The organism is Saccharothrix deserti (genome assembly GCF_009769385.1).
GTDB classification, from domain to species: domain Bacteria; phylum Actinomycetota; class Actinomycetes; order Mycobacteriales; family Pseudonocardiaceae; genus Actinosynnema; species Actinosynnema deserti.
Genome location: NZ_VKAB01000008.1, coordinates 57552 through 172894 on the forward strand (window position 1 = coordinate 57552; position 115343 = coordinate 172894).

At 70.0% G+C, this 115343-nt stretch carries 101 protein-coding genes and 2 pseudogenes (2 of these 103 cut by a window edge); 48 read left to right on the top strand and 55 right to left on the bottom strand.

The window, feature by feature from the left end; genetic code table 11:
* The 7 genes from FM051_RS53180 to FM051_RS17610 form a co-directional block, all read right to left on the bottom strand.
* Nucleotides 1–412: the beginning of a TNT domain-containing protein gene (locus FM051_RS53180; protein WP_158844323.1), read on the bottom strand. Its footprint begins 2282 nt before the window's first position; only the first 412 of its 2694 coding nucleotides appear in the window; the start codon lies at nt 410–412; its stop codon lies off the left edge, out of view.
* A gap of 14 nt (nt 413–426) precedes the next feature.
* Complete coding sequence (locus FM051_RS17585) at nt 427–735, bottom strand: WXG100 family type VII secretion target (RefSeq protein WP_158844325.1); 309 nt, start codon at nt 733–735, stop codon at nt 427–429.
* Nucleotides 732–1226, bottom strand: a complete 495-nt coding sequence (locus FM051_RS17590) for a YbaB/EbfC family nucleoid-associated protein (RefSeq protein ID WP_158844327.1) — start codon at nt 1224–1226, stop codon at nt 732–734. The genes FM051_RS17585 and FM051_RS17590 overlap by 4 nt, the downstream gene beginning before the upstream one ends.
* 111 nt (nt 1227–1337) lie before the next feature.
* Nucleotides 1338–1901, bottom strand: coding sequence for a GNAT family N-acetyltransferase (locus tag FM051_RS17595; RefSeq protein WP_238412463.1), 564 nt, complete (start codon nt 1899–1901; stop codon nt 1338–1340).
* A 4-nt stretch (nt 1902–1905) separates the two neighbouring features.
* Nucleotides 1906–2835, bottom strand: a complete 930-nt coding sequence (locus tag FM051_RS17600; RefSeq protein ID WP_158844331.1) for a hydroxymethylglutaryl-CoA lyase — start codon at nt 2833–2835, stop codon at nt 1906–1908.
* Nucleotides 2822–3352, bottom strand: coding sequence for a PH domain-containing protein (locus FM051_RS17605; RefSeq protein ID WP_158844333.1), 531 nt, complete (start codon nt 3350–3352; stop codon nt 2822–2824). The genes FM051_RS17600 and FM051_RS17605 overlap by 14 nt, the downstream gene beginning before the upstream one ends.
* A gap of 45 nt (nt 3353–3397) precedes the next feature.
* The gene (locus FM051_RS17610; RefSeq protein WP_158844335.1) at nt 3398–4186 is read right to left on the bottom strand and encodes a biotin--[acetyl-CoA-carboxylase] ligase; all 789 of its coding nucleotides are present in this window, start codon (nt 4184–4186) and stop codon (nt 3398–3400) included.
* Nucleotides 4187–4393: 207 nt separating this feature from the next.
* Here FM051_RS17610 and FM051_RS17615 point away from each other — a divergent pair, with 207 nt between their 5' ends.
* Both FM051_RS17615 and FM051_RS17620 read left to right on the top strand, forming a co-directional pair.
* On the top strand, nt 4394–6025 hold the full coding sequence (locus tag FM051_RS17615; protein ID WP_158844337.1) for an acyl-CoA carboxylase subunit beta: 1632 nt from the start codon (nt 4394–4396) through the stop codon (nt 6023–6025).
* Nucleotides 6022–6234, top strand: a complete 213-nt coding sequence (locus tag FM051_RS17620; RefSeq protein WP_158844339.1) for an acyl-CoA carboxylase subunit epsilon — start codon at nt 6022–6024, stop codon at nt 6232–6234. Before FM051_RS17615 ends, FM051_RS17620 begins: the two co-directional genes overlap by 4 nt.
* A gap of 75 nt (nt 6235–6309) precedes the next feature.
* Here the strand turns inward: FM051_RS17620 and FM051_RS17625 are convergent, their stop codons facing one another.
* Entirely contained in the window at nt 6310–6750 is a 441-nt protein-coding gene (locus FM051_RS17625; RefSeq protein ID WP_158844341.1) for a hypothetical protein, read from the bottom strand.
* Nucleotides 6751–6887: 137 nt separating this feature from the next.
* On the opposite strand from FM051_RS17625, the gene FM051_RS17630 reads away from it, so the two are divergent.
* Nucleotides 6888–7511, top strand: a complete 624-nt coding sequence (locus tag FM051_RS17630; protein WP_158844343.1) for a Maf family protein — start codon at nt 6888–6890, stop codon at nt 7509–7511.
* 173 nt (nt 7512–7684) lie between these two features.
* The gene (locus FM051_RS17635; RefSeq protein WP_158844345.1) at nt 7685–9010 is read left to right on the top strand and encodes a dicarboxylate/amino acid:cation symporter; all 1326 of its coding nucleotides are present in this window, start codon (nt 7685–7687) and stop codon (nt 9008–9010) included.
* Between the two features lie 149 nt (nt 9011–9159).
* Here the strand turns inward: FM051_RS17635 and FM051_RS17640 are convergent, their stop codons facing one another.
* Nucleotides 9160–9663, bottom strand: a complete 504-nt coding sequence (locus FM051_RS17640) for a hypothetical protein (RefSeq protein ID WP_158844347.1) — start codon at nt 9661–9663, stop codon at nt 9160–9162.
* A 283-nt stretch (nt 9664–9946) separates the two neighbouring features.
* Between FM051_RS17640 and FM051_RS17645 the strand changes: the two genes are divergently transcribed.
* The 9 genes from FM051_RS17645 (at nt 9947) to FM051_RS17685 (ending at nt 17752) form a co-directional block, all read left to right on the top strand.
* Nucleotides 9947–11710, top strand: a complete 1764-nt coding sequence (locus tag FM051_RS17645; RefSeq protein ID WP_158844349.1) for an acetyl/propionyl/methylcrotonyl-CoA carboxylase subunit alpha — start codon at nt 9947–9949, stop codon at nt 11708–11710.
* Nucleotides 11711–11720: 10 nt separating this feature from the next.
* A complete protein-coding gene (locus FM051_RS17650) occupies nt 11721–12107 on the top strand; it encodes a DUF1707 SHOCT-like domain-containing protein (protein WP_158844351.1) in 387 nt (128 codons plus the stop codon).
* Nucleotides 12104–12976, top strand: a complete 873-nt coding sequence (locus tag FM051_RS51815; RefSeq protein WP_158844353.1) for an HAD family hydrolase — start codon at nt 12104–12106, stop codon at nt 12974–12976. Before FM051_RS17650 ends, FM051_RS51815 begins: the two co-directional genes overlap by 4 nt.
* 71 nt (nt 12977–13047) lie before the next feature.
* Entirely contained in the window at nt 13048–13488 is a 441-nt protein-coding gene (locus FM051_RS17660; RefSeq protein ID WP_158844355.1) for a GNAT family N-acetyltransferase, read from the top strand.
* 6 nt (nt 13489–13494) lie between these two features.
* Nucleotides 13495–14079 carry a DUF3558 domain-containing protein gene (locus FM051_RS17665; protein ID WP_158844357.1) on the top strand — a complete coding sequence of 195 codons (585 nt, stop codon included), beginning with the start codon at nt 13495–13497 and terminating at the stop codon, nt 14077–14079.
* Between the two features lie 102 nt (nt 14080–14181).
* Nucleotides 14182–14559 (top strand): transcriptional regulator, encoded by a 378-nt coding sequence (locus FM051_RS17670; RefSeq protein ID WP_158844359.1) that lies wholly within the window; start codon nt 14182–14184, stop codon nt 14557–14559.
* Nucleotides 14560–14586: 27 nt separating this feature from the next.
* On the top strand, nt 14587–15870 hold the full coding sequence (locus FM051_RS17675; RefSeq protein WP_158844361.1) for a PPE domain-containing protein: 1284 nt from the start codon (nt 14587–14589) through the stop codon (nt 15868–15870).
* Nucleotides 15870–16667, top strand: a complete 798-nt coding sequence (locus FM051_RS17680; RefSeq protein WP_158844363.1) for an ESX secretion-associated protein EspG — start codon at nt 15870–15872, stop codon at nt 16665–16667. The genes FM051_RS17675 and FM051_RS17680 overlap by 1 nt, the downstream gene beginning before the upstream one ends.
* 167 nt (nt 16668–16834) lie before the next feature.
* Entirely contained in the window at nt 16835–17752 is a 918-nt protein-coding gene (locus tag FM051_RS17685) for a DUF559 domain-containing protein (protein WP_158844365.1), read from the top strand.
* A gap of 35 nt (nt 17753–17787) precedes the next feature.
* Here FM051_RS17685 and FM051_RS17690 read toward each other — a convergent pair whose 3' ends face one another.
* Nucleotides 17788–18237: a gamma-glutamylcyclotransferase family protein gene (locus tag FM051_RS17690; protein WP_033429064.1), complete on the bottom strand. Its 450-nt coding sequence runs from the start codon at nt 18235–18237 to the stop codon at nt 17788–17790.
* Between the two features lie 127 nt (nt 18238–18364).
* Here FM051_RS17690 and FM051_RS17695 point away from each other — a divergent pair, with 127 nt between their 5' ends.
* Nucleotides 18365–19768, top strand: coding sequence for an NAD(P)H-quinone dehydrogenase (locus FM051_RS17695; protein ID WP_158844367.1), 1404 nt, complete (start codon nt 18365–18367; stop codon nt 19766–19768).
* Nucleotides 19769–19851: 83 nt separating this feature from the next.
* Here FM051_RS17695 and FM051_RS17700 read toward each other — a convergent pair whose 3' ends face one another.
* Together FM051_RS17700 and FM051_RS17705 are read right to left on the bottom strand one after the other, a co-directional pair.
* A complete protein-coding gene (locus FM051_RS17700) occupies nt 19852–20997 on the bottom strand; it encodes an RNA polymerase sigma factor (RefSeq protein WP_158844369.1) in 1146 nt (381 codons plus the stop codon).
* A gap of 6 nt (nt 20998–21003) precedes the next feature.
* Entirely contained in the window at nt 21004–21411 is a 408-nt protein-coding gene (locus FM051_RS17705; protein WP_158844371.1) for a YciI family protein, read from the bottom strand.
* A gap of 224 nt (nt 21412–21635) precedes the next feature.
* Here FM051_RS17705 and FM051_RS17710 point away from each other — a divergent pair, with 224 nt between their 5' ends.
* Together FM051_RS17710 and FM051_RS17715 are read left to right on the top strand one after the other, a co-directional pair.
* The gene (locus tag FM051_RS17710) at nt 21636–22244 is read left to right on the top strand and encodes a class F sortase (protein WP_158844373.1); all 609 of its coding nucleotides are present in this window, start codon (nt 21636–21638) and stop codon (nt 22242–22244) included.
* Nucleotides 22241–22732 (top strand): hypothetical protein, encoded by a 492-nt coding sequence (locus FM051_RS17715; protein ID WP_158844375.1) that lies wholly within the window; start codon nt 22241–22243, stop codon nt 22730–22732. The genes FM051_RS17710 and FM051_RS17715 overlap by 4 nt, the downstream gene beginning before the upstream one ends.
* 68 nt (nt 22733–22800) lie before the next feature.
* Here FM051_RS17715 and glpK read toward each other — a convergent pair whose 3' ends face one another.
* Together glpK and FM051_RS17725 are read right to left on the bottom strand one after the other, a co-directional pair.
* Complete coding sequence (gene glpK, locus FM051_RS17720; protein ID WP_158844377.1) at nt 22801–24306, bottom strand: glycerol kinase GlpK; 1506 nt, start codon at nt 24304–24306, stop codon at nt 22801–22803.
* Nucleotides 24307–24320: 14 nt separating this feature from the next.
* Nucleotides 24321–25064, bottom strand: coding sequence for an MIP/aquaporin family protein (locus FM051_RS17725; RefSeq protein WP_158844379.1), 744 nt, complete (start codon nt 25062–25064; stop codon nt 24321–24323).
* Between the two features lie 179 nt (nt 25065–25243).
* Between FM051_RS17725 and FM051_RS17730 the strand changes: the two genes are divergently transcribed.
* On the top strand, nt 25244–26971 hold the full coding sequence (locus tag FM051_RS17730; protein WP_158844381.1) for a glycerol-3-phosphate dehydrogenase/oxidase: 1728 nt from the start codon (nt 25244–25246) through the stop codon (nt 26969–26971).
* A gap of 134 nt (nt 26972–27105) precedes the next feature.
* Here FM051_RS17730 and FM051_RS17735 read toward each other — a convergent pair whose 3' ends face one another.
* The 6 genes from FM051_RS17735 to FM051_RS17760 form a co-directional block, all read right to left on the bottom strand.
* Nucleotides 27106–28368 carry an amidohydrolase gene (locus tag FM051_RS17735; RefSeq protein WP_158844383.1) on the bottom strand — a complete coding sequence of 421 codons (1263 nt, stop codon included), beginning with the start codon at nt 28366–28368 and terminating at the stop codon, nt 27106–27108.
* A complete protein-coding gene (locus tag FM051_RS17740) occupies nt 28365–29531 on the bottom strand; it encodes a M20 family metallopeptidase (RefSeq protein ID WP_158844385.1) in 1167 nt (388 codons plus the stop codon). Before FM051_RS17740 ends, FM051_RS17735 begins: the two co-directional genes overlap by 4 nt.
* 176 nt (nt 29532–29707) lie before the next feature.
* Nucleotides 29708–30016 carry a hypothetical protein gene (locus FM051_RS17745; protein WP_158844387.1) on the bottom strand — a complete coding sequence of 103 codons (309 nt, stop codon included), beginning with the start codon at nt 30014–30016 and terminating at the stop codon, nt 29708–29710.
* A 94-nt stretch (nt 30017–30110) separates the two neighbouring features.
* A complete protein-coding gene (gene meaB / locus FM051_RS17750; RefSeq protein ID WP_158844389.1) occupies nt 30111–31109 on the bottom strand; it encodes a methylmalonyl Co-A mutase-associated GTPase MeaB in 999 nt (332 codons plus the stop codon).
* Complete coding sequence (gene scpA / locus FM051_RS17755; RefSeq protein ID WP_158844391.1) at nt 31102–33303, bottom strand: methylmalonyl-CoA mutase; 2202 nt, start codon at nt 33301–33303, stop codon at nt 31102–31104. The genes meaB and scpA overlap by 8 nt, the downstream gene beginning before the upstream one ends.
* A complete protein-coding gene (locus tag FM051_RS17760; RefSeq protein WP_158845295.1) occupies nt 33300–35087 on the bottom strand; it encodes a methylmalonyl-CoA mutase family protein in 1788 nt (595 codons plus the stop codon). Before FM051_RS17760 ends, scpA begins: the two co-directional genes overlap by 4 nt.
* 102 nt (nt 35088–35189) lie before the next feature.
* On the opposite strand from FM051_RS17760, the gene FM051_RS17765 reads away from it, so the two are divergent.
* Nucleotides 35190–36884 (top strand): serine/threonine-protein kinase, encoded by a 1695-nt coding sequence (locus FM051_RS17765; protein ID WP_274383617.1) that lies wholly within the window; start codon nt 35190–35192, stop codon nt 36882–36884.
* A gap of 13 nt (nt 36885–36897) precedes the next feature.
* On the opposite strand, the gene FM051_RS17770 is transcribed toward FM051_RS17765, so the two are convergent.
* Nucleotides 36898–38361: an AAA family ATPase gene (locus FM051_RS17770; RefSeq protein WP_158844395.1), complete on the bottom strand. Its 1464-nt coding sequence runs from the start codon at nt 38359–38361 to the stop codon at nt 36898–36900.
* Here FM051_RS17770 and FM051_RS17775 point away from each other — a divergent pair.
* Nucleotides 38336–39148, top strand: a complete 813-nt coding sequence (locus FM051_RS17775) for a purine-nucleoside phosphorylase (protein ID WP_158844397.1) — start codon at nt 38336–38338, stop codon at nt 39146–39148. The two genes, FM051_RS17770 and FM051_RS17775, sit on opposite strands and share 26 nt — an antisense overlap.
* Before the next feature lie 32 nt (nt 39149–39180).
* Nucleotides 39181–40806: a phospho-sugar mutase gene (locus tag FM051_RS17780; RefSeq protein WP_158844399.1), complete on the top strand. Its 1626-nt coding sequence runs from the start codon at nt 39181–39183 to the stop codon at nt 40804–40806.
* On the opposite strand, the gene FM051_RS17785 is transcribed toward FM051_RS17780, so the two are convergent.
* A complete protein-coding gene (locus FM051_RS17785; RefSeq protein WP_158844401.1) occupies nt 40793–41125 on the bottom strand; it encodes a hypothetical protein in 333 nt (110 codons plus the stop codon). The two genes, FM051_RS17780 and FM051_RS17785, sit on opposite strands and share 14 nt — an antisense overlap.
* A 222-nt stretch (nt 41126–41347) precedes the next feature.
* On the opposite strand from FM051_RS17785, the pseudogene FM051_RS17790 reads away from it, so the two are divergent.
* Nucleotides 41348–41551: pseudogene (locus FM051_RS17790) on the top strand (flavodoxin family protein); the annotation flags it as partial.
* Nucleotides 41552–41572: 21 nt separating this feature from the next.
* On the opposite strand, the gene FM051_RS17795 reads toward FM051_RS17790, so the two are convergent.
* A complete protein-coding gene (locus FM051_RS17795) occupies nt 41573–41800 on the bottom strand; it encodes a hypothetical protein (protein ID WP_158844403.1) in 228 nt (75 codons plus the stop codon).
* A gap of 238 nt (nt 41801–42038) precedes the next feature.
* Here FM051_RS17795 and FM051_RS17800 point away from each other — a divergent pair, with 238 nt between their 5' ends.
* The gene (locus FM051_RS17800; RefSeq protein WP_158844405.1) at nt 42039–42491 is read left to right on the top strand and encodes a flavodoxin family protein; all 453 of its coding nucleotides are present in this window, start codon (nt 42039–42041) and stop codon (nt 42489–42491) included.
* A gap of 12 nt (nt 42492–42503) precedes the next feature.
* Here the strand turns inward: FM051_RS17800 and FM051_RS17805 are convergent, their stop codons facing one another.
* Entirely contained in the window at nt 42504–43604 is a 1101-nt protein-coding gene (locus FM051_RS17805) for a helix-turn-helix domain-containing protein (protein ID WP_238412464.1), read from the bottom strand.
* A gap of 162 nt (nt 43605–43766) precedes the next feature.
* Between FM051_RS17805 and FM051_RS17810 the strand changes: the two genes are divergently transcribed.
* The 3 genes from FM051_RS17810 (at nt 43767) to amcA (ending at nt 45507) form a co-directional block, all read left to right on the top strand.
* On the top strand, nt 43767–44081 hold the full coding sequence (locus FM051_RS17810; protein WP_158844409.1) for a hypothetical protein: 315 nt from the start codon (nt 43767–43769) through the stop codon (nt 44079–44081).
* 192 nt (nt 44082–44273) lie between these two features.
* Nucleotides 44274–45362, top strand: a complete 1089-nt coding sequence (amcB, locus tag FM051_RS17815) for a cyclophane-forming radical SAM peptide maturase AmcB (RefSeq protein ID WP_274383640.1) — start codon at nt 44274–44276, stop codon at nt 45360–45362.
* A 43-nt stretch (nt 45363–45405) separates the two neighbouring features.
* Entirely contained in the window at nt 45406–45507 is a 102-nt protein-coding gene (amcA, locus tag FM051_RS53990) for a multiple cyclophane-containing RiPP AmcA (protein WP_376775353.1), read from the top strand.
* 2 nt (nt 45508–45509) lie between these two features.
* Here amcA and FM051_RS17820 read toward each other — a convergent pair whose 3' ends face one another.
* From FM051_RS17820 to FM051_RS17840, 5 genes are all read right to left on the bottom strand, one after another.
* Nucleotides 45510–46169 carry a pentapeptide repeat-containing protein gene (locus tag FM051_RS17820; RefSeq protein WP_158844413.1) on the bottom strand — a complete coding sequence of 220 codons (660 nt, stop codon included), beginning with the start codon at nt 46167–46169 and terminating at the stop codon, nt 45510–45512.
* Nucleotides 46170–46280: 111 nt separating this feature from the next.
* Nucleotides 46281–46823, bottom strand: coding sequence for an HK97 family phage prohead protease (locus FM051_RS17825; protein WP_158844415.1), 543 nt, complete (start codon nt 46821–46823; stop codon nt 46281–46283).
* Between the two features lie 237 nt (nt 46824–47060).
* On the bottom strand, nt 47061–47309 hold the full coding sequence (locus tag FM051_RS17830; protein ID WP_158844417.1) for a hypothetical protein: 249 nt from the start codon (nt 47307–47309) through the stop codon (nt 47061–47063).
* Nucleotides 47310–47322: 13 nt separating this feature from the next.
* The gene (locus FM051_RS17835) at nt 47323–48534 is read right to left on the bottom strand and encodes a phage major capsid protein (protein WP_158844419.1); all 1212 of its coding nucleotides are present in this window, start codon (nt 48532–48534) and stop codon (nt 47323–47325) included.
* A gap of 1187 nt (nt 48535–49721) precedes the next feature.
* Complete coding sequence (locus FM051_RS17840; RefSeq protein WP_158844421.1) at nt 49722–51317, bottom strand: recombinase family protein; 1596 nt, start codon at nt 51315–51317, stop codon at nt 49722–49724.
* Between the two features lie 22 nt (nt 51318–51339).
* Between FM051_RS17840 and FM051_RS17845 the strand changes: the two are divergent.
* Nucleotides 51340–51594 (top strand): annotated as a pseudogene (locus FM051_RS17845) (flavodoxin family protein); the annotation flags it as partial.
* Between the two features lie 64 nt (nt 51595–51658).
* Here the strand turns inward: FM051_RS17845 and FM051_RS17850 are convergent.
* The 5 genes from FM051_RS17850 to FM051_RS17870 all read right to left on the bottom strand — a co-directional run bounded on the left by FM051_RS17850 (nt 51659) and on the right by FM051_RS17870 (nt 55134).
* Nucleotides 51659–52648, bottom strand: a complete 990-nt coding sequence (locus FM051_RS17850; RefSeq protein ID WP_420803606.1) for an aldo/keto reductase — start codon at nt 52646–52648, stop codon at nt 51659–51661.
* Between the two features lie 22 nt (nt 52649–52670).
* Nucleotides 52671–53615 carry an aldo/keto reductase gene (locus FM051_RS17855; RefSeq protein WP_158845300.1) on the bottom strand — a complete coding sequence of 315 codons (945 nt, stop codon included), beginning with the start codon at nt 53613–53615 and terminating at the stop codon, nt 52671–52673.
* Nucleotides 53616–53659: 44 nt separating this feature from the next.
* Complete coding sequence (locus FM051_RS17860; RefSeq protein WP_158844423.1) at nt 53660–54043, bottom strand: MerR family transcriptional regulator; 384 nt, start codon at nt 54041–54043, stop codon at nt 53660–53662.
* A gap of 107 nt (nt 54044–54150) precedes the next feature.
* Nucleotides 54151–54534 (bottom strand): type II toxin-antitoxin system death-on-curing family toxin, encoded by a 384-nt coding sequence (locus tag FM051_RS17865; protein ID WP_158844425.1) that lies wholly within the window; start codon nt 54532–54534, stop codon nt 54151–54153.
* A 393-nt stretch (nt 54535–54927) separates the two neighbouring features.
* Nucleotides 54928–55134 carry a type II toxin-antitoxin system VapB family antitoxin gene (locus FM051_RS17870; RefSeq protein WP_158844426.1) on the bottom strand — a complete coding sequence of 69 codons (207 nt, stop codon included), beginning with the start codon at nt 55132–55134 and terminating at the stop codon, nt 54928–54930.
* Between the two features lie 75 nt (nt 55135–55209).
* On the opposite strand from FM051_RS17870, the gene FM051_RS17875 reads away from it, so the two are divergent.
* Entirely contained in the window at nt 55210–55803 is a 594-nt protein-coding gene (locus FM051_RS17875; protein ID WP_158844427.1) for a TetR/AcrR family transcriptional regulator, read from the top strand.
* Between the two features lie 67 nt (nt 55804–55870).
* Here FM051_RS17875 and FM051_RS17880 read toward each other — a convergent pair whose 3' ends face one another.
* Complete coding sequence (locus FM051_RS17880) at nt 55871–57142, bottom strand: glycoside hydrolase family 18 protein (protein ID WP_158844428.1); 1272 nt, start codon at nt 57140–57142, stop codon at nt 55871–55873.
* Nucleotides 57143–57351: 209 nt separating this feature from the next.
* Here FM051_RS17880 and FM051_RS17885 point away from each other — a divergent pair, with 209 nt between their 5' ends.
* A complete protein-coding gene (locus FM051_RS17885; protein ID WP_158844429.1) occupies nt 57352–58191 on the top strand; it encodes an SDR family oxidoreductase in 840 nt (279 codons plus the stop codon).
* Between the two features lie 175 nt (nt 58192–58366).
* On the opposite strand, the gene upp is transcribed toward FM051_RS17885, so the two are convergent.
* Complete coding sequence (upp, locus tag FM051_RS17890; protein ID WP_158844430.1) at nt 58367–58993, bottom strand: uracil phosphoribosyltransferase; 627 nt, start codon at nt 58991–58993, stop codon at nt 58367–58369.
* Nucleotides 58994–59022: 29 nt separating this feature from the next.
* On the opposite strand from upp, the gene FM051_RS17895 reads away from it, so the two are divergent.
* Together FM051_RS17895 and FM051_RS17900 are read left to right on the top strand one after the other, a co-directional pair.
* Nucleotides 59023–64455 carry an eIF2A-related protein gene (locus tag FM051_RS17895; protein WP_158844431.1) on the top strand — a complete coding sequence of 1811 codons (5433 nt, stop codon included), beginning with the start codon at nt 59023–59025 and terminating at the stop codon, nt 64453–64455.
* Between the two features lie 2 nt (nt 64456–64457).
* The gene (locus FM051_RS17900) at nt 64458–65438 is read left to right on the top strand and encodes a Gfo/Idh/MocA family protein (protein WP_158844432.1); all 981 of its coding nucleotides are present in this window, start codon (nt 64458–64460) and stop codon (nt 65436–65438) included.
* On the opposite strand, the gene FM051_RS17905 is transcribed toward FM051_RS17900, so the two are convergent.
* Complete coding sequence (locus tag FM051_RS17905) at nt 65426–65626, bottom strand: hypothetical protein (protein ID WP_158844433.1); 201 nt, start codon at nt 65624–65626, stop codon at nt 65426–65428. The genes FM051_RS17900 and FM051_RS17905 overlap by 13 nt on opposite strands.
* A gap of 95 nt (nt 65627–65721) precedes the next feature.
* On the opposite strand from FM051_RS17905, the gene FM051_RS17910 reads away from it, so the two are divergent.
* The 8 genes from FM051_RS17910 (at nt 65722) to FM051_RS17945 (ending at nt 73719) form a co-directional block, all read left to right on the top strand.
* Complete coding sequence (locus FM051_RS17910) at nt 65722–66558, top strand: helix-turn-helix domain-containing protein (protein ID WP_158845303.1); 837 nt, start codon at nt 65722–65724, stop codon at nt 66556–66558.
* Nucleotides 66559–66575: 17 nt separating this feature from the next.
* Nucleotides 66576–66743: a DUF397 domain-containing protein gene (locus FM051_RS17915; RefSeq protein ID WP_158844434.1), complete on the top strand. Its 168-nt coding sequence runs from the start codon at nt 66576–66578 to the stop codon at nt 66741–66743.
* A 46-nt stretch (nt 66744–66789) separates the two neighbouring features.
* Nucleotides 66790–67437: a DUF1707 SHOCT-like domain-containing protein gene (locus FM051_RS17920; RefSeq protein ID WP_238412467.1), complete on the top strand. Its 648-nt coding sequence runs from the start codon at nt 66790–66792 to the stop codon at nt 67435–67437.
* A gap of 134 nt (nt 67438–67571) precedes the next feature.
* The gene (locus FM051_RS50550) at nt 67572–67958 is read left to right on the top strand and encodes a hypothetical protein (protein ID WP_202918899.1); all 387 of its coding nucleotides are present in this window, start codon (nt 67572–67574) and stop codon (nt 67956–67958) included.
* The gene (locus FM051_RS17930) at nt 67958–70141 is read left to right on the top strand and encodes a bifunctional polysaccharide deacetylase/glycosyltransferase family 2 protein (RefSeq protein WP_158844435.1); all 2184 of its coding nucleotides are present in this window, start codon (nt 67958–67960) and stop codon (nt 70139–70141) included. Before FM051_RS50550 ends, FM051_RS17930 begins: the two co-directional genes overlap by 1 nt.
* Nucleotides 70142–70468: 327 nt before the next feature.
* Nucleotides 70469–71434, top strand: a complete 966-nt coding sequence (gene deoC, locus FM051_RS17935) for a deoxyribose-phosphate aldolase (RefSeq protein ID WP_158844436.1) — start codon at nt 70469–70471, stop codon at nt 71432–71434.
* A gap of 1 nt (nt 71435) precedes the next feature.
* Complete coding sequence (locus tag FM051_RS17940; protein WP_158844437.1) at nt 71436–72863, top strand: aldehyde dehydrogenase family protein; 1428 nt, start codon at nt 71436–71438, stop codon at nt 72861–72863.
* Nucleotides 72856–73719, top strand: coding sequence for an aldehyde dehydrogenase family protein (locus FM051_RS17945; protein WP_158844439.1), 864 nt, complete (start codon nt 72856–72858; stop codon nt 73717–73719). The genes FM051_RS17940 and FM051_RS17945 overlap by 8 nt, the downstream gene beginning before the upstream one ends.
* Here the strand turns inward: FM051_RS17945 and FM051_RS17950 are convergent.
* The 8 genes from FM051_RS17950 to FM051_RS17985 form a co-directional block, all read right to left on the bottom strand.
* Complete coding sequence (locus tag FM051_RS17950; protein WP_158844441.1) at nt 73716–74285, bottom strand: hypothetical protein; 570 nt, start codon at nt 74283–74285, stop codon at nt 73716–73718. The two genes, FM051_RS17945 and FM051_RS17950, sit on opposite strands and share 4 nt — an antisense overlap.
* On the bottom strand, nt 74282–75631 hold the full coding sequence (locus tag FM051_RS17955) for a hypothetical protein (protein WP_158844443.1): 1350 nt from the start codon (nt 75629–75631) through the stop codon (nt 74282–74284). Before FM051_RS17955 ends, FM051_RS17950 begins: the two co-directional genes overlap by 4 nt.
* The gene (locus FM051_RS17960) at nt 75628–76437 is read right to left on the bottom strand and encodes an ABC transporter ATP-binding protein (protein WP_158845309.1); all 810 of its coding nucleotides are present in this window, start codon (nt 76435–76437) and stop codon (nt 75628–75630) included. Before FM051_RS17960 ends, FM051_RS17955 begins: the two co-directional genes overlap by 4 nt.
* 14 nt (nt 76438–76451) lie before the next feature.
* On the bottom strand, nt 76452–77219 hold the full coding sequence (locus FM051_RS17965; protein WP_158844445.1) for a zf-HC2 domain-containing protein: 768 nt from the start codon (nt 77217–77219) through the stop codon (nt 76452–76454).
* On the bottom strand, nt 77216–77746 hold the full coding sequence (locus FM051_RS17970) for an RNA polymerase sigma factor (protein ID WP_158844447.1): 531 nt from the start codon (nt 77744–77746) through the stop codon (nt 77216–77218). Before FM051_RS17970 ends, FM051_RS17965 begins: the two co-directional genes overlap by 4 nt.
* 55 nt (nt 77747–77801) lie before the next feature.
* Nucleotides 77802–78380, bottom strand: a complete 579-nt coding sequence (locus FM051_RS17975; protein WP_158844449.1) for a Fic/DOC family protein — start codon at nt 78378–78380, stop codon at nt 77802–77804.
* Nucleotides 78377–78967, bottom strand: coding sequence for a type II toxin-antitoxin system antitoxin SocA domain-containing protein (locus FM051_RS17980; RefSeq protein WP_158844451.1), 591 nt, complete (start codon nt 78965–78967; stop codon nt 78377–78379). The genes FM051_RS17975 and FM051_RS17980 overlap by 4 nt, the downstream gene beginning before the upstream one ends.
* 67 nt (nt 78968–79034) lie before the next feature.
* Entirely contained in the window at nt 79035–79544 is a 510-nt protein-coding gene (locus FM051_RS17985; RefSeq protein ID WP_158844453.1) for an SMI1/KNR4 family protein, read from the bottom strand.
* Nucleotides 79545–79729: 185 nt separating this feature from the next.
* Here FM051_RS17985 and FM051_RS17990 point away from each other — a divergent pair, with 185 nt between their 5' ends.
* Genes FM051_RS17990 through FM051_RS18005 form a run of 4 tightly spaced genes read left to right on the top strand, consistent with a single transcriptional unit; the run spans nt 79730 to nt 82133 of the window.
* Nucleotides 79730–80053, top strand: a complete 324-nt coding sequence (locus tag FM051_RS17990; protein WP_158844455.1) for a hypothetical protein — start codon at nt 79730–79732, stop codon at nt 80051–80053.
* A 40-nt stretch (nt 80054–80093) separates the two neighbouring features.
* Nucleotides 80094–81221, top strand: coding sequence for a C40 family peptidase (locus FM051_RS17995; protein ID WP_238412468.1), 1128 nt, complete (start codon nt 80094–80096; stop codon nt 81219–81221).
* 4 nt (nt 81222–81225) lie between these two features.
* Nucleotides 81226–81600, top strand: a complete 375-nt coding sequence (locus FM051_RS18000) for a YbaB/EbfC family nucleoid-associated protein (RefSeq protein WP_158844459.1) — start codon at nt 81226–81228, stop codon at nt 81598–81600.
* Complete coding sequence (locus FM051_RS18005; protein ID WP_158844461.1) at nt 81597–82133, top strand: YbaB/EbfC family nucleoid-associated protein; 537 nt, start codon at nt 81597–81599, stop codon at nt 82131–82133. The genes FM051_RS18000 and FM051_RS18005 overlap by 4 nt, the downstream gene beginning before the upstream one ends.
* 142 nt (nt 82134–82275) lie before the next feature.
* Here the strand turns inward: FM051_RS18005 and FM051_RS18010 are convergent, their stop codons facing one another.
* Complete coding sequence (locus FM051_RS18010; RefSeq protein WP_158844463.1) at nt 82276–83391, bottom strand: RNA-guided endonuclease InsQ/TnpB family protein; 1116 nt, start codon at nt 83389–83391, stop codon at nt 82276–82278.
* Between the two features lie 25 nt (nt 83392–83416).
* Here FM051_RS18010 and tnpA point away from each other — a divergent pair, with 25 nt between their 5' ends.
* Both tnpA and FM051_RS18020 read left to right on the top strand, forming a co-directional pair.
* The gene (gene tnpA, locus FM051_RS18015) at nt 83417–83833 is read left to right on the top strand and encodes an IS200/IS605 family transposase (RefSeq protein WP_158844465.1); all 417 of its coding nucleotides are present in this window, start codon (nt 83417–83419) and stop codon (nt 83831–83833) included.
* Between the two features lie 149 nt (nt 83834–83982).
* Nucleotides 83983–85191 carry a primosomal protein gene (locus FM051_RS18020; protein WP_158844467.1) on the top strand — a complete coding sequence of 403 codons (1209 nt, stop codon included), beginning with the start codon at nt 83983–83985 and terminating at the stop codon, nt 85189–85191.
* A 94-nt stretch (nt 85192–85285) separates the two neighbouring features.
* Here the strand turns inward: FM051_RS18020 and FM051_RS18025 are convergent, their stop codons facing one another.
* Nucleotides 85286–86350, bottom strand: a complete 1065-nt coding sequence (locus FM051_RS18025) for an adenosine deaminase (protein WP_158844469.1) — start codon at nt 86348–86350, stop codon at nt 85286–85288.
* 397 nt (nt 86351–86747) lie between these two features.
* Here FM051_RS18025 and FM051_RS18030 point away from each other — a divergent pair, with 397 nt between their 5' ends.
* A complete protein-coding gene (locus FM051_RS18030) occupies nt 86748–87959 on the top strand; it encodes a coiled-coil domain-containing protein (protein ID WP_238412469.1) in 1212 nt (403 codons plus the stop codon).
* A 357-nt stretch (nt 87960–88316) separates the two neighbouring features.
* Here the strand turns inward: FM051_RS18030 and FM051_RS18035 are convergent, their stop codons facing one another.
* The 6 genes from FM051_RS18035 to FM051_RS18060 form a co-directional block, all read right to left on the bottom strand.
* The gene (locus FM051_RS18035) at nt 88317–89591 is read right to left on the bottom strand and encodes a thymidine phosphorylase (protein WP_158844475.1); all 1275 of its coding nucleotides are present in this window, start codon (nt 89589–89591) and stop codon (nt 88317–88319) included.
* Nucleotides 89588–89983: a cytidine deaminase gene (locus FM051_RS18040; protein WP_158844477.1), complete on the bottom strand. Its 396-nt coding sequence runs from the start codon at nt 89981–89983 to the stop codon at nt 89588–89590. Before FM051_RS18040 ends, FM051_RS18035 begins: the two co-directional genes overlap by 4 nt.
* Nucleotides 89976–91241, bottom strand: a complete 1266-nt coding sequence (locus tag FM051_RS18045) for an ABC transporter permease (protein WP_202918900.1) — start codon at nt 91239–91241, stop codon at nt 89976–89978. Before FM051_RS18045 ends, FM051_RS18040 begins: the two co-directional genes overlap by 8 nt.
* On the bottom strand, nt 91238–92308 hold the full coding sequence (locus tag FM051_RS18050; RefSeq protein ID WP_158844479.1) for an ABC transporter permease: 1071 nt from the start codon (nt 92306–92308) through the stop codon (nt 91238–91240). The genes FM051_RS18045 and FM051_RS18050 overlap by 4 nt, the downstream gene beginning before the upstream one ends.
* Complete coding sequence (locus tag FM051_RS18055) at nt 92308–93882, bottom strand: ABC transporter ATP-binding protein (RefSeq protein ID WP_158844481.1); 1575 nt, start codon at nt 93880–93882, stop codon at nt 92308–92310. Before FM051_RS18055 ends, FM051_RS18050 begins: the two co-directional genes overlap by 1 nt.
* A gap of 97 nt (nt 93883–93979) precedes the next feature.
* Nucleotides 93980–95110 (bottom strand): BMP family lipoprotein, encoded by a 1131-nt coding sequence (locus FM051_RS18060; RefSeq protein ID WP_158845315.1) that lies wholly within the window; start codon nt 95108–95110, stop codon nt 93980–93982.
* A gap of 368 nt (nt 95111–95478) precedes the next feature.
* Between FM051_RS18060 and FM051_RS18065 the strand changes: the two genes are divergently transcribed.
* Nucleotides 95479–95997, top strand: a complete 519-nt coding sequence (locus FM051_RS18065) for a YbaB/EbfC family nucleoid-associated protein (protein WP_158844483.1) — start codon at nt 95479–95481, stop codon at nt 95995–95997.
* Between the two features lie 17 nt (nt 95998–96014).
* Nucleotides 96015–97709, top strand: coding sequence for a WXG100 family type VII secretion target (locus FM051_RS18070; RefSeq protein ID WP_158844485.1), 1695 nt, complete (start codon nt 96015–96017; stop codon nt 97707–97709).
* Here the strand turns inward: FM051_RS18070 and FM051_RS18075 are convergent.
* Nucleotides 97706–98083, bottom strand: a complete 378-nt coding sequence (locus FM051_RS18075) for a hypothetical protein (protein WP_158844487.1) — start codon at nt 98081–98083, stop codon at nt 97706–97708. The two genes, FM051_RS18070 and FM051_RS18075, sit on opposite strands and share 4 nt — an antisense overlap.
* Nucleotides 98084–98086: 3 nt before the next feature.
* Complete coding sequence (locus FM051_RS18080) at nt 98087–100327, bottom strand: hypothetical protein (RefSeq protein ID WP_158844489.1); 2241 nt, start codon at nt 100325–100327, stop codon at nt 98087–98089.
* On the opposite strand from FM051_RS18080, the gene FM051_RS18085 reads away from it, so the two are divergent.
* Nucleotides 100269–115343, top strand: the 5' portion of a protein-coding gene (locus FM051_RS18085) for a hypothetical protein (protein ID WP_158844492.1). The gene runs 3324 nt beyond the window's last position; 15075 of the gene's 18399 nt are visible here — the first part of the coding sequence; it begins with the start codon at nt 100269–100271; its stop codon lies beyond the right edge, outside the window. The genes FM051_RS18080 and FM051_RS18085 overlap by 59 nt on opposite strands.

A 115343-nucleotide genomic window follows, 5' to 3' on the forward strand; every position in this document is an offset into this window, starting at 1 on the left:
CGAGCAACGCGGTCGGGTGCCCCGCACCAGCCGCCTGCTGCGCGGCGTCGTTGTTCTTGGCCAGGTTCACCAGCTCGCGGACCAGCTCGACCTTGGCCGCGCCGACCTGCTCGGCCGCGTGGTCCAACCGGTCGGCCGCCGCGTTGCAGCCGCGCACCACCGAGTTCAACGTGCCGTCCGGCGCGGTGAACTTGCTCCAGTGGCCGCGCGCCGACTCACCGGTCGCCCCGGACATGGCGGCCAACGCCTTGCTCGCCGAACCGTCGGACTCGCCCGCCAACGTGGACAGCTTCGTGCCCGCCTCCCGCCAAGCGGTCGCGGACGTGCGGAGGGCGTCCTCGTCGGCCTGCGGCCAGGACACCCCGGCTTTCGCGGCGACCTCGGCCAGTTCGGCCGGCAGCTCGATCCCCATCACGGCCCCCTGAGTCAGATCGCGCCGAGCGCGTTGCGGTTGCCCTCTTCGACTTCGCGGTACGTGCGGGCGGTCTCGGCGAAGCGCTGCCCGACTCCCCCGAACCCGGCGCTCAACCCGTTCAACCCGCCCAGCACGTCACCCGACGGCTGCACGTGGCTCGCCGCGAAGCTCTGCCCGATCGCGTCGCCGCCCCAGCAGTCGCCCAGCGAGTCCAGCAGGCCACCCAGGTCTCCCGCGATCTTCCCGGCGCGCTCGGCGAACGTGGTGAAGTCGTCGGCCCCTTCGGCGAGGCGGGCGAGGTCGGTGTTGAAGCCGTTCATCTCGTTCTCCTCGCGCTCGTCCTGCTCGGGCCGGCGGCGTCGGTCTGGAGCCAGTCGCGCTGCTCGAAGTCCTCGTCATCGTCAACGACCGGACGCCGTCGAGGTCGCTCCGGCGGCTGGACCTCTTCGGGCTGGATCTCCTCCGGGCGGAGGTCGGCGGTGCCCCGCAACAACGCCTCGGGGTCCGTGCCGGCGGGCAGCACCGGGCTCAACGTCCGGTAGGTGCCCTCGGCGGCCTTCGCCACCGCCTCCTGCGTGGTGCGCAGGATCAGCTGGGCGAGCTGGGTGGGCCGCAGCCGGTACGCGTTGTCGCTCAGCTCCAGGTCGGTGAGCGTGCCCTTGGCGTCGACCACGGCGGTCACGGAGCCGTCCGGGCTGGTGGCGGACCCGGACACCCTGGCCAGGTCGCGCTGCACGGACGCCAACTGGTCACGACTGCGCCGGTAGTCGGCGAGCAGTTCGTCCACCTGGGCGCGGTGATCGGTCGTCACGGCCACCTCCGGTCTTCGCCGTCGCCAGTCCGATTTGCCGCCTCCGGCGGCGGTGGCATGGTCGTCGGTCGCGCGTTGGACGTTACGACCGTTCCCCCGGTTCCCGGCGAATCACGGCACCAGACGGACGAGTGCCCGGTTCGTGCCGCGCCGTTCCACCACGTCGAAACCCGCGTCGGTGAACATGCTCAACGTGCCGTGGTAAAGATCGCCGGACCCCTTCTTCCCACCGCCGGTGTCCACGGGATACCCCTCTACGGACCGCGCGCCGTGTTCGCGGGCGAACCGCACGGCGTGCTCCAGCAACACCGCGCCCAAGCCCTGGCGGCGGGCGGTGCGGTGGATGAAGAAGCAGACCACCGACCACACGTCGGTCAGGTCGTCGTCCACCGGGGCGGCCACTTTGGTGCGCGCCAACCTCGAATAGCTCAGCCGTGGCGCGACCGCGACCCACCCGACCGGCCGCTCGTCGTCGTCGACCGCGATCAGGCCGACCGGCGCTTCGGAACGGACGCGGGCGCGCAGCAGCTCCTTGTTGCCCGCCGAACCGTTGTCGCGCATCTGGGCGTTCGTCTGGAGGAACCACGTGCACCAGCAGCCGGACTGCGCGCCGTTCGGCCCGAACAGCTCCTCCAGCAGCGGCCACGTCTCGGCCGTCAGCTCCACGACCCGCACGCCACTACCCCCGCAACGCCCGCACCACCCGCGACGGGCTCGGCCGGCCCAGCCGCTCCGCCATCCACGCACTCGTGTCGGCGAGCTTGTCCAGGTCGACGCCGTGTTCGACACCGAGCCCGTCGAGCATCCACACCAGGTCCTCGGTCGCCAGGTTGCCGGTCGCGGACTCCGCGTAGGGGCAGCCGCCGAGGCCGCCCGCCGACGAGTCGACCGTGGTCACGCCCGCCTGCAACGCGGCCAACGTGTTCGCCAACGCCTGCCCGTACGTGTCGTGGAAGTGCACCGCCAGCCGGTCCACCCCGTCGAAACCCGCCAGCAGCGCCGTCACCTGGCCCGGCGTGGCCACGCCGATCGTGTCGCCCAACGACAGCTGGTCGCAGCCCATGTCCAGCAGCCGCTTGCCGACGCCGACGACCTGATCACGCGGCACGGCGCCCTCCCACGGGTCGCCGAAGCACATCGACACGTACCCGCGGACCAGCAGGCCCTCGGCCTTGGCGCGGGACACGACCGGGTCGAACATGGCGAACTGCTCGTCCAGCGACCGGTTCAGGTTGCGCCGGGCGAAGGTCTCGGTGGCGCTGGCGAAGATCGCGACGTGCTCGACGCCGGCCAGCAGCGCCCGCTCCAGCCCGCGTTCGTTGGGCACCAGCACCGGGTAGCTCACGCCGGGCCGCCGGACCAGCCCGGCCAGCAGCTCCTCGGCGTCCGCCAACTGCGGCACCCACTTGGGGTGCACGAAACTCGTGGCCTCCAGCACCGTGCCGCCCGCGTCGGCCAGCCGGTCCAGGAACTCCAGCTTGGTGGCGACCGGCACCACCTCGGACTCGTTCTGCAGACCGTCCCGCGGGCCGACCTCCCAGATCGTCACGCGGTCCGGGAGCCCGTTCGCGCCGACCGTCTCCGGCAGGCCTGCTTCACGCGCGCCCATCGATGACCCTGCCCTCCGGCTGGTGGTCGTCCTCGGGGTTGTCGTTGATCTCCCGGTAGAGCATCGAGTGGACCTTCTCCACGCCCGGGATGTCGTCGAACTCCAGCGGCTCGTCCGAAGCCGACTCGATGATCAGCGTGCCGCAGCCGAGCAGCCGGTCCAGCAGGCTGTGCTCGAAGCGGACGCTGTTGATGCGGCCCAGCGGGATGTCCAGGCCGGTGCGCTTGAACACGCCGATCCGGTACATCACCCGGTCGCTGGTGACGATGAAGTGCGTGGTGCGCCAGCGGACCACCGGCGCCAGGGTCAGCCAGGTGACCAGCACCACGACGACGGCGGCGAGCGCGATCCAGGCGATCGACGACCACGTCTGCCCCGACACCAGCGCCGCGAGGTAGGCGCCACCGCCGACCGCGACGAGGAGCACGAGCACCGGGACGAGCAGCATCTTCCAGTGCGGGTGCTTGTGGATCACGACGTGCTCGCTGGGGCTGAGCAGGTCGTCCGGGTAGGCCACGGCGGTCCCTTCGGTGGCTGGGCAGGCCTCGGACTGGGGCAGGCCTCACCGTACCCGCAGGTGCACCACGTCTCCGGCGGAAATCGAGTGGTCGGTGCCCGCGTCGTCGCTCACCACGAGCGTGCAGTCGGACTCCAGGTAGCGGGCCGTGCCGAGCAGCACCTCGCCCTTGGCCAACTCCACCCGCACCGGGCGGCCGAGCGTGGCGCAGTGCTTGCGGTACTCCTCGCGCAACGACGGGTCGTCACCGCCCGCGCGCCGCCACTGGGCTTCGAGCGCGGCCAACTCGCTGAGCAGCGTGATCGCGACCTCCGTGCGGTCCAGCGGACCGGCGTGGTCTTCGAGGCTGGTCGGCATGAGGCCGCCCGCGCCGGGCTCGACGTCGTCGGGCAGCCTGGCCACGTTGAGCCCGATGCCGACGATCACGGCCTGCACCACGCCCGCGGTGACGTCGGCCAGCACGCCTGCCGCCTTGCGGTCACCGATGAGCAGGTCGTTCGGCCACTTCAGGGCCGCGTCGACGCCGACGCTCTTCGCCGTACGGACCAGCGCGACCCCCGCGAGCAGCGTCAACCACGGCAGCCGCCCCGGCGCCACACCGCTCGGTCGGAACAGGACGCTCAGGTAGAGGCCACCGGTCGGCGACACCCAGCCCCGGCCGCGTCGTCCCTGGCCGGCGGTCTGCTGCTCGGCGATGAGGACGGTCCGGTCGAGCGCGCCCCGGATCGCCGCGGCACGCAGGTCGGCGTTGGTGGAACCGGTGTGGGCGACGACGTCGAGAGCCGCGTAGGGGCCGATGAGCTTGTCGCGAAGTGCCGCAGCGTCGAGGGTCACGGTCCGAAGGTTAGAAGCGACCCGCCCCACGCGCTTTGTCGGAGCGGTGTGGATGGTGGGGCGGGTCGCCGTGATCAAGCCTGCAACCTCCACCGCACTAGAGGTCAACCACCCGCGAAGTCACGTTGGTCACCCGGTCGATGCCACGCAGTGAGCTGGGCTACTACCCCCGGCCGTGTTGTGACGACCTGGTTAAGCTGCCGCGCTATGAGCAGTGCGACCGCCCCCATCGGCGAGGAGCCGGACGTCCACACCACCGCCGGGAAGCTGGCCGACCTGTACCGGCGCAACGACGAGGCCGTGCACGCCGGCTCGGCGCGCATGGTGGAGAAGCAGCACGCCAAGGGCAAGAAAACGGCCCGCGAGCGCATCGAGCTGCTGCTCGACCCCGGCTCGTTCGTGGAGCTGGACGAGTTGGCACGGCACCGCTCGACCAACTTCGGCCAGGAGCGCAACAAGCCCTACGGCGACGGCGTGGTGACCGGCTACGGCACCGTCGACGGCCGCCCGGTGTGCGTGTTCAGCCAGGACGTCACCGTCTTCGGCGGCTCGCTCGGCGAGGTCTACGGCGAGAAGATCGTCAAGGTCATGGACATGGCGATCAAGACCGGCCGGCCGATCGTCGGCATCAACGAGGGCGGCGGCGCGCGCATCCAGGAGGGTGTCGTCTCGCTCGGCCTCTACGGCGAGATCTTCCGCCGCAACGTGGCCGCGTCCGGCGTCGTCCCGCAGATCTCGCTGATCATGGGCGCGAACGCGGGCGGGCACGTCTACTCGCCCGCGTTGACCGACTTCGTCGTCATGGTCGACCAGACCTCGCACATGTTCATCACCGGCCCGGACGTGATCAAGACCGTCACCGGCGAGGACGTCGGCTTCGAGGAACTGGGCGGCGGGCGCACGCACAACACCAAGTCCGGCAACGCGCACTACCTCGCGGGTGACGAGGAGGACGCCATCTCCTACGTCAAGGACCTGCTGTCCTACCTGCCCGCGAACAACATGTCCGAGCCGCCCGTCTTCGACGCGCCGGACGACGTGGTGCACGGCTCGGTCGAGGAGTCGATCACCGACGAGGACCGCGAACTGGACACGCTGATCCCGGACTCGGCGAACCAGCCGTACGACATGCACGAGGTCATCACCCGGGTGCTGGACGAGGGCGAGTTCCTGGAGGTCCACCCGCTGTTCGCGCCGAACATCCTGGTCGGGTTCGGCCGGGTCGACGGCCACTCGGTGGGCATCGTGGCCAACCAGCCCACCCAGTTCGCGGGCTGCCTGGACATCGACGCCTCGGAGAAGGCCGCGCGGTTCGTGCGGACCTGCGACGCGTTCAACGTCCCGGTGCTGACGTTCGTGGACGTGCCCGGCTTCCTGCCCGGCACCGACCAGGAGTGGAACGGCATCATCCGGCGCGGCGCGAAGCTGATCTACGCCTACGCCGAGGCGACCGTGCCGCTGGTCACCGTGATCACCCGGAAGGCGTACGGCGGCGCGTACGACGTGATGGGGTCCAAGCACCTGGGCGCGGACATCAACCTGGCGTGGCCGACGGCGCAGATCGCGGTGATGGGCGCTCAGGGCGCGGCGAACATCGTGCACCGCAAGACGTTGGCGAGCGCGTTGGCCGCCGGCGAGGACGTGGACGCGCTGCGGGCCCGTTTGCAGCAGGAGTACGAGGACACGCTCTGCAACCCGTACGTGGCGGCGGAACGTGGTTATGTTGACAGCGTGATCCCTCCATCCTTCACGCGCTCCTACGTCGCCCGCGCGTTGGCGATGCTGCGCGACAAACGCGAGGTGCTGCCGCCCAAGAAGCACGGGAACATCCCGCTGTGAGCGGGGCACCGCACCTCCGGGTGGTGCGCGGCAACCCGGACGACGTGGAGCTGGCCGCGGTGGCTGCGGTCGTGGCCGGTCTGGCCGCCAACGGTGAACCGCCTGGGGACGAGCCGCGCCGTTCGGCGTGGGCGGACAAGTCGCGCCTGGTCAGGCGCACGCTGCCGCGCGGCCCCGGCGCCTGGCGGGCTTCCGGCCTACCCGGCTGAGCCCCTTTCGGGTTCTTCTTCCGGCCACCGCCGGGCTTCCGGGCTCGGCGGTGGTTCGGCTGGTCAGCTCGGTCTTCAACAGTCCACTCGACGTGAGTTGACCTGCACGCCCGTGTCGCCCAGCACGAAGACCTCTCGGCAGCGGGTCCCGTCCGGCACGTGCAGGCGCACCCGCATCCACATGTTGCCGACGCCGACCCGCGCCTCCAGCACCTCGACGCCCTCGGCGGCCAACGCCGAAGGCACCGCCTCGAGGTGCCGTAACGCCCGAGCGGTGGTCGTCACCTCGTCCATCACGCGGTGTTCGACGCGGTCGCTGCCGTTCGCGAACGGCCAGAACGGCACGCCGTACCCGACCGGGTCGGTCGACACGACCCGAGCCGTCAGGACCAGGACCAGGACGGCCGGCACCACCAGGAGCCACCGGTACCGTCCTCGACCCCGTTCGATCCGGCGGACCACCAGAGCCAAACGCTGCACCCAACCGAGGTTGCCGAAGCTCTTCACAGCGCGCATCGGTAGTTCTACGCAGCGCTCGACCTGCGGCACCTCGAAGTCCCTTTCGCAGGCATTTCGGGTTCGGGACCGCGCATCTCCCCCTCACCGACCGCGTCCGTTCGGACGTGCCCCGGACGCGCCCTAGGCTGCACGCCGTGCGCTTCGTTCTCGCTTCCCAGTCACCTGCCCGCCTGGCCGTCCTCCGCGCCGCCGGGGTCGAGCCCGTCGTCCGCGTGTCCGGCGTCGACGAGGACGCGTTGGCCGCCTCCCTCACCGACCCCGCACCGGAAGAGCTGGTCACGGCGCTGGCGACGGCGAAGGCCGAGGCGATCGCGAACGACGAGATCGCGAACGACGAGGACGACGACGCCGTGATCGTCGGCTGCGACTCGATGCTGCTCACCGCGGACGGCGAGGTGCACGGCAAGCCGGGCACGGTCGAGGTCGCGCGCGAGCGCTGGAAGAAGATGGCGGGCACCACCGGCACCCTGCTGACCGGGCACGCGGTGCTGCGGATGCACGGCGGGAAGGTCGTGGCCAGGGCCGCCGGGCACGAGGCGACGCTGGTCCGGTTCGGCCGCCCGACCGACGAGGAGTTGGAGGCGTACCTGGCGACGGGCGAGCCGCTGCACGTCGCGGGCGCGTTCACGCTTGACGGGCAGGGCGGCTGGTTCGTGGACGGCATCGACGGCGATCCGTCGAGCGTGATCGGGATCAGCCTGCCGCTCACCCGCAAGCTGCTGCGTCAAGTCGACGTCGCGGTGTCCGACCTCTGGTAGCCGTTGTCACATTTCCCCTGATCCGGGAAGCTCCTCGAAGGAGTTTCGTGTTGGGGGAGCCGTGGGTGAATTGCTGACGCGCCGCCGTCACATCGACTACGGGCGCAGGACGAACACGGGTTGTCGCGGCTGACGCCGTCCCGTCCACCCCTGCGCATCCACCCGGAGCAGTCGTGTCGTTCGTCCGCAGTTACACAAAGCCCAAGGTCTTCGGCATCACCGTGCTCGCCGCGCTCGTGCTGGGAGCGCTCGCGGGCTACGTCGCGAAGACCACCGACCAGGCGTGGCTCACCACCACCCTCGGTTACATCGGTGACGTCTTCACCAGCTTGTTGCAGTTCACCGTCATCCCCCTGGTGTTCACCGCGATCGTCGTGGGCATCACCAGCCTCAGCAGGCTGGGCAACTCGCGTGCGGCGCGGCTGGGCGGCAAGACGCTGCTGTGGTTCGCCACCACGTCGCTGATCGCCGTGCTCATCGGCCTCGCGATCGGGTTGATCTTCAAGCCGGGCACCGGCGTGCAGGTCGAGCCGTCGCAGGCGGCCGTGGAACGGCTCGCCAGCCGTGACCAGGGCTCGTGGAGCACGCTGCTGGAGACGCTGATCCCGTCGAACCTGTTCAGCGCCTTCACCGAGGGTGAGGTGCTCCAGGTCGTGTTCATCTCGGTGCTGGTCGGCTTCGCCGCGTACGCGCTCGGCGAGAAGGCCACGCCGTTCGTCACGCTGACCCGGTCGGCGTTCGACCTGATCCAGAAGATCGTCGGCTGGATCGTGCTGCTCGCCCCGATCGGCGTGTTCGGCCTGATCGGCACCGCGTTCGCGACGTACGGCAACTCGTTCGTCCGGCCGCTGTTCTCGCTGATCGCGGCCGTGTACGGCGGGTCGCTGCTGGTGCTGTTCGTGGTGTACCCGCTGCTGCTGCGGTTCGTCGGCCGGGTGTCGCCGGTGACGTTCTTCAGCAAGGCGTGGACCGCGATCCAGTTCGCGTTCGTGTCGCGGTCGTCGGGTGCCACGCTGCCGTTGAGCCGGCAGACCGCCGCCAACCTCGGCGTGGACAACGACTACGCGTCGTTCGCCGTGCCGCTGGGCACGACCACGAAGATGGACGGCTGCGCCGCCGTGTACCCGGCCATCGCCACGGTGTTCATCGCGAACCTGTTCGGCGTGCAGCTGGGCGTGTGGCAGTACGTGGCGATCGTCGCGGTAGCGGTGTTCGGAGCCCTCGCCACCGCCGGCACCACCGGCTGGTTCACCATGCTGACGCTGACCCTCGGCGCGGTGAACATGCCGCCGGAGGTCATCGCCACCGGTGTCGCCGTCGTCTACGCGATCGACCCGATCCTGGACATGGTCCGCACCGCCACCAACGTGACCGGCCAGATCACCGTCCCGGTCCTGGTCGCCCGCAGCGAAGGCCTCCTGGACGACGAGATCCTGAACGCCCCCAGCGAGCCCCCGCTCCTGACGACCCCCCGCACCCCCACTCCCACCCCCGCCTAACCCACCCCCCGAACGTAGGACACACCCAACCCGAACGTAGGACTCTCGCGAGAGTCCTACGTTCGGGGCGCGAGAGTCCTACGTTCGGGGCGCGAGAGTCCTACGTTCGGGGGGTGAATTCAACGTTCAGAACGCGCCGGGCCGGGCGGTCAGGCGCCGCACTGGCGGAGGCTGGACGGGGCCGGTGCCACCTGTGGCCAGCCGGGCAGGGACTCCGGCGTGGGGAACACGGGCGTGCAGCCCAGCTCGCCACCGCCTCCTGCCAGCGAGAACACCTGGGCGAACCACCGCGAGCAGTCCACCCCCGCCGGGCACGCCCGCTGCACGGCCACCACGTCCGCGACCGTGTCGCTGTTCACGTCGAGCAGCGCCAAGTACGACCCGCTCGACACGTACGGCACCTGCGCCCGCGTCCAGGCCCCTGACCTGCGCACCAGCACCTCACCCAGCACCTCGCCGCCGACCTCGCCCCGCACCAGGCACACCGCCACCTCGGCGTCGACGCACTGCAGCGACTCGTCGGTGATGGCCGCGCCCGACGACGCGATGGTCATCTCGAAGATGTTCGGCCCCGAAGCACCGCTGGTCCGGATCCGGCCCGCGCCCTCACCGACCACCAATTCCACTGAATCGACACCGACCTCCCGCTTCACCACCGAACGGCACGCCGTCGTCCCGCACCTCAATTCGTCCTGAGGCGCGGCAGCACCGGCGTCGGGCAACACGGGAGGCCGAAGTGACCAGGCGATGACCAGGCCCGCGATCGTCGTCAGAACGGCCGCGCAAGCAGTCACGAGCGCGGCTATAGGCGGGCGTGTCACGATTGCCGATTGTTCCACCCAAGCGTGAGCTGTCTCTCGGTTACCGAGTACTGGCGGGTCACTAAACTCCCCGACCGTTGCCGCTCCAACCAGCGTTGCCAGGAGGTAGGACGTCGTGTCGCTGCGCAAGGTCCTCGTCGCCAACCGCGGTGAGATCGCCGTCCGGGTCATCCGCGCCTGCCGGGACGCCGGTCTGGCCAGCGTCGCCGTGTACGCCGACCCGGACCGGGACGCCCCGTTCGTCCGGCTGGCGGACGAGGCGTTCGCCCTGGGCGGCAGCACGCCCGGAGAGAGTTACCTGTCCGTCGACAAGCTGCTCGACGTCGCCAAGCGCGCCGGCGCGGACGCGGTGCACCCCGGTTACGGCTTCCTCTCCGAGAACGCCGACTTCGCGCAGGCCGTGATGGACGCGGACCTGACCTGGATCGGCCCGACCCCGCAGGCCATCCGCGACCTCGGCGACAAGGTGACCGCGCGGCACATCGCGATGCGCGCCGGCGCGCCGCTGGTCCCCGGCACCAAGGACCCGGTCGACGGACCGGACGAGGTGATCGCGTTCGCCGAGGAGCACGGCCTCCCGGTCGCGATCAAGGCGGCGTTCGGCGGCGGCGGGCGCGGCCTGAAGGTCGCCCGCACGATGGAGGAGATCCCCGAGCTGTTCGACAGCGCGGTGCGCGAGGCGGTCACCGCGTTCGGTCGCGGCGAGTGCTTCGTCGAGCGGTACCTGGACAAGCCGCGGCACGTCGAGGCGCAGGTCCTGGCCGACCAGCACGGCAACGTGGTCGTCGTCGGCACGCGCGACTGCTCGTTGCAGCGCCGCCACCAGAAGCTGGTCGAGGAGGCGCCCGCGCCGTTCCTCACCGACGAGCAGCGCGCGGCGATCCACACCTCCGCGCGCGCCATCTGCAAGGAAGCCGGCTACCACGGCGCGGGCACGGTCGAGTACCTGGTCGCGGTGGACGGCACGATCTCGTTCCTCGAGGTCAACACCCGTCTCCAGGTGGAGCACCCGGTCAGCGAGGAGACCGCGGGCGTCGACCTGGTGCGCGAGCAGTTCCGCATCGCGGCCGGCGAGAAGCTGCGGTTCACCGAGGACCCGACCCCGCGCGGTCACTCGATCGAGTTCCGCATCAACGGCGAGGACGCGGGCCGCAACTTCCTGCCCGCCCCCGGCACGGTCACCACGTTCACCGCGCCGTCCGGCCCCGGTGTCCGCGTCGACGCGGGCGTGGAGAGCGGCACGGTCATCGGCGGCCAGTTCGACTCGCTGCTGGCCAAGCTGATCGTCACCGGCGAGGACCGCACGCAGGCCCTGGAGCGGGCACGCCGCGCGCTGGACGAGATGGTCGTCGAGGGCATGGCCACCGTGCTGCCGTTCCACCGCGCGATCGTGCGCGACCCGGCGTTCGTCGGCGAGGACGGCTTCACCGTGCACACCCGGTGGATCGAGACCGAGTTCGACAACACCATCGAGCCGTTCACCGACGGCGCGGAGGCCGAGGAGGACGAGCCGCGCCAGACCCTGGTGGTCGAGGTCGGCGGACGGCGGCTGGAGGTCTCGCTGCCCGGTGACCTGGCCATCGGTGGCGGCGGCGCGGCCAAGTCGGGCGCGAAGGCCAAGCCGCGCAAGCGCGGCGGCGGCAAGAGCGGTGCGGCCGTGTCGGGTGACGCGGTGGCCGCGCCCATGCAGGGCACGATCGTGAAGGTGGCCGTCGAGGACGGCCAGCAGGTCGAGGCGGGCGAGCTTATCGTCGTGCTGGAGGCCATGAAGATGGAGAACCCGGTGATCGCGCACAAGTCGGGGGTGGTCACCGGTCTGGCCGCCGAGGCGGGCGCGACGGTCACCCAGGGCACGGTTCTCTGCGAGATCAAGGAATAGGCTCACCCGTGTGAGCGAGCGGGACATCCGGATCGGCGACGCGGAGCGCGAACAAGCGCTCGAACTGCTCGGCACGCACCTCGGCGAGGGGCGGTTGACCGTGGACGAGTTCGGCGAGCGCTCGGCCCGCGTCGCCACCGCGAAGACCCGCGGTGACCTGTACGCGTTGTTCAGCGACCTGCCCGCGCCGCGGCCGACGTTCAGCCTGGTCGAGCCGGTGGTGTCGCCGGACGTGTCCGTCCGGCGCACCTTCGAGCTCGACCCGCGCGTCAACAGCGCCATCGTGTCGGCGGTCGCGTTGGCGTGCGTGGTGTTGTTCTTCGTGGCGAAGACACCGCTGGTGTTCCTGCTGATCCCCGTCGCGATGCTGCTCGTCGGCCGGATGGGCAGGCGGTGAGCGCGCCGTCGCTGCTGCTGCTCGACCTGGACGGCGTGCTGCGGCGGTTCCCACCGGACGGGCCGATCGAGGACGCGTTCGGGCTGCCGCGCGGCACGTTGGCGCGGGTGTCGTTCTCGCTGGCCGGTCCCGCGATCGCCGGTCGGGCCACCGACGAGGAGTGGCGTGCGGCGGTGGCGGAGCAGTTGGTCGCCGAGGGGATTTCACCCGAACGTGTGGTCGGCGCGGTGGCCGCGTGGACCCGGACGGGTGAAGTGATCCCCGAGTCGGTGGAATTGGTGCGACGGGTGCGCAAGCGGTGCCGGGTGGCGTTGCTGTCGAACGCGACCGACCGGTTGCCGCGCGACCTGGCGGCGTTGGGGCTGGACCGCGAGGTGGACGCGGTCGTGTCGTCCGCCAGGCTCGGTGTGGCCAAGCCGTCGCCCGAGGCGTTCCGGCGCGCGCTGCGCGTGCTCCAACACTCCCCTTCCGGGACGTTGTTCTGCGACGACAACGCGGAGAACGCGAAGGCCGCGCGGACCGTCGGCATCGACTCCGTGCACACGCCGGACTTCCCCGCGTTGGAGCGGGCGCTGTCGTCGCGGGGTCTGCTGGACGACGGTGTCGGCACCGGTTCGACCGGGCCTTCCGGCTCGTTGTTGCTGGTGCTGCACGAGCGTGACGACGCCGAGGAAGCCGCGCGGGAGCTGACGGCGGCCGGTTGGTCGCCGTGCGCGGTGCACAAGGACCTCTTGGCCGGTGAGGACGACGCCGAGGACGCCGACTGGGTCGTCGAGTTGATCACCGGCCCGGACGACCAGCCCGCCTCCGCCCACCGAGGCCTGCTCGAAGCCCTGGCCGCTCGCTACGACGGGTTCGTCACGGACTAGTCTCCCCGCCACCGCGAGGTCGCGACTTCCGTGGCGACCGAGCCGTCCGAGCGGAGGGAGGACCATCCAAGATGGAGGCGGTCGAGATCAACGCGGGTGAGTTCTACCTGCGTCAACTCCGCGCCGACGACCGCATCGACGACCGCGTGGCGTTGGTGGCCGGCGGTCTGTTCCCCGATCTCGCCGCGGCCGGTGCGCACATCACCGATCGGGCGAATCAGTGGCGCACCGAAGAAGCCTGCTCCTGGGCCGTGTGCGACCAGCTCACCGGAACGGCCGTCGGCGAAGTCGCCCTGACCGGCACCGGCGAGCTCACCTGCTGGACCACCCCCGACCTGCGCGGCAAGGGCATCGCGACGCACGCGACGGCGACCGTGCTGCGGTTCGGGTTCGGTTTCCTCGACCTCCCGCTCATCACCGCCAGACCCCCGGACGGCCCCGCGAGACGGGTCGCTGAGAAGTGCGGCTTCACAGCCGAGGGTCCACTTGGCGTGTGGACCCGGCTACGGTAGGTGTCCATGAGGGCCGCCCACGTGATCACCGCCACGCTGTGCGCGTTGGTGTTGGCCGCCTGCACGCCCTTCCCGGAGAAGAAGGCCGACCGGGTGGACGAACCGCTGCCCGCCACGACGACCACCACGCTGTCGCTGCCGCCCCGGCCCCAGGCCATCCGGCTGGACGACCTGGACCCGTGCGCGGTGCTCTCCGCGGACCAGCGGATGTCGTTGAGCCTGGACAACCCGCCGAGCGCCTACGTGGACACCGCCTTCGGCAACGCGAAGGCGTGCACCATGCGCAGCAACATCAGCGGGAACGTGGTGCGGCTGGCCCTCGTCACAGTCGAGGGCGTCGGTGTGTGGCTCAGCGAGAACGCCCAGGTCGACGCCCAGCCGACCACGGTCGCCGGTTTCCCTGGTCTGACCGTGCGGACGCCGGGCATGGACAACGTGTGCAACGTGGAGGTGGACGTCGCGGACGGGCAGTTCCTGGACGTGATGTTCCGCGACGGCGGTAACGAGACGGCGGCTAAACAAGACACTCTGTGCCTAGGGGCGCAACGGGCGGCAGAAGCGGCGGTAGCCGGTTTGCTGCAACGGCGCTGATCCACGCGGGGGATGTACGGCTCCATCTACTCCCCGCTGTCAGACCCTGTGGTTAGAGTGACCGAAGCGCGACAGGAACGAGGAAGGCGGGGAGGAAAGTCCATGCCGTCGGAGGACCACGGTCAGGGCGCTGACACGGGCTCACCACCGCCCCTGTCGCACACCCTTAACGTCGACCCCAGTGCCATCCCCAGCCTCCGCAGCGCGTTCGCAGGCGCGCTCACGAAGCTGGACAAGCAGATCGAGCTGGCCATCACCGAGGTCAGGGTCCGCCCGTGGGCGGGCGATCCGGTGAGCCAGGACGCGGCGGAGAAGTTCAACGAGCGGTCGCTGGAATCGGGCGACTCGGCGCTGATCGCGTTGGAGAACTACCAGCGCCAGCTCAAGTCGGCGATGGACGCGCTCGCACTGGTCGAACAGCAGTACCAGTCCATCGAAGAAGACAACACCGGGTTGATGGAGCACCAGGGCGGCCGCTGAGCACCCGGCGCAGGCAAGGGGAATGTCATGCCCGATGGACACCGCTGGAGCGGGTACAGCCACGAAGAGCTGTACGAGCAGATCAACTCCGGGCCTGGCCCGAAGGCCTCGCACGCCTCGATGGAGCGGTGGCAGGGCGTCTCGGCCGCGTTGACCGAGATCAACGCCGAGCTGCACAGCGGCGTCCTGCGCTCCGGTGCCGTGTGGGAGGGCACCGCGGCGGAGAAGGCCCGCGTCGGCATCAACCCACTCGCCTCGTGGGCGGACGACGCCCGCGCGGGCGCCGAGGTGATGCGCATCTCGGCCGAATTACAGGCCGACTACATCTCCAAGGCCCGCGCCGACATGCCACCGCCGGTGAAGGTGACGGCGGAGGAGCCGAACGTGCTCGTCAGCGCGCTCACGAACCTGGTGGGCGGGCAGACGGACTACGAGAAGCAGGAGAAGGCGCAGAACGCGGCCGAGCAGCGCGCGCGTGAGGTCATGACGACGTACGCGTCGAGCACCGTGTCGAACACCAGCACGTTGGGGCAGTTCCACCAGCCGCCGCAGTTGGTGATCAACGCGGCCGAGGTGGCGCGCAACGAGTCGGCCGGCGTGTCCGGGCCCGGCTGGGGTTACGGCGGTCCGCGCGGTGGTCGTGGCGGCGGTGGTGGTCGTGGCGGGCGCGGTGGCCGTGGCGGTCGTGGTTCCATGTCGACCCAGCGTCCCGTGTCGACCCAGCGTCCCGTGTCGGCGCCGTCCGTCGGTGGTTCGACGGGCACGTCCACGGCGCCCGCCCAGGCCGGGTCGACCAGGGCTTCGACGGCCCCCGTGCCGACGGCGCCGGGTTCGACGTCGTTCGGGCCGGGTGGCGTGATCGGCGGTGGTGGTCAGCAGGACAAGGACCGGCGCAAGTCGCCTTCGGCGGACACGACGACGACCGAGCAGCTGTCCAGCGCCGGTCAGCCGGTGCTGCCGGGTGGTGGTGGCCCGGTGCCCAGCGGCACGACGTCGATCAGCTCGGCGGAGTTCGGGGCGTTCGCGGCGGCCAACGCGCAGCACACGGCGGCGGCGGGTCCCGGCGGGTCGACGGGCGGGATGCTCGGCGCCGGCCAGGGCGGCGGCAACGACACCGTGCACAAGCGCAGCACGCCCGTTCCGGCGCAGCCCGCGTTCGACCCGTTCGGCGGATTGGGTGGTCCTCGTGGCGCGGAAGAGGAAGAAGATGCCACGCACGACGCCGCCGACTACCTTCGGGAAACGGACGACATCTACGGCGTTGGCGGGATCATCTCGCCTCCGGTGATAGGGGAGAGCACTACCCACTGATGACGACGTTCGGTTTGGACTTGGGCAGCAACGACCTGCGCGAACCGGTGACCATCTCGGCGCTGGAGTTCGACGTGCTGTGGGAGCACCTCCGGCTGGAGACCATGCCGCTGGTGCTCAAGGTGCCGTCACCCGGCAAGACGCACGCGGAACGTGCCGAGCTCGAACAGCGGGCGTGGGCGGACCTGGGCAGTCGGGGCCTGGGCCGCCCGGTGTCGCTGGACCCGATGCTGGAGGACCTGCTCCACCTGCTGAACCGCCCGCAGCACGAGGTGGACGGCCGCCTCTGGCTGGGCCGCAGTGTGCGCGTCCTGGCGGCGGCCAAGGGCCAGTCCGGCGTCCTCGCCGTGCTGGACAACAACCAGCTGACCCTGCGCGCGGCGTCGAGCGAAGGCCTCCCCCGTGAAGCCCTCTCGGTCCTGCCCCCGCTCCCACCGGGCCCAGGCCACTCCGTCACGCTGCCCAGCGCCGACCTGGACGCCGCCGCGGCCAAGGCCAACACCCCGGAGGACCTGGAAACCGCCCTCCGTTCCCGGGGTGTCCGCCAGGAAGACGCCCGTGCGTTGGCCGACATGTTCCGCGACGCGGGCAACCGGGGCCAGTTCGGCACCGCGACTCGCGACAAGTGGGGCAAACGCGTCCGCCAGGACCGCGTGGTGTCGTTCTTCGACAACCCGCACGGCCGCTACATCCAACTCCGCCGAGCCACCCCGGGCCAACAACCCTGGAGCACCGTCTCCCCCGTAGACGCCCGCCGCCTGATCCAACACCTGGAAGAACTAGCCACCACCCCGTGAGTCCAACGTTCAGAACCGGTGTGTCCTACGTTCAGAGCGCGTGTGTCCTACGTTCAGGATCGGTGTGTCCTACGTTCAGGACGCCTGAATTCAACGCTCACGTCGCCGCGGCCTCCACGATCGGGTGAATCTGGTACGGAATCGGCGTCTCGGCGCTCGGTTTCTACATGATCGAACTGCCTCCTGGCCTTCACGGTGCTTACCCGCGCACGCGTCTGCACGACCACCTGGGCCCGCAAGCGCTGAGCCGCGCCATCCGCGACGGCCGCCTGGTCAACTACTGCCGCACGGTCGTCATCCAGCGGGAACGGATGACCAGCCTGCACACCCGAGCCGCCGCCGCGCTGCTGATGGCCGGGCCGGACGCGGTGCTGACCAACCACACGGCGGTCTGGCTGCACGGCTGCACGGCCGCCGAGACCCACCGGGTGCACATCCTCCTGGGCCACGACCGCAGGCTCCGACCACGCCCGGACGTCGCCGTCCACTACCACCAGTACGACCCGGCGGACGTAGTCGAGATCGACGGTCTGCGCAGCATGGTGCTCGACTACGCGCTGGCCGATCTCCTCTGCCGAGGCCGGTACCGCTCCACCGCCCTGGCCTGCGCGGATCAAGCGCTTGGCGCCCTTCCACCTCAGCAGCGAGCCGAGTTCAAGGCCGACCTCGCCGTGCGCATCGCCACTCGCCGTGACTTCCGCGGCCGACGGCAAGGCGTGTTCCTCCTGGACCTCGCCACGGGCCTGCCCGAGTCCCCTGCGGAGAGCACGCTCCTGCTGATCATCGCCGAGGCGGGCTTCCCGCTACCCGAACCGCAGTACTCCGTCCGCGACCTGGACGACCGCGAGATCTGGCGGCTGGACTTCGCCTGGCCGGACGCACGCGTGGCGCTGGAGTACGACGGATACGCGGCGCACCTCGACAAAGTCGAGGCCGACCAAGCCCGCGACGAGGACCTGCGACGGCGTGGCTGGAAGGTGCTCCGGGCCGACGTCTCGGACCTACGCAACCCCGCCCGGCTGTTCCACCAGCTGAGTGTCGCACTCGGGGGTCCTGCACGTAGGACACACGCGTTCTGGGTGTAGGACACACGCGGTCTGAATGTAGGACTCGCGCGGGGTTAGGGGCCTATGCCTTGGCAGGGGCGGGTGCGTAGGTCGGCTACGTAGTCGTCCGGGGCGCCTGCGGCTTCGGCGGCGTCGGCTACTACGCCGATGTAGCGGGCCGAGGGGAGGCCGCCTTCGTAGGCGTCCAGGACGTACAGCCAGGCTGTTACGGAGCCTTCCAGGGTCTGGACGCGCAGGCGGATCTTCTTGTACAGGCCGAGGGCGCCCTCCCACCTGTCCAGGCGGGACTCGTCACGCGGGCTCACGTCGTAGAGCACGCAGAACACCTGCGAGTCGGGGTCCTCGACGATGGTGGCGAGCGCGCCCTCCCAGCCCAGGTCCTCGCCACCGAACGTCAGACGCCATCCGGCGAGCCACCCGGTTCCCGCCATCGGGGAGTAGGGGGCTCGCTCCATCATCTGGTTCGGGTCCATGTTGGACCCGTACGCGGCATAGAGCGGCACGACGACAGCCTAGCGACCCCGCGATCACCGCGAGGTACCAGAAGACCGGACGACACACTCCGACACCCGACCGCGTACGGTTGTGCGCGGCTGTCAACAGCGCCGACAACCACGAGGAGGACGTGTCGTGACCCGCATCGTCATCATGGGCGGTGGCCCCGCAGGTTACGAGGCGGCACTGGTCGCGGCCCAGCACGGGGCCGACGTGACCGTCGTGGAACACGAGGGCGTCGGTGGCGCCTGCGTGCTCTACGACTGCGTGCCGTCGAAGACGTTCATCGCCTCCGCGGGCGGCCGCAGCGCCTTCCGCAACGCCGGTGAGCTGGGCATTCGCACCAACAACGCGGAAGCGGCCGTCGAGCTGCCGGTCGTCCACGGACGGGTGAAGGGCCTTGCGCTCGCGCAGTCCGCCGACGTCCGGGCCCGCCTGCAGCGCGAGGGCGTCCGCATCATCAACGGCGTCGCGAAGTTCTGCGACAACGCCCGCGGCCTCGCCCAGCACGAGGTCGTCGCGATCGCGAACGACGGCACGAAGGAAGTCCTGCCGGCCGATGTGGTGCTCATCGCAACGGGTGCGACCCCGCGCGTGTTGCCCGGCGCCGAGCCGGACGGCAAGCGGGTCCTGACGTGGCGGCAGATCTACGACCTCCCCGAGTTGCCGGAGCACCTGGCCGTCATCGGATCGGGTGTCACCGGTGTGGAATTCGCCTCCGCGTACACCGAACTCGGCGTGAAGGTGACCATGGTCTCCAGCCGCGACCGGGTGCTCCCGCACGAGGACGCCGACGCGGCCGTGGTGCTGGAGGACGTGTTCACCGAACGCGGCACGGCGGTCGTCAAGCACGCCCGCGCGGAACGGGTGGAGAACGTCGGCGACGGCGTCCTGATTCACCTGGAAGACGGTCGCACGATCGAAGCAAGCCACGCCCTGATGACGGTCGGCTCGGTCCCGAACACCGCCGACATCGGCCTGGACAAGATCGGCATCGAGCTGGGCCGCGGCGGGTACATCCCGGTCGACCGGGTGTCGCGCACGAACATCTCGGGCGTCTACGCGGCGGGCGACTGCACGGGCGTGCTGCTGCTCGCGTCGGTGGCCGCCATGCAGGGCCGCATCGCCATGTGGCACGCGCTGGGCGAGGGCGTCAGCCCGATCAAGCTCAAGACGGTCGCGGCGAACGTGTTCACCAACCCGGAGATCGCGAGCGTCGGCATCAGCCAGCAGGCGATCGACTCGGGCGAGGTGCCCGCGCGCACGATCATGCTGCCGCTGGCCACGAACCCCCGTGCGAAGATGGAGGGCCTGCGCCGCGGTTTCGTGAAGCTGTTCTGCCGCCCGGCGACCGGTGTGGTGATCGGCGGCGTCGTGGTCGCGCCGAACGCCAGCGAGCTGATCCTGTCGATCGCGCTGGCCGTGCAGAACCAGCTCACGGTCGAGGACCTGGCCACCACGTTCTCCGTCTACCCGTCGCTGACCGGCTCGATCACCGAGGCCGGCCGCCAGCTCATGCGCCACGACGACCTGGACTGACCAGCTCCCTGTTGGCCCGATCAGGTGATGGTGAGACCTCCATTACCGCCTCGCTGACCTGGGAAATGCCTGCCGCCCGCCGCTCAACTGCGCAGCTGCGCGTTGAGCCGTGCGGCCTGGCGCGTGAGGTGGTCGCGTTCGGGGAGGCTGGGCGCCGATCGGGCGGCTTCGGCGTAGAGCCGTGCCGCGGTCACCGGGTCACCGTCACGCTCGTGCAGGTACGCCGCGACGGCGGCGTGGCGGGGCAGGGCGGGGTCGAGCCCCGCCAGGGCGGCCAGGCCGGCCCGCGGGCCGTCGGCCTCGCCGACCGCGACGGCCCGGTTGAGGCGGGCCACCGGGTTGTCGGTGAGGCGCACCAGTTCGTCGTACCACTCGACGATCTGCACCCAGTCGGTCTCCTCGGCCGTCCGGGCGTCGGCGTGGAGCGCGGCGATGGCGGCCTGGGCCTGGAACTCGCCCAGGCGGTCGCGGGTGAGGGCTGCCTGGAGCACGTCGACGCCCTCGGCGATCAGGCGGGTGTTCCACCGGCCGCGGTCCTGCTCGGCGAGGGGCACGAGCCTGCCGTCGGGGCCGGTCCGTGCCGGGCGCCGTGCGTGGTGGAGCAGCATGAGCGCGAGCAGGCCCGCGACCTCCTCGTGGTTGGTCTTGGCCGCCAGTTGGCGAGTGAGCCGGATCGCCTCGGCGGCGAGGTCGACGTCGCCGGAGTAGCCCTCGTTGAAGACCAGGTAGAGCACGCGCAGCACGGTGGCGACGTCACCGGGCTGGTTGAACCGGACGCCCGAGACGGTCCGCTTGGCCCTGCTGATCCGCTGGGCCATGGTCGCCTCCGGCACGAGGTATGCCTGCGCGATCTGCCGCGTGGTCAGGCCGCCGACCGCGCGCAGCGTGAGCGCGACGGCCGAGGCCGGTGTCAGGGACGGGTGCGCGCACAGGAAGTACATCTGGAGCGTGTCGTCCACCGCCACGCCCGGCTCGGGCACCGGCTCGTCATCGACGCGTACCTCGCGGTGCCGCCGGGAGGTATCGGCGCGGGCGGCGTCGAGGAACTTCCGCCAGGCCGCGGTGACCAGCCAGCCCTTGGGGTCCCGCGGCGGGTCGTCCGGCCACACGCGCACGGCCTCGACCAGGGCGTCCTGCACGGCATCCTCGGCCGCCGCGAAGTCGGCTCCGCGGCGGACGAGGATCCCGATCACGGTGGGGGTGAGGGTACGAAGCAGAGCCTCATCCACCGTGCGTCACTCCGTGATGGTCGGGGGCACGCCGTAGAACGGGCGCACCTCCAACCACTCGTGGATCGGCTTCCCACCCGCACCCGGCGCCGCGGACAGCTCGCCGGCCAGCTCGATCGCCCGCTCGTAGGTCTCGACGTCGATCACCATCCAGCCGGCGATCAGGTCCTTGGTCTCGGCGAACGGACCGTCGGTGACCGGCGGCCGTCCCTCGCCGTCGTAGCGGACGAACGTGCCCTCCGGGGCGAGCGCCTGCCCGTCGACGAACTCGCCGGTGCCCTCGAGCCGAGCGGCGAAGTCCCGCATGTACTGCACGTGGGCCGTAACCTCCTCCGGCGTCCACTGGTCCATCGGCACGTCGTTGACCGCTGCCGGCGCGCCGCGGTAGTGCTTGAGCAGCAGGTACTTGGCCATCATGTTCTCCTTGGTGCGGTACGGCCCATTGTGGCCGTGTTCACTGCGGGGACGGAGCCGCGCTCGGGTTCTCGACATCCCACCGCGAGATTTTCCGGCGGACTTCAAAGACTCCGCGCACTCCGCGACGCCGCTCCCCTGCCGGACCAGGTCCCAACTGGTCCGATCAGGTGGTCGTGACAGGTTCACGAACACCTGGGCACAGCCGGGCGGATGCTGGCCGCATGCCGTACCCACGCGTGTGCGCCGTCGTGCTGGCGCTCGTGTTGACCGGCTGCTCAGCGCCCGCAGCCGGGCCACCACCGGCCGACACGCCTGAGTCGACCACCACGACGGCGACGGCGACCACCGCGGACGTCCAACCGGTGTCGCGGGTCGAGCCGACCGAGGTGCGGATTCCGCGGATCGACGCGAAGTCGTCGCTCGTCCCGCTGGGCCTCAACCCCGACGAGACCATCCAGGTGCCGCCGGTCGAGCAGCCCATGCAGGCCGGCTGGTACGTCCACGCGCGGGCGCCCGGCGAGCCCGGACCCGCGATCATCCTCGGCCACGTCGACGGCAACTCGCAGCCCGGCGTCTTCTACCGGCTGCGCGAGGTCGTGCCGGGTGACGAGGTCGAGGTGTCCAGAACCGACGGCTCGGTGGTCGAGTTCGCCGTCGAGAAGGTCGACCAGGTGCCCAAGGACCGCTTCCCCACGGACGCCGTCTACGGGGACACACCGGATTCCGTGCTGCGCCTGATCACGTGCGGGGGCGTGTTCGACAGGTCCGCGCGGAGCTACGAGGACAACGTGATCGTGTACGCGAAGATGATCAAGAGGGATCACCCATGAGGAGAACCGGAAGAATCACCGCGCTGGCAGCGGCTCTCACGCTGACGGCGCTCGCCGTGTCACCGGCCGCCGCCGAAACCGCCACCCAGCCACCCCAGCCGGCGAGCTTCAGCCTGGCGCCGCTGGAGGTCCAGCCCGGCGGCCGGGTCGAGACCCAGGCCATCGCGTTCGTCTGCCTGGGCAACGACGGCCCCGGCCCGGTGACGTCACCCGGGTTCACCGCGCCCATCGAGTGGGGCTCGGACACCCCCGGCACCGCGGGGGCCATCTACGGCGCCGGCGCCGTCATCGACACGCCCGGCAAGTACGTGGCGAGCCTGGAGTGCCGCAACGGCCAGAGCAGGGCCGAGGTGGAGTTCACCATCCTCCAGCCGACCACGACGCCACCCACCACCGAACCGCCCGCACCACCGACGACGACGCCCGCCCCGCCGCCCATCAAGAAGCCCAAGGGCGCGCCGGAGACCGGCGGAGGCGGCACCGCCTGACGACCGCCTGACGACGACCGCTTGATCCGCCGGGGGCGCCGCCGGGTGTCCGGCGGCGCCCCGCCACGTCACTCCACCCAGTCGAAGGTCCTGGTCACGGCCTTCTTCCACTGCGCGTACGTCCGCGCGCGGGCCTCGTCGTCCATCGCCGGGTCCCACTCCTTGTCCTTGGCCCAGTTCTGCCGGATGTCGTCCTCCGACGCCCAGAACCCGACCGCCAGACCGGCCGCGTAGGCGGCGCCCAGCGCGGTCGTCTCGCTGACCACCGGACGGATCACCGGCACCCCCAGGATGTCCGCCTGGAACTGCATCAGCAGCTCGTTGCCGACCATGCCGCCGTCGACCTTCAACGACTTCAGCGGCACGCCCGAGTCGGCGTTCATCGCGTCGATCACCTCACGCGTCTGGAACGCCGTTGCCTCCAGCACCGCGCGGGCCAGGTGGCCCTTGTTCACGAACCGGGTGAGGCCGACGATCGCGCCGCGCGCGTCCGACCGCCAGTACGGCGCGAACAGGCCGGAGAAGGCGGGCACGAAGTACGCGCCGCCGTTGTCCTCGACCGTCCGGGCGTGCTCCTCGATCTCGGCGGCCGTGCTGATCATGCCGAGGTTGTCCCGCAGCCACTGGACCAGCGCGCCGGTCACCGCGATCGAACCCTCCAGCGCGTACACCGGCGCGTTCGAGCCGATCTTGTAGCAGACCGTGGTGAGCAGGCCGTTCTCGCTCAGCACCTTCTCGTTGCCGGTGTTGAGCAGCACGAAGTTGCCGGTGCCGTAGGTGTTCTTGGCCTCGCCCGGCGACAGGCACGCCTGGCCGAACGTCGCCGCCTGCTGGTCGCCGAGGATGCCCGCGATGGGCACGCCGGCCAGCGAGCCGCGTTCCCGGACGTTGCCGTAGACCTCGGACGACGACCGGATCTCCGGCAGCATCGACAGCGGGATGCCCATGTCGGCCGCGATGCCCTCGTCCCAGTTCAACGTGTCGAGGTCCATCAGCAGCGTGCGGGACGCGTTGGTGGGGTCGGTGACGTGCACGCCGCCGTCCACCCCGCCGGTCATGTTCCACAGCACCCAGGTGTCCATGTTGCCGAACAGCAGGTCACCGGCCTCGGCGCGCTCCCGTGCGCCCTCGACGTTGTCGAGGACCCAGCGGATCTTCGGGCCGGAGAAGTACGTCGCCAGCGGCAGGCCGGTCTTGTCCCGGTACCGCTCCTGGCCGCCGCCCAAAGCCGCCAGGTCCTGGCAGATCTTGTCCGTGCGGGTGTCCTGCCAGACGATCGCGTTGTAGACGGGCTGTCCGGTGTTCTTGTCCCAGACGAGTGCGGTCTCGCGCTGGTTGGTGATGCCGACGGCGGCGATGTCGGCGGTGGTCAGGTCGGCCTTGGCCAACGCGCCGGCGGCCACCTGCCGGGTGTTGGTCCAGATCTCGTTCGCGTCGTGCTCGACCCACCCGGCCTTCGGGAAGATCTGCTCGTGCTCCTTCTGGTCGACGGAGACGACCCGGCCCGAGTGGTCGAAGATCATGCACCGGGTCGACGTCGTGCCCTGGTCGATCGCGGCCACGTACTGCGTCATGCGATGGAGTCCTTTCAGACGACCGGGAGAACCAGGTACAGGAGTGCGGCGAGCGCGCCACCGATCAGCGGGCCGACCACCGGGACCCAGGCGTAGCCCCACTCGGCGCTGCCCTTGTCGCGGATGGGCAGGATCGCGTAGGCGATGCGGGGGCCGAGGTCACGGGCGGGGTTGATGGCGTACCCGGTGGGGCCGCCGAGCGAGGCGCCGATGCCGATCACGATGAACGCGACGGCCGCATAGCCCAGGGCGGAGTTGCCCAACTGCGGGAGGCCGCCCTCGGTCTCCTGCGCGCCCGGACTCAGGAGGATCCACGCGACCAGCACGAACGTGCCGATCACCTCGGTGACGACGTTCCAGACGGGACTGGGGACGGTCGGGCCGGTGCAGAAGATGCCGCGCGTGCCCGCCGGGTTGTCGTGCGTGTCGAACTGGGCCTTGTAGGCCAGCCAGGCGAGCACGGCGCCGAGGAACGCGCCGACCATCTGGCCGGCGAAGTAGACGGGGACCTGGCTCCAGGGTGTCTTGTCCGCGATCGCCAGGCCCAAGGTGACCGCGGGGTTGATATGAGCGCCGCTCGGTGCGGCGATGCTGGCGCCCGCGAAGACCGCGAAACCCCAGCCGAAGTTGATGAGGAGCCAGCCACCGGCGCTGCCCAGCGTGTCTTTCAGGACGACGTTCGCCACGACGCCCGCACCCATGAGGATCAGGATCCCGGTGCCCAGCATTTCCCAAACGAAGATCGAGCCACTGCTCACCTGCCGACCTCCTACCTTGACAGGAGGCAGCACGGTCCGGGTCCGGCGGCGCTGCCCACCCCACAATGTGGCATGACGCTAGTTCCGGCCTGATCACTTGTCCACAGGTGGCGTACCAGCGGGTAACGTGGTCGAGTCAACCCTGGTGGACCAGTCCAGTCGAGCATCAGGAGGCGTCAGTGGTCACGCGCAAGCACCCCGCCACCGCAAGCCGGCTGGGACCTCTCGAACGCTCGGAGGCGTGGGAACGCCTGGGCGCGGAAACGTTCGACCTGGTGATCATCGGCGGTGGGGTGGTCGGCGTCGGGTCCGCGCTGGACGCCGCGACCCGTGGCCTGCGGGTGGCGCTGGTCGAGGCGCGCGACCTGGCCTCGGGGACGTCCAGCCGGTCGTCCAAGCTGTTCCACGGCGGGTTGCGGTACCTGGAGCAACTGGAGTTCGGCCTGGTCCGGGAGGCACTGCGGGAACGCGAACTCATGCTGACCCGCCTCGCTCCGCACCTGGTCAAGCCGGTGGCGTTCCTGTACCCGCTGACGCACCGCGGGTGGGAGCGGCCGTACACGGCGGCCGGGTTGTTGATGTACGACACGATGGGCGGCGCGCGGTCCGTGCCGGGGCAGAAGCACCTGACCAGGGCCGGGGCGCTGCGGTTGGTGCCCGCGTTGAAGCCGTCCGCGTTGATCGGCGGGATCCGGTACTACGACGCGCAGGCCGACGACGCCCGGCACACCATGATGGTCGGGCGGACCGCGGCCCACTACGGGGCGGTCGTGCGGACGTCCACGCAGGTCGTGGGGTTCTTGCGGGAGGCGGACCGGGTTTCCGGCGTGCGGGTGCGGGACGTGGAGGACGGGCGGGAGACGTCCGTGCGGGCGCACGCGGTGATCAACGCGACCGGGGTGTGGACCGACGAGTTGCAGCGGCTGTCGGGCAGTCGCGGGCGGTTCCGGGTGCGTGCGTCCAAGGGCGTGCACATCGTGGTGCCGCGGGATCGGATCGTGTCCGAGTCGGGGTTGATCCTCCGCACGGAGAAGTCGGTGCTGTTCGTGATCCCGTGGCGAAATCACTGGATCGTGGGAACGACCGACACCGACTGGAACCTCGACCTGGCGCACCCGGCGGCGACGCGGTCGGACATCGACTACATCCTGACGCACGTCAACTCGGTGTTGGCGACGCCGTTGACGCACGACGACATCGAGGGCGTGTACGCCGGGTTGCGGCCGTTGCTGGCCGGTGAGAGCGAGTCCACGTCGAAGCTGTCGCGTGAGCACGCGGTGGCGCGGGTGGCGCCGGGGTTGGTGGCGATCGCCGGTGGGAAGTACACGACTTACCGGGTGATGGGCGCGGACGCGGTGGACGCGGCGGCGGTCGACCTGCCGGGACGGATCCAGGCGTCGATCACGGACAAGGTGCCGTTGGTCGGGGCGGACGGCTATCACGCGCTGGTGAACCAGGCTGATCAGTTGGCGACGCGGTACGGGCTGCACCCATATCGGGTGCGGCACTTGTTGGACCGGTACGGGTCTTTGGTGCACGAGGTGCTGGAGTCGGCGGACCCGGAGTTGCTGAAGCCGGTGCCCGGTGCGCCGGATTACCTGCAGGTCGAGGTCGTTTACGCCGCTTCGCACGAGGGGGCGTTGCACTTGGAGGACGTGCTGACCCGGCGGACCCGGATCTCGATCGAGTACCCGCACCGGGGGGTCGAGTGCGCCTTGCCGGTGGCCCGGTTGATCGCCGGGGTGCACGGGTGGGACGACGCCCAGATCGCGCACGAGGTCTCGGTCTACACGGCTCGGGTGGACGCGGAGCGGGCTTCACAGGCCGAGCCGGATGATCAGGCGGCGGACGCGGTGCGCGCCGCGGCACCCGAGGCTCGACCGGAGATCGTCGAGCCGGTGAGCTGATCCTCCACCCCTCGCCGCACGAGTGCGCAGCGCCAAGAAATGTCAGACCCCGCCGGCAGAATAAAAGCAGGGGTCCCTTTGGCGGGGACCCCTGCGGAGCATGGCGGCCGAGTTCGAGGTGTTGTGGCGCCGGGTCAGGCGAGAGCGGCCAGGGCGGCGTGCACCATGACGCGGACGCCGACCAGCAGGGCCCGCTCGTCCAGGTCGAACCCGGGCTGGTGCAGGTCGCGCTGCTTCCCGACGCCGTCCCAGACACCCAGGCGGGCGAACGAGCCCGGCACGTGCTCCAGGTACCAGCCGAAGTCCTCGCCACCGGACGACTGCTCGGTGCCCGCCAGCGCGTCCTCACCCAACGCCGCCTCGATACCCGCCCGCAGCAGCATGGTGCTCTCGCGGTCGTTGACGACGGGTGGGACGCCGCGCCTGTGGTGCAGGTCGAAGCCGACGCCGGTCGGCGCCAGGAGCGCACCCACCAGCTCCTTGATCAGCGGCTCCAGCTCGGCCCAGATGTCGCGATCGCCGGTGCGCAGCGTCCCGCGCAGCACACCGTCCTGCGGCACGGCGTTGGGCGCCTCGCCCGCGTGCACCGCACCCCACACGAGCACGGTGCCCGAACGGGGGTCGACGCGGCGCGACAGCAGACCAGGCAGCCCCGTGATCACGGTGCCCAGCGCGTGCACGAGGTCCGCCGTCAGGTGCGGCCGGGAGGTGTGACCGCCGGGCGACGTCAGGCGCAGTTCCAGCATGTCGCTGGCCGACGTGATCGCACCGATCCGGGTGCCGATCCGGCCGACCTCCAGCCTCGGGTCGCAGTGCAGCCCGAAGATGCGCTCCACCCCGTCGAGACCGCCCGCCGCCAGCACGTCGAGCGCGCCACCGGGCATGACCTCCTCGGCCGGCTGGAACACGAGCCGCACCCGACCGGGCAGTTCGGTGGCCGAAGCCAGCGCCAGTGCCGCGCCCAGCAACACGGTGGTGTGCGCGTCGTGCCCGCACGCGTGCGCCACACCGTCCACAGTGGACGAGTAGGGCGCGCCGGTGTTCTCCGGCAACGGCAGGGCGTCGATGTCCGCGCGCAACGCGACGCACCGGGGACCGGAACCGACGTCGCAGACCAGGCCGGTCCCGCCGGGCAGGATGCGCGGCTTGAGACCCGCCGAGCGCAGCACGTCCGCGATCAGCTCGGTGGTGGCGAATTCCTTCCGGGACAGCTCGGGGTGCGCGTGGATGTGCCGGCGCCAGGCCACGACCTCGGAGGCGTTCGCCGCCAGCCAGTCGTCCAGCCACGAGGGGCCGCGCCCCTCACCGGGATCATCCACAGGGGCAATGCTGACCCCACGATCGGTCAACAGCACCTCGGCACCTTCCTCCGGCAGACGCGAGTCCAGGACCGTCATGCCGCACCCGCCAGCAGTCGAGAGCGCTGCGCACCGTCGGTGGCAGCGGAAATTGTGGTCCAGGCGAGGGCAAGTGCCCCGTCGAGCACTGCTCGGTCGGCGGAGGCCGACGCACAGGCGGTCGCGAACTCGATTTGGTGGTTCACCGCGTCTCCGCAGTCAATGGCGATGGTCGGGTGGATGGCCGGCAGCGCACGGGTGATGTTGCCCATGTCCGTGCTGCCGATCTTCTCCTTGAGCTCCTCCTCGGGGCTCATGGGATGCCTTCCCAGCTCGACCGCGGCACGCCGGTAGGCGTCCGCCAGCCAGGGATCTGGGGTCAGCTCGGCGTACACCGGCGAGACTTTCACGACCTCGTGGGTACAGCCAGTGGCCAACGCGCCGGCCTCGAAGCAGCGGTTGATCCGCTCCTCGAGCCGGTGCAGGGAGTCGAGGTCGTCGGCACGCAGGTCGAACATCGCCGACGTGTGGGCGGGCACCACGTTGGGCACGGTGCCGCCGCGGGTGACGATGCCGCTGACCATCTGGCCCGGTTCGAGGTGCTGGCGGGCCAGACCGATGGCGACCTGGGCGACGGTGATCGCGTCCGCCGCGTTCACACCCAGGTGGGGCGCGGCGGCGGCGTGGGACGGCTTGCCGGTGTAGTGGACCTCGACGTCGGTGATGGCCAGCGAACGGGCGGCGACCGCCTCGTACGGGGCCGGGTGCACCATCATCGAGAACGCCACGTCGTCGAATACCCCGCGTTCGAGCATCAGCACCTTGCCGCCGCCGACCTCCTCCGCCGGGGTGCCGATCACCCGGACGGTGAGGCCGAGCTCATCGGCCAGGTCACGCAGCGCGAGGGCCGCTCCGGTGGACGCGGCGGCGATGACGTTGTGCCCGCACGCGTGGCCGACCTCGGGCAGCGCGTCGTACTCCGCGCACAGGCCGAGCACCAGCTCACCGGAGCCGAACGTCGCGGTGAACGCCGTCTCCAGGTCCGCGACGCCGTGTTCGACCTCGAAGCCCTCGGCGGCGAGCAGGTCGGCGACCTTGGCCGCGCTGCGGTGCTCGGCGAACGCCTGCTCGGGTTCGGCGTGGATGCTGCGGGAGAGGCCTACCAGCGCATTCGAGTACCGCTCGACGGCCGAGCGCGTGCTCATCTTGTAGTCGGTACTCATTTGCGTCCATCCTGCATCACGGTCTGGCGGGCCCGGCGCGCCTCACGTTGATCAACCGGCAACCGGTCACGAGGATGCGCCAAGCGGTGCTCGAATTTCGGTCAGACCGATCAAGTCTGCGCAGGCCACGCTAAAAGGCGACCATATACCGCCTTGAAGCTCCCACTACGTGGGAGTCACCCCGCCTTGCGGCCGGCCCGCCACTTCGTCCACCGCTTCTTGTTGCGCCAGTAAACGAGGGCGAACAACAGCACCGCGATACCGCCGATCCACAACTTCCTGCGGGTCTCGGCGCTCGTGGCGGGTGCCGGTTCCTGCTGCGGCGCGTTGATCTCGGGGGCGGGGTCGATCGTGCCGCCGGGCGCCAGGGACTCGGTCTGCGCGGCCGCGATCTGCGGCGATGTCGTCACGGCGGTCCCTGTGCCTGCCACGGTGAGGGCACCGGCCAGTACTAACAGGCACACCGCGAGCACAGATCGCCACATGGTCGCCAAGCCTAGCTACCCCCTATCGCGGATACCACTGTCAGAGGTCAGCCAAACCGGTGAGCGTTGACATCGTGTGAACGACGTGGGGCGTTCACGTTTCGCGCCGGCCCTCGTGGAACGCCGCCAGGATGCGTTCGGCGGCCAGCGTGGCGGTCAGCTCACCCTCGCGCACCTGCCGTTCCACCTCGGGCACGAGGGCGCGCACGGCGGGTGCCGAACGCAGGCTGGTCAGCAGCTGGTCGTTCACCATGGTCCAGGTCCAGTCGACCTGTTGGCGACGCCGCCGTTCGGCCAGCTCACCGGCCTCCTCCAGGGCCGCCCGGTGCTTGCCGATCTGCTCCCACACGGTGTCGAGCCCGGAGCCGTCCAGCCCGCTGCACGTCAGCACGGGCGGGTGCCACACGGCGTTGGGCGGGCGCAGCAGCCGCAGCGCGCCGGCCAGTTCGCGGGCCGCCTTGCGGGCGTCCACCTCGTGCGGGCCGTCGGCCTTGTTGACCGCGATCACGTCGGCCAGCTCCAGCACGCCCTTCTTGATGCCCTGGAGCTGGTCGCCGGTGCGGGCGAGGGTCAGGAACAGCGAGCAGTCGGTCATGTTCGCCACCGCGACCTCGGACTGGCCGACGCCGACCGTCTCGACCAGCACCACGTCGTAGCCGGCGGCCTCGACCAGCACGATCGACTCGCGAGTGGCCTTCGTCACACCGCCGAGCGTGCCGGAGGTCGGGGACGGCCGGATGAACGCCGCCGGGTCGACCGCGAGCCGGGCCATCCGGGTCTTGTCGCCCAGGATCGAGCCGCCGGTGCGGGTGGAGGACGGGTCGACGGCCAGCACCGCCACCCGGTGGCCCTGGGCGGTCAGCATCGAGCCGAACGCGTCGATGAACGTCGACTTGCCGACGCCGGGCACGCCGGTGATGCCGACGCGGTGCGCGTTCCCCGAGTGCGGCAGCAGCTCGACCAGCAGCTCCTGCGCCAGCGCCCGGTGGTCCGCCCGCGTCGACTCGACCAGCGTGATCGCGCGCGCCAGCGTGCCCCGGTTGCCGGCGAGCACGCCCTTGGCGTACTCGCCCACGTCGATCCGCCTAGCCATCGTGTCCCGGCTGGTCCGCGAGTTCGCCGTGGCCCAGCTGCTCGGCGAGCTTGCGCAGCAGGTCACCGGCCGCGTCGGCGATGACCGTGCCGGGCGGGAAGATCGCCGCCGCGCCCGCCTCGCGCAGCGCGTCGAAGTCCTGCGGCGGGATCACGCCGCCGACCACGATCATGATGTCCTCGCGGCCCAGCTCGGCCAGCGCCGAGCGCAGCGCGGGCACCAGCGTGAGGTGACCGGCGGCCAGCGACGACACCCCGACGATGTGCACGTCGGCCTCGACGGCCTGGCGGGCGACCTCGTCCGGGGTCTGGAACAGCGGGCCGACGTCCACGTCGAAGCCGAGGTCGGCGAACGCGGTCGCGATCACCTTCTGGCCGCGGTCGTGCCCGTCCTGGCCCATCTTGGCGACCAGGATGCGCGGACGGCGGCCTTCCGCCTCGGCGAACGCCTCCACCACCTCACGGGTGGCTTCCACGTTGGACACGGATCCGGCCTCCTCCCGGTACACGCCGGTGATCGTGCGGATCTGCGCGGAGTGCCTGCCCCACACCTTGCCCAGCGCCTCGGAGATCTCGCCGACGGTCGCCTTGGCGCGGGCGGCGTTGATGGCCAGCTCCAGCAGGTTGCCGTCCGAACCGGCGGCGTTGGTCAACGCGTCCAGCGCCGCGTCCACACCGGACTGGTCGCGTTCCTCGCGCAACCGGGCCAGTTTCGCCAGCTGCTGCGCGCGCACACCGGCGTTGTCCACCTTGAGCACGTCGATGTGCTCGTCGAACTCCACCTGGTACTTGTTCACGCCGATCACCGGCTGCCGACCGGAGTCGATGCGCGCCTGGGTGCGCGCGGCGGCCTCCTCGATGCGCAGCTTCGGGATGCCCGCGTCGATGGCCTGCGCCATCCCGCCCGCGGCCTCGACCTCGGTGATGTGCGCCCACGCGCGGTGCGCCAGGTCGTGGGTGAGGCGTTCCACGAACGCGCTGCCGCCCCACGGGTCGATCACCCGCGTGGTGCCCGACTCCTGCTGGAGCAGCAGCTGGGTGTTTCGGGCGATGCGCGCGGAGAAGTCCGTGGGCAGCGCCAGCGCCTCGTCCAACGCGTTGGTGTGCAACGACTGCGTGTGCCCCTGGGTCGCGGCCATCGCCTCGACGCACGTGCGGGCGACGTTGTTGAACACGTCCTGCGCGGTGAGCGACCAGCCGGACGTCTGGCAGTGCGTGCGCAACGACAGGGACTTCGGGTTCTTCGGGTCGAAGCCCTTGACCAGCTTCGCCCACAGCAGGCGGGCCGCGCGCAGCTTGGCGACCTCCATGAAGAAGTTCATCCCGACCGCCCAGAAGAACGACAGCCGGGGCGCGAACGCGTCGACGTCCATCCCCGCGTCACGGCCCGCGCGCAGGTACTCCACGCCGTCCGCGAGCGTGTACGCCAGCTCCAGGTCGGCCGTCGCGCCGGCTTCCTGCATGTGGTAGCCGGAGATCGAGATGGAGTTGAACTTCGGCATCCGCTGCGAGGTGAACGCGAAGATGTCGGAGATGATCCGCATCGACGGCTTCGGCGGGTAGATGTAGGTGTTGCGGACCATGAACTCCTTGAGGATGTCGTTCTGGATGGTCCCGGCGAGCTGCTCGGGCGCCATCCCCTGCTCCTCGGCCGCCACCACGTACAGCGCCAGGATCGGCAGCACCGCGCCGTTCATGGTCATCGACACGCTCATCTTGTCCAGCGGGATGCCGTCGAACAGCTGGCGCATGTCGTAGATCGAGTCGATGGCCACGCCCGCCATGCCCACGTCGCCGGCCACCCGCGGGTGGTCGGAGTCGTAGCCGCGGTGGGTGGCCAGGTCGAACGCGACCGAGAGGCCCTTCTGACCGGCCGCGAGGTTGCGGCGGTAGAAGGCGTTGGACTCCTCGGCGGTGGAGAACCCGGCGTACTGCCGGATGGTCCACGGCTGGTTGACGTACATCGTCGGGTACGGGCCGCGCAGGAACGGCGCGATGCCGGGGTAGGTCTCCAGGAAGTCGAGGCCCTCGGTGTCCGCGGCCGTGTAGACGGGTTTGACGCCGATGCCTTCCGGCGTCTCCCACATCAGCGCGTCCGCGCCCTTGCCGGTCGCCTCCTGGAGCGCGGCTTGCCACTGCGCGGCGGTGGCGGTCGTGGGCTCCCCGAGGTCGACCTCGGCGAAGTTCGGGATCATCGCTGGACTCCAAGAGCCTCGAACGTGTGCTCCAGCACCTCTAGTGCCGGGCAGCCGGTGAACACGTACTCGTCGATGTCCTGCCCAAAAGGACTGGCGCTGGACTTCTTGCCCGCCAACAGGATGCGCTCGGCGCCGGCGGCTCTGAGTGCTTCGGCGACGGGCGCGGCCAGCTCGGCGTAGCTCGTCTCGCTGCCGCACAGGCACGCGATCCGGGCGCCGCTCTCGCGGAACCGCTCGACCACGTCCTCGACCGTCTTGGTGGGACCGGCGTTCGGCGTCTCGATCCCGCCCGCCTGGAACAGGTTCGCCGCGAACGTGGCCCGCGCGGTGTGCGCGGCGACCGGGCCGAGGGTGGCCAGGAACACCTTGGGACGCTCCGGGCTCGCGTCGGCCGCGTCCCGCAGCGCCTCGTAGTCCTGGGCGTACCGGATGCGCGGCAGGCCGCCACTCGGCTCCTCGGGAGCCGGCTGCCGGACCACCGGCTGCTCGCCGGGGTTCGGGAACTCGCTGACGCCGGTGATCGCGTCGGACCGGTCGGCCAGGTTCGCCCGGCGGTTCTCCCAGGTGACCGCGATCCGGTCCGCGACGAGGTCGAACGCCTTCGGCAGCCCGCCCGCGGCCTCGATCTCCCGGAACCACGCCCACGCGGCGTGCGCGAGGTCGTCGGTGAGGCGTTCCACGTACCAGGAGCCGCCCGCCGGGTCGATCACGCCGGCCAGCTTCGACTCCTCCAGCAGCAGCGACTGGGTGTTGCGGGCGATGCGCCGGGAGAAGTCGTCGGACAGGCCGATCGCCGCGTCGAACGGCAGCACGGTCACCGCGTCCGCGCCGCCGAGGCCCGCGCCGAAGCACGCCAGGGTGGTGCGCAGCATGTTCACCCACGGGTCGCGGCGGGTCATCATCGCGGGCGACGTCACCGCGTGCTGGAGCTGCGCGCTCGGCGCTCCGGCGACCTCGGTGACCCGCGCCCACAGCCGCCGTGCGGCCCGGAACTTGGCGATGGTGAGGAACTGGTCGGCCGTCGCCGCGTACCGGAACTCCAGCAGCCGCGCGGCTTCCGCGACGCTCAGCCCCGCCTCGGTCAGGTGCCGCAGGTACGCGACACCGGCCGCGAGGGACGCGCCCAGTTCCTGCGCGTCCGAGCCGCCGGCCTCGTGGAACGGCAGGCCGTCCACCACGACCACGCGCAGCTCGGGGAACTCACGGGCCTTGCCCAGCAGCTCGGTCAACGCCTTGAAGTCGGCCGGCTGCCCCGTGCGCGCCTGGACACCGAGAGGATCAGCGCCGACGTTGCCCCGCACCTCGCTCGCCAGCACCGGCCGCCGGTCCCAGACCCGCAGCATGGCGCGGCCGGCTTCGAGGAAGTCCGCGCCCCCGTCGACCACGACCGGCGCGAGGTCCAGGTAGACGTCGGCCAGCACGTCGTCGTAGGTGGTCGGGTCGAGGCCCTTCAGCCACAACGACGTGACGCCGTTCTCCAGGTCGGCCATCACCGCGTTGCGGTCCGCGACCCGGTGCTGCTGGCGCACGTCCCAGCCCTCGACCGCGCCCTGCGGGCGACCACCGCGGGTGAACGGGGCCAGGCCCGGGAAACCGGCGTCCGGCACCTGGTCAGCCGAGGTGTAGAGCGGCTGCACGTCGATGCCGTCGTAGGTGGTGGTGATCAGCGACCCGAAGTCCGCGCCCGACTTCCGCAGCACGCCCCGGACCAGCTCAAGCCACTGCTCGCGGTCAGGGGTGGGGAACTCGGCTGCCAGCGCCAACTCTCCTGACGGCTCCATCATGCTCCGCAGTGTTACTCACGAGTAGGACGGCGGCTATGTGAGGTTCACCGCCGTGAACGATGCAGATCCCAGTCTTCCACGCTGGTGGATGATGGCGGAGTGCAGGAAGAGCGCCCAGTTACCGACCATGACCGCCTCATTGCCGGTCGTTACCGCCTGCGGCACGTCCTGGGGCGCGGCTCGATGGGCACCGTGTGGGCCGCGCACGACGAAGTCCTGCGACGGGACGTCGCGGTGAAGGAGATCCTGCGCCCGCCCGGCACCCCGGACGTCGAAGCCGAACTGCTTCGGGAACGCACGCTCCGCGAAGCCCGTTCGGCGGCGGCGCTCGCGCACCCGAACCTGGTGACGCTGTACGACGTGGTGCAGGTCGACGGTGATCCGTACGTGGTGATGGAGCTGGTGCCGTCGTCGTCGTTGGCGGAGGTGGTGCGGCAGCGCGGGCCGTTGACCGACGTGCAGGGCGCGGTCGTGGCGGACGCGGTGGCCGCGGCGCTGGAGGCCGCGCACCGGGCTGGGATCACGCACCGGGACGTGAAGCCGGGGAACGTGCTGGTCGCCGACGACGGCCGGGTGAAGCTGACCGATTTCGGCATCGCCCGCAACGTCGCCGAAGCCACCCTGACCAGCCGCGGGATCACGTTGGGGACGCCCGCGTTCATCGCGCCCGAGGTGGCGGCGGGTGCGGCGGTGTCGTTCGCGGCGGACCAGTGGTCGTTGGGTGCGACGCTGTTCGCGGCGATGACGGGGCAGCAGCCGTACGAGGGCGCGAACGTGCTCCAGACGATCAACCAGGTGGTGCACGGCGACGTGCCGTCGGCGGCGGCTTGCGGTGCGTTGGAGCCGGTGGTCGCGGGGCTGATGACCAAGGCGCCCGACGAGCGGATGACGTTGGCCGAGGTGCGCCGGTTGGTCCGGCCGCTGCTGCCCGAGGTGGGGACCGATGTGTTCCCGGCGTCGGCGCCCACCAGGCCGGTGGTGGAGATCGCCCGCCCGCCGCTGGTCAAGCGACCGATCCCGCCGGACACCCCGTTGGCCGCCGATCCCGGCCCCCTGCCGTTCGCGGTGGCCGACGCGCCGACCCGTGAGCTGCGCGGTCGTCCGGTGGTGAGCGTGCTGGTGGCGTTGTCGGCGGTGGTGCTGTTCGCGATCGGCAGCGTGTCTGGGTTCGCGTTGACCAGGACTGTGGCCGGCGCACCGCTGCTGCCGCCGCCAACGCAGAGCACCCCGACCCTGCCCGCGATCACCGACACGCAGTCACTGCACCCCATCACCGCGTCGGCTGCCACGGCGAACGGTGAGCAGGGTGCGGAGTTCACGATCGAGGTGGGGCCGGACTGGACCAGTTTCCTGGAGCAGCGGACCAACAACGGGCTCGGGCCGAGCACGGTCGTGCACCTCGTCGCGCCGACCGGGTTGTACGAGGTGACGGTGCAGCGGTTCCCGGGCTACTACGAGCAGCGGAACACGATCAGGGACTACATCGGGCTGGTGCGGTCGCGGTGGGCGGCGGGGCAGTACTTCGGCGAGGCGCAGGAGGCGACCGACGTCCTGCCGCCGGGTGGGTCGGAGGCCGCTGTGCAGTTCAGCTACCGGACCGTGGAGCGTGCCACCGAACTCGCGCGCGGTGTCCCGGATCCAGGCTCTGACCTGCGACGCAGCCGGTATTCACGCGTGCTGCCGCGTGGGGCCGACCTGTGGGTGGTGGAAGTCGTCGTGCCGACGGAACAGGAGGAAATGGGCCGGGACCGGCTGTTCAACACCATCGCGAACACGTTCAGCGTGAAGGATTAGTCAGCCCGCGCAGTCACAGAAAAGCGCGCAGCAGAGCAGAGCCGGAGAGTTGGGCGCAGTGCGGCAGGAGCGCGGGCCACAGAGGCCATGTCCGCGGGTCACGTGGATCCCGGCCCAAGACAACCTTGGTAAGCATTTCCAGGCGCACGTCGTCGTAACCTGAGGCTTGACGCAGGTTGGCGTCACGCACCAAAGGGTGGAGTACAAGCGCGTTCGCCTGGTAGTCGATCAGTCCGAGGCTGCGCAGGTCCTCCACCAGGAAGGTGAGCTGCTGGGCAGTGATCCCGGCGAACACGTCGGAGTCCGCGAGCACTGCGGCGTCCAGCAGTTCTACCGGGACCGGTGCGGGCGCGAAGTTGGACAGCAGCCTCAGCAGCGGACGGGCCAGTGGTTGACCGCGCTTCGCCAGCAGGTCGAGCGACAGCTCCCAGGTTTGCGCCAACGTTTTGTGTTCGCCCAGTTCAGCGCCGTCCGCAAGCGCTTGGCTGTACTCGGCGAACGTCCGGGGCTGGACGGTGCCCGGCAGCCGGACCGCCTGACTGGTGGAGCGCAGGTAGTGCCCCGCGAGGTAGAGGGCCAACGGCAGGCCACCCAGCAGTTCGGCCAGGTCACGGGCATCCGCCTCGGCACCCGCGCAGGGTGCCAAGTCGAGCAGTACCGCCGCCGCGTCCTCGGCATTGAGCACGTCGACCGTGATGAACGTGCGATCGCCCCACTCCAACCGGCGGCCGTCGCGGCTGGTGATCAGCACCGTCCCGGTGGATCTCGGTGTGCGCAGCCAGCCGCGTCCAGTGGCGACGCGTTCACCGTTGGGCGCGAGGACCTGCGGGTCGTCGGCGTTGTCCAGGATCAGCAGCCAGGGGTTCGTGCGGGTGTCCAAGGCCCGCCACAGCACCTCCGGCGCCGAACTCGCGCCTGACCAAGCGTTTCGGGCGGCCTGCTCGTCCGCACCCGCGCGCAATGCCACCTCGCGGAGGCCTTCGGTGACGTTCGTCGCGCTGCTCGCGTCGACCCACCAGACCTCGACGCCCGCCTGGCGCGCGAACTGCACCGCCACGGTCGTCTTGCCGTGACCGCCGTTGCCGTGCAGGACGACGACCTGACCGCCCAGGTCAACGGCCGCCGCCAGCTCCGCGAGCAGGTCGTCCCGGCCTCGGATCGGGTGCGTCACTTCCTCCGGCACAACCAGCGTCGCCAGGCCGGGGCTCGGGGACGGCGAAGTGTTGACGTACAGATCACGGGCAGCCTGCTGGACTGTCGATCGGTCGAATGCCACGCCGGACTGCTCCACCCGCCAAGCTTGCCCCATCGCAGTAGCTACCCGGCCGCACCAGTGCGGGCAACGCGCACGGTTCGGCAACTCCGTGCGCCATGTGGTGCCGACCTCATTGCCGGAAGAGCGGGCAGCGGGGCTGCGGCAACGCGCGGTGGCGGATATTAGGCTCGCGGCCGTGACCGCTATCAGTGAGAACACCACGCCCGAGGCCTTGGCCACCGACGCGGCCAAGGCGCTGGCCGAGCGGACCGGGGTGGCCAAGCACGACATCGCCGTGGTCCTCGGTTCGGGTTGGCGGCCGGCCGCCGACTTGATCGGCGAGCCCGCTGCCGAGGTGCCCATGGGTGAGCTGCCCGGGTTCGAGGCGCCCACCGCCGTCGGCCACGGCGGCACCGTCCGGTCGGTGCCCGTCGGTGACAAGAACGTGCTGGTGATGCTCGGCCGGACGCACGGCTACGAGGGCAAGGGCGTGGCCAAGGTCGTGCACGGCGTGCGCACCGCCGCCGCGGCGGGCGTCGGCACGGTGGTGCTGACCAACGCGGCCGGCGGGTTGCGCGAGGGCATGTCGGTCGGCCAGCCGGTGCTGATCAGCGACCACCTGAACCTGACCGCGTCGTCCCCGCTGGTCGGCGCACGGTTCGTGGACCTCACCGACCTGTACTCGCCGCGCCTGCGCAAGCTCGCGCGGGAGATCGACTCGTCGCTGGAGGAAGGCGTCTACGCGGGTCTGCCGGGGCCGCACTTCGAGACGCCCGCCGAGATCCGGATGCTGCGCACGGTCGGCGCGGACCTGGTCGGCATGTCCACCGTGCTGGAGGCCATCGCGGCGCGCGCGGAGGGCGTGGAGGTGTTCGGCCTGTCGCTGGTGACGAACCTGGCCGCGGGCATCACCGGTGAGCCGCTCAACCACGAAGAGGTGCTGGAGGCGGGCCAGGCGGCGGCGAGCCGGATGGGCGCGCTGCTGCGCGAGCTGGTGGACCGGGCTTAAGAACCGACGTATTCCTCTGCAGCGGAGGTTCGATGAACAACAGCCTGACCCCGGCGTTGCGCGACGCGGCGTTCCGCTGGATCGCCGACGACCCCGACGCGGGGACGCGGCTGGAGTTGCAGACCGTCCTGGCGCGCGCGATGGGCGGGGACGCCTCCGCCGCCGAGGAGTTGGCCGACCGGATGGCGGGGCCGTTGACGTTCGGCACGGCGGGGTTGCGCGGTCCCGTGCGGGCCGGGCCGAACGGGATGAACCGGGCCGTGGTCATCCGCACCACGGCCGGGCTCGCCGCGTGGCTCAAGGCGCACGGGCACGTCGGCACGGTGTTCGTCGGCCGGGACGCGCGGCACGGGTCGGAGGACTTCGCCGAGGCGGCGGCCGGTGTGCTGGCGGGTGCGGGTTTCACCGTGCGGGTGCTGCCGGGGCCGTTGCCGACGCCGGTGTTGGCGTTCCTGGTCAAGCGCCACAACGCGGTGGCGGGCGTGCAGATCACCGCGTCGCACAACCCGCCCGCGGACAACGGCTACAAGCTGTACCTGGCGGGTGGTGGGCAGATCGTGCCGCCGGAGGACCGGGAGATCGAGGCGGCGATCCGGGGTGTGCCCGCCGCCGTGTCGGTGCCGTTGTCGGACGACTACCTGCCGGTGTCGGACGCGGAGGTGGACGAGTACCTGGAGCGGGTCGCTTCGCTCCCGAGTGGTTTGTCGCGTGACCTGCGGGTGGTGTTGACGCCGATGCACGGTGTCGGCGGGGCGACGGCGGTCGAGGCGTTGTGGCGGGCCGGGTTCACCGACGTGCGGGTGGTGCGGGAGCAGGCCATGCCGGACCCGGACTTCCCGACGGTGGCGTTCCCGAACCCGGAGGAGCCGGGTGCGGCGGACCGGGTGTTGGAGCTGGCGGCGGCCGAATCGGCCGACCTGGCGATCGCGCTCGACCCCGACGCGGACCGGTGTGCGCTGGGCGTTCGGGAGCGGGACGGGTCGTGGCGGATGCTGCGCGGCGACGAGACCGGCGTGCTGCTCGGGTCGCTCGTGCTGTCCACTGTGGACAGTGCGGATCCGTTGGTGGCCACCACGATCGTGTCGTCTTCGTTGTTGAAGTCGATCGCGGCGGCGCACGGGGCGCGTTACGCGGAGACGTTGACCGGGTTCAAGTGGCTGGTGCGCGCGGGCGAGGGTTTGGTGTTCGCGTACGAGGAGGCGTTGGGCAACTGCGTCGACCCGGAGTACGTGAACGACAAGGACGGCATCTCGGCGGCCGTGGTGGCGTGCGACCTGGCGGCCGGGCTGAAGGCGTCCGGCCGCTCCCTCCTGGACGCGCTGGACCAGCTCGCCGTCGACCACGGCCTGCACCTGACCGACCAGGTCTCGCTGCGGTTCACCGACTTGAGCCGGATCGGGGCGTTGATGGCCCGGTTGCGCGCCCAGCCGCCCGAGGGCTTCGCGTTCGAGGACCTGCTTCCCGAGGCCGACGTCGTCCGGCTCACGAAGGAAGGCGTGCGGGTGGTCGTGCGGCCGTCCGGGACGGAGCCGAAGCTCAAGGCGTACCTGGAGGTCGTGGAACCGGTGTCCGACGACCTGCCTGCCGCCCGCGTACGCGCGCAAGGCCGGTTGACCGAACTGCGGGCTCAGGTGTCGGACCTGCTCACGACGCCATAGCGATCAGCAGGCACAGCACGGCGACGACGAGCGCACCGCCCGCCACCAGGTAAGGACGCCTGGTCGGCGGGCTCACCGGCCGCTGCCGGTTCTGGGTCACGGCGGCCACCGAGATCCGGCCCGCGATGTAGCTGATCGTGCACAGCGCCACACCGGTCGCCAGGATCATCGTGTTGACGTCCCACGGGCTGTGGTCGGCCCCCGGCCACAACGCGATGAAGACCAGCGGCAGGCCGATGAGCCCGACCCCGATGCCGACCCCGGCCCCCCAGGTGATCCGCCGGTTCCGCTTGATCGTGGCGATGCTGCGAGTGTCCATGACTCCCTCCCGGTCACTACTACTGAGGACGTGCGGGGACCACACCGGTTGCCGTGCCCCTTTTGTCGATCTTCCTACGACTGCCGCCCGGCCCGTGACCCGGCCACCCGCCGAAGCCTCTGACCTGCGAATTCCTCGGATGACGCGCCACCACCGGACCTCACCCGAAGCCCGATGCTACCGAGCTTGCGCGTTCACCGGGTGCCCGGCAACCTGACCGGTGTGCCCCGCCTGCTGATCGTCCACCACACGCCGTCGCCCGCCATGCAGGAGCTGTTCGAGGCGGTCCTGAGCGGGGCGACGGATCCGGAGATCGAGGGCGTCGAGGTGGTCCGCCGGCCCGCGTTGGGCGCGACCGTGACGGACGTGCTGGAAGCCGACGGCTACCTGCTCGGCACGCCCGCCAACATCGGGTACATCAGCGGGGTCAACGCGAAGAAGTAGCGTTCACTCGGCCTGCTGCTCACCACGACGCGTGATCGCACGCCTGCCACCTGCAAGTTTCTCGGCGACAGTCCAGGACCGGGTTCGACGCAACGCCTCAGCAGCGACCTTGAGGTCTTCCGCACCGCCGCGCTCGTAGACGCGGTGCAGGAAGCGCAACGCCATCCACTTGGCGACGAGACCGGACAGCGTCGTCGTCACGACGACCGCAGCGACCCACCAGACTGACATGACACCCCACGACAACCAGGCCCACCGGTGAGCACGGAGGGCGATTGTTGCGGAGCCACGTTCAGTTCTCAGCACTACGTACAGGTTCGTCCCAACTCCCTACCGCATCAGTCGGCTCACCCCGTGACCTCTCCTAAACCACAGGCGATGATGCGGTGGTGCCCGTTATTTCGGCCACCTGCACGTCGCCCACTCTACCAACGTTGCGCCGCACTCGACGGTGGGGAAGCCTGACTGAGTGTCGAAGCTGCTGATCGTCCACCACACGCCGTCGCCGAACCTGCAAGCGATGTTCGAGGCGGTCGTAGCCGGCGCGACCGATCCGGAGATCCAGGGCGTCGAGGTGGTACGCCGCCCCGCTCTGGCAGCCACGGTGTCCGACGCCCTCGAAGCTGACGGCTACATCCTCGGCACCCCCGCGAACCTGGGGATGATGAGCGGCGCGCTGAAGGTGTTCTTTGACCTCTCCTACTACCCCTGCCTCGACGCCACGCGCGGACGCCCTTACGGCCTGTACGTGCACGGCAACAACGACACCACGGGGGCGGTTCGCGGGATTGAGTCGATCACTACGGGGTTGTCGTGGGAGAAGGTGACCCCCAACGTCAGCGTGACCGGTGAACCGACGAAGGAAGACCTTCGCGCGTGTTGGGAACTCGGCGCGACGGTTGCCGCACAGCTCATGCCCTGAGTGACCGTCGGATCACCGAGGTGGAAGCAGCTTCTCAACGGCGTCGAACCGATCGTCTGTGCGCGTGGATGGCATCCGGGCCGCGTACCCCCTAGCGCGCTCCAGAGTCGCTGTCGCGGCGTCCAGTGCGCCTGTACGGGCGTACGACTCGGCAAGCCAGGAGAGGTAGAGGGCCACCTCTCGCGAGTGTCCCTCGGGGTAGGTGGCGACCGCGCCGGACAGCAACGGTTCGGCCTTGTCGGGTGCACCTAGCTGGATCATGCAACGTCCGGCCATGACGTCGATTTCGGCTCTGTTGAGCCAATAAACCCACTCAGGTTCTTCGATACCGGTGGACCTCTGTTCGTATGTGTCGTCTACCGCGTCCAGCGCGCAGAGCGTGCCGTCACGGTCCTTGGTCTTGGCGCTTGCCCATGCCACCCGTTCCAACAGCAGCGTCCGGACGACGGGCGTAGCCCTTCGGGCTCCCGTGACCGCCGTACGCGCCAGGAGCAGCGCGTCACGCGGGTCAGCCACGTTGGCGATCTGGTAGCTCAGCGACGAAAACAGTTGTGCGGCAAGGGAATCGTTGCCCGCTTCCTCAGCCGCAGACACACCGCCGAGGTACAGCCGTTGGGCATCCGCGTACCTACCCGCGTCCGATGCCACCCACCCGGCGAGTTGGGCAAGCTCCCCGGTAGCAGTGAGCAGCCTCCGGCCGATCGGTTCGACGTAGGAACCGTTACGTACCAACGATTGCGCCTCTTCTAGCTCTTGCCGCACAGCGGGCAGCAGGTCCGCGCTCCCAACCACGTCGTCAAGGTGCCTCAGTTCGACCACACGAGCGTCTAGGGCGTCCGCCAGACTTTCACCCACTCTGCGACCGGATCGACGCTGTACGGCCGTTGGAGAGTCCGAGACAAGCCACTCATGGGCACGTCGTACCGCGTCACCACCGATCGGCACGCCTAGCGCTTGTTCATACGCCGCAACGACTTCCGGGAGTGGTCGGCGCTTCCCTGTCTCGATCAAACTCAGGTAGGGCTTGCTGTAGTGGGTGAGCTGAGCCATCCGGGACAGGCTGAATCCGGCAGCCTCGCGCGCTGCCCTGAGAGCGTCACTCAGTTCCGACACGCCTGCTCCCCGGTCCGCGTTGTCAACCTTTGTAAACGCGCTGATCAGCATAAACGCGGAGTGCGACCGGTAGGAACAACGGTAGGTCACCCCTTGTCCGTGAGACCTCCAGAACGCGCGCCGGGCGAGGGGTGGCCGTACCACCGGGCCTAGGAGGTAACCTTGAGCAGCGACGACGTTCAGAAGGCAGAGCAAGAGCACATCAACACGATGGTTGCGCTACAGCAGCTCCTACGGAACGGGTTCATCGCGGTCCCCTACGGCGACAATCCGACCCAACCCGAAGAGCTGGGATTCGTCCGGTTGCGGTGGGACATTCAGGATCTGATCCGTGTCTACGGGGCTGACCAAGCCAGCGCCGTTCGACTCGTCGGAGGTCAGCCCAAGGAGCGCACAGAGGGGCACGCCCGAGACGTGGCAAAGGAAGTCCTCGGCTGGCCTCAGATCGTTTCGGCATCGGGTGATCGACTCTCATGAATACCGCCGAATTCGTCATCGTTTGCGCCTTGTGGTCCTCAATCGTCTTGGCGTTTGGTTATCTGATCTGGCCCACGCTCCGCGACCTACGCATCTTCCAGCGCCTACGGAAATGACGCGCCCAAGCACGATGGACACGCGAGGGGGAAATGACCAGTGCTGACACGGGATCTGTTTGTTCGACCGAGGTCGGTGATTCTCCAGCCCGAGACGTTATGCAATCTCGACTGTAGTTACTGCTACCTGCCGTTCCGACACAAGCGCAACAGGATGTCCGTTGAAGTGGCGCGGGCAGTAGCCGAGTCTGTCCGGCCCTGGACGGCCTACACCACAGTTGACGTGTGCTGGCACGGTGGGGAGCCGCTGGCGACTGGCCGCGCTTACCTCGGGCGGCTAATGGACGCTTTCAACGACCTTGACGTCAAGCACGGTGTCCAGACAAACGCCACGCTGGTAGATGATGCGTGGTGCGAATTCTTCGCCGAACGAGACATGTACGTGGGCGTCAGTATCGACGGCGGACCGTCCGACAACGCCAACCGTGTGGATCGAAAAGGAGCGCCAGCCTACAAAAAGGTGATGCAGGGGATTGACCGGCTCATCGCTCACGGTCATGAGGTCTACGCAATCGCGGTCGTATCGGACCCGACACCCGAACGTGCCCGCAGGCTCTACAGCTTCGCCGCTGAAAGTGGAATCTCGGAACTCGGCGTCAACATTGAAGAACAGGAAGGCGTCAACGCCACGACCAACGCCCACGACCAGGAAAGCGTGATCGGTTTCTGGGCGGAATTGATGGCGGCATGGGGAGAGAACCCGGCCATCCGTCTGAGAGAGCTAGGACGGACGCTCGCTTATGTTGAAGCGGTTCTAAATGATCAGGATCACGCGAGCCGACGACCACCCTTTATTGATCCGTTGCCCACCGTTGCCCACGACGGTTCGGTAACGCTCATCTCGCCAGAGCTAGCCGGATTCGGTAACGCACGAGGAAGTTTCTCAAGCGGAAACGTACTGGATGCCTCGCTAGACGAGATCATCTCGCGTGCGGCTGATGTGCCTTGGGTAGCCGAATTCATGTCCGGCGTGGACGCGTGCAGGAACACGTGTCCTTACTTCGATTTCTGCGGAGGTGGTCACCCGGCTAACCGGCACTTTGAACACGGCCGAATGGATGGGACAGAGACCGACTACTGCCGTAACGGCAAGATGGCATTACTAGAAGGAGTGTTGCGGGTTGTTCAGCCAGACACCGTTAGCGGAGCGGATTCGACTGCGTAGCGCGGGATTTACGGCTCTGCTGGTCACGGCGGGAGACTCCTCCGTGAGAGTCAATTCATTCAACAACGATCCCACGTGGGACAACGTCACCGGGGGTGGCGGGTTTGACAACCGCCCCACGTGGGATGACTGGAAGAACAAGTAGCGCTAAGTGACCACGGTCAGGCCAGCCTCTGACGCGAACTGAGTTCCCAAAGTGCCGGCCTGATCGGCGTCAATCCGCGCGCCTCGCAGCGTAAGAAGGCCACGAACCCCGATCAAGCGCGAGGATGTGAAATCACATCCGCTGGCGCGAGTAGCGTCAAACTCCACCTGATCCATCTCACAGTCGTCGAAGACCACATTGGAAAGATCACCGCTGATCGCAGTCTCACGGAAGGAACAGCGGCGGAACACAACCGCGTTCTTCACACGCTCGAACCGAATCGCCGCATAATCAAAACGACAGTCCTCCGCGTACAAGTCCGCGGCTTGGGCAAAGTCGATCCGCAGACCGATTGCTTGAGAGCGAAGAAATTCCGTCCGCCGCGCGGAGGTCTCCGACATCACCGCATTGGAGAGATTCACGTTTTCGAAACGCACATCAGAAAGCCCGATGGGAGCGAGGCGGGAGTTCGACAGATCAACCGCGGAGACCACGACCACTGACAATGACCCTTCTCCTGCAACCTCCGACTGGTCACCCCCCTCGATACGTGCAGTGGCGTAGTCGAACTCGCCCCGAAACGCCGGCGGCTGATTCAACAAGTCTTCCTCTTCGATGGACGCTCGTTGAATCGTCTTACCCGCGACTTTTAGGAAGTCCATGCCCATACGGTAGCGCACCTGCGGCACGACCGGGTGTAACCAATCCGGCGCGGCACACAAAAAGACCCTCCACACGAACGGTGCCGTGTGGAGGGTCCAGTTGTGCTTTCTTTACAGCAGGTAAACCAACGGAGCGTCTTGTCGTTCCCGTCTGACGTGAGCGAGGCTGCGCATAGCGACCGTGGTTTCGGGATACGCGGGAGTGAGTACGGGGCCGAGTTCCACCACGGTGAGGCCGGTCAAGGTGCGCAGGTGGTTGCCCTCCGCGTCCCGGGTCCACCGCTCCTGCGCCGAGTGGAACGTGAACGAGGAGCCCGCGAGTACGCCCGTGCGAACCAACTCGCCCACATCGCGGCTGGCCTGGGTGTCGGGAAGCGTGATTGTGTAGTGCACGCCGTCGCGATCTTCGACCAGGCGCAGTCCCGCGCCCTGCCTCGCCAGCGGGGTGTCCGCGTTGTGGTTGAACGTGGCGACGATCCGGCCCGAGTCGAGCGACGCGCGGACGGCACCGGGCGAGATGACCTCACGGAAACCGCCCAGATCGACAGAGGGCGAGTTGTAGACGATGGCGGTACCCCGGAGCACCGGAGCGCCGTTGCGTGCGCCCAAGCGGACCGTGGCGGGCCGGTCACGGCGTTCGAGTTCGAGGGACAAGGATTGCCTTCCTGGTGTTCACGTCCGTTCGCGGTGGTTTTGTTGCGGCCCAACGACTGTTAACGGCCATTAACGCGTGGTTCGTGTCCTGCGGTTTCACCGGCTCCGACGTGCTGACGTGCGGTGACTGGCCCGAAAAACCGGGTTCGCACTCAGGGTGTGTGCAAACAGGGGACGGGATGCCCGAGCAGGGTGGCGGCTCGGAACTTCCGGACCGTCCTGCCCTCTTCGCTCGTGCTACGCGGAAACGCCGGGCCGAAAGACCGGGCAGACCTCGACCAGTTCGGCGACTCCTGCGTCAACCATCGCCCGCGCTTCGGTGGGCGGTAGCGCGGTCAGGTTCTCGGCGTTGTAGACGGTCTGGTGGCCGTTGCCCCAGTCGCGGGCAATCGGCCTGGTGAAGCTGACGATGTGCACGTCCGCGTCACCCCGGAGTTCGTCCAGGAACACTTGGTGACGGTCGGGCGTGCCGATGAGGGTGAGCATGGGGCGGAACTCCTTACGCGGTGGTGATGCCAGCCAAGCGGCACACGGCCTTGGGCTGCACGGGCGCGATGGTGGCGCGCAGGATGCACCGCACGCCAAGACCATCGTTGAAGAACGCCGTCTGATCAGAGATGCGGAACGCGGCGGACTTGCGGATCACTGCCCAGATCGTTGACGGGTCGTAGACAACGGCGTCCGTGGTCGGCACGTACTTCGTGGTGAACACGGGCACGCCCAGCAGTGAGCGCCGAACACCCGTCGTCGGTGAGCCCGCCGACTCGGACAACAACGGCTTGAGGCTGTCGGAGGACTCGCGGAGCTTGAGCAGCGCGGCCCAGGTGAGCGGGTTCATCGCGACCGCGCCGGCGTCCGCGTGCTCGTCCTCCAGCATGGCGAACGCGGTGATGAACGGGTCAAGATCCTGAATCGCGCCAACGGCGCTGATCTGCTGGATACCAGGGGTGTTCAGCAGGCCGTTGAACCCCTTGGGCTGAGTGGTCGCATTGCCCGCGAACGCGGCCCGGTCGAACCCGAGCGACACGGACGCGATCAGCGCTGTGGCAAGAGGGTTCAAGATCTCCGGATCGGAGTCCTCGACCAGTTCGTTGGACAGCAGATCGGACGCGCCGATCTTCTTCGGCGTGACCGACTCCCCGCGCCCCTTGAACCCACCGCGCGGCAGCTCCTCCAGCTCCCCCACGAAATCGGCGGTCGGGTCGTCGGTGACGACCGGGATGTTCAGCGACTCGCGGTCGGTGGTGATCACGTTGACGCCGGACTGCACGAACTTCGACTTCTGTCGGAGCTTGTCCACCACGAACCGCGCCTGCTGGGCGGGGCTGAATCCCTTGGCGGTCCTGGCGTGGGTCTGACCGGTCAACGCCGCGCGCACCTCATACCGCAGCAGGTGACCAGCCGACCGGATAGCACCCTGTGACGCGCTCTGAGTGCCGGACAGCGCCCCAGGAACCTCCGGCATCTCCTCCACGCTCCGAGTCCCGTAAATCGCGGACAGGAGCGCGCTACGCCGCTCGTTGGCGGGATCGTCGTCCATCCGTTCCGCGAAGTCGTGCGCCTGGTCGGTGTAGGACTCGACCCGCGCCGCGTAGCCGTCGATCCGGTCCAGCAGCTCACTCATGCGGGCGGACTCGTCGGCGTCCGCCGTCCGCCTTTCGCTGTTGACCTTCGCGGCAATCGCGTTGTACTCGGCGCGAGCCTCACGCATTGCGGCAGAGATTCCGGACAGCATCACAACCCCCTGACTTTGGGCAGCACCAACGAACCCGCCGAAACCGGCGCACGCGTGGACCAGGTGCCGATACACGAAAAGCCCCGCCCGACCGGGAGCGCTGGCAGACGCTCAACCGACCGAACGGGGCGAGACAACAGAACGCGCGGTGCTGCCAGACACCAGAGCGCGAGAAGACGAACAGCAAGACTTGCCGCGACTGCACGCGGCACGACTGGCCTCTACTTAGTACAGAGGCGGGTCACCGACATGGCGACCAGGGCAAACCTTCCGGAGTGACACAAGACACACGCGACCGCGCGGAGCCTGGCGCACATCCCGGATGACGGAGTGTCGGAACACACCTGTTGCAGGTTCTTTCTTACGAGAGAGAGGGAGAGAGATATAGAAGAAGTACGGAACGAGTCGCTTCCGACACTCCGACATCCCCGCGCACCTGCTCCGCGTCCGCCCTCCACTTACATCACCCCCTGTGGCACAACCAGGGACCAGGGACTTCACGCCACGGGGCATCCTCCGTTGCCCGATCGTGATGTCGACGCGGACCACGCGACGCGGCAGACACGACCGTCTTACCTTCCACCCAGTACACCCCCCGGGCTGCAACATGCGTCCTGGGGTTTTGCGTCGCATGGCGGATTCTGTTGCCGAACCGTGACGTTGGTGTGCGCACCACAATGCCAGAGGCGCTTGCCACGGTGCAGAAGGTGTAGAAGTGCACGTGTTCTAGGTTCTTTATAGAGAGAGTGAGAGAGAGATAAGAAGATACGGAAACGACTACAACTTTACACTTTCTACACTCTGCCCTGCCCGCGCCGGACCGTCCGTCAGCGCGTCGCTACTCACGGTACACGCCAACTCGCCGGACCGGGCCGAGTGCAAAGGTGACGAGTTGTCCCCTGTTCCGGTTTCTTCTTAGAAGGAGGAAGGAAGGATCTATAGGGTTTACGGGAACAGACCCAACTCTGCATCTCTGCACCGACGTTGCTCCACCGCGTCACCACCCGGGAACTCAGCGTCAGCAGCCCTGACAAGCCGCCCAGCCCGCAACGGTCTCGCGGGTCAGGATCGCCGTTCGAGAGCGATAAACGCCTATGGGTACACGGAAACGGCCCAGAGTGCGTACTTCTGCACCCTGGGCCGCCGTCCGCGACAAGCCGAAGCTATGCGAGCCAGTCCACTTCCACCCGTGAGCTGTCCCACGGCTCACCCCGACGTGACGCGGGGCGAAGCGTGATCGACTCAACGGCCAAGCTGAGCAGGGCACGGCGTTCCATGACGGTTGCAGCCTCCCAAGCGGGACCGGAAATCTCGGGATCGAGCAATGGAGAGATATCCGCAACAGGCTTCGGCGTCTTGGCGAGTACATCGTTGGCCTTCGCGAGCCGGTCGAGTAGGCGCGTCCGCTGCCGCTCGTAGCTTGACCGATCAGTCACGCCGTCCGCGAAAGCGTCGTCTACCCGGTCGATCGCAGCCTTTACCTCCCTGATCGCCTTCTCGGCTGCCGTTCGCTCTGCAATCTCTTCCGGCCGCTCGTGGGCGGTCCAGCGTTCAGCCACAATGTCCAGCAGCGGATCACCCGGTTCACACGCCGCGAGTCGCGCGATGAAACGCTCTCCTACTTCCTGGTCAGCGTGCCTACGGCTGACGTAAAGCCCTGGACACGTGGCGATACCGCTCCGCGCCCGCGACTGGTTTTGAAGGCAAACGTACGTGGCGATGCCACCCTCTTTATCCTTCCCAGTACCGACCAGACGCCCTCCGCATTCCGTTCCATCTTCGCGGACGCGACCGCAACGGGCGAACGGGTTCAGCAGGGTATTGGACACGCGACGACCGGACTTCGCGAATCGCTGGTCGGCTCGCTGCCTTCCACGCTCCTGTGAACGCGCGTCGATCAGCGCGACGATCCTTCGGTGCTCATCAAGCGTGACAACGCCTTTGCCCACAGACGTCGGAGGTTTGTGCTCCTCCTCGTTGTCGCTCTCCTCGCCAAGGATGATCGGCCGGTAGAAGTACTTGCCCCCGCGAAGTCGTTTCCGAATGATCGCGACACCAGCCCACGCGGGGTTTGTGGCGAACCGTGTGACCGATCCCGTGTTCCACGTCGATCCGCCGCTTGGCGAGGGAACGCCCTTCTCGTTCAACGCCCTGGTGACCGCGTAGACGGACTGTCCCGCCAACAGCTCGTCCGCGATCCAACGCGCCGTTGGGAAGGTCTCCGGATCGCGTGCCAACCGCCGGTCTACGACTTGCAGGCCGTAAACAGCCCTCGGCGACAACCACTGACCTTCGGCACGCCGTTTGGCGATGCCACGCCGGGACCGGGTAGACGTGTTCTTGGACTCGCCGCGCGCAAGGATCGCCCGAAGGCCAACGTTCAGCTCCGCGTCGTCCCGCCGCGAGTCGATGCCGTCCGAGACAGTCACCATGAAGGCGTCAGCTTCATCGAGCACACGGAGGACGGCTCCGGCTTGCTCCATGCCGCGCCGGGTGACCCGGTCTACCGCGTACGCGATGACCATTTCGCCGGAACGCACGTCCTCCAGGAGTTGATCAAACTCCGGACGCTTGACCCACTCCTGGTACGCGCTGGTCCCTGGCTCCTCGCGGTAGACCTTGACGACACGTCGCCGGTTGCGCGTGGCCATCTCCCGGCAGTCGTCCTCCTGGTCCTCCGTGGACTTCTGGTTCGGCTCGAACTTCGACACGCGGGTGTAGATCCGAGCGTCCCCCTCGTACCCCTCTTCGCTGGTCACAGATGAACACTACTTCTTCGCGCTACCAGGCGCGTTGAAGCACTTCTTCGACACCATCTACTACCCCTGCCTGGACGCCACGCGCGGGCGGCCGTTCGGGGCTTACGTGCACGGCAACCTGGGGACCGAAGGGGCGTTGAAGGCACTGCGGGACATCACGGCGGGGCTGCAGTGGCGGCCCGTGGTCGAGACCCTGTCGCTCACCGGGGCGCCGGACAGCGCGGCGCGGCAGCGGTGCTGGGAGTTGGGCGCCACGGTCGCGGCCACGTTGATGTGACCGCCCCGGAGGGCTCCGGGCTCGCGGGCCGGAGCCCTCCGCGACTCGTTGCTCGAAGACGTGACTACCGGCCGATCGAGGACCGCATCACCTCGGCCGGGTAACGGGTGCCGGCCACGGCGTCGGCGGGCACGGCCTGGGCGATGCGCGCCAACTGCGCATCGGTCAACTCCAGGTCGGCGGCGGCTGCGTTCTCCTCCAGGTACTTCACCCGCTTGGTGCCCGGGATCGGCACGGCGCCCTGGTGGTGCACCCACGCCAGCGCGATCTGCCCCGGCGTCACGTCGTGCTCCCGTGCCACCTCGCGCAGCGACTCCACCAGCGCGAGGTTGCGCGCGAAGTTCTCCTCGGCGAACCGGGGCTGGCCGACCAGCCGGAAGTCACCGGCCGCGAAATCGTCCTTCGACGTGTACCGGCCGGTGAGGAAGCCACGGCCCAGCGGCGAGTACGCGACGATCCCGATGCCCAGCTCACGGCACGTCGGCGCGACCTCGTCCTCGATGTCCCGCGACCACAGCGACCACTCGGTCTGCACGGCCGCGATCGGGTGCACGGCGTGCGCCCGCCGGATCGTCGCCGCACCCGCCTCGGACAGGCCGATGTGCCGGACCTTGCCCGCCTGGACCAGCGACGCCATCGCGCCGACGGTCTCCTCGATCGGCACGTTCGGATCGACCCGGTGCTGGTAGTACAGGTCGATGTGGTCGGTCTGGAGACGCCGCAGCGACGCCTCGGCGGCCTGCACGACGTACTCCGGGTCGCCGCGCAGGCCCCATTCGGCACGCGGCGTTGCGGGCTCGCGGACCACGGCGAACTTCGTCGCCAGCACGACCTCGTCCCGGCGGGACTTGATCGCCCGGCCCACCAGTTCCTCGTTGGTGAACGGCCCGTACATGTCGGCCGTGTCGAGGAACGTGACGCCCAGGTCCAGGGCGCGGTGGATGGTGGCGGTGGACTCGGCCTCGTCGCCGGGGCCGTAGAACTCGCTCATCCCCATGCATCCCAGGCCCTGCGCGCTCACTTCCAGCGCGCCCAACCGGCGGTTTTCCACGATTTCGCTCTTCCCCTCGGTAGACCTACTTGTTCGACATCTTCAGGAACTCCGGCGGGTACCGGTCGCCCGCGACGGCGGGTGCGGCGTCCTCGATGGCCCGGAGCTCTTCGGCGCTCAGCTCCAGGTCGGCGGCGGCGACGTTCTCCTCCAGGTACTTCACCCGCTTGGTGCCGGGGATGGGGACGACGTGGTCGCCCTGGTGGTGCACCCAGGCCAGCGCCAACTGCCCCGCCGTGACGCCCCGCTCGGCGGCGAGTTCGCGCAGCGCGTCGACGATCGCCGTGTTGCGGGCGAAGTTCTCCTCGGCGAACCGGGGCAGGTTGCGGCGGATGTCGCCCTCGCCCAGGTCGGCGACGGACGTGAGGCGGCCGGTGAGGAAACCGCGGCCGAGCGGTGAGAACGGCACGATCCCGATGCCCAGCTCACGGCACGTCGGCGCGATCTCGGCCTCGATGTCCCGCGACCACAGCGACCACTCGCTCTGCAGGGCGCTGATCGGGTGGACGGCGTGCGCGCGGCGGATCGTCGCGGCGCTCGCCTCGGACAGGCCCAGGTAGCGGACCTTGCCCTCGGTGACCAGTTCGGCCATCGCGCCGACGGTCTCCTCGATCGGCACCTCCGGGTCGACGCGGTGCTGGTAGTAGAGGTCGATGTGGTCGGTGTCCAGCCGGCGCAGCGAGTCCTCGACGGCCTGCTTCACGTAGCCGGCGTCACCGCGTGGCCGGCGTTCCGGGTCGGCGAGCGCGAACTTGGTCGCCAGCACGACCTCGTCACGGCGGGACTTGACCGCCCGGCCCACCAGTTCCTCGTTCGCGCCCACGCCGGAGGCATCGGTGGTGGAGGGACCCGTGACGCCGCCGTAGACATCGGCGGTGTCGAGGAGGGTGACGCCCAGGTCCAGCGCGCGGTGGATGGTGGCGATCGACTCGCGTTCGTCGCCGGCGCCGTACGACTGGCTCATGCCCATGCAGCCCAGGCCCTGCTTGCCGACCCGGAGTTCGCCCAGCAACGTCACGCGGTGATCCCTTCGATGAAGGTGTGCTCGATCTCCTCGTAGTGGGAGATCTTGTAATCGAGTACTTCCAGGCACGACTGGAGTTCGGCGATGCGCGCGCGGACCGAGGCGCGGTGCTCGAACAGCATCTGCTTGCGCCGGCCCGCGGTGGCCGCGCCGCGGTGCCTGAGCTGCGCGTACTCGCGCATCATGCGGATGGGCATGCCGGTGGTCCGCAGGCGGGTCAGGAACACCAGCCAGCCCAGGTCGTCGTCGCTGTAGCTGCGCCGCCCGCCGGAGTCCCGGGCCGGCGGGTCGACGAGACCGATCCGTTCGTAGTAGCGCAGCGTGTCGATCGACAACCCGCTGTGCTCGGCCGCTTGAGCGATCGAGTAAGTCACGGTGTCGACCGTAGAAGCTGGAGTGCGCTCCAGGTCAACCCGATTCGGCGTACTCGGTGCAGTCGCCCGGCGATCCGGGCACGTTCGAGGGCCGACCCGCGCGAGGGTCAGTCGTCCTTGGGCATGCCCCAGGCCTCCAGGTGGGCGGCCATCCCGGAGACGTCGATCTGTTCCCTGCCCAGCGCCCGGACCAGGTCCAGGGCCTCGTCCTCCTCCGCGTCGATCCACCAGCCGTTGATATCGCACAACGTCACCGCCGCGACCCAGCCCAGCCGCCAGTTGCCCTCGGCCAACGGGCGCGTGCGGACGATGGAGTCGAGCAGCGCGGAAGCTTTGAGCCAGAGCGTGTCGTAAGCCTCGACCCCCAGCACTGTTGCCCTGGGGCGGTGGGCTGCGGAATCGAGGAGACCTAAGTCGCGCACGACCAGGTCCCCGCCGGTGACGGCGGTCGCCAGCACGAGCAGATCGCCGGCGTCGAGGTAGTTGACCACTGCTTGACGCGCTCCCTGTCCTGAAGGGCGGGGATTCCGGCGCGGCCACGCCGCATCCGGGATGTCTCTCGCGCCACCACCCACCCCCTCAGGTCCGTATCGCCTCCCCGCCCAGCAGGCGGCGAGGATGTTGTCGGCCGCGTTGTGCACCGAAGCGCAACCCGAACGCGACCCGATCTTCAACGGCGCACCATACCGGTGTGCTACCGATCGCCGTGGGCGTTCACACATCTGTATTGGTGAACGGTCGGGATGACAGCGGTTGAGCTGCATGGATTGATCATATCGAACATTTGTTCGAACGACGAGAGCACAGCGGGTCGATCACCTGAAGGCGTGTGGAGACAGGTCGTCAGCGGGTGCGGGATCCCGCACCCGTGGTGGAGTCGGGGTTCAGTTGGAACCCAGGCGGTCGAGCAGGCCCCGGTACTTGGGGAGCACGCGCCCCAGCACCTCGGACAGCTGCTCCTCCTTCTGCAATCTGGCCCACCGGTCGGCCAGCGCCAGGCGCACGACCTCCTGCTTCGAACGCCCCTCGGCCGCGGCGAGCTCGTCGAGCCGCCGGTTCTCCTCGTCGCTCAGACGCAGAGTCATCGCCATGGGGAATGACGGTACCAACTTGATACCACGATGGCCAGGGCAAGTTTTATAACACTGTTGCGATACGATGGGCCGGTGCCACGACCGAAGACCCACGACGACGCGCTCCGCGGCCGCCTGCTCGAACGCGCGGGCGAACTGCTGTCCACCGAGGGACCAAGCGCTCTGAGCTTGCGCAGGCTGGCGGCGGATGTCAACACCTCGACCACGGCCGTGTACTCGCTGTTCGGCGGCAAGCCCGCGCTGCTGAACGCCGTGTACGAGGAGGCTTTCCGCCGGTTCGGGGAACGCCTGGCCGCCGTGCCGAAGACCGACGACCCGGTCGAGGACATCGTCCAGATCGGCCTCGCGTACCGGCAGAGCGCGCTCGCCGACCCCCAGTTCTACCTGGTGATGTTCAGCAAGATCGTGCCGAACTTCGAACCCTCCGAGGAGACCAGGAAGGCCGCCGCCGAGACGTTCCTCCCGGTTGTCCGGGACGTCGGCCGCGCCGTGGAGGCCGGGCTGTTCACGGAGGCGCCGCACGAGCAGATCGCGTTGGCCTTGTGGGGCGTGGTGCACGGTCTGGTGAGCCTCGAACTCAACGGCAACCTGCCGCCGAGCCTGGAGGTCGCTCCCGTCTACGAGCGCGCGCTACGCGCACACACGGACGGTTGGCGTCGCCGCTGAACGAGGGGTGGGGTCCGGGGAGGTGGCCGCCGCGTAGTCTCCCCGGACCCCGGTGGACTGCCCGGAATCAGGACAGTCCGCTGGTGAGCGCCTTGATCAGCTCGCCGTCGGCGGTGTCGCCGTCGAGCGACCAGATCATCGCGCCGCCAAGGCGCCGTTCCGCCACGTAACGCCCCTTGCGCTTCAGCTCGACCGGGTCGTCCCAGGTCCAGAACGTGGTGCCGTCGAACAGCCACGCGTGCCCGGCCTTGGCGTCCCGGTGCACGGTGAACTCCGAGAGCTGGGTCTTGAGGATCCGGTAGTCCTCGTACCCGGCCTCGTAGGTCGCGGGCGCGGGACCGGTGGCGGGCTGGAACAGGCCGTTGTTCTCGTTGCGCACGCCCGTCCAGCCGCGGCTGTAGAACGGCACGCCCATCACGACCTTGCTCTTCGGCGCACCGGACTTCAGGTAGTGGTCGATCGCGACCTGCGAGCTGAACGGCGGCGTGGTCGGGTCGGCCTCGGGCGTGCGGATCGAGGACTGCTGGTTGGTCAGCGGGTCCCAGGCGCCGTGGTAGTCGTAGCCCTGGATGGTGCCGAACGTCAGCAGGCCGAAGACCTTGGACACCTCGAAGCCCCGGTCGACCTGGCGCGGGTCGGCGGGCAGGAAGGCGGTGAGGTCGTAGCGCTTGCCGGTCTGCCAGGTCAGCTTGCCCATCTGCTTGCGGTACTCGGCGAGCAGCGCGGTGAAGTTCTGCTTGTCCTCGGGGCGCACGACGTTGCCGGGCGCGCCTTCGGACGACGGCCACTCCCAGTCGAGGTCGACGCCGTCGAACACACCGGCCGCCGCGCCCGGCTTGTCGGGCAGGTTGCCCTTGAGCCACATGTCGATGCACGACGCCACGTGGGCCGCGCGCGACTCCGGCGTGAGGGCGGCGTTGGAGAAGTACTTGGAGCCGGTCCAGCCGCCGAGCGAGATGTTGATCCGCAACTCGGGGTAGCGGGCCTTGAGCTGCTTGAGCTGGTTGAGGTTGCCGGACAGGGGCTGGCCCGCGACATCGGCGGTGCCGTCGACGCTCTGCTCGGCGCCGAACGGCCGCTGGTAGTCGGCCCACGGGTCGGCGCTGACGCACTTGCCCGTCTCGTCGAGGAAGCCGAACGCGTAGTTCAGGTGGGTGAGCCGGGGCGCGGTGCCGTTGGCGACGAGGTCGCGCACCAGGAAGTTGCGGTCGTAACCGCTCCACTGGGTGTAGTACCCGACGGTGCGCGTGGTGGTGCCGTGCGCGACCGCCTGCGGCGCGAGCGCCACGGTCATCGCGGTGGCCAGGAGGGCGGGGACCACCCATCTCCTGCTCGACATGCTTCTCCTCGAGATTGCGGCGGCAGCACCCGGTTGGTCCAGACCACGTTAGTGATGAGGTCTAGACCACCTCTACGGCCGAACGGCCCAATCCGCGTACTACCGAGAAGTTCGCGTCGGTTCTGCAAACTTTTGCATGTGCGAGGTGGGCGGGGGTCGCGCTAGCTTGCGTATTCAAATTTGATCACCTGCGGTTCTAGGGGGAACACGTGACGATCCTGGTCACCGGGGCGACCGGAACCATCGGCGGCGCCGTGGTGCGGCAACTGGCAACGGCGGGTGTGCCGGTGCGGGCGTTGACCCGCAACCCGGCGAGGGCGGTGCTGCCGGCCGGGGTGGAGGTGGTGGGAGGTGACCTGACCCGGCCGGGCGAGCTGCCGTTGGCGGGCGTGACGGCGGTCTTCCTGCTCGCCGCGATCGAGTCCGACGGGGCAGTGGCGCACGCCCAGGCGTTCCTGGACCGTGCGCCGGACCTGCGGCGGGTGGTGTTTCTGTCCAGCAGTGCGGTCACCGTGAAGCGGCCGGGGAGCTACGAGCTGCACCACGACGTGGAGCGGGTGATCGAGGCGTCCGGGGTGGCGTGGACGCACGTCCGGCCGGGTGAGTTCATGTCCAACAAGCTGGTGTGGGCGCGGACGATCAAGTCGGACGGCGTGGTGCGGGCGCCGTACCCGGAGGCGGTCGGCGCGCCGGTGCACGAGGCGGATGTCGCCGAGGTGGCGGTGCACGCGTTGCTGCACGAGGGGCACGCGGGCAAGGCGTACACGTTGAGCGGGCCGGAGGCGTTGACGCACCGGGAGCAGGCCGAGGCGATCGGGCGTGGCCTGGGCAGGCCGATCGGCTTCGAACAGCTGACCTACGGCCAGGCCCGCGCGTCACTGATCCGCGACGAGGGCCTGCCGTGGGACGTGGCCGAGTACCTGATGGGCTACATGGCCCAACACGCCGAGGAACCAGCCGACGTAACCCCGGACTTCGAACAGGTAACCGGCACCCCAGGCCGCACCCTCTCCACCTGGGCCACCGACCACACCGCCGACCTGACCTAACCCCGAGAGTCGAACACTCAGACCGCGAGAGTCCTACGTTCAGGTACCCCGAGTTCAACACTCAGGTTCGTCGGCCGGTGTTCTGAGCGTTGAATTCAGGTGTTCTGAACGTAGGACTCTCGCTACGCGAACGTAGGACTCTCGGGACCTGGAGGTTCGACTCTCGCGGGGGGGGTTAGTGGACGGCGCCGTATTGGCGGTCGCCGGCGTCGCCCAGGCCGGGGACGATGAAGCCCGAGTCGTTCAGGCGTTCGTCGACGCTGGCGGTTACCAGGCGGACGGGGAGGGTGGAGTCCTCCAGGTGCTTGATGCCCTCCGGGGCGGCTAGGGCGCAGATCGCGGTTACGTCTGTGGCGCCTCGGTCCGTGAGGAGGCGGATCGTGTAGGCCATGGAGCCGCCGGTGGCCAGCATCGGGTCCAACACGAACACCGGGCGGCCGGCCAGCGAGTCGGGCAACGACTCCATGTACGGCGTGGGCTGCAACGTCTCCTCGTCACGCGCCAGGCCGACGAACCCCATCTGCGCGTCGGGGATCAGCTTGTGCGCCTGGTCGGCCATCCCGAGCCCGGCACGGAGCACGGGCACCAGCAACGGCGGGTTGGCGAGCCGGTAACCGGTGGTCCGGGCGACGGGCGTGTGCACCCGCTCCTCGGCCACCGGCAGGTGGCGCGTGGCTTCGTAGACCAGCATGACGGTCAGCTCGTGCAGCGCGGCGCGGAACGCCGCGTTGTCGGTGCGGGCGTCACGCATGGTGGTCAGCCGCGCCCTGGCAAGTGGGTGATCGACAACGAGGACGTCCATGGTCGAACAGTATGTGGTACCTCTAGGCGATGCCCGGCGGCTCGTTACCCAGCTCCGTCGTCCGCTTCACCGACGCGGCGGGCCACGTCGTCGGGGTCGGCGTCCTGGTGGGCAGGCGTCAAGTCCTCACCTGCGCGCACGTGGTGAACCTGGCGTCGGGCCGGGACGAACTCAGCGGCGAGCCGCCGCGCGAGCCGGTCCTGGTCGACTTCCTCGGCCGGACCAGGATCAGCGCCGAGGTGCGGCAGTGGCTGCCCCCGCCACCACGGGAGGGCTCGCCCGGTCAGGACGTCGCGGGCCTCGAACTCACCGAGGACGCACCGGCGGACGTCACGCCGGCGAAGCTGATCACCACCCTGCCCGGCCCCGGGCACGAGGTGGACGTGTTCGGCTACCCCGGCAAACCCGCCCGCCCGGACGGCGCCTGGGTGCGCGCGGTGGTCCGCAGACAGGTCGGCAACGGCTACCTCCAGCTCGACGCGAAGTCCGCGCTCCAGGTGCAGCCCGGCTACAGCGGCAGCCCGGTGTGGGACCCGGTGACGGGCCGGGTCGTCGGCCTCGTCGCCACCGCCGGCCGCACCAGCCCGGACAGCTACGCGATCACCGCCGACCTGCTGCGGCTCAGCTGGCCCGCCGCGCTGGACCGCCGCCGGTGGCGCGGCGACGACCAGGGCCTCGACCGGCTCAACGTCGTGCACCTGGCCAACACCCGGTTCGGCGGCGGCGACCGCGACCACCTGGCCGAGGCGCTGCACCAGGACCTCGACCACCTCACCCGGAACGAGGGCCTGCGCCCGGACCTGCTGGTGGTGGCGGGCGACCTCACCGAACACGGTCTGCGCACCGAGTTCGAGCAGGCCGTCGCGTTCCTGGACGCCCTGGCCGAGGCGGTCGAGCTGCCGCGCGACCGGGTGGTGGTCGTGCCGGGCGCGCACGACGTCAACCTGGTCGCCTGCCGGGCGTACTTCCTGGAGATGGAGGCCGAGGAGCGCGACCCGGTGAAGCCGTACTGGCGCAAGTGGAAGCAGTACAGCGAGGCGTTCGACCAGTACTACCGGGACGTCGACGTCAGCTTCACGCCCGACGAGTTCTGGACGTTCTTCACCATGCCCGACCTCCGCGTGGTCGTGGCGGGCCTGAACTCCACCGTCGCCGACAGCCACCTCGAACACGGCACACCCGAGGTCGACGCGGCCCAGCTGCGCCGGTTCGCCGCGCACCTGGACGAGTACCGCACCAAGGGTTGGCTGCGGCTCGGTGTCGTGCACCGGTCCACCGCCGACCTGCAGCGGGCGCTGGTCCGGCCGGAACTGGTGAACCACCTGCTCACCGGCGGTCCGGACGCCGACTCGTACGAGCTGGTGTCGTTCGGGAACCACGGCTACACCCGGCACGCCAGGCGGTTCGACCGCGACCGGGGCGGCCGGTGGGTCGGTGACACGCGGGTCAGCCCGGCCGGCTCCGACTGGCGCGTCGAACACCCCCTGTACTGGGGCCTGGTGACCAGGACGTTCGCCTCCGTGACGTCCCCGCGCGAGGAGAAGCAGGTCCACCTGCCGCTCGCCACGGACTCGTTCTTCGACCGGGTCGAGGAGGCGACGCGGATCAGCCACGCCGGCGCGACCGTGACGCCGTACCGGGAGAACGGCTACCTGCGGGTCACCAAGCCCACGTCCGGTGGCGGTGTCGAGCAGTGGCCGGTGTTCGTGGTCGCGGGCGACGTCACGCGATCGGGTATCGAGGAGTTCGCCCGGGACGTGCACGTGCGGTTCGCCGAGCACGACCGGTCGGTGCAGTCGGAGCTGGTGTACGGGGGCGAGCCCGCGCCGGCCGCACTCGTGGCGCGGGCGTTGAGCCTGGGCATCCGGCTGCGCAGCTGGGTCGACTACCAGGGGCTGCTGGACCTGCGGGTGCAGGAGAACCGGCAGCAGGCGTCGCTGGCCCGGGACCCGGTCTACCCGGCCGCGCTGTACGTGCCGCAGCGGTACCGCGTGCTGGACAAGCGCGGTGCGGGCGACGTCCAACTGAACCTGTTGGACCAGGTGCTGGAGTGGTTGTCGCCGGACACGGCGCGGTTCGTGATGGTGCTGGGCGATTTCGGGCGTGGCAAGTCGTTCCTGCTCCGGCAGCTGGCCCGTGAGCTGCGGTCGCGGCTGGGCCGGGTGTCGCCGGTGCTGGTGGAGCTGCGCAGCCTGGAGAAGGCGCCGACGCTGGACGAGCTGCTGACCCAGCACCTGGTGCGCGAGGGCGTCGAGGTGCTGGACGTGGTCAAGCTCCGGTACATGATCAGCAGCGGTCGGCTGGCGTTGCTGTTCGACGGTTTCGACGAGCTGGAGCTGCGGGTCGGTTACGACAACGCCGCCGAGTACCTGCGCACGCTGCTGGTCGCGGTCAGCGACCGGGCGAAGGTCGTGCTCACCAGCCGCAGCCAGCACTTCCGGTCGCACAACGACGTGCTCACCGCGCTGGGCGACCAGGTCGCCGCGATGAGCGCCAGCCGGGTGGTGGTGCTGGAGGACTTCACCGACGAGCAGATCCGCGACTTCCTGACCCGTCACTACGGGGGTGACGCCGAGCAGGCCGAACGCCGGTTCGACCTGCTCCGCGAGGTGCACGACCTGCTCGGGCTGTCCCGCAACCCGCGCATGCTGGCGTTCATCGCCGACCTGGAGGAACAGCGGCTGCGGCAGGTGCAGCAGGAGCAGGGGCGGATCAGCGCGGCCGAGCTGTACCGGGAGCTGGTCGACTTCTGGCTGCTGCACGAGGCGAAACGGCAGCAGCACCGGGCCGGGCTGCGGTCGTTGGACGAGCTGGAACGGCTGCGCGTGTGCACGGTGCTCGCGTTGCGCCTGTGGGCCGGCACCGCGTCGACGGTGCAGGCTTCGGACCTGGGTGAGACGGTCACGCAGACGTTGACCGAACTGGTCGAGCGCGATTACTCGACGGCGCAGGCGGCGCACGCGGTCGGCTCGGGCACGTTGCTGGTGAACACCGACGACGGTTTCGGCTTCGTGCACCAGTCGGTGATGGAGTGGCTGGTCGCCAACGCGGCGGCCGAGCAGGTGCGCACCGGTGACGTGTCGGACGTGATGAGCAGGCTGATGTCGCCGCTGATGGTGGACTTCTTCTGCGACCTCGCCGGCCACGACGCGGCACGTGAGTGGGCACTCGGGATCACGTCGGCAGCGAGTGCGACCGACGTCGTCCGCCAGAACGCGGTCGCGGTGAGGCAACGACTCGGCGGCGCGGACAACGAGGACTTGCTGCTCGACCTGGACCTGCGCCAAGCGGATCTCTCGCAGCTCAAGCTGGGCGGCGTGCAGTTGAGCGGCACGGACATGCGCGGGCAGCGGTTGTCGAACGTGTCACTGGCGGGTTCGGACCTGACCGGCGCGGATTTCCGGAACGTCCGCATGACCGGCGGCGACCTGACCGGCGCCCGCCTCGATGGCAGCAACTGGCGTGGTGCGGTACTGCTCGGCGTGCGGGGGGTGGAGGCGCAGCCGGAACTCGCGACCGCCACCGTCGTCGGCCGCGACCCGGCGAACGTGATGATCTCCAGCGGCGGCATCCACGACGTGGCCTACTCCCCCGACGGGACGATCGTGGCGTTGGCGCGTGGCTGGAGCATCGAGCTGATCGACCGGGCGACCCGCAAGGCGGTGCGATCGGTGCACGGCCACACCAGGAAGGTCAACGCGGTCGCGTTCTCACCGACCGGCGAGTTCTTCGCGTCGGCGTCCGACGACAACACCGCCCGGATCTGGACCGCCGACGGCGACCTGGTCACGGTCTTGAGCGGCTACGCGAACACGGTGCAGTCCGTGGCGTTCTCACCGGACGGCCGGTTCGTCGCCACCGGCTCCTACGACGACACAGCCCGGGTCTGGACCATTGACGGGAACTTGTTCGCCGAACTCCAAGGTCACCGGGGCGGGGTGGAGGCCGTGGCGTTCTCGCCGGACAGCCGACGAGTGGCCACCGCGTCGAGTGACGGGACCGCGTGCGTCTGGACCTTCAGGGGCAACCTGATCACGATACTAACCGGCCACATCGGACGGGTGTACAGCGTGGCGTTCTCACCGGACGGCAAGCACATCGTCACCGGTTCCCACGACAGCACCGCCCGGATCTGGACCGTCGACGGCGACCTGATCGCGACGCTCGACACCCACACCAACCGCGTCAACGCGGTGGACTACTCGCCGGACGGCAAGCGCATCGCCACGGCTTCCGAAGACGGCGTCACAGCCCTCTGGACCGATGACGGCACCCCCACGACCCTCATCCGCGCCGGCGTGGGTATCAACTCCGTGGCCTTCTCGCCGGACGGGTCCGAGGTGGCGACAGCTTCGCACGAGGCCGTGGCGTTCTCGACCTTGCAAGGCGTCCCGGTCGGCACCTACCGCAGTTACCCGCGTTCGGTGAACGCGGTGGCGTTCTCGCCCGACGGCAGCGCGATCGCCACCGCCTCGGACGACAGCGCGCACCTGTGGACCGGTACGGGCGCCGTCACGATCACCTCGGGGGATGTCGTGGTCGTCTCGGTCGCCTTCTCACCGGACGGCAAGCACATCGCCACCGCTTCCTACTCGAACAGGGGCGTGCGCGTCTGGGCCCTCGGCGAGAGTCGCCCGCACATCGAATACCTGGGCCATGGCGACTTCGTGAACGCGCTCGCGTTCTCACCGGACGGCAAACACATCGCCAGTTGTTCGGACGACGGGACGACGCACATCTGGCCGGTGGGCGGCAGCACGGCGGTCGCCGTCCTGCAGCGGCACAAGGGGCCGGTCAGCGCGGTCGCGTTCTCACCGAATGGCAAGGACGTCGTGACCGCCTCGGGCGATGGGACCGCGCGCATCTGGACCACTTCCGGCAGCCTGATCAGGGCCTATCACGGTCACGAAGCGGCGCTCACGGCCGTGGCGTTCTCCTCCGGGTCGCACATCGCGAGCGCGTCCACGGACATGACCGCCCACATCTTCAACCCGAGCGGGCGGACGCTGGCGATCCTGCGCGGGCACGACGAGTGGGTGCGAGCCGTTGCCTTCTCTCCCGACAGCAAGTTCGTCGTCACCGGCTCGGACGACGGGACCGCCCGCGTCTGGGACTTCACCGGCCACCAGCTGGCCGTGCTGCGCGGGCACGTCGGGTCGGTGAGGGGGGTGGCGTTCTCCCCGGACGGCGAGCACATCGCCACCGCGTCGGACGACGGGACGACCCGGATCTGGACCACCTACGGGGCAGAGTTGGCCAAGCTGATCACCACGGACGCGGGGTGGGCCGTGCTGCTGCCGGACGGTGGGTACCGGATCGTGGGCGACATGAGCGGCCAACTGTGGTGGGCGGTCAAGTTGAGCCGGTTCGAGGAGGGTGAGTTGGACCCGTACGTGCCGGAGATCAGGAAGATGCCCGACGACATGCCGATTCCCGGCCTCTCGCCGGGGGTAGCCTCCTGACCATGGCCGACCACGTTCGGATCGGGGTTCTGGGGGCCGCGCGGATCGTGCCGGCGGCGTTGGTGCGGCCGGGGCGTTCGGCGGCGGCGGTCGAGGTGTCGGCGGTGGCGGCTCGGGACGCCGGGCGGGCGCAGGCGTTCGCGGACCGGTTCGGGATTCCTCGGGTGCACACGACATACGAAAGTCTGTTGGCCGATCCCAACGTGGATGCTGTCTACATCCCACTGCCCAACGGGTTGCACGGGAAGTGGACGTTGGCGGCGTTGGCGGCCGGGAAGCACGTGTTGTGCGAGAAGCCGTTCGCCGCCAACGCCGACGAGGCCGCCGAAGTGGCCGACGTCGCCCGGGACAGCGGGCTGGTGGTGATGGAGGCGTTCCACTACCGGTATCACCCGTTGGCGTTGCGGTTACCCGAGGTGGTCGCGGAGTTGGGCGAGTTGCGGCACGTCGAGGCGCGGTTGTGCTTCCCGTTGCCGCGGTTCGCGGACATCCGGTACTCGCTGGAGCTGGCCGGTGGGGCGTTGATGGACGCCGGGTGTTACGCGGTGAACCTGGTGCGGTTGCTGGGTGGTGAGCCGGAGGTCCGTTCGGCGCGGGCGTTGTTGAAGGGACCTGACGTCGACCGGGCGATGCGGGCGGAGTTGAAGTTCCCCGGCGGGCACACCGGGACCGTGGTGGCGTCGATGTGGTCGCGCTCGTTGCTGCGACTGTCGGCGAAGGTGTTGGGGGCCAACGGCGAGATGCGCGTGTTCAACCCCTTCGCACCGCAGATGGGGCACCGGCTCACGGTGAAGCTGAAGGGGCACCGGCGGGTCGAGCGGTTCGACCGGCGGCCGTCGTACGAGTACCAGTTGGAGGCGTTCGCGGACGCCGTGCTGCGCGGCAAACCGTTCCCGACGACGGCGGACGACGCGGTGGCCACGATGCGGGTCGTGGACGACATCTACCGGGCGGCCGGGTTGCCCGTGCGTCAACCCAGCTGATCCAGTTGCAGGTGCGCCTCGGTCATCTCGACGAGAGTGTGGAAGTGGTCGACCAGACCGTCGAAATCCGGCCGCGGCTCGGGCTGGTCCGACGGCGGTGGGTCCAGGTCGTCGTATTCCGGCGGGAGAATGGCCACGGTCATCTTCCAGGTAGCGGCAGCGCCGCTGATCTTCCACGTCTTTTCCATGCTGAAACGGTGGCGTCTTGCTGCGCGGTCGCGCAACGCTCCCCTTCGGGTGACACGACTTTCGTGCCCGCGTGGCAAGGCGGAACAGTCGCACCATGACACGCAAGGGGGCATCCGTCCGGCAACGGCGGGTATCGACGGAATTGCGCGCGCTGCGGTTGGCCAGGGGTCTGAGCTGCGCGGAAGTGGCCAACGCGATCGGCTGCTCGGAGAGCAAGATCAGCCGGATGGAAACCGGCAACCGAGGGCTGCGGGCCGACGAGGTGGCGGCGATCCTCGGTTACCTGCGAGCGCCCGCCGGGTTGCGGCAAGAGCTGGTCGACCTGGTGCGGGCCGGGGAACACCGAAACTGGCATGCCATCCACGGCAAGTTGCCCAGCAACTGGAAGGACCTCATCGGCTTCGAGGCGGAAGCAACGGCCCTCTACAACTACGAACCGCTCGTGATCCCGGGACTCGCCCAAACTCCGGAGTACTGCCGGACGATCATCCGGGGAGTCAACGGCGACCTGTCGGACGCCGAGTTGGACGCGCTGGTCGCCACACGGATGGGCAGGCAGGTCGCACTCGGTCGTGCCGAGGTCCACCTGTTGATCGACGAGACTGTGCTGCGACGGGACTTGGGCGACCCCGCCATGATGCGCACCCAACTTCGGCACTTGATGGCCATAGGCGGCCGGGCGAACATCCTGATCCGGGTCGTACCGTTCGGCACCGTCGCGCACCCAGGGCTTGAAGGCTCGTTCCTGCGGCTGGAGTTCGCCGATCAGCCAAGCCTGGTGTACATCGAGAGCCGAAGCACGAGCACGTTCCTCGAAGAAGAGAGGCACATCGAGAGCGCTAGGCTTGCCTGGCAAAGGCTGTGTGCGTTGGCGATCTCGCCTGACGAGTCCGCAGGGCTGATCGCCAAGCTCATCGGCAACTTGACGTGAAGCGAGGAGCGCATCCGATGGACCTCACCAACGCCACCTGGCGCAAGAGCAGCCGCAGCACCAGCCAGGCCAACTGCGTCGAGATCGCCCACGTCGCCAACCGCATCGCCGTTCGCGATTCGAAGAACCCCGACGGTCCGGTCCTCCTCTTCGGGAAGGTCGACTGGTCGGTCTTCAGCCGTTGACGCGGTTACGTCGTGAAACGGGCCCCACGCTCCTAGACTCAGCGGTGTGAGCGACGAGCTGGTGCCGGACCCCCGTCAGATGCGCGCCTCGGACGCCGACCGAGAGAAGGTCGCCAGGGTGCTCCAGCAGGCGCACGGCGAAGGCCGGCTCGACCTGAACGAGCTGGACGAGCGCCTGGGCGCGGTCTACGCGGCGAAGACGTACGGGGACCTCGTGCCGCTGACCGCCGACCTCGGCGTGCCGACGCCCGCCGTGATGCCGGTGCCGATCCAGCACAACGTGCCCGCTTCGCGCATCGGCGGAACGCCCGGCTCCACCGCCTCGTTCGCGTTCTGGTCGGGCGTGGAACGGCGGGGTGAGTGGGTCGTGCCGCCGACGCACACGGCGGTGGCGATCATGGGCGGCGTCGAGCTGGACCTGACCAAGGCCCGGTTCGCGCAGGGCGAGACGACGATCAACGCCTACGCGTTCATGGGCGGGGTGGAGATCATCGTGCCCGAGGACATCACCATCCGGGTCGACGGCTTCGGCTTCATGGGCGCGTTCGAGGACGCCACGCACAAGGGCGCGCCGACCATCCCCGGCGGACCGGTCGTGCGCATCACGGGTTTCGCGATGATGGGCGCGGTCGAGGTGCGGCGGCCGAAAAAGAAGAAGATCAAGGACCGCCGCCACGACGAGCTGGAGAGCTAGTCGAGCGCCGGCGCGTCGCGACATCGAGCAGTTGACGCCTCTTCTCCCTGGTCATCAGGGCTGTTCGTCGGCTTCACGTGGGGTTACTCTTCGGCGTCCCCGCCGCCCGCCCCCTTGCGAAGCCGAACAGCCGAATGACCAGTCCTGTGTTCGTCGACCCTTCCGGCCGCCGCCGGTGGGTCCTGCGCATCCTCATCGGCACGGCCGTGACGTGCGTGCTCGCCTACTTGACGCTGCTCGCCATCGCCCTGGCGGGCGGCCCGGTGAACCCGTCCGCGCTGCTGCCGATCCCGGACGTGGAGACGCCCGTCGTCACCACGACCACGGCGGTCACCACGACCACCGCCGGACAGGCCCCTGAGGGCACGACCTCGACAACCACCACCACGACCAGTGAAGACACGACCACCACGACCGCCGGCACGACGACCACCACCACTGACCCGAGGCCGTCGCAGGCCCGCCGCTCCGAACCGCCGCCGGGCGCGTCGAACCGGCCGACGTCCGTCGGCAGGGGCTGATGCGCGCCCACCTGCCGTCACCGCGCGCGCACTGGCTGTTGTTGGCGTTGTCCCTGGTCGTCCTGCTCGGCCTGCTGATGCTCGACGTCCTGGTGGTGCAGCGGGTCGGCCAGGGCGAGGCGCCGTCGGCCGGACCGGCGGACCAGGTGCCCGAGTCGGTGCGCACGGGCGGTCCGCTGCTCGGCTCGAACGTCAACGGCCTGACGTCCCGGGCCGTGCCGGACGGCACGGTGGTGCTCACGTTCGACGACGGTCCCGACCCGCGCTGGACGCCGCAGGTTCTGGATGTGTTGCGGCGCAACGACGTCAAGGCGACGTTCTTCGTGACCGGTGTCGCCGCGGCCCGTTATCCGGACCTGGTCGAGCGGATGGCCGGCGAGGGTCACGAGGTCGGCCTGCACACGTTCACGCACGTCGACCTCGGCACGGTCGGTCAAGGCCGCACGGCGGTGGAACTGGGCCAGACGCAGCTCGTGGTGGCCGCTTCGACGGGCCGGGCGAGCACGCTCGTGCGGCCGCCGTACTCGTCGAGCGCGAACGCGTTGGACAACGAGGACCTGGCCTCCGTCGAACGCATGATCGCCTCCGGGCACCTGGTGCTGCTGTCCACCCACGACACGGAGGACTGGCGCAACCCCGGCGTGGACGCGATCGTCGCCGCGGCCACGCCCGCCGACCAGCGCGGCGCGGTGGTGCTGGCGCACGACGGCGGCGGTGACCGGTCGCAGACCGTCGCGGCCATGGAGCGGCTGATCCCGGCGCTGCGCGAGCAGGGCCGCCGGTTCCGCACGGCGAGCGACGCGTTGGGCGTGCCGACCGCCCGGTCGGCGAGCTTCGCCGAGCAGGCCGAGGGCACGGCGGTGTCGCTCGCCGTGCGCGCCGCCGCCGCGACCACCGAGCTGGTGAACTGGCTGGTCGTCGTCTCCAGCGTGTTGGCGCTGCTGCGCGCGGCCCTGTTGCTCAGCACCACCGGCATCCACGCGCGCCGCACCCGCAACGTCGGCCGGCACGTGCGGCGGCTGCGCCGTCAACCCGTGACCGTGCTGGTGCCCGCGTACAACGAGGAAGCGGGCATCGAGGCGACCCTCCGCACGATCCTGGCGAGCACCGCCGACGTGCGGGTGATCGTGGTGGACGACGGTTCCACGGACCGCACCAGCGAGGTCGTCCGGTCGCTGGACCTGCCGGGGGTGGAGCTGATCCGGCAGGTCAACGCGGGCAAGGCCGCCGCGTTGAACACCGGCCTGCGGCACTGCCGCACCGAGCTGGTGGTGATGGTGGACGGCGACACGGTGCTGGAGCCGGACACCGTGGCCGAGCTGGTGGAGCCGTTCGCCGATCCCGATGTGGGTGCGGTGTCCGGCAACGCGAAGGTCGGCAACCGGGACGGGCTGCTGGGGCGTTGGCAGCACATCGAGTACGTGATCGGCTTCAACCTCGACCGGCGGATGTACGACGTGATGGAGTGCATGCCCACCGTGCCCGGTGCCGTCGGCGGGTTCCGGTTGAGCGCGTTGCGGCAGGTCGGGGGCGTGCCCGAGGACACGTTGGCCGAGGACACCGACCTCACGATGGCGCTGGAGCGCGCGGGCTGGGCCGTCACGTACCGCGAATCGGCCCGCGCGTGGACCGAGGCGCCGTCGACGCTGGGGCAGCTGTGGCGTCAGCGCTATCGCTGGTGCTACGGGACGCTCCAGGCGATGTGGAAGCACCGGGGTGCGGTGCGTGAGCGCGGTCTGGGCGGGCGGCTGGGCCGGCGCGGTCTGCCGTACCTGGCGCTGTACCAGGTCGTGCTGCCGGTGTTGGCGCCGGTGATCGACGTGTACGCGCTGCTCAGCCTGTTCACCGATCCGGTGCGCGGCGCCGCGGCGTGGCTGGGGTTCCTGGTGCTGCAACTCGTGCCGGCGGTGATCGCGTTCCGGCTGGACCGGGAACGCCTGCGGCCGTTGTGGGCGGTGGCCCTCCAGCCGATCGTCTACCGGCAGTTGATGTACCTGGTGGTGATCCAGTCCGTGATCACGGCCGTCGCGGGCGCGCGCCTGCCGTGGCAGAAGCTCAAGCGCACCGGCACGGCGGCCCAACACGCCCCCGAACTCGCACCCGACGCCGAGATCACCAAACCCCTCCACCCCCGGCGAGGGGCCGTCGAGGACGAGGTCACGAAACCCCTTCGCGTGAGCTGACGAAGGCCGATGCTTCGCAGGGGTCCCCGCCCAGGGGAACCCTGATCTTGAGTCTGCCGGCTGGGACCGACAATTCGAGGCGACCGGGTGCGGCCTGTGGACAAGTGCGGAACACGCCTCGCGGGCCACAGCGGTGCCGATCGGTTGCGCCGATCGATCTCCCGTCATTGCGGTCCGGCGTCGGCGGGACGAGTTGGAACGGCTGTGCCGGAAGCCGGTCGCGCGGACCGTGCCGAAACAGCCGGTCGAACGCCTTCCGCAGCACGTCTGACCTGCCCTGAGTCACCGACTTAGGACGGCCGTCCCATTCCGCCTAGACTCGGCGACATGGCTGCTCCAACGACATCGCCGTCGCTACCCCCGGCGCTCGCGGACGCCGTCCGCGACGACGCGTCGCTGCGGCGGTTCCTGCACGGACTGCCCGGTGTTGACCAGGTCGGCGTCGAACAGCGCGCGGCCGGTCTGGGCACCCGCAGCATCAAGAAGGCCAGCAAGATGTGGGCCATCGACACCGCCATCAGCATGGTCGACCTGACCACGCTGGAAGGCGCGGACACGCACGGCAAGGTCCGGTCGCTGGCCGCGAAGGCCCGCCGGCCCGACCCGGAGCGCCCGGACGTGCCGAAGGTCGCCGCCGTCTGCGTGTACCCGGACATGGTCGAGACCGCCGTCAAGGAACTCGAAGGCACCGGCATCAACATCGCCAGCGTCGCCACCGCGTTCCCCTCCGGCCGGTCGAGCCTGAAGGTGAAGCTGGAGGACACCGCCTACGCCGTCGACGCGGGCGCCACCGAGATCGACATGGTGATCGACCGGGGCGCGTTCCTGTCCGGCCGCTACGGGCAGGTGTTCGACGAGATCGTGCAGGTCAAGCACGCCTGCGGGGACGCGCACCTCAAGGTCATCCTGGAGACCGGCGAGCTGGCCACCTACGACAACGTGCGCCGCGCGTCGTGGCTCGGCCTGCTCGCGGGCGGCGATTTCATCAAGACGTCCACCGGCAAGGTGTCGCCCGCCGCGACGCTGCCGGTCACGCACGTGATGCTGCAAGCCGTCCGCGACTGGCACACCCAGACGGGCGAACACCGAGGCGTGAAGCCGGCCGGCGGCATCCGCACCACCAAGGACGCGATCAAGTACCTGGTCGCGGTGCACGAGGTCGCGGGACCGGAGTGGCTCACCGCGGACCTGTTCCGGTTCGGCGCATCCACGCTGCTCAACGACCTGCTGATGCAGCGGCGCACCCAGTTGGAAGGCCACTACAGCGGCCCCGATTACGTGACGGTGGACTGACATGTGGGAATACGCGCCCGCGCCCGAATCGCGGGACATCGCGAACCTCAAGCCGAACTACCGGATGTTCATCGACGGCCAGTTCGTCGAGGGCGCCGGTGAGCCGCTGAAGACGGTCAACCCCGGCACGGAGGAGGTGCTGGCCGAGGTCAGCACGGCCGCGCCGGCGGACGTGGACAAGGCGGTGAAGGCCGCGCGCCGCGCCTACGACCGCGTCTGGGGCAGGATGCCCGGCTCCGAGCGCGCCAAGTACATCTTCCGCATCGCCCGGCTCATCCAGGAGCGCGGGCGGGAGCTGGCGGTGCTGGAGTCGTTGGACAACGGCAAGCCCATCAAGGAATCGCGTGACGTGGACGTGCCCACGGCCGCCGCGCACTTCTTCTACCACGCGGGCTGGGCGGACAAGCTCGGTTACGCGGGCTACGGTCCCGACCCGAAGCCGCTGGGCGTGGCCGGTCAGGTGATCCCGTGGAACTTCCCGCTGATGATGGCGGCGTGGAAGATCGCGCCCGCGCTGGCCTGCGGCAACACCGTGGTGCTCAAGCCCGCCGAGACGACGCCGCTGACCGCGCTGGTGCTGGCGGAGATCATCCAGCAGGCCGACCTGCCACCCGGTGTGGTGAACATCCTCGCCGGAGCGGGTGACGTCGGCGCGGCGGTCACCTCGCACCCGGACGTGGACAAGGTCGCGTTCACCGGTTCGACCGAGGTCGGCAAGATCATCCAGCGGCAGCTGGCGGGCACCGGCCGCAAGCTCACCCTGGAACTGGGCGGCAAGGCGGCGAACATCGTGTTCGACGACGCGCCGCTGGACCAGGCGGTCGAGGGCATCGTCAACGGCATCTTCTTCAACCAGGGCCACGTGTGCTGCGCGGGTTCCCGGCTGCTGGTGCAGGAATCGGTGGCCGACGAGCTGCTGGAGAAGCTGCACGCCCGCGTGTCCACGCTGCGCGTCGGCGACCCGTTGGACAAGAACACCGACGTCGGCGCGATCAACTCGCGCGAGCAGCTGACGAAGATCCAGCAGCTGGTCGAGTCGGGTGACGCCGAGGGCGCGGAGCGGTGGACGTCCGCGTGCCCGTTGCCGGACAAGGGTTTCTACTTCGCGCCGACCGTGTTCTCCAACGTGTCGCAGGCGATGCGGATCGCCCGCGAGGAGATCTTCGGGCCGGTGCTGTCGGTGCTCACGTTCCGCACCCCGGACGAGGCGGTGGCCAAGGCGAACAACACGCCGTACGGGCTGTCCGCGGGCATCTGGACCGAGAAGGGGTCGCGCATCCTGTGGGCGGCGCAGAAGATGCGCGCCGGCGTGGTGTGGGCCAACACGTTCAACCGCTTCGACCCGACCGCCCCGTTCGGCGGCTACCAGGAGTCGGGCTTCGGCCGCGAGGGCGGTCGCACCGGGCTGGAGGCGTACCTCGATGTCTGATCGGATCTCGGTCGCGAAGACGTACAAGCTCTACATCGGCGGCGCGTTCCCGCGGTCGGAGTCGGGGCGGTCGTACCCGGTGGTCGACGCGAAGGGCGCGTTCCTGGCCAACGCGGCGCAGGGTTCGCGCAAGGACGCCCGGGACGCGGTCGCGGCGGCGCGCAAGGCGTTCCCCGGCTGGTCGGGTGCGACGGCGTACAACCGCGGGCAGGTGCTGTACCGGGTGGCCGAGGTGTTGGAGGGCCGGCGGGAGCAGTTCATCACCGAGGTGGCCGCGTCCGAGGGCGTCGCGGTGAAGAAGGCGCAGTCGCTGGTGGACGCGGCGATCGACCGGTGGGTCTGGTACGCGGGGTGGACCGACAAGGTCGCCACCGTGCTGGGCGGGGCGAACCCGGTGGCCGGGCCGTACTTCTCGTTCTCGTTGCCGGAGCCGACGGGTGTGGTCGCGGTGCTCGCGCCGCAGCAGTCGTCGTTGCTGGGGCTGATCAGCGTGGTGGCGCCGGTGATCGCGACCGGCAACACGGCGGTGGTCGTCAGCTCGCAGGACCGGCCGTTGCCCGCGGTGACGTTGTCGGAGGTGCTGGCGACGTCCGACCTGCCCGGTGGCGTGGTGAACGTGCTGACCGGGCGTACGGCGGAGATCGCGCCGTGGCTGGCGTCGCACGCGGACGTGAACGCGCTCGACCTGACCGGTGCGCCGGAGTCGACGCGGGCTGATCTGGAGCGGTCGGCGGCCGGGACGGTGAAGCGCGTGCTGCGGGCGCGTCCTTCGGAGGACTTCACCCGCGAGCCGGACTTGGCCCGGCTGCGGGCGTTCCTGGAGACGAAGACGGTCTGGCACCCGATGGGTGTCTAACGGCGGCAGCCGAACACGCTGTAGGCGAGCAGGCCGGTGCAGCCGAGCACGACCGCGGTGACGGTGGCCGAGGTGGTGTCGGCGGGTTGCACCGGCCAGCTCAGCAGGCGGCTGAGCCAGTGGTCGTCGCCGGGTGGGACGACGAGGGTGATGCCGGTCCAGCCGATCGGCAACGCCCAGGCGGCGCGTGCGCCGAACAGCAGTGCGCCCCAGGCCGCCAGGCCGCCGAGGCCGATGACGTCGCGGAGCACGAAGGCGTCCGGTGCCAGCGGGTACGCCACCAGGCCCACGGCGAGCAGCAGTGCGGTGACGAACGTGCCGCCGAACAGCAGGTGCGCGGCCCGACGGGGTGGCCAGCCGAACGCGGCCGTGCGGTCGAGCCCCAGGTCGTGCCCGCCCAGGCCGGTGGCGAGGGCGGCGACCCCGATGGCCGCGGCGAACGCGGCCAGGTGCGGGCTGCCGTCCGGCTGGGCGACGGCGGCCAGTGCCGCCACCCCGACCACCACGGCGGCGGCCGACGCCGGGATCTGCCGGGCGCGGGCGTAGAGGAACAGCCAGCGGTTCACGTGGTGCCGCCGGTGAGGGTGGTCAGCGCGTCGCCGGAGCAGGCCGCCTGGACTTCGCGGGCGGCTTGGACCTGGGCGGCTTGGGTGGCGGGCGGGATCGAGTTGAGGTGCTGCCAGGCCTTGTCGGCCAGGGCGTCGGTGTCCCTGCCCACCCAGGGGCGGTAGACGGGCAGGGGTTCCAGGCGGCCGGTCAGCCACGCGGTCATGACGGTGCGTGCGGCGATCTCGCGTGCCACCGTTGCCGGGACGTAGTCGCCGTAGCAGGTTCGTGTCCCGGCGCCGGCCAGCAGGTACGTCGTCATGAGTTCGGGTGTCGGTGGTGTGCGGCGGAAGTACGTGAACTCGTCCAGGTCCATCCACACGGCATCCGTCGACTCCGGGCCACGTGCCTCACGCGGCGCCGGACCGGACGTGCCCGGAACCTCCCGCACCGACGTGGGCGGTGACGGCAGCTTCGCCAGGAGCCGCAACGCCTCCCGCGCCGGCCCCGCCAGCGCCGCCCGCTGGTGCTCGTGGGCTCGCGTCAGGCACAACTGCTCGGAGCACACCAGCTCCGCAGCCACCCGATCAGGTGAGTAGGCCTCGTCCAGGGTGGCGGGCAACAGCGGTACCGCGACGGCGCCCGCCACCAGCACGGGCAGCACGCCCAGCCACCGCCGCCGCAAAGCGACCAGCAGGAACCCCGTCAGCGCAACCGCGACGAACCACACCGCCTGCACCGCGCTCACCGAACCGGCCACCGACGCGAACACCGTCTTCGGGTACACCACCGAGGGCAGCAGCAGGGTCCAGCGGAACCCGTCCCCCGTCGTCTGCCCCAACCCCAGCGACGTCAGCGCGAACCCGGCCACCGCCAGCACCGGCGGCGTCAACAGCGACGGCAGGAGCCGCCCCAACCCCACCCCGAGCCACGCCCCACCGACCAACGCCAGCACGCCCACCAGGGCCACCGGCAGCCAACCCCAGTGGAAGTAGTCCGTCGAAGACGGCACCTGCACCGCCCCGACCGCGAACACCACCGCGTATCCCACGGTCAACGCGACCGCCAGCGCCCCGAGCGTCCACCCCACCCGCCGCGCCCGTGGCCGCGGTGTGGAGGCGAACAGCTCCTCCACCCCGGACCGCCGGTCCCGCAACCCCTGCAACGCGCCCGCGCCGAGCGTCAACGGCCACGAGAACACCAGCATGAACCGGACCCACTCGGCCAACGCCGTCCACTGCCGCGTCCACGCCATGCTGTTCTTGGTCGACGGCCCCCAGTGCAGCACCCCGAGCATGACCAGCGCGATCAGCACGCCGACCAGCACCGCCGCGGTGCGCTTGAGCTCGATACCGAGGATCCTCACCACGCACCTGCCTCACCGATCAGCGCCGAGTACCCGCGTTCCAGCGGGCTGTCGCCGACGTTGTCCGGCCCACCGGCCGCGGCCAGCTCGTCCGGCGTGCCCTGGAACACCAGCCGACCGGCCTTGAACAGCACCACGTCCGTGCAGGCCGCCGCGACGTCCTCGACCAGGTGCGTCGACACGACCACGCACGAGTCGGAACCCAACTCCTGCAACAACTCCCGGAACCTGACCCGCTGACCGGGGTCGAGCCCGGCGGTCGGTTCGTCCAGCAGCAGCACCTCGGGGTCGTTGACGATGGCCTGCGCGATCCCGGCCCGCCGCACCATGCCACCGGACAGCGTCTTCATCCGGGAGTCCGCGCGATCGGCCAGCCCGACCCGTTCCACGGCCCGCTGCACCGCACCCGGCACGTCCCGCTTCGGCATCTCCTTGAGCCACGCCATGTACTCGACGAACTCGCGCACGGTGAACCGCTTGTAGTAGCCGAAATCCTGCGGCAGGTAGCCGAGCGCACGCCGCACCCGACGCAGGTCCACCCGCCCGGACACCGGCGAGCCCAGCACCTCCAACGTCCCGGACGCCGGCCGCAGCACCGTGGCCAGCGACCGGATGAGCGTGGTCTTGCCCGCGCCGTTCGGCCCGAGCAGCCCGTGCACACCACGACCCAGCCGCAGGTCGAGCCCGTCCACCGCCATCGTCCGGCCCGCGCGCACGCGCAGACCCTCCGCCTTGACCTGCCAGGCGTACCCCGTCGGCGCGACCTCCGCCGCGCTCACCACACGCGCCACCACAACCCCCTCCATCACAGCCCTCTCCATCACAGCCGCGCGTAGGCCGCGGACCGGAAGAACACGGCGGCGGCGCCCCCGACCAGCGCCGCCGCCCACAACGGCGCCGCGCCCGGCGCGAGCACGCCGGGCACACCGCCGAGCACCACCGCCGGACCGACCACCAGCACCGCCCACGTGGCGGTGGCGGCGATCGCGGCCCGGCGCACCCCGATCACGCCGCCGAGCGCGAGGGTCACCGAGGTGACGCCCAGGCACGGCAGCAGCCAGTACGCGGGTGACGCACCGGCCAGCCAGCCGCCCAGCAGCAACGCGGGCAGCACGACCACCAGCACCGCGAACGTCCGGCGCAACACGAGTTCCAGACCGGCCCGCGCAGTCGACACGACCAGCTCGTACGCCGGGTCCATGGCCCGCGACCAGGCCGCCGCCACACCCAGCACGGGCACGATCGGCGCGATCAGCAACACCGTGGACGTCACCGCGGCGGGCGCCAGTTCGTCCACCAACAGCGCCGCGAACACCACGAACGCCGTCATCGACAGCCACGGCAGGAACGACGGCACCGCCCACCGTGCGAACCGGCGATGTCCGCGCACCGGCGCACCGGTCGGCGCCAACCCCGCCCACACGGCCGATGTCAACGCCGTGACCTGCGGCGGAGCCACGTCGGCCAGCCGCAGCCGGCACAGCTCGCAGGTCTCCAGGTGCGCCTCGACCGCCCACAGCCGGTCCGGCGGCAGGTCGTCGCCCGCCGCGTAGCGGGCGATCAGCTCGGCGGACGCGTGCTCGCTCATGACAGTGCCTCCCGCATCGCGATCCGAGCCCGCCGAGCGCGGGTCTTGACGGTGCCCTCGGGCACCCCGAGCAGCACGGCGGTCTCCCGCACGGTCAGCCCGTCCAGCACCATCGCCTGGAGCACCTGCCGCAGTTCCGGTGCCAGGTCGCGCAACGCGCCGCCGACGTCGTCGCTCAACGCGCCCGCCAGCACCTCGTCCTCGGCGGCGGGCGAGGCCTCGGCCACCGGCAGCGGCCGGGCCTGGTGCGCACGGCGGCGGAACGCGTCGACCAGCCGGCGGACCGCGATCGTCCACAGCCACCCGACCGCCGTGCCGTCGACCGCCGCGCCCGCGAACGACCCCGCCGCCCGCCACACCGCCAGGTACGTCTCCTGCATGACCTCGGCGACGACCTGCTCGTCGGCGCACCGGCGGCGCAGGCGCACCGCCAGCCACGGCGACGTGCGCCGGTAGAGCTCCTCGAAGGCCGCGCGGTCGCCACGGGCGACCGCGCGGACCAGCTGCTCCTCGTTCACATCCGGCAAGACGACCGCTCCCCGAAAACGGTTCTCCGAATCGAGTGAGCTGCGTCACACCTCGTCAGGCGGGGCTCAGGACCGCGTCGAACAGGTCGCGCAGCGACTCGTTGGAGCTGGACATGCTCTCCCGGCACGCCTCGACGAACGCGGTCCGGTCCAGCGAGTGCACGGCGACCCGCCACCCCGCCTCGCGCGCCAGCTGCCGGAAGAACGCGCGCTGCGTGCGCCCGTTGCCTTCCCGGAACGGGTGAATGGCGTTGACCTCGGCGAAGTAGTGCGTGAACCGGTCCAGGAACGGATCGCGCTCCAGGTCGCGGAGGTAGCGCTCCTTCTTCAGCTCGTCGAACAGCCAGTGCGCGTAGGGCTCGATCTGCCGCCACGCGGCGAACGTCGCCGACCGCGCGATGTTGACCCGCCGGACCTCACCCGCCCACGGGTAGAAGTCGCCGAAGATGCGCCGGTGGAACGCCTGCAAGTGGGCCAGGTCGTAGAGGCCGGGCAGCGGTGCCAGCGCGAGCTGCTCGACGCGCATCGTGCTCAGCCGCGCCTCGGCGTAATCGCATTCCTGTTGGTCTGTCAGGCCCAAGGTGTTGCGCAGGACACCGGATACCGGGTCCAGGTATGGATCTTCAGAACTCACGGGCGGCGCAGTGCCTCGAGCTCTCTGGCGATCGCCTCGTCCGCGGTCAACTCGCCCGCCGCGACCGCCCGCATGGTCGCCACCACGTCGTCCGGGACGTCCAAGCCCTCCAGCCGGGCGCTGCCCACGGCCTCCGCGACCGCTTCCTCCGGCCCACTGGTCAACCTGCGGAAGTAGCGGGCCATCACACCGTGCGAGAGCGGCTCGCTGCTCGGCTCCGTCTCGGGCAGGTCACCCCGTGCCGCCCGCCACGGCTCCTCGTCGTGCGCCATGTCGCTCAGCTCGTGCCGGCTGAAGTGCCCGTACCGCTCGACCACCGACCGCACGACCCCGTACTCCCGCGCGCTCAACCCGCGCGGATCGCCCTCTTCCCAGGCACACACCTCGGACTGGCCCTGGTGGCGGAAGTAGATCTCGGGCACGACCGGACCTCGCCGCCACGCCTCGATCGGGGCGTCGAACAGCGGCTTGTCGTACTCGGCCAGGTGCCACGCCTGCGTGTAGTACAGGAGCTTCTGCAACTTCATCGGCGACTCGGGACCGGTGGCGTCGAGCACGGCCGCGGCCACGTCGTGGACGTCCGCCATACTGCCTCCAATGAGTGCGCTGAGCTGCGACAACTCAGTTTACCGGAAGATCCGGGGGTGCTGGTCGTCAGTTGGTGCACCAGCCCAGCCGGCCGTCCGTGGTGACCAGCGGCTCGCAGTGGCCGAGCCGGCTGCGGTGCTCCAGGGCCGTGGCGACCTCGTCCAGCATCTCGTCCAGGCTGGTCCACTCGGGCTTCAGCATCTCGCCCGCCTCCCGGTCCCACTCGACCACGCACCCGGACAGCACACCCGGCCGCAGGTCGACCGCCAACGCGTCACCGCACCCGTCGAACGCGATCGGCAGCCACATCGGGTGGAAGCCGACCGTCGGCGTGCCCGCCTCCGAGTTCAGCTCCGCCGGCCAGAACCGCTCCTTCAGCCGCCACGACCGCAGCGCGTTGGACGGGCCGAGCGGCGTGTAGAACGGCGGCAGCACTTCGGCGAACGCCAAATCCGCGGTGCCACCGCACACGGCCCACCACGCGCGCAGGTCGTCCGGCGGCGCGAGCCCGGTGGCGTCCGCCAGCGCCTCGACCGCGGCGCCGTCCTCGGGGGGCACGAACGCCGATCCGGTCAAGGGGGCGTGGTGGTCCAGCCACGCCGCAATCCGTTCCCAATGGCGCAAAACACCCACAGACACATGATCAGGTGACGACACCGGGCGTGGTACCGCCCATCGGGGCAGGATCTGGCCGAACGCCGCACAACCCGGTTGCGGATGGGGCAGGATCGCCGTCGCACGGCACCAAAAGGGGGACGAGGGTGGAACGGGGTTTCGGCGTCGACACCGCGGCGCTGTCGGCGTACGGCAGCACGGCTTCGGCTCTGGCGAGCGAGGTCGGCGCGGTCGGCACGTCCACGTTGGCGGGCACGACGTCGTTGGCCGCGGGCAGTTTCGGCAAGATCGGGGACGAGGTCGGGTTGGGCGCGGCGTTCCAGCGCGCGGCACAGGCCCAAGTGGACGGTGTGGCCGCGGCGTCGGCCGGGTTGTCCGCGTTCGCCACCGCCGTGCGGAAGACCGGCGAGGCGTACGTCGAGCAGGAGGCGCGGAACAGCGCCGACCTCCACCGAGCGTCCCGGGCCTGACGTGGACGTCGGCGGTTTCCTGGCGGCTCTGGTCCAGCCGATGAAGGACCACTTGGCCAAGCTCGAGGGCGACACCGGCGGCGCGACGGGCGCGGCGGAGAAGTTCGGGCGGGCGTCCTCGGCGTTGACCGAGATCGACGGCAGGCACACGGGTGCGGCGAACTCCGCGCTGGGCGACTGGTACGGCGAGCGGGCGAACGCGTTCCAGGCTCGCGTGTCGACGTTCTCCGGCGGCGTGAGCACGTTGGCGCGCAACGCCACGACCACCCAGCAGGCGGCCACCACCGCGGTCGACGCGGTGAACTCCGGCAAGACCGCGATCCAGGGCCTGATCGACGAGTTCACCGGCTGGGCGTGGCCCCGGTTGGCGGCGGCCGTGGCGGCGGGGGTGTTCGGCGGGATCGGCGCGGTGCTCGCGGTGGCGGCGGAGGTGACCGCCAAGGCCCGCGAGTACGAGGGCAAGACCGGCCAGGAGTTGGAGCGGGTCCGCACCGAGCTGACCGACGTGGTCACCCGGTTGCAGGGGTTGCAGCAGCCGGACTTCGCCGGGCTCGGCGACCCGTTGGGCGCGGAGAGCGGTGGCACCACGTCGACCTCGTCCGCGAGTGGCGACGGCGGGAACCAGTCCTCTTCTTCCGGCGGCAGCGGTGGCAGCGGCGGAGGCAGTGGCAGCGGTGGTGGTGGAGGCGGCGGTAGTGGCGGCGGAGGTGGTGGAGGCGGCGGCGGTGCGGTCGGGCCACGTCTGCCGGTGGCCATCCCGCCGCAGCCCGGCACCGGCGTTGGCGTGAACCTGCCGGACGGCAGCTCCGCCGAAGCGCCCAACGAGACCGCCGCACGGGCGGTGCGCAACGCGTTGTCCGCCTTGGGCACCCCGTACGTGTGGGGCGGCGCGAACCCGCCGCAGGGCACGGACTGCAGCGGCCTGACCCAGTGGGCGTACGGGGGCGCCGGGTTCGACATCCCGCGGCCCGCGTCGTCGCAGGCCATGGGCGCGTCCGTGCCGTCGGACCAGTTGCTGCCCGGCGACCTGGTGGTGTGGGACGGGCACGTGGCCATGGTGATCGGCAACGGGCAGATGGTGGAGGCGGGCGACCCGGTGCAGGTGAACCCGATCCGCACGAGCAACAGCGGCATGGGTTTCATGGGCTTCTACCGACCGACGGGCTGAGGACGTGGACGAGACGGAGCGGGCGGCCAGGCGGGTCGCCGACACCGAGCGGCAGGTTTCCGAGCACGTGGCGCGCACCGGCCCGGTGCTCGGCCGGGCGTCGTCCCCGGACGGCGCGGTCACGGTCGTGGCCGTGCCCGGCGGCCCGCCGCAGGAAGTGCGGATTTCGCCCGCGGCGTTGAACATGGGACCGCGGGCGTTGGCGGACGAGATCCTGCGCGTGTCGGCACGCGCTGCCCGGGACGCCGCCTCGCGGATGCACCGGACGTTGGAACGCGTGGCCGATCCGGCGGCGGTGCGGGCGTTGACCGAGATCGGCTTCGAACGCGGTCCGGACGACGACGACTTCGACGGCTCGTACCTGAGGAGTTCGCGGTGACGCAGGAGCAACGACTCGCGGCGGCCGAGGGCCTGACCGAGGTCCTGGCCCGCACGACCGGCACGGCCGAGCACCCCACCCGCCTGGCCCGCGCCACCGCGACCGCGACGGGTGAGCTGAAATCGCTCGACCTGCACCCGAACGCGTTGGCGCAGGGACCGGACGCGGTCGGCAGGCTGGTCGTGGAGACGGCGCGGCTGGCGACGGACGCGGCCGTGCAGACGAGCTACAACGAGTTGGCCAAATCGCTGGGCGACAGCATGGCCATGGCGGTGGAGGCCTTCGCCGGCCCGCCACCCCTCAACACCGCACCGGCGGTCGACACCTCCGCACCCCGACCTCCCGTCACACCGCCCGTCGCGCAGCGGCAGCCCGGTGAACAGGGCTGGTCCGGAGCGCAGCAGCGGGCGGCCACACCGTCCGCACCACCGTGGGCCGGGCAGCGGCCGAACCGCCCCGCACCCCGTCCGGAACCCGCGGAAACGGACGACGACGACTACTTCGCCGACCCTTTCCGTGGTCAACGGCGTTGACGTCCTCCCCATCCTGGCGGACGAGGATTCCTGCCGCGCCTGGTGACGCGGGTGTCGCGCCGCCGGGTCGCCTCGGCGGGTTCCTGCTTCATCGCCCTGCGCCTCCCGGTGGGGGTGGTCTTACCTGGGCTCAGCAGGCGTTTTACCTGTCCGCCCGTCCGGCGGCCAGGATGTTGCGTGCCGCGTTGACGTCCCGGTCGTGAACCGCGCCGCAGGAGCAGGTCCACGACCGGACGTCCAGCGGGAGTTTCGCGCCGATCGCGCCACAGGCCGAGCACATGCGGGTGGAGGGGAACCACCGGTCGATCCGGGCGAAGGTGCGGCCGTGCCGGACGGCCTTGTACTCCAACATCGACACGAACGCCGACCATCCGGCGTCGTGCACGCTCTTGGCCAGCCGCGTGCGCGCGAGACCGGACACCGCGAGGTCTTCCACGTACACCGCTTGGTTGTCGCGGATGATCGTGGAGGACAGCTTGTGGTGCCAGTCCCGGCGCATGTCGGCCACGCGGGCGTGTGCCCGCGCGACCTTCACCCGGGCCTTGGCCCGGTTGGCCGACCCCTTCGCTTTGCGCGACAGCGCTTTCTGCACTTTGCGCAGCCTGCGTGCAGCGCCGCGCAGGAACCGGGGTGCGGCGGTCTTCGTGCCGTCGGAGAGCACCGCGTAGGAGGTCAGGCCCAGGTCGATCCCGGTCTCCTGCCCGACAGGAGGAAGCGGCGCGTCGCCGGCCTGGACGACGAACGAGGCGAAGTACCGGTCCGCTGCGTCCTTGACGACCGTGACCGAGGACGGGTCCGAGGGCAGATCCCGCGACCAGCGGACCCGCAGGTCCCCGATCTTCGGCAGCCGCAACCGTCCGTTGTCCAGAACCCGGAACCGGGCGTTGGCGGTGAACCGGATGGCCTGCCGGTTGTCCTTGCGGGACCGGAACCTCGGCGGCCCGACCCGCCGTCCCTCGCGCTTTCCGGACAGCGACTTGAAGAAGTTCCGGTACGCGGTGTTCAGGTCCGCCAGTGCCTGTTGCAGCACCACCGCCGACACCTCGGACAGCCACGCCCGCTCCGGGGTGGTCTTGGCGCTGGTGATCACCTGCTCGGACAGCTCGCCGTCCGTGACGTACGGCAGTCCGGCTTCCCGAGCGGCCTGGCGTGCGCGCAACCCGTCGTTGAACACCACCCGCGCGCACCCGAACGCACGGGCCAACGCGATCCGCTGGCCCGGCGTCGGGTCGACGCGGAAGTTGTACCGCAGCTGCACAGCCTAACCCTATACGGTTGGTTTTATGACCGATCCCGAGGGTATTCGCACAGGTAGACACTGTGTTTCCGTGCTTCACACACACTTGGTCTTCGTGACGAAGTACCGGCACGAGGTGTTCAGCGACCGGCACCTGACCCGGCTGGAAGAGATCATGCAGGCGGTCTGCGCCGACTTCGAGTGCGACCTGGTCAAGTTCAACGGCGAGCCCACCCACACGCACCTGCTGGTGAACTTCCCGCCCAAGGTCGCGATCTCGAAGCTGGTCAACAGCCTCAAGGGCGTCTCGTCCCGCAGGATGCGACAGGAGTTCCCCGAACTGGCCCGGCACTACTGGCGGGCACGACAACTGTGGTCCGGGTCGTACTTCGCCGGATCGGTCGACGGCCCTCCGACCAGCGTGCTGCACCAGTACATCGAACAGCAGAACCGTCCGGTCTAGGGCACGCTTGGTCGTGACCGGCTTCCCGCGTGCGGGCCTTCACCACCGGGCTGAGGCCCGGCACACTGGCCCGCGTCCTGGTAGCAGGTGATCGACCCCGTACTCTTGCCCCCGCATCGCAAAGGGGCATGGCGTGACCGGGAGGTCGGATGGCACAGGACATCGTCCCGATCGAGCTGGGGCTCACTCAGGGTGATGTGGTCACCCTGTGGGCTCCCCGCTGGCGGGAAGAGGGCGAGGAGTGGGAGGCATTCCTCGGCCACGAGGAGGACCTGTACGCCTTCCCGGATGCCGCGCACCTGGCGGCGTTCGTGCGCAAGGCCGAAGAGCACGACCTGACCGACCACCCGGCGTGGCACGTGGTGCCGGCGTTGTCGGTCGGTGAGCTGTCGCCCGACGACAACCACCAGTTCGACCTGGTCGGCGTGCCCGAGCTGGTCGCCGAGGAGCCCGACACCTGGGTCATCGGCGAGCTGGCCGACGTGGTCTCGATCGTGCGGTCGCTGGCGGACGTGTGCGACCTGGAGAAGGTGCACGAGGTCCTGGACTCGGCGGAGGGCTTCGCGCTGCTGCCGCAGGGCACGCTGCCGTTCACCGGCCGCGAGGGCCAGGCGCTGTGGACCGAGATCGCCGAGGTCGTCTCCGAGAAGTGGGACGAGGTGCTGGACGCGATCGACGGGGTCGTGACCACGCCGGAGGTCGACGAGACCGCGCTCAAGGCCGCGCAGGACGAGCTGGCCGCGTTCGAGGAGGCCAACGCCGTGGCGGCGGACTCCGAGGACGAGGACGAAGAGGGCGACGACGAGCCGGTCGGCTTCTGGGGCGAGGTCGGCATCGACCCGATCAAGATCATCAGTGGCGCGGGCGAGTACTACACGCTGCGCTGCTACCTGGACGACCAGCCGGTGTTCCTCGGCCGCAAGGGCAAGATCGACGTGTTCGGCTCGCCGCGCGCGTTGGCCCGGTTCATCGTCGAGGCCGACGACAACGACCTGGCCGAGGTGTCGACCTGGGGCGAGCTGGTCACCAAGGCGACCGGCGGTGACCTGGAGGTCCAGGTCGACCCGGACAACGTCTACGTGCTCACCGGCCTGGACGAGGACATCGCCGACGGCCCGGACGCGGTCGACCCGACGCAGCTCGACCTGGTGGTGGAGCTGCTGGAGGACGCGGGCGAGTGGGCGCACGACGACACCGTGAAGGTGGCGCTCAACCAGTCCGAGCGGCTGGGGTGGCTGGTGTCGTACGTGCTCAAGCCCGACCCCACCCGGCTGGCGCCCAGCGCGCCGTTCGACGACGAGCAGGTGGCGTGGCGGAACCTGGTGGCGTCGTTCGAGGACCGGCTCAAGGTCCACTAGTCCACCAGTCGGCCGCCGGAACGCGTCGGCCGTTGAAACGTGAAGGTCGCGGGCCCCGTCGGAGCCCGCGACCTTTGCTCTACCGGCTCGGGTTCTACTGCTGGAGGGCGGCGTACGCGGGCTCGATCACGTCCTGGATCAGGGCGCGGCGCTCGTCGTGCGAGATGAACGCGGCCTTGGCGGCGTTGACGGTGAACTTGCGCAGGTCGTCCCAGTCGAAGCCGAAGTGCTCGACCACGGTGGCGAACTCACCGGTCATCGACACCTGGCTCATCAGCCGGTTGTCGGTGTTCACGGTGACCCGGAAGCCCAGCTCGGCCAGCCGCTTGATCGGGTGCTCGGCCAGCGACGGCACCGCGCCGGTGTGCACGTTCGACGTCGGGCACATCTCCAGCGCGATGCGCCGGTCCCGCACGTACGCGGCGAGCTGCCCGACCTCGTCGCCCTTGATGTCCTCGGCCAGTCGCACGCCGTGGCCCAGGCGCTCGGCGCCCGCGAGCTGCACGGCCTCCCAGGCCGACTCCGCGCCCGCCGCCTCGGCGGCGTGGATGGTGAAGTGCGCGTTCTGCCGGCGCAGGTACTCGAACGCGGACAGCTCCTTGCTGGGCGGGAACCCGGCCTCCGGGCCCGCGATGTCGAAGCCGACCACGCCCGCGTCCCGGTAGCGGACCACCAGGTCGGCGATGCGCTGCCAGCCGTCGTTCTGGCGCATCGCGCACAGCAGCGTGCGGACCTTGATGCGGCCGGCGGACGCGGCCTCGCCCTGGCGGAAGCCCTCCTGCACGGCCTCGACGGCCTGCTCCAGGCTCAGGTCCTTCTCGGTGAACAGCTCCGGGGCGTAGCGGATCTCGGCGTAGACGACGCCGTCGTCGGCCAGGTCCTGCACGGCTTCGGAGGCGACGCGCACCAGCGCGGCCTCGTCCTGCATGACGCCGCAGGTGTGCGCGAAGCCTTCGAGGTAGCGGACCAGCGAGCCGGAGTTGGCGTTGTCGCGGAACCAGGTGCCCAGCGCGACGGGGTCGGTGGTGGGCAGGCCCTGGTGGCCACAGGCTTCGGCGAGTTCGATCACCGTCTGAGGGCGGAGGCCACCGTCGAGGTGGTCGTGCAGCAGCACCTTGGGCGCGCTGCGGAGGGCCTCCTGGCTAAGCGGGGTCGGCATGGTCGTCACCGTATACCCGTGACACGCCGGGTCGGTCCGCCAACTAATGATCTTGCTACGGTATGATCACCCAGGAGTTACCTGGTGTGTCCGGAACCACTCACTCGAGTGGCTCTTTCGCCGTTGTGCAGTCGTGATGCAGAACTTTCCGCTACCGCCACCCGAGCTTTAGTCACTCACACGGCGGATGCTCACGGGACGCAGTCATAGGCCCGCTGCGGGTTACGTTGAGGTAGGGTCGGCCGGTGTCACTCCAACGGAGTACACGCAAGGTCGAGACAGGCGGTCCCCGCCGGGGGGTGCTACTGCCCGCCGCCCCAACCTGGTTAGGCTCCCGGAGGTCTCCCCTCCCCTGGACGAAGGCACCCGAGCCGTGAACGAGAACAACAACTCCACGATGTCCTTCGATCGGATGCGCAACATGCTGACGCGCGCCGCGGAGATCCGTGAGAGCGAACAGCAGCAGATCTTCGACGCACTGGACGAGATCCACGCGCGGATGTCCCCGCTCGAGTCGCTGGGTTCCGTTCGCAAGCGCCTGTCCGAGCTGCCCGACCGGACCGAGGTCAGCGTGCTGGCCGAGCGGCTGGACGAGGCGCTGGCCAGGCTGGAGGCGCAGGACAACGCGGTCCAGGGCATCGGGCGGGCCGTCGAGGGCCTGGTCGACAAGCTGGCCAAGCCGTTCGCGCAGCTCGACGGTCGGCTCGACGGAGTGGCGGGCCGGTTCGAGGGCGTCGCCGGGCGGATGGACGGCCTGGAGGACAAGCTCTCCCACATCCACAAGCGCCTCGACGACCTCGACGGCCACCTGGACAAGCAGGACGGCAAGGTCGAGCAGGTGCCCGGCGCGGTGACGGGGCCGCTGCGCGAGCGCATCGAGGCGTTGGAGGCCGCGCTGCGCGGTCGTCTGGACGAGGTCGACGAGGGCGTCCACGAGCACCTGGACGGCACGCGTGAGGCGTTGCAGCGTTCGGTGACGGACTCGACCAACAACCTGCACGGCAGGCTGGACGAGACCCGCGACAACCTCAACAGCACCCGCGACGGCCTGCACGCGTCGCTCACCGAGACCCGCGACTCGCTCGCCTCGTCGTTGGCGGACACCCGCAGCACGATGACGGGCAAGCTGGACGAGGCCCGCGAGGCGCTGCACGCGGCGCTGGACGAGACCCGCGACCAGGTCGACGCGACGGACCGGCTGGAGGCGCTGGCGCAGCGCTTGGAGCAGGTCACGTCCCGCCTCGACACCATGACCACGCGCCTCGACTCGGTCGAGGACGACTTCGCGGCCCGCCTCGGCGAGCTGTCCGGTGTGGTGGAGCAGGGCATCGCCAAGGTCGAGGGCACCCTGTCCACGCGGCCGGACACCGACTCGCTGGCCGGCCTGGTGCGCAAGAGCAACCAGGAGTCCGAGCTGCGCATCGGCGGCCAGCTGGACGAGGCCATGGCCACCTTCGCGGAGCTGATCCTCGGCGGCGGCTCCCCCACCCCGCCCCCGCCGCCCACCGCCCTGCCCCGGCCGCAGCGGCGGACCCGGAAGAACGGGCCGACGAAGTCGAGCGACAACCGCAACGTGGACGACGACGACCTGGCCGCCGAAGGCGCCTGATCACGTACACGGATCACGTACGCGGATCACGTACACCGATAGGCCCGGCCCGCTTCCCGCGGACCGGGCCTTTTCGTTACGCCCTCAACTCTTTCCGGTAACGCGCCGCCGAGAGCCGATGGCCACCTCGTTGGACACCGCGAACTTGCCGGTTCCACACGCGCCAAAATCTTCCGGTCATTCTGCGGCGCGTCGATGGTCTTTCGGTTCCAACGCACTCGACCGACAGATTCGCGGTGTCTCACCAGCAGGTTCGCCGTGGCGCCCGCACATGCTTTGCAGGGCTCCCCGCCTGGGGAACCCCTGCTTTTATTCTGCCGGCGGGGTCTGACAATTCCGGTGGGAGAACGTGGGAACTCAGCCCCGGATGGTGTCGATGACCAGGGGGCCGCGTGGCGGTGGGGCTTCGCCCACCTCGTAACCGCCGGCCAGGGTGTCGAGCGCGGCGGGTACGGCGTCCGGGGTGTCGGTGTACAGCTCCAGCAGCGGCTGGCCCTTCGCCACCCGGTCGCCCGGCTTCGCGAGGCACAGGATTCCGGCACCAGCCTGCACCGGGTCCTCCTTGCGGGCACGACCCGCACCCAGGCGCCACGCCGCCACACCTACCGCGTAGGCGTCCAACGCGGTCAGGTAGCCGTCCTCCGGAGCGGTGACGACGTGTTTGTGCCGGCCCACGGGAAGCGGAGCGTCCGGGTCGCCGCCCTGGGCGCTGATCATCCGCGCCCACGTCTCGTACGCCTCACCGGACGCCAGGACGTCACGGGGCGAAGCGGAGATGCCCGCACGGGACAGCATTTCCTCCGCCAGGGCCACGGTCAGCTCGACCACGTCCGCCGGACCGCCGCCGCGCAGCACCTCGACCGACTCCGCGACCTCGACCGCGTTCCCGACCGCCCGCCCCAACGGCACCGACATGTCCGTCAACAGAGCACTGATCTTCAGACCGTGGTCGACGCCGATCGACACCAAGGCCGACGCCAGAGCCCGCGCCTGTTCCAAGGACTTCATGAACGCCCCGGAGCCGACCTTCACGTCCAGCACCAGCGCCTCGGCGCCCTCCGCGATCTTCTTCGACATGATCGAAGACGCGATCAACGGGATCGACTCGACGGTCGCCGTCACGTCGCGCAACGCGTAGAGCTTCTTGTCCGCCGGCGCGAGACCCGAAGTGGCCGCGCAGATCACGGCGCCGACGGACCGCAGCTGCGCGGTCACCTCCGCCACCGACAACTGCGCCCGCCACCCCGGGACGGACTCCAGCTTGTCCAGCGTCCCCCCGGTGTGCCCGAGCCCGCGCCCGGACAACTGGGGCACCGCCGCACCACAAGCCGCCACCAGCGGGGCCAACGGGAGGGTGATCTTGTCGCCCACCCCGCCCGTCGAGTGCTTGTCCACGGTGGGCCGGCCGACGTCCAGCGTCAGCCGCTCACCGGACCGCACCATGGCCCGCGTCCACCGCGCCGTCTCGGCCGAGTCCATGCCGTTCAGGAAGATCGCCATGGCCAACGCCGACATCTGCTCGTCCGCCACCACCCCACGGGTGTAGGCGTCCACGACCCAGTCGATCTGTGAATCCGACAGCCGAAAACCGTCGCGCTTGGCCCGGATCACGTCCACGGCGATGTGAGTCACGGCAGGTCCTCCGGCCCGAAAGCGTCGGGCAGCACCGAGGTCATCGGCCGCACCCCGGCCGGCGTGTCGATCAGGCACGCCCCACCGCCCAACTCGTAGATCACCTGACGGCACCGCCCGCACGGCATCAGCAGCTCGCCCGAACCGCTCCGGCACGCCAGCGCGACGAGTTTCCCGCCGCCGGTCAGGAAGAACTGACCCGCCAACGTGCACTCGGCGCACAGCCCGACGCCGTAGGCGGCGTTCTCGACGTTGCAGCCGACCACGACCCGCCCGTCGTCGCACACCGCCGCCGCGCCCACCCGCAACCCGGAGTACGGGCAGTAGGCGGCCTGCGCGGCCTCGACGGCGCGCGCACGCAGCAGCTCCCAATCGACCACGACATCAACCACGGCGGTACACCACACCGTCGGCCGCGGGCATGCGCAATCGTTGGGACGCGACCGCGAGCACGATCAACGTCACCAGGTGCGGCGCGTAGGTGGTCAGCTCGCTCGGCACCTCGTCCACCGAGTAGTACACCGCGTACAGGACGCCGGCGGCCAGGATGCCGGACGCCGCGGCGAACCAGCGACGGCGCACCAACTGCCAGATCACGATCACGACCAGCAGCAGCACCGCGCCGTAGACCAGGGCGAGGAACGTCTTGCCGCCCGACCGCAGCTGCAACCCGTCGGCGTACCCGAACAGGGCCGCACCGCCGAGCAGCCCACCGGGCCGCCAGTTGCCGAAGATCATCGCGGCCAGGCCGATGAACCCGCGCCCGTTGGTCTGGCCCTCCAGGTACCCGGGCTGACCGGGGTTGAGCACCAGCGCGGCGCCACCGATACCGGCCAGCGCGCCGGACGAGATCACCGCGACGTACTTGTACCAGTAGACGTTGACGCCCAACGACTCCGCGGCCACCGGGTTCTCGCCGCACGACCGCAGCCGCAACCCGAACCGGGTCCGCCACAGCACCAGGTAGCTGCCGATCACCAGCAGGACGGCCAGCATCGTCAACGGCGACACACCGGTGACGAGCCCGCGCAGGATGCCGGCGACGTCGGACAACCCGACCCGCTGCTGCGCCTCCAACTCGCCCAGCCAGTCCGACAACCCGGCGGCCGAGTAAGTGTCGAACTTCGGCACCGAGGGCGACTCGCGCGGGTTGTTCGACAGCGGGAAGAAGATCAGCGTGGACAGGTACTTGGTGAGACCGGCCCCGAGCAGGTTGATCGCCACACCGGACACGATGTGGTTCACCCCGAACGTCACGGTCGCGATCGCGTGCAGCAACCCGCCCAGCGCGCCGAACACGGCGGCCGACACCAGCGCCGCCCACGGGCCCCACTGGTACCCGGCCCACGCCGCGCCCCAGGTGCCCATGATCATCATGCCTTCGAGGCCGATGTTCACCACGCCCGCGCGTTCCGCCCACAGGCCGCCCAGCGCGGCCAGCAGGATCGGCAACGCCAACCGCACCGCGGTCTGGATGGTGCCGGTGGACGTCAGCTGCGGCACACCGGTCAGGTACGACGTGGTGGACAGCAGCACCACCGCGCCGGCCACACCGAGGGCGCCGACGGCCCAACCGGGGATCCGGCGCGTCTTGCGAGGCGGCGGAACAGCCAGCGGAGCCTCGGCGGGGTTCATCAACGAAGTGCTCATGCCGCATCCACCGTTCCGAGCTGCCGGCCGACCTGCCGCTGCTGCGCGGCCAGTTCGAACCGGCGGACCACCTCGTAGGCGACGACGACCGACAGCACGATCGCCCCCTGCATGATCGTCACGATCTCCCGCGGCACCTGCACGTTGTCCAGCGCCAGACCGGACTTGTCCAGGAACGCCCACAGCACCGCGGCGAACGCGATGCCGCCGGGGTGGTTGCGACCGAGCAGCGCGATCGCGATGCCGGAGAAGCCGATACCGGCGGGGAAGTTCAGGTTGTACGTGTGGTCGCGGCCCAGGATCTCGGGCATCGACACCAGACCGGCGATGGCGCCGGACAGCAGCATCGCGATCAGCACCATCTTCTTGGCGTTCACGCCACCCGCGGCGGCGGCCGTGGCCGATTCGCCGGACGCGCGCAGCTCGAAGCCGAACCGGGTGCGGTTCATCATCACCCAGTAGCCGACGCCGAGCAGCGCGGCCAGGAACACCAGGCCGAACACCGTGCCGGACGAGCCGAACGAGATGCCGGGCACCCAGCCGCTCTCCGGGATCTCCGGGGTGCGGATGTTGTTGCCGCGCAGTTCGCCGAACACGTCCGAGCCGATCAGGTACGCCGCGAGACCGAGCGCCAGGCCGTTCATCATGATCGTCGAGATGACCTCGTTGACGCCGCGCGTCACCTTGAGGATCGCCGGGACCGCCGCCCACAGGGCGCCCGCGACCGCGGCCGTCAGGATGATCACCAGGGCGTGCAGGCCGGGCGGCAGCGCGATGGAGCCGCCGACCACGGCCGCGACGACCGCCGCGACCCGGTACTGGCCCTCGACGCCGATGTTGAACAGGTTCATCTGGAACCCGATCGCCACCGCGAGCGCCGCGATGTAGTACGTGCCGGTGCTGTTGATGATGTCCACCGCGGTGGTGCCTTCACCGACCTGCGACAACATCACCCCGAACGCCCGCAGCGGGTTCGCGCCGGACACCACCAGCGCGATACCGCACAGCAGGGCGGAGAACAGGATCGCCAGCACGGGCGGCAGGAGCTTGCCGCGCAAGATTCCCATTACTCGCCTTCCGATTCCGACGCCTTCGCGGCGCCAGGGGCGTGCTCGGCGACGGCGGCGCTCGTGGCGCCCGCGCCGGTCATCGCACTGCCGAGGTCTTCCGGGGTGACCGTGGCCGGGTCGGCGTCCGCGACCAGCCGACCGCGCAGCATCACCCGGATGGTGTCGGACAGGCCGATCAGCTCGTCCAGGTCCGCCGAGATCAGCAGCACGGCCAGGCCGCGCGCGCGGGCGTTCTTGATCTCGTCCCAGATCAACGCCTGCGCGCCGACGTCGACGCCGCGCGTCGGGTGCGACGCGATGAGCAGCACCGGGTCACCGGACAGCTCGCGGCCCACCACGAGCTTCTGCTGGTTGCCGCCGGACAGCGCGACGGCGGCCACGTCGATACCGGGCGTGCGCACGTCGAACTCGTCGACGATGCGCCGCGTGTCCTTCTTCGCGCCCGCGAGGTCCAGCCACTGGCCCTTCGACACCGGGCCTCGGGTCTGGTGGCCGAGGATCCGGTTGGCCCACAGCGGCTGTTCGAGCAGCAGGCCCTGGCGGTGCCGGTCCTCGGGGATGTAGCCGATGCCGGCTTCGCGCCGCGCCAGCGTGCCCAGCCTGGTCACGTCCTTGTCGCCGAGCAGTACGCGACCGTGGTGCGCCTTGCGGATGCCCATGACCGTCTCGACCAGCTCGGTCTGGCCGTTGCCCTCGACGCCCGCGATGCCGACGATCTCGCCCGCCCGCACCACCAGGTCGATGTCGTCCAGCACCGGTCGGGTGCCTTCCGCCGCGACCAGGCCCAGGTTCTCCACCCTCAGCACGACGCGGTCGGTGACGGTGGACTCGCGGGTCTCCGGGCTGGGCAGCTCGCTGCCGACCATCATCTCGGCCAGCTGGCGGGAGCTGACCGCCTTGGGGTCCGCGGTGCCGACCGTGGTGCCGCGGCGGATGACCGTGACGGAGTCCGCGATCGCGCGCACCTCGTCCAGCTTGTGCGAGATGAACAGGAAGGTGAAGCCCTGCTCCCGCATACCGCGCAGGGTGGCGAACAGCTCGTCCACCTCCTGCGGCACGAGAACCGCGGTCGGCTCGTCCAGGATGATCACCTTGGCGCCGCGGTAGAGGACCTTCAGGATCTCGACGCGCTGCCGGTCGGCCACGCCGAGGCGTTCGACCAGCACACCGGGGTCGACGGTCAGGCCGGTGGCCTTCGCCAACTCCAGGATGCGCTTGCGGGCCTTGCCGCCGATGCCGTGCAGCGACTCGGCGCCGAGCACGACGTTCTCCTGCACGGTCAGGTTGTCGGCGAGCATGAAGTGCTGGTGCACCATGCCGATGCCGGCCTTGATCGCGTCGGCCGGCGTGCGGAACCGGACCTGCTTGCCCGCCACCTCGATGGTGCCCTCGTCGGGCTGCTGCATCCCGTACAGGATCTTCATCAGGGTGGACTTGCCCGCGCCGTTCTCACCGCACAGCGCGTGCACCTCGCCGACCTGGACGCTGAGGTGCACGTCGCTGTTGGCGACGACACCCGGGAAGCGCTTGGTGATGCCCGACAGGACGACGGCAGGGGTGGTAGTGCTCATGGAAGCTCCGTCTGATCTCCGGCTGCGCCGGGGCTAACCACGCACTGGGCCCCGCGAGTGTGCTCGCAGGGCCCAGTGCGCCGGAGGCCGGATGGGGTTACGGCTTGTCGCTGACCTTGATCTTGCCCGCGATGATCTGGGCCTTGTAGCCCTCGAGGACGCCCTGCAGCTCGGCGTCGATCTTGCCGCCCGAGGTGGCGTAGCCGACGCCGTCAACGGACAGGTCGAACGCCTTGGGCAGGCTGGCCAGGTCGTTCTTCGCGACCGCACCGACGAAGTCGTACACCGCGACGTCGACCCGCTTGAGCATCGACGAGATGATGACGTCCTTGGACTCCTCGACCGTCTTCTGGTTGTACTGGTCGGAGTCGACGCCGATCGCCTTCACGCCGGCCGTCTTCGCGGCGGAGAACACGCCCTTACCGGACGCGCCCGCGGCGTGGTACAGCACGTCGGCGCCCGCCTCGATCTGGCCGGTCGCGACCTCCTGGCCCTTGGTCGGGTCCTGGAAGCCGGTGAAGTCGCCCGCCGGGGTCAGGTACTTCTCTTCGATCTTGATGTCCGGCGCGGCGGCCTTGGCGCCCTGCTCGAAGCCCGCCTGGAACTTCTGGATCAGCGGGATCTCCACACCGCCGACGAAGCCCACGTGGCAGGCCTTGGACTGGTAGGCGGCGATGACGCCGGCCAGGAAGGAGCCCTGCTCCTCCGCGAACACCAGCGGCGTCACGTTCGCCGCGCCGTCCACCACGCCGTCCACGATGGCGAACTTGACGTTCGGGAACTCCGGCGCCACGACCTTCAGCGACTCGGCGTAGGCGAAGCCGACCCCGATGATCGGGTTGAAGCCCTCGCCCGCGAGCTGGCGCAGACGGGTCAGCTTGGCGTCCTCCGCCTCGTTGGGCGCGGCGGTCAGCTCCTTCACGTTCTCCGGCTTGATGCCGAAGTCGGCCTTGGCCTTGTCCAGGCCGGCCGCGGCGGAGTCGTTGAACGACGCGTCACCACGACCGCCGATGTCGTAGGCCAGACCCACCTTCAGCGCGCTGCCGTCGACCTTCTGGTCCGACGCGGCGGCGCTGGACGTCGCGGCGGCTGCCGGCGGCTTGTCGGCCAGCTTGCAGCCCTCGGCGGTGTTGGTCGAGCCCGGCTGGGTCCCACCGGTGTCCTTGGCACAGGCGGCCATCGACAGAACGCTGGTCAGCGCGATCGCGGCCACCGCGAGGCCACGCATTCGACGACGCACGGCTCGTCTCCCTCCCTGCTCATCTAGGAGCAGACAAATCCCGACGACACGCGTCAGGGCTTCCGAGTGGCGAACCGTACCCCGTAGTAATGACAGGCGCGCACGGACCGGTCCGCCGTGACCTAATCGTTGGTGCCACCGGGCGACTCCGCCACTCGTAGTGATCCACTGATCTCTCGGCGTATAGCCGGTTACGCAGTGTCAATACGCGATCCGGGTGACGTCGTTGTTTCGGGAATGCGACGTCAAAGGATTCGCCGGCCTCGGGGGTTAGCCCGTTGGTGAGGCGTTGGGCCGGCGTTGGCGGCCTCCGGTGCACTCCAGGCTGCACCGGTATCCATCCCAGGAGGTTGACCTTGGACCCCCAGCAGTGGCTCGACAACTTCGAGGCCAAGCTGGCCGATCTCCAGCGGAAGTCGGCGGACCTCCAGGAGAACTTCGAGAACTCCCAGGCCACGGCGTCCAGCCCGGACGGTGCGGTGACGATCACCGTCGGCCCGAACGGCGGCCTGCTGAACATCCAGCTCGGCCACCGCGCGACCGAACTCGGCTCGGCCCGCCTCACCGCCCTGATCATGCAGACGGCCAAGGTCGCGCAGAAGCAGGCGGCGCAGAACGTGATGGCCGCGTTCGAACCGCTCGGTGAGGGCACCGAGGCCATGCAGATGGTCAGCGACGCCATCCCGGACGACGAGCCCGAGGACGGCGAGCAGCCCAAGGACGACAGCGCGTACGCGGAGTACTACGCCGAACCCGTGCCGGAGCCCGTGCGCCCCGCCGTGCCGACGCCCAGCCCGCAGGTGCAGATGCCGACGCGGCCGGTGCGCGGTTCGCGTCCGGGCGACGACGAGGACGACGAAAACCAGCCCTGGTGACGAGGAGAGCCTGAACGATGACCGCCCCCGATACCCCGATCTCCTCGCCCCCGGGCATGGAGATCACCGAGAAGAACAAGTTCAAGGGCTCCATGTTCATCTCGGCCTGGGACGAGATGATCACCACGATCGGCAAGGACGCGGAGACCGAGACCGAGAAGGCGCTGGACATCACGTTCGCCGCCATCGGCACGGCGTCGTCCATGGCGATGCTCGCGGTCGACCCGTTCGGCACGATCCTCGGCGCGGGCATCGGCTGGCTCATCGAGCACGTGTCGTTCCTCAAGGAACCGCTCGACCAGCTCATGGGCGACCCGGACGAGATCGAGGCCAACGTCGAGGCGACCAAGGCGCAGGCCGCCGAGCTGCGGGTGCTGGCCGAGGACCACCGGAGCGGCCTGGCCACGTTCGACGGGTGGAGCGGCGCGTCGTCCGAGGCGTTCAAGGCCAACATGGACACGATGGGCCAGGAGCTGGACTCACTGGCCAACGCAGTCGAGCAGAAGGCCAAGATCGTCGCGATCTGCGGTGTGCTGGTGTCGGTGCTGCGCGACATCGTGCGCGACCTGATCGCCCAGCTGCTCGGCTCGCTGCTGGCGGGCGCCCTGATCGCCGCCGCGAGCGCGTTCATCACCTTCGGCGCCTCGATCGTGGCGTACATCGGCTTCGCGACCGGCAAGGCCGTGGCGCTGGGCGTCAACATCTCGTCCCGGATCGCGCGGCTGACCGCCGCCCTGGCCCGCCAGATGGGCCGGATCAAGAACCTGGACGAGATCACCGAGAACGTCGGCAAGGGCTGGAACCGGTTCGAGAACGTCGCCGACGTGGCCGAGGTCGGCTACGAGTCGTGGAAGGCGCAGGAGGGCGTCGATCGCAAGATCGACAAGGCGTTGGCCGAAGACGAGAAGAGCGACGCGGAGAACGCCAAGATCACCGAGGCCAACAACAAGGCCGAGGAAGCCAACAAGAAGTACACCGAGGCCAAGGCGGCCGAGACCAAGGCCTCCGAGGAGGCCCAGAAGGCCAACGAGGAGCTGAACACCGCCTCCCAGAAGGCGAGCAGCGCCAACGACCGGGCCAACGCGTTCGCCAAGGAGGCCGAAGCCGCCGCCGCGCGTGGCGACCAGGCCGGGTTCGACGCCGCGAACGCCAAGTTCGAGGCGGCCAAGGCGGACGCGGACGCGGCCCGTTCCGAGGCGGCGCGTGCGGCGGAGAAGGTGGCGGCGGAGAGCCGTGACGTCGCCGAGGCGGCCAAGGCCAGCAACGAGGCGTTGAACGCGGCCAAGCCCGCCGACGAAGCCGCGCAGGCCGCGTACGACGAGTACAAGAGCAACAACCCCGGCACGGACGACCCGGCGCGCACCTCCGCCGAGAACGACATGTCGGCGAAGAACGACGCGGCGAAGGCGGCGAACGCGAAGTACGAGCAGGCGAACGTCGACTTCACGGCGGCCAACGCGGCGGCGGCCGAGGCCAACGCCAAGGCGTTCGCGTCCGGCAGCGACGCGGACATCAAGGCCGCCGAGGAGGCGTCGCGCAAGGCCGAGCAGGTGGGCAACTCCGTCCAGCAGGCGGCGGACGAGGCGAAGTCGGCGGGTGAGGCGGCGAAGTCGAGCTACGACTCGTTCCAGTCGCAGTACTCGCAGGATTCGCAGCAGGGTTCGCAGCAGGGTTCGGGCTCGCGGGAGTCCACCGGTTCCGTCCAGGTCTAGTAGAGCTCCGGAGAAATAGCCATGGCACGCGGTGGTGGTGGAGTCGAGTCCAACCCGGGTTCCTCGGGCAACCCGTCCTCGTCACCGCCACCACCGCCGTCACCACCGCCCTCACCGGGCGGGCCGACCGGTAACACCGGCTTCGGCATGAGCGAGTCGTCCATGCAGGGCCTGCAGAACAAGGCAGGCGACTTCCAGTCCCGGTTGGCGGCGATCTCCAGCGGACTGCAGGGGTTGAAGCTGGCGCCCAACGCGTTGGGGCCGATCGGGATCGCCGCGGTGCCCGCGTTGAACAACTCCAACGACGCGTCGGTGAAGCAGGCGAACAACGCGTCGACCGCCATGGGCAACGTGCAGTCGGGCTTGAAGGCCACGGTTCAGACGCACGTCCAGAACGACCAGTTCGGCCGCGAGCAGTTCGCCAAGATCGACCCGAACTCGAACGCCCAGCGCCCTCCGGGCTCCCCCGGCAGCGGTCCGCTCGGCTCGAAGACGCCCGGTGGGCCGTCCGTGACGCCGGTCAACAACGTGCCGGGTGCTTCCGGGCCCAACACTCCCGGCGGTGGCAAAACGCCTGGTGGCCCTAACGTCGGGCCGATCAAGAACGTGCCCGGCGCGACCGGACCGAACACTCCCGGCGGCGGCAAAACGCCCGGCGGTCCCAACGTCGCGCCGATCAAGAACGTGCCGGGTGCTTCCGGGCCCAACGCTCCAGGCGGTAGCAAGACACCTGGCGGGCCCAATGTCGGGCCGATCACGAACGTTCCCGGCGGAACCGGACCCAACACTCCCGGCGGCGGCAAGACGCCCGGCGGTCCGAACGTCGGGCCGATCACGAACGTTCCCGGCGGAACCGGGCCCAACACCCCTGGCAGCACGCGCGGCACAGGTGGGTCTTCGGTCGGGCCGATCAAGAACGTGCCCGGCGGGACCGGGCCGAACGCTCCCGGCGGCGGTAAAGCGCCCGGTGGGTCGTCGGTCGGGCCGATCACGAACGTTCCGGGTGCCAGCGGGTCCTCGACACCGGGCGGTCCGCGCGGCACGACACCCGGTGGCGGCACCCCGCCCGTGAAGGGTGGCCCCACGCCGGGAGCGGCACCGGTGACCGGCGCTGCCACGCCTCCCGGCGGGAGCACGGCGTCCCGCAGCATCTCCGGCGCCTTGTCCGGCGCACCCACGGCACCACCGATCGCCGGCGGCCCGATGGCGCCAGGTGCTCCGGGCGCGCAAGGTGCAGGTGGGACGGACCGTTCGAGCAAGTTCACCGGCGGGCCGGGCAAGGGCACGTTCGACGCCCCGAAGGCCCCGACCGGCGACGGCACCATCAGCAAGGCGCCGTCCTCGTCGTCCTCGACCCCGCCGCCTGCCCCCAAGCCGACCATCGGCGCGCCGGGCCCCACCACGCCGCCGACGACCACCCCGCCGTCAACCACCCCACCGTCAACCACCCCACCGTCAACCACCCCGCCGTCGACGACACCGCCGCCGAGCACCTCGACGACCGCGCCCTCGACGACCCCGAAGCCGACCCCGGGCGGCACACCCCCGGTCAGCTCCCCTGCCGCCGGCGCACCTCCCATGGCCGGTCCTCCACCAGCGGCCGGCGCGCCGGGCGGGAACCAGTCGACGGACCGTTCGAGCAAGTTCACGGGTGGGCCGGGCAAGGGCGTCTTCGACGCGCCCAAGCCGCCCACGGCGGACGGCAACATCACCAAGGCTCCGCCGACGTCGTCCTCGACCCCGCCGCCGGCCCCCAGGCCGACCCCGACCTCCCCTTCGCCAACCGTCCCCCCGGCGGTCACCACTCCGCCGACCGCACCTCCGGCGGTCACCACTCCGGTGGGCACCACACCGGCGGGCACGCCGACGACGGCCCCGCCGACCTCCGCCACCCCACCGCCCGCGACCAAGACGCCACTGCCGACCAACACCCCACCACCGGTGACCACACCACCGGCAGCGCCCCCTTCCGCGGTCCCCCCAGCGGCGACGCCTCCCGCAGCCACACCCCCGGCTACCGGCGCGCCCAGCCCGACGACGGGTGGCGATCGCAACAGCAAGTTCACCCAGCCCAGCACGCCGAGCGGCGTCTTCGACGCGCCCAAACCCCCAGTCCCCGACGGCACGGTCAAGACCGCGCCGCCCGCGGGCCAGGTGCCTCCGAACGCTCCCCCGACCCCCAACACCCCGCCGGTCAACACCCCGAACACGAACACCGCGCCACCGGCCACAACACCGCTGGCCAAGGCACCCCCGACCGCCCCACCGGCGGGCCCACCTGTCACACCGGCACCGGTCAACTCGCCGACCGCACCCACAGCCCCTCCGGCGAGCACCCCACCGGTCAGCAGCCCACCGCCGACCGCCAACACCCCTGCGCCCAACACACCGAACGTCGCACCACCCAACTCACCGGCCCCGGCAACCGCCCCGCCGGCGCGGAACTCGCCGACCGGCGCGGCGCCGAACACCGACCCGGCGGTGGTGGCAGCGGTTGTCGTGCCGCCGAACAGCCCGGTTCCGCCCTCGGCTCCGCGGCGTTCCAGGCCACAAGGGATCGTGGTCGAGTCGATCACCGACTTGGCCCAGCTCGGCAACCCCGACTCACCGACCGACATCAACACCGCGGCCGCCTACGTCTCGCTGATCTCCTCCCAGCCGCCCGGCACGGATGTGGACCAGGACGTCCATCCCGACCTCTCGGACTACGTGATCACGTTCGACCCGGAGACCGGGGTCGCGACGACCGCGGACGTGGACAACGACTCGCTGCTCGACTTCTACTTCGACAACGACCCCGCCGGGGACGTCGACGTGCAGTCCGCCCCGTCCGGCCCGGTGGTGACCACCAACTACACCGTGGAGTCCGACGGCACGGTGCCGCCGTTCACCTCCCACGCCCACAACACGACCTTCGTGGCGACGGGCGGCTTCCCGGCCTTCCTGCCGGTCGTGGCGCAGACCCCGGTGGCCAAGCCGCCGCTGGTGTTCTCCTCCGACGGCACGATCGCGGTGCCCGCGAGGAACGCGGACGGGCACTTCAAGGAGTTCTACGCCACCCCCGACGTGATCGCCGACGCCAATGCGCGGCTCAAGGAGGTCGGCAGCAAGGTCACCCTGAACCCGGTGCCGGGCAACAAGGTCCGCTACGGCCAGGGCGACGTGAACACCGAGCTGGTCATGGTCCAGCCGACGTTCAAGTCCACCCCTCCGGGTGTGTGCAGCGAGTTCTCGATGGGTGTCATCGGTGGTTCGCACCGACAGGTCGTGCTGCGTCCCGCCGATCCGAACGCCACCCCGACGGTGGGCCGGATCGCCAACGGCGGACCGCTCCAGTTCTACGGCACGCACGAGTTGGCCGACGCCCTCGCCAACGCGGCCAACGACCCGAACTCCGGCGGGATCACGCATGCGGCAGTCGTCGGCCCGATGTCCACGGCGTCGCTGGACGGCCCGATGCCGGGTCAGGCGTACGGCACGGCACTGCGCCCCGGCACCGACGCCCGCGCCAAGCTCGACGCGGCGGCCGAGCAGCTGGGCGTCAACCAGTTCGCCTGGGCCAACCCCGGCGAGGCGTACGTCATCCAGTCCGTCTCCGCGCCGTCGCCCGGTGTCGACGGCAGGGTGGAGCCGAACTTCGGCCTCAACTTCGCCCGGCCCGAGCAGGGCACGAACGGTGGCGTGCAGCTCCCGCAGGTGTGGGGCTACCACTTCGGTTCCGTGGTGGCCAACAGCGCGGACAACCAGGCGCAGTTCACCATCGAGACCGTCCGCCAAGGCGGCGCCCGCAAGTTCCACCTCGACCAGGCGATCGACGCGAACCTCCGGGAGCACGGGGCCGACCTGGATCAGATCCGCACGGACCTGGCCAACGACCCGAACTCGACCGACCTGCAGAAGAGGCTGGTCGACTCCCTCATCGACATCCGCGACAACCGGCAGACGCTCGCCGACCCGAGCATCGACGGCGCCCCGCGGCAGATCGCCGAGGTGAACCTCCAGAACGCCGAGCTGAACGCCCGCCAGGCCATCAGCGGTCTGTCCGGGAACAACGACCTGCCGCAGCCGGGGCAGATGTGGTTCATCGGCCACTACGGCAAGACCGAAGGCGAAACGTTCTTCGACAAGTGGGGCCACGTCGACACCCCGAACATCCAGATGCAGCTCGCGAACCCGATCGCGGCGGTGGCCGTGGCGAACTCCAGCGGTGCCGACGTCAAGGTGCCGCTGCCCGACGCCCGCGACATCGACGTGCAGGCCGTCGCCAACGGCGAGGTCACCCCACCGGGGGCGGGGATGCTCACCGGCATGGCCAAGAGCGCCGTCGACGCCGCGTTGTGGCGGAACCGCAACGGTCTGCCACTGCCGGAGATCCACCTGCACGGCTACAGCAACTCGTCGTTCCGGCCCAACGCCAACGGTCAGCACCGCGCCGACATCGCCGCGGCCTTCACGTCGCGCGAGATCGGCCGGCTGCTCGCCGACGCGCAGCAGAACCTGCCGCCCGGCCAGACCCCGCTGACCGCCGACCAGATCCGCGTGGTGCCGGACTCGCGTGGCTCGAACCTCCCACCCGGTTCGCGCAACCCCGATCAGGACGGCCGCAGCGTGGTCGGCGAGATGGTGATCCCGGACCGGCCCGCACCCACCACTCAAACCGCGCCTCCGCCGGCGCCGACCAGGGGTCCGGTCGGCGACCCGCCGGCGGTCGACAGCCCGGCCCAGACACCACCGACGACCACCCGTGATCAGGCCCCACGGGGACCGAGTCCGGAGCTGTCGTTCGACGGGCCCGCGGGCGTGGACCTGACCGCGGAGCAGAACGCGCAGGTCGACTCGCTCGCGGCGGACGTCGCCGAGACCAACGCGATGCGCGACCGCAACGGCTACCGGCCCGCCGTGGTCGAGGTATCCGGCGCGAACGCCCAGGCCGTCGCCGACGCCCTTGCCGCTCGGGGCGTCGACGCGCAGATCCGCGACAGTGGCCGCGACACCGGCACCGACGTCCGAGTCGACTACGACCTCCAGCGCCCCGACGGCTGGACACCGCCGGCCGCGCCCGTAGGCGTGAAGGTCACCGACACCGTCATCACCTCAGCCAAGCCGCAGGCACCGCACCCGATCCTGGACAACCCGGACTGGCGACACAGCCCGGCGGCGAACGCACCGTGGTTCGACGCGCAGCCGAACGCCGCGTCGAACCAGAGCATCGAGGACGCACGGGCGAACGCGCCCATCACCAGCACCGTCCGCGGCGAGGACGGCGGCGTCCGCAGCAACACCACCGTCGGTCCCGACGGCATCGCCATGAAAGCCTGGGGCGGGGCGATCGCCTACGACACACGCGTCATGGACGTCAACGGCGTGCCCGTGCGCGACTTCACCGTAAAGCTCTTCATCGACCCCAACGGAAACGCGAACGCGACCCCCGACCAGGTCACCGACATCCAGAAGCGCACCAAACAGGGCATCGAGACCTTCTACAACAACGGCAACCGGCTGCCCGGCGGCGAGCAGTTCCACGTCACCGTCGAATTCTCCACCGATCCCGCCGACGCGCACGCCACCATCGACATCACCAAACCCGGTGGCCGCGCCAACCAAGTCGAATGGCCCGTCAACTCCGATCCCGCCGTGCTGGGCCACGAAATCGGCCACTTCCTCGGCCTGCACGACGAATACTTCGAAAAGGGCGACGTCAAACCGATCTTCCAGCACAAAGACGGCAAGGGCCGCGTCGTCGACGACAACGGCCCGATGACCGACGACTTCGACACGCCCGGCGCGGGCGTCAAGCCGCGCAACCTGTGGTTGATCGAAAACCGGATGCACGCGCTGGAGTCGTTCAACCCGCCGCCCGCGCCCACACCGGTCAGCCCCGACACCGTCCCGCCGGACGCGCCCCGCTCGGACGTCGACACCGCACCACAGATCGACCACCAGCCGCCGCGCGTTTCGGACACGTTCGCCAAGGACGTGTTCGACGCAGTCCAGTCGTCCGTGGAGCCCGCGCCACGTCCGGTCGGCATGCGCGAGGCGTGGGACTCGCCGCGTCCCGCCGACCCGAACCCGCTGACGCCGCAACGGCTCAGCGACGAGTTCGGCATGCCCGAGATCAACCAGGCGCGGTTCCAGGACCTCGCCGACCGGTTCAACCTCACCTACGACGTGCGGCCGACGAACCCCGACTCGGTCAAGTGGCTGGAACAGGGCGCGGTGCCCAAGCCCAAGGACATCAAAGCCAAGACGATCAACGAGCTGGACACCTACCTGGGCGCCTCACCGGAGAACATCGGCCTGGTCGGCTACTTCTCCCCGACACCACCGGACCCCGAGGTCCTGGCGAGCGTCGACCCGAACACGCGCAAGGGCATCGAAGAGCGGTACAAGGAGCGCGGGGAAGAGTTCGACGCGCTCGCCTCGGAATTGGAGGCGTTCGCCGCGGACGGCCGCTACCAGGTCGACCCGGAGACCGGGGTGGTCCAGAAGTCCACACCGGACGGTCCGAAGAACATCACCGGCGACCACGACGTCTACCACATCCGGCAGCCCGACGGCGGCGCGGCGTTGGCCGACTACGACTACGACCTCGACGTCTGGCGGCTCACCAAGCGCGAGATGGGCGTGCAGCACGGCGCGCACATGTACTGGGAGCCGCAGGGCGACTTCCAGCACAAGATCTTCAACAAAATCGTCGGCAAGCACCAGCAGGACGCGCTCGACGCCGAGCCGCTGATCCGCTTCAGCCCAGGTGAGCCGCCCTCCCTCGTCTTCGCGGACCCGCGTCCGCCCGCGAACCAGAACCCCGCGTCGCCCCCGCCGCCGATCGGCCCGGACAGCGACGTCGCGACGGTGCTCGACCACCAGGCGAACGGCCGTCCCGGACCGGACGTGTCCGCGCAGCGCCCGGACTTCCCGCCGAGCCGGGAGGCCGCGTGGGAGGCGCACTCGCAAGCGCAACAGGACCTTGAGAGCGCCACTCGCGCCCGGGATGTCCTCGACTCCCACGCGGGCGGCCCATACGCCGACCGCGCCCGCGCGGCTCTCGACAACGCGTGGCGCGACGTGGCAAACACGCAGGTCGCCCTCGACCGCGCGACCTCGGACATGCGCACCTGGGGCAACGATCCCGCCGCCGTCCGAGCGCTGCTCGACGCGCAGGCGAACCCGCCCGCAACCACCGCACCACCCGCGAGCACCGACGTCCAGCCACCCAACGCGCCGACACGCACCCAGAACACCGCACCAGCCGCGCGCTCCGTCGACACCGACGTCCAGCCGCCCAACGCGCCGTGGCGCAACCCGTTCCGCTCCACCCCGACGCCACAGCCGATCTCCGCGCCGATCCCGATGGTCGACCTCACCACCCCGGCGAACACCACCCCGACACCGACCCCCGCCACCACGGGCACCGACGCCGCGAACTCCAATGCCGCGCCCGCCCCAACGCCCACTCCAGCACCGATCCCCGCGCCCACTCCGGCACCGCCCCCTGCGCCGAACCCGGTGCTCGGGTCGCGGAACCTGCCGGACTTCTTCCAGGACGGCAAGGCGTTGGGCACGGTCGCGCCCACCGACGTACGAGGTGCCCAGCAGGTCACCGGTGTCATGACCGGGATCACGCCGGCCGACGCGGCGGTCATCGAGAGCGCGCTGGAGAGCAACTTCGAGTCGTTCCTCGGCCAGGGCCGCGATTTCCAGGTCAAGATCGGCAAGGACTGGTTCGAGGCCAACGTCCAGGCCACGATGCTGCCGCCGGCCAACGACGCCGCGGTCACCGGCACGCCGTCCACCACCACCAAGGTGGACATGGCCGCCCAGTCCGGCACGGCTACGGGCACCGCCACCAACCTCACCACCGCCGACGACGTCGGCCTCGCGGCGGCGGCGACGGCGGGCGTCGGGCCGTACGGGTCGCTGGCGGGCAAGGCGCAGCTGGCCACCCCCGCCACCACGCTGAACACGTCCTCGGGCACGGTGGACCAGCGGGTCATCCGCGGCGGCGAAAGCTCCACGAACGTCGACGTCCCGGTCTCCTTCCGGGTCACGCTGACCGCCGCGAACGGCACCGTGCGCCCCCCGCAGGCGGTCAACGGCGGCGTCACCCTCGCGGTGCCCGACGACCTGGGGACGATCGCCGACTCCGGCAACGCCCAACCCGCCGCGGCACTGCCGCCGGGCTGGGGGTCCAGGCTGGAGCACGCGTTGCCGGAAGCGGTCACCGACTTCGACGCCAACCAGGCGTTCACCGACGTCTCGAAGAAGATGCACCCGTCGATCACCAGGATCGGCGCGCCCGGACGCACCGCGTTGCGGGACTTCCTCAACCCCACCACCGTGCGCGACAACATGGGCGCGATGCTGGGCGGCTGGGTCACCTCGCCGGATCTGATCAGCCCGCACGGCAGCAAGGCCAACGCGGTGCGGATGAAGGCCACGCTGCTGACCGCCGAGCTGGTCGGCACGACCGACGCCGCCCAGCTCCGGTTGCACGAGTCCCAGGCCACCGGCAGCTCCGTGTCCTCCACCAGCAAGACGGGCTTCGACGTCGCTGCCGGTGTCGGCGGCGGCGTCGGCGTGCCCGGTGTGATCGGCGGCACGGCGGGCATCACCGGCGGCTACTCGGCCCGGACCTCCGACACGTCCTCGGCGGGCACCAGCTCCGGCACCCGTACCGGTATCCAGCTCAAGGGCGAGACCGGTCTGTACAAGGTGACCGCGAACGTGCACGTCAGCACGCCCAACGGCGCGGACGTGGTGGTGCCGGTCACCACCTACCTGCGGGTCGGGCTGCCCGAGGCCGCCGCGCTGGACCTGCCGGTGCCGCCGGGCACCGACGCCGGCCTGACCAGGCCCGGCACGGCGGGCACCAAATTCCTCCCGCCCTACCTGGCCGCGGACCTGGCGGCGGGCAACGTCAAGGTCGGCGAGTTCGGCCCCGGCACGCGGGTGCAGTCGCAGGTGCAGGCCACGTTGAAGGACCTGCCGGGCTTCGGGAAGTTCCTGCCGGGGTGGAACGACCCGGACGCCAACCCGCGCAGGGGCCAGGGCCTGGCCGACGTCGCGGAGGCGATGGCCAACCAGCGCAAGCTGGACGCGGAGCTGTCGCCGACCGCGCTGAAGACCAAGATGGACAGTCTGCTCGGCCCCGGTGTGCAGGTGCAGCTCAAGAAACGCGGCCTGAGCACCAACGAGTACGTCAACATCACCGTCCGCGCCAGGCCGGTCGACAGCACGCACCTGGGCCAGGTCGACGCGCGCAACGTGCGCGGCTCCGCGAATACCGCGCCGAAGCTGGACAGCACCACCGCCACGCAGAAGTCCGTCAGCCTCGGTGTCGAGGGCAAGGCGACCTTCCCCGTCAAGACCGCCGACGCCTCGCTCACCCCGACGCCGCAGTTCGGCGCGAAGTACACCCACGGGTGGGGCAACAAGAACACCGGCGGCCCGACGGTCAGCAGCACCGGGCTCAACGTCGGCAGCCCGAACGCCCAGGTGTTCTCCCAGGACCTGGAGTTCGACGTCGAGATCACCACGTTCAGCCGCAACCGGGCGTGGGTCAAGCGGGTGACGCCCGGCTCGCCGTTCCTCCAGGTGCCCGACCCCAGGCTGGTCGCCAGGACCGGCGGCCCCAACCCTCCCGGCGTGGCCAACCTCGACCGGATCTCCGGCCCGGTGCACCTGTGGGTGTCGGACAGCTCCTCGATGGACCACGACCCGTCCGGCTTCCGGCCCGGCACGCCGACGTCCACCCGGCTGGACAACCCGCCGACGATCAAGAACCTGCTCAACCCGCCGGTGCCCCGCCCGCCCGCGCCGGACTTCCTGCACGTCGAGGCGGTGGTCAACACCGAAACGGTGCGCGACCAGGCGATCGAGGCGCTCAACGCGGCGGCGCAGGGTGATTCGTCGCTGACCGTGCCCGGGACGGAGGCGCGCAACCAGATCGACAGGCTGTTCAGCCCGGAGAGCATCAAGGCCAACCTGCGCAAGCTGACCGAGACCGGCATGCAGGAGAACGGCCTGAAGTACGGCCGCCGGGTCACCGACCGCAGCGGCGCGATCGGCATGGCGATCGGGTTGGGCAACCCGAAGCTGGTGTCCATCTCGGACAACACCGGCACCGAGAACGCGACCACCGGCGGTTACAAGGCGGGGGACGCGAAGTCCAGCGGTCACACCGTCGACCTCACCGCCGGCATCAACCTGCCGGTCAGGCCGAACACGACACCGCCGCCCGCGGGCGAGCCGACCCCGGCGAGCGGGTCCGGCGGCGTGGCCGTGGCGGGCAGGATCACGCCGTACTCGTCGTCCAAGACCAGCGCGAACGAGATCAGCGGCAGCGTGGACCGCAACGTCGTCACCCCGCCCGGCGCGCGGACCGTGCTGATCCAGCTCGACGCGGACGTCACCGTGGTCGGCGAGACCCGCTCGGGCAACGCCGTCTACGGCGGCACCCCGCGCGTGGCGGGTGCCACGGTCACCCTGCCCGGCGGTGTGTTCGTGCGGGTCAGCGAGGACGTGGCACGCGGGTTGGGCGTGCTGCCGGACGTGAAACCCACCACGCCGTCACCCGTGTTCGGCGCGATGGTGCCGCCCGCGACGCTCACCCCCGGACAGCCCAGCTCGCTGGGTCTGAGCACGCTGGACACCGCGCCCGACCTGACCGGCCTGGTCTCCGGGTTGATCACCGACGTCAACCGGGAGACCGGCGGTCCGTTCAAGAGCGACCTGGTGCCGGGTTCGGTGCTCAAGGACTCGATGAACAACTTCCAGCGGCTGGTCGACTTCACCTCGCCGACGAGCGTCAAGGCGATGATCGACAGTGCGTTGGACGGCGGCGTGCCGCTGCTGCTGCACCAGCCGGGCACGTTCGGCAAGGACACCTACCAGGTCACGCTCAAGGCACGGATCACGAACACGCCGAGGTTCGACGGGGTCGTCAACGACGGCGTCGACATGGAACACACCATCGCGGGCGCCCAGAAGTTGACCGACGGTCAGGGCAGGTCCACCGGCTGGGGTGTCGGCCTCAAGTCGCCCGGTCTGGCCCAGCCCGGCAGCGCGAACCCGAACGTGTCCGGCGGTGTGGGTGTGATCGCCGCGGGCAACGTCGGCCAGCAGCACAGCAGCACCGTGACCAAGGCGGCCACCGGGCAGTTCGGCCACCTGCGCGCGGGCGGCGGCCCGGCCGCGAAGTACACCGTGCCGATCGAGTTCGAGCTGGTGGTGGAGAAGGGCGACCGGGTCGTCACCAGGGCCACCGGCCAACCGCAGGACGTCGGGGTGCGGCTGCACGGGGACAACCAGAAGGTGTTCACCCCGGCCGCCGCACCACCGCCGGGCTACGCGTCGACCACCACCACGCCGCCCGCCGCACAGGGCACGCCGGCCGCCGCGACGGCCTGGCAGCGGAACGGCGATCCGGCGACGCTGCCGCCCAAGGCCTCGGTGGAGAACCTGCGCGGCGCGGCGGACCTGCGTGCCGCGGCGATCCGGGCGCTGGCCGACGCGGGCGCGAACCAGGGCATCACCGGCAAGGGCACCGGCCCGCTCAACACGCTGCTGTCCACGCTGAGCTCGGAGAACCTGCAGCCCAGCCTGCCCGGGATGCTCGACGGCCCGCTGGAGGTGCCGGGCCTGCACGAGGCGGCGCTGACGTTCGGCCGGAACGCCGAGGTGAAGGTGTACGCCAAGCTGGTCAACCCCCGGCTGGGCGGCCTGAGCGACGGCGTGAACCTGGAGAACCCGACGTCGTCGGTCACCACCACCTCGTCCGAGGCCAAGCACAGCGAGACCGGCGACGTGTCGGTGGGCTGGGCGACCGGCAGCGCGTCGGTCAAACCGAACACCGACCCCAAGGACACCGCCGGGTTCTCCACCGGCGGCATCGAGACCCGGCACGCCGCCGAGGACGCCGAGGCGCTCTCCGGCGGCGCGACCAACAACAAGGTCAACAACCTCAAGCCGCAGGGCCGCACCGGCCTGGTCGACTTCGACGTCGAATACCGCGTCGTCGCCACGATCGGCGGCAAGACCAGCGTGGTGGACCTGGACATCCCCGGCTCGGCGTCGGTGCGGATGCCGTCACCGGAAGCCGAGACCGTGCTGGGCCGCGACTTCGACGCCGACCTGAGCACCGCGCAGACCGCGGTCAAGGACACCGCCAAGGCCTGGCGCGACGCGGAACTGGCGGTCGACGGCGCACGGCACGACGCGCAGACCGTGATCAACCGCAACGCCGCCGAGATCGCCCGACTCCAGAGCGACCTCGGGCAGTTGCAGGTCGATCACAACAACGCGATCGACACGGACCTGACCGAAGCCGGCCGCGTGCCGGGCCTGGAACAGGCCGTCCGTGACGCGCAGACCGCGCGGGACGACGCCAACACCGCGATCGACGACCTGAGCACGCAGATCCCCGACCTCGACGCGGCCCACCGGGACGCGCGGGACGCGCTGGCCGACGCCGACGCCGACGTGGTGTCCACCGGGCGCGACCTGGCGGACGCGAACGCGGAGGCGGCGGCGGCGCAGGGCAGGCTGGACGACGCGCAGGCGGCGTTGGACCTCGCCCAGACCAACCTCGACACACACCTCGACAACCGTCCCGCCGACGCACCCCCGATCGCCGCCGACCCGGTGGCCAAGGACCTGGTCGGCCAGGTGGACGACGCCCGCGCCACGCGTGACGCCCGGGAAGCCGACGTCGCCACGGCGGTCGACGTCGCCACCGACGCACAGACCGCGAACACGGCGGCGATCCGGAAGCAGGCCGACGCGCAACTGAAGGTCGACAACGCCGAACGCGCCGCGAACCAGGCGCGGACCGACCTGGCCACGGCCAACGCCGACCTGAACACCGCGCTGGGCGACCTGCGGACCGCCGACACCAACCTGGACACCGGCCGTGAAGCCGCCCAGAACGCGGCGGACGCCCGCGAGGCCGCGCGGCAGGCGCAGCAGCAGGTCGACAACGCCATCGCCGACCTGGAAGCCGAAATCACCGCCGCCGAGGTCGAGCTGGACAACCGCCGCACCGAGGCGGACGCACGCCAACTCGACTGGTGGAACGCCCGCATCGAGGTCGACCAGCGGATCGCCGACTTCAACCGCGCCCCGACACCCCCACCACCGCCCGGCACCACACCGACCATCACTGTCACCCCACCCGGCACCACACCGACCATCACCGTCACACCCCCCGGCACCACGCCCGTCGTGACGACGCCCCAGCCCGACAACACGGTCACCTCGCCCGAACCGGGCACCCCACCCGCCGAAGTGGCGGCACCGCCCTTCTCACCCGCGCCGGCCACCCGATCCGCTACCGACACCACCGCGCCGCCGGCACCGACCACACCGACCGCCACACCGGCCCCGGCACCCGCACGCCCGTACCAGACGCCGTCCCCGGAACGGTCCTTCGACGTCCCCGCCGGGGCCCAGCTCGACGACACGCAGACCGCCGACCTCGACACACTGGCCGCCGACATCACCGAGTCCAACGCGATGCGCGACCGCAACGGCTACCAGCACGCCGTGGTCGAGGTCTCCGGCCCCAACGCGCAGGTCGTCGCGGACGCACTGGCCGCCAAGGGCATCGACGCGGCCATCCGCGACACCAACGGCCCCACCACCGACGTGCACGTGAACCACGACCTCAAGCGCCCCGACGGCTGGACACCGCCGGCCGCGCCCGTAGGCGTGAAGGTCACCGACACCGTCATCACCTCAGCCAAGCCGCAGGCACCGCACCCGATCCTGGACAACCCGGACTGGCGGCACAGCCCCGCCCGCAGCGCGCCCTGGTTCGACGCGCAGCCGAACGCCGCGTCGTCCGCCGACATCCAGGACGCACGGACGAACGCGCCCATCACCAGCACCGTCCGGGGCGAGGACGGCGGTGTCCTGAACAACACCACCATCGGCCCCGACGGCATCGACATGAAGGCGTGGCGCGGGCCGATCGCCTACGACACGCGGGTCATGGACGTCAACGGCGTGCCCGTGCGCGACTTCACCATCAAGGTCTTCATCGACTCCAACGGGAACGCGAACGCCACACCCGACCAGGTCGCCGAAATCCAAAAGCGCACCAAACAGGGCGTCGAAAGCCTCTTCAACCACGGCAACCGACTGCCCGGCGGCGAGCAGTTCCACGTCACCGTCGAGTTCCCCACCGACCCGGCCGACGCGCACGCCACCATCGACATCACCGCACCGGACGGCCGCGCCAACCAGCTGAGCTGGCCCGTCGACTCCGATCCCGCCGTGCTGGGCCACGAGGTCGGCCACTTCCTCGGCCTGCACGACGAGTACTTCGAAAAGGGCGACGTCAAACCGATCTTCCAGCACGAAGACGGCAAGGGCCGCGTCATCGACGACAACGGCCCGATGACCGACGACCTCGACACGCCCGGCGCGGGCGTCAAGCCGCGCAACCTGTGGCTGGTCGAGAACCGGATGCACGCGCTGGAGTCGTTCAACCCGCCGCCCGCACCGGACACCACCAACCCGGCCGCCACCACGGACACCTCGACCACCCCGACCTCCTCGAACGCCGACGTGCAGCCGCCGAACGCGCCGCTGCGCAACCCGTTCCGCCGCACCACCCCGAACCCGGTCGTCCCGATGGCCACGATCACCCCGCCCAACCCGGGCCCGGTGCTCGCCACCAAGAACCTCCCGGACTTCTTCCAGAACAACCAGGCCCTGGGCACCATCGCCCCGGTGGACGTCCAGGGCGCGGCCAAGGTCACCGGTGCCGTCAACGGCCTCAAGACCGACGACGCTACGAAGATCGAAACCGCCCTGACCAGCGACTTCGAATCGTTCCTCGGCCACGGCCGCAACTTCCAGGTCAAGATCGGCAAGGACTGGTTCGAGGCCAACATCCAGGCCACGATGATGCCGCCGGCCGACCCGGACGCGGCGGTGAGCACGCCGTCCACCAACACCAAGGTGGACATGACCGCGCAGAGCGGCACGAGCACGTCCACCACCAACACCCTGACCACCGCCAACGACATCGGCGGCTCGGCCACGGCCGGTGTGGCGGTTGGCCCCTACGGCTCGCTGGGCGGCAAGGCGCAGCTCGCCACGCCCGCCACCGACTCGTCCAGCTCCACGTCCACAGTGGACCAGCGGATCATCCGCTCCGGCGAGTTCTCCACGCGGGCCAACGTCCCGGTGAGCTACCAGATCACGCTCACCGACGCCCAGGGCAACGCGCAGCCGCCGATCACCGTGGACTCCGACCACACCGGCCCGGTGGACGTCACCCTGCAGATCCCGAACGACCTGTCCACGATCGCGGACTCCAACCCGACCATCGCGGACAACGGCCCGGACCCGACCCCGGACTGGGGCGCGCGGATCGAGCACCCGGTGCCCGAGGCCGTCACGGTGGCCAACCCGAACCAGGCGTTCACCGACGTGGCGGCCAAGCTGCACCCGTCCATCACGAAGATCGGCTCACCGGGCCGCACCGCGCTCCAGACGTTCCTGAGCCCGACCACGATCAGGGACAACATGGGCGCGATGCTCACCGGCTGGGTGACCTCGCCCGACCTGGTCAGCCCGCACGCGAGCAAGGGCGCGGCGGTCCAGGTGCACGCGAACCTCCGCACCGCCGAACTGGTCGGCGTGCACGACGCCGCGCAGCTGCGCCTGCACGAGGCCACGTCGTCGAGCACCGGGGTCACCGCGACCACCAAGACCGGGTTCGACGCCACCGGTGGGTTCGGCGGCAACGTGGGCGTGCCCGGCGCGGTCACCGGCCAGGTCGGCGCCACGCTCGGCTACTCCGCGCGCACCGCGGACAGCTCGAACGCGGGCACGAACACCACCAACCGCACCGGCATCCAGCTCAAGGGCGAGACCGGCCTCTACAAGGTGACCGCGGACGTCGAGGTGCGCACCCCCAGCGGCGCGAACGTCACCGTGCCGGTGACCACCTACGTCCGGTTGGGCCTGCCGGAGGCGGCGGCGCTGAACCTGCCGACGCCCGAGGGCACCCAGCCGGGCATCGCCAAGCCGACCGCCGAGCCCCGTTGGGCGCCCCCGTACCTGGACGCCGCGATCGCCGCGGGCAACGCGAAGGTCGGTGACTTCGAGCCGGCCGCCAGGGTCCAGCCGCAGGTCGAGGCGGCGCTGAAGAACGTCGAGGGCTTCGAGAAGTTCCTGCCGAGCTGGAACGACCCGAACGCGAACCCGCGCAGCGGCAAGGGCCAGGGCTTCGCCGACGTGGCGCAGCAGCTGGCCAACCAGCGCAAGCTCAACCAGCTCTCGCCGACCGCGCTGAAGTCCAACATGGACAGCCTGATGGGTCCTGGCGTCCAGATCCAGCTCAAGAACTCCGACGCCACCAGCAACACCTACGTCAACATCACGGTCAAGGCGAAGCTCACCAACTCCACCCACCTCGGCCAGGCGGACGCGCGCAACGTGCGCGGCTCGTCGTCCAGCGGCCCCAAGCTGGACAGCGCCACCGCCACCACCAAGGGCTGGAGCGGCGGCATCGAGGGCAAGGTCGTCATCCCCGACAAGACCGGCATCGCGACGGTGACGCCGACGCCGCAGTTCGGCGTGAAGTACAACCAGTCGTCGACGGTGAAGAACACCGCCGGCCCCACGGTGAACAGCACCGGGTTGAACGTGGGCAGCCCGAACGCCCAGGTGTTCGGCAACGACGTCGAGTTCGAGGTCGAGATCACCACGTTCACCCGGCCGAGGTCGTGGGTGCAGCGGGTGACGCCGGACCGGCCGGGGCAGCACGCGCCGCAGCCGCGCGTGGTCGCCCGCACGGTCGACCTCACCCGGTCGCTCGACCCGAACGCCCGCGACAACCCGCAGGTCCTGCCGCAGATCAACGGCAAGGTGAACGTGTGGGTGTCGGACAGCTCGGCGATGAAGTCCGACCCGGCGGGCTTCAAGCCGGGCGACCCGGTGGTCACCAGGCTGACCGACGCGCCCGCGGTGAAGGACCTGCTCACCACCCGGCCGGAGCAGAAGTCGCCGGAGTTCCTGCACGTCGAGGCGGTGGCGAACACCACGACGCTGCGCGACGAGGCGATCGACGCGCTGAACCGGGCGGCGAAGGGCGACTCGGCGCTGACCGTGCCGGGCACGGAGTCGCGCAACCAGATCGACCGGATGTTCAGCCCGGAGAACATCAAGGCCAACCTGCGCAAGCTGGTCGAGACCGGCATGCAGGAGCAGAGCCTCAAGTACGACCGGCGGATCACCGACCGCACCGGCTCGGTCGGCATGTCGATGAAGCTCGGCAACCCCAAGCTGATCTCGATCTCCAACGACACCGGCACCGAGAACGCGGTCACCGGCGGCTACAAGGCGGGCGAGAGCAAGTCGGTGAGCCGGTCGGTGGACGTCACCGGCGGCATCAACGTGCCGGTCAAGCCGAACGCCACCCCGCCGCCCGCCGGCGAGCCGACCCCGGCGAGCGGCGCGGGTGGTGCCGCGGTGACCGGCAAGATCACCCCGTGGGCGGACTCGAAGTCGCAGGCGGTGGAGATCAGCGGCAGCGTCGACCGCAACTTCGTGACGCCGCCCGCCGCGCGGACCGTGCTCATCCAGTTGGACGCGGACGTGACGATCGTCGGCGAGAGCCGG

What these genes read in the sequence shown, in the direction of transcription:
- FM051_RS17585 (WP_158844325.1), bottom strand. Translation starts at nt 735, where the DNA reads ATGAACGGCTTCAACACCGACCTCGCCCGCCTCGCCGAAGGGGCCGAC.
- FM051_RS17600 (WP_158844331.1), bottom strand. Translation starts at nt 2,835, where the DNA reads ATGGGCGCGCGTGAAGCAGGCCTGCCGGAGACGGTCGGCGCGAACGGG.
- FM051_RS17615 (WP_158844337.1), top strand. Translation starts at nt 4,394, where the DNA reads ATGAGCAGTGCGACCGCCCCCATCGGCGAGGAGCCGGACGTCCACACC.
- FM051_RS17625 (WP_158844341.1), bottom strand. Translation starts at nt 6,750, where the DNA reads ATGCGCGCTGTGAAGAGCTTCGGCAACCTCGGTTGGGTGCAGCGTTTG.
- FM051_RS17660 (WP_158844355.1), top strand. Translation starts at nt 13,048, where the DNA reads ATGGAGGCGGTCGAGATCAACGCGGGTGAGTTCTACCTGCGTCAACTC.
- FM051_RS17665 (WP_158844357.1), top strand. Translation starts at nt 13,495, where the DNA reads ATGAGGGCCGCCCACGTGATCACCGCCACGCTGTGCGCGTTGGTGTTG.
- FM051_RS17670 (WP_158844359.1), top strand. Translation starts at nt 14,182, where the DNA reads ATGCCGTCGGAGGACCACGGTCAGGGCGCTGACACGGGCTCACCACCG.
- FM051_RS17675 (WP_158844361.1), top strand. Translation starts at nt 14,587, where the DNA reads ATGCCCGATGGACACCGCTGGAGCGGGTACAGCCACGAAGAGCTGTAC.
- FM051_RS17680 (WP_158844363.1), top strand. Translation starts at nt 15,870, where the DNA reads ATGACGACGTTCGGTTTGGACTTGGGCAGCAACGACCTGCGCGAACCG.
- FM051_RS17685 (WP_158844365.1), top strand. Translation starts at nt 16,835, where the DNA reads ATGATCGAACTGCCTCCTGGCCTTCACGGTGCTTACCCGCGCACGCGT.
- FM051_RS17705 (WP_158844371.1), bottom strand. Translation starts at nt 21,411, where the DNA reads ATGGCCAAGTACCTGCTGCTCAAGCACTACCGCGGCGCGCCGGCAGCG.
- FM051_RS17710 (WP_158844373.1), top strand. Translation starts at nt 21,636, where the DNA reads ATGCCGTACCCACGCGTGTGCGCCGTCGTGCTGGCGCTCGTGTTGACC.
- FM051_RS17715 (WP_158844375.1), top strand. Translation starts at nt 22,241, where the DNA reads ATGAGGAGAACCGGAAGAATCACCGCGCTGGCAGCGGCTCTCACGCTG.
- glpK (WP_158844377.1), bottom strand. Translation starts at nt 24,306, where the DNA reads ATGACGCAGTACGTGGCCGCGATCGACCAGGGCACGACGTCGACCCGG.
- FM051_RS17735 (WP_158844383.1), bottom strand. Translation starts at nt 28,368, where the DNA reads ATGACGGTCCTGGACTCGCGTCTGCCGGAGGAAGGTGCCGAGGTGCTG.
- FM051_RS17740 (WP_158844385.1), bottom strand. Translation starts at nt 29,531, where the DNA reads ATGAGTACCGACTACAAGATGAGCACGCGCTCGGCCGTCGAGCGGTAC.
- FM051_RS17745 (WP_158844387.1), bottom strand. Translation starts at nt 30,016, where the DNA reads ATGTGGCGATCTGTGCTCGCGGTGTGCCTGTTAGTACTGGCCGGTGCC.
- meaB (WP_158844389.1), bottom strand. Translation starts at nt 31,109, where the DNA reads ATGGCTAGGCGGATCGACGTGGGCGAGTACGCCAAGGGCGTGCTCGCC.
- scpA (WP_158844391.1), bottom strand. Translation starts at nt 33,303, where the DNA reads ATGATCCCGAACTTCGCCGAGGTCGACCTCGGGGAGCCCACGACCGCC.
- FM051_RS17760 (WP_158845295.1), bottom strand. Translation starts at nt 35,087, where the DNA reads ATGGAGCCGTCAGGAGAGTTGGCGCTGGCAGCCGAGTTCCCCACCCCT.
- FM051_RS17780 (WP_158844399.1), top strand. Translation starts at nt 39,181, where the DNA reads ATGAACAACAGCCTGACCCCGGCGTTGCGCGACGCGGCGTTCCGCTGG.
- FM051_RS17785 (WP_158844401.1), bottom strand. Translation starts at nt 41,125, where the DNA reads ATGGACACTCGCAGCATCGCCACGATCAAGCGGAACCGGCGGATCACC.
- FM051_RS17795 (WP_158844403.1), bottom strand. Translation starts at nt 41,800, where the DNA reads ATGTCAGTCTGGTGGGTCGCTGCGGTCGTCGTGACGACGACGCTGTCC.
- FM051_RS17820 (WP_158844413.1), bottom strand. Translation starts at nt 46,169, where the DNA reads ATGGACTTCCTAAAAGTCGCGGGTAAGACGATTCAACGAGCGTCCATC.
- FM051_RS17830 (WP_158844417.1), bottom strand. Translation starts at nt 47,309, where the DNA reads ATGCTCACCCTCATCGGCACGCCCGACCGTCACCAAGTGTTCCTGGAC.
- FM051_RS17835 (WP_158844419.1), bottom strand. Translation starts at nt 48,534, where the DNA reads ATGCGTGAGGCTCGCGCCGAGTACAACGCGATTGCCGCGAAGGTCAAC.
- FM051_RS17855 (WP_158845300.1), bottom strand. Translation starts at nt 53,615, where the DNA reads ATGGGCATGAGCCAGTCGTACGGCGCCGGCGACGAACGCGAGTCGATC.
- FM051_RS17870 (WP_158844426.1), bottom strand. Translation starts at nt 55,134, where the DNA reads ATGGCGATGACTCTGCGTCTGAGCGACGAGGAGAACCGGCGGCTCGAC.
- FM051_RS17880 (WP_158844428.1), bottom strand. Translation starts at nt 57,142, where the DNA reads ATGTCGAGCAGGAGATGGGTGGTCCCCGCCCTCCTGGCCACCGCGATG.
- upp (WP_158844430.1), bottom strand. Translation starts at nt 58,993, where the DNA reads ATGGACGTCCTCGTTGTCGATCACCCACTTGCCAGGGCGCGGCTGACC.
- FM051_RS17895 (WP_158844431.1), top strand. Translation starts at nt 59,023, where the DNA reads ATGCCCGGCGGCTCGTTACCCAGCTCCGTCGTCCGCTTCACCGACGCG.
- FM051_RS17900 (WP_158844432.1), top strand. Translation starts at nt 64,458, where the DNA reads ATGGCCGACCACGTTCGGATCGGGGTTCTGGGGGCCGCGCGGATCGTG.
- FM051_RS17905 (WP_158844433.1), bottom strand. Translation starts at nt 65,626, where the DNA reads ATGGAAAAGACGTGGAAGATCAGCGGCGCTGCCGCTACCTGGAAGATG.
- FM051_RS17910 (WP_158845303.1), top strand. Translation starts at nt 65,722, where the DNA reads ATGACACGCAAGGGGGCATCCGTCCGGCAACGGCGGGTATCGACGGAA.
- FM051_RS17915 (WP_158844434.1), top strand. Translation starts at nt 66,576, where the DNA reads ATGGACCTCACCAACGCCACCTGGCGCAAGAGCAGCCGCAGCACCAGC.
- FM051_RS50550 (WP_202918899.1), top strand. Translation starts at nt 67,572, where the DNA reads ATGACCAGTCCTGTGTTCGTCGACCCTTCCGGCCGCCGCCGGTGGGTC.
- FM051_RS17930 (WP_158844435.1), top strand. Translation starts at nt 67,958, where the DNA reads ATGCGCGCCCACCTGCCGTCACCGCGCGCGCACTGGCTGTTGTTGGCG.
- deoC (WP_158844436.1), top strand. Translation starts at nt 70,469, where the DNA reads ATGGCTGCTCCAACGACATCGCCGTCGCTACCCCCGGCGCTCGCGGAC.
- FM051_RS17940 (WP_158844437.1), top strand. Translation starts at nt 71,436, where the DNA reads ATGTGGGAATACGCGCCCGCGCCCGAATCGCGGGACATCGCGAACCTC.
- FM051_RS17945 (WP_158844439.1), top strand. Translation starts at nt 72,856, where the DNA reads ATGTCTGATCGGATCTCGGTCGCGAAGACGTACAAGCTCTACATCGGC.
- FM051_RS17960 (WP_158845309.1), bottom strand. Translation starts at nt 76,437, where the DNA reads ATGGAGGGGGTTGTGGTGGCGCGTGTGGTGAGCGCGGCGGAGGTCGCG.
- FM051_RS17965 (WP_158844445.1), bottom strand. Translation starts at nt 77,219, where the DNA reads ATGAGCGAGCACGCGTCCGCCGAGCTGATCGCCCGCTACGCGGCGGGC.
- FM051_RS17980 (WP_158844451.1), bottom strand. Translation starts at nt 78,967, where the DNA reads ATGGCGGACGTCCACGACGTGGCCGCGGCCGTGCTCGACGCCACCGGT.
- FM051_RS17995 (WP_238412468.1), top strand. Translation starts at nt 80,094, where the DNA reads ATGAAGGACCACTTGGCCAAGCTCGAGGGCGACACCGGCGGCGCGACG.
- tnpA (WP_158844465.1), top strand. Translation starts at nt 83,417, where the DNA reads ATGACCGATCCCGAGGGTATTCGCACAGGTAGACACTGTGTTTCCGTG.
- FM051_RS18020 (WP_158844467.1), top strand. Translation starts at nt 83,983, where the DNA reads ATGGCACAGGACATCGTCCCGATCGAGCTGGGGCTCACTCAGGGTGAT.
- FM051_RS18025 (WP_158844469.1), bottom strand. Translation starts at nt 86,350, where the DNA reads ATGCCGACCCCGCTTAGCCAGGAGGCCCTCCGCAGCGCGCCCAAGGTG.
- FM051_RS18030 (WP_238412469.1), top strand. Translation starts at nt 86,748, where the DNA reads ATGTCCTTCGATCGGATGCGCAACATGCTGACGCGCGCCGCGGAGATC.
- FM051_RS18045 (WP_202918900.1), bottom strand. Translation starts at nt 91,241, where the DNA reads ATGAGCACTTCGTTGATGAACCCCGCCGAGGCTCCGCTGGCTGTTCCG.
- FM051_RS18050 (WP_158844479.1), bottom strand. Translation starts at nt 92,308, where the DNA reads ATGGGAATCTTGCGCGGCAAGCTCCTGCCGCCCGTGCTGGCGATCCTG.
- FM051_RS18055 (WP_158844481.1), bottom strand. Translation starts at nt 93,882, where the DNA reads ATGAGCACTACCACCCCTGCCGTCGTCCTGTCGGGCATCACCAAGCGC.
- FM051_RS18060 (WP_158845315.1), bottom strand. Translation starts at nt 95,110, where the DNA reads ATGCGTGGCCTCGCGGTGGCCGCGATCGCGCTGACCAGCGTTCTGTCG.
- FM051_RS18070 (WP_158844485.1), top strand. Translation starts at nt 96,015, where the DNA reads ATGACCGCCCCCGATACCCCGATCTCCTCGCCCCCGGGCATGGAGATC.
- FM051_RS18080 (WP_158844489.1), bottom strand. Translation starts at nt 100,327, where the DNA reads ATGTCGGTCGGTGAGTCGGGGTTGCCGAGCTGGGCCAAGTCGGTGATC.